Below are 113,687 nucleotides of genomic sequence, written 5' to 3' on the forward strand. Positions count from 1 at the left end.
ATTGGGGGTATCTGTTATCCAACTGCCGGTGATCATCGCGAATCCGTGGCGGTGCGGATTTAAAGCGAGTGATACGACGGCAGGGCAAAACGGTTCTGGCTTTGCAGCAGGGAAATCTGTGGCAATTCGCTGGCCTGTTCGGCCAGGTCGCGACGCAACGCGCTGATCACCCACGACAACTGATCGCCCGCATGCAACTGCGCATAGGAGATCGAGCGCTTGAGCTGTTTACCTTCGCTGTTACGCAGCGTCAGCAGGATGCCGCCATCGGGCCGTGGCTGAGTGGTCACTTCGTAGTTGGAGAACAGGGAAGCGAATTTTTCTTGGATCAGGCTCATGTCTATCAGCTCCATTGGTTCTTGAATGGCAAACCTGGAGTGATAGGTGCAGCGATTGTGCCAGCCTCAATTTTTATAAAAATCGTTATAAATCATATCGTTATAAAAAATCGCCGTTTGCGGGTTCGTGCAATTTGCATGAATGGCCATCGTGCATCCTGCATTTTGCGAGATCGCGGGCCTGGGCAAGGGCAGGGGAGTAACGCTGTGACTGCCGGTTCACGCAAAAGATTCAGCCGGCAAGCCCGGCCCTCAAGCGCGAGGCACCTGGCGGCGCGGAGGAGATACAAAACTTTGCAAAAACTCCATGTACAGGCCAGGAAGCGCTGACGTATTTTTTTGCCAGCGACAAGCTTGGCGCAGACTCTTTGCACAAGCCAAAACCCTGATGTTCCGGGCTGTACAGGTCAATCAGACGTTTCACCGACATGGACAGTCATGCGCCGTGATCCCTTGGATCATGGGCGCCTGATAATAAGAAAATAGGACGTCATCCATGAACGCCATGCTCTGCGTTACTGCCAATAGCACGCCCCCTGTTTCTCCTATTTGCCGTCGCGGCCCGCCCTCGGGCCCCAGCTGAATAGCCCCATCGACCCTTGTCCGCCTGCCCGGCCTGGCCCCGTGCAGGATCCTTTTGCGTCGAACAGGAGCCGTCATGAGCACTCATCAGCACGACATGATCACCTGGGGCATGATGCTACGGAAGTTGCCCTCCATCGCCCGGGCGTTGCCGCGGGTCATCAAGGGCATGCAGATAGCCAACGTCAAGCGCGCCGATCAGCCCTGCGGGCTGGGCTGGACCTTCGAGCAGGCCACCCAACGCAACCCCGACGGCCCGGCGCTGCTGTACGGCGACCGGGTGTTGAGTTATGCACAGGCCAATCAGTGGGCCAACCGGATCGCCCATTACCTGGCGAGCCAGGGCATCGGCAAGGGCGACGTGGTGGCGATCTTCGTCGAGAACCGTCCCGAGTTGCTGGTGAGCGTGCTGGCGGTGGCCAAGCTCGGCGGTATCTGCGCCATGCTCAATACCGCGCAGACCGGCAGTGTACTGGTGCACAGCGTGAACCTGGTGAAGCCGGTAGCGATGATCGTCGGCGGCGAACTGCTGGATGCCTATTCGGCGATTCGCGATCAGGTCGCCATCGACGAGGCGCGCACCTGGTTCGTCGCCGATCCGGAGGTGGCGTCCGGGCCAACGCCTGCCGGTTGCATCGACCTGATGACCGCCAGCGCCGCCAGTGAATCGTCCAACCCACCAAGTACCGCGCGGATCTACCTCGACGATCCGTGCTTCTATATCTACACCTCCGGCACCACCGGGCTGCCCAAGGCCGGTATTTTCAAGCACGGCCGCTGGATGCGCAGCTCGGCCAGCTTCGGCATGATCGCCCTCGACATGCAGCCGGCCGATATCCTGTACTGCACCTTGCCGCTGTATCACGCCACCGGGTTGTGCGTGTGCTGGGGCTCGGCCATCAGCGGCGCCTCGGGCTTCGCCATTCGCCGCAAGTTCAGCGCCAGCCGGTTCTGGGAAGACGCCCGCCGGTTCAAGGCCACCACCATTGGTTATGTGGGCGAGCTGTGCCGTTACCTGGTTGACCAGCCTGCCTGCGAGCACGACCGTGACAACAGCGTGGTGAAGATGGTCGGCAACGGCCTGCGCCCCGGCGTGTGGGGGCCGTTCAAGCAGCGTTTCGGCATCGAGCATATCTGTGAGCTGTATGCCGCCAGCGACGGCAATATCGGCTTTACCAACGTGCTCAACTTCGACAATACCGTGGGTTTTTCCCTGGCGCCCTGGGCGCTGGTGGAGTATGCCCACGACACCTGCGCGCCGATCCGCAACGGTTCCGGCTTCATGCAGAAGGTCGCCAAGGGTGGGCAAGGCCTGCTGCTGGCGAAGATCGACGACAAGGCACCGCTGGACGGCTATACCGAGCCGGAAAAGAACCTGAAGGTGATCCTCACCGACGTGTTCGAGAAGGGCGACCGTTACTTCAATACCGGCGACCTGCTGCGCGATATCGGTTTTGGCCATGCGCAGTTCATCGATCGCCTGGGCGATACCTATCGCTGGAAGGGCGAAAACGTCTCCACCACCGAGGTGGAGAACATCCTCCTGCAACATCCGCAGGTCGCCGAGGCGGTGGCCTATGGCGTGGAGGTGCACAACACCAACGGTCGTGCCGGGATGGCGGCGATCACCCCGGCCGAATCCCTGGCGACCCTGGATTTCACCGAGCTGTTGCAGTTCGTCCGCGAGCATCTGCCGGGCTACGCGGTGCCGCTGTTCCTGCGGGTCAAGGTGAAGATGGAGACCACCGGCACCTTCAAGTACCAGAAGACCCGGCTCAAGGAAGAAGCCTTCGACCCGTCGAAAACCGGCGGCGATCCGGTGTACGCCTGGTTGCCGGGGTCGGCGACCTATGTCCGGGTGACGGAGGCGGTCCTGGCGGATATTTGTGCCGGTCGGCACCGTTATTGATTCTGGCTATGGCCGCTCTTGAGAAAAAAGGGATGACAGGGCGGGAGCCGCTTGGGGACACTAGCGGCTTTCCGATTGGCCGAAAGTGGAGTTCCCGATGTCAGACAAAAGCCGCCAGATGACCGCAGAAGAAGCCGCCGAGTTTACCGAGCAGGTCTTCAACGTCGCACGTCAAGGCGACGCCCAGATGCTCGACAAGCTGGCGAGCAGCGGTCTGCCGGTCAACCTGCGCAATCACAAGGGCGACACCCTGCTGATGCTGGCCAGCTACTACGGGCATGTGGACGCGGTGCAGGTGCTGCTCAAGCACAAGGCCGACCCCGAGATCCGTAACGACAACGGCCAGAGCCCGATCGCCGGCGCGGCCTTCAAGGGCGACCTGGCGGTGGTCAAGGCGCTGGTGGAAGGCGGTGCCGAGGTGGAAGGCTCGTCCTTCGACGGGCGTACCGCGCTGATGATGGCGGCGATGTTCAACCGCACGGAAATCGTCGACTACCTCATCGGCAAGGGCGCCAACCCGCGGGCCACCGACGCCAATGGCGTGAGCGCACTGGACGCGGCGAAGACCATGGGCGCCGTCGACACCACCGCGCAATTGCAGAAGTTGCTGGGCTGAGCTGAACGGCGCATACCGTCGGGCCAGGGCCATGCCTGGGGCGCGGCGGTAGGTTCGCGGGCCGGGTTTAGGCTATCCTGCGCGCCCGCCATTGACCCGTAACAGGATTCGCCCATGAAAAACGTCCTCGCCGAACTCATCACTAAAATCAGCTCCGGCTGCATGGGCGAAGAAGAAATCCTGCGGATCGCCGACGAGGCCGCCCAGGCCTACGCCGATCCCCAGGCCTTCCTGGCCGCCAATCCGGACATCAACTACGACGACAGCTTCCCGATCCCGCTGGGCGAATGGGTGGTGGTCGGCAGCCTGCCGGACACCGTGCTGTTCCAGGCCGACACCTACATGGACCTGTTCGCGCAGATCGTCGCGTCTTTCGGCCCGGGCGTGGCGTTCAATATCAAGCCCAAGCAACTGGCCAAGACCGAGGCCCTGACCGCGCTCAACCGCATCCAGATCCAGATGGGCAGCATGAACCCGGAAAACGGCGGTTACGTGCTGATGAACTTCAGCCAGTTGCTGGACGACGAGCTGCAAGTGGTGCTGGTCTACGGCAACGACGTGCCGCGGGTGCTGGAGCTGTGCGCCGAAGCCGGCATTGCCGCCGCGCCGTCCCTGGAAGCGCTCAAGGTCGCGGTTCACGTCTGAGCCGCGGGCCACAGCCGACCGCGCAGGCAATAAAAAGGAACCCCGCTGCCGGCCGACTATCCTAAGTGGGCAAGCCCTCATTTAGGAGCGACACCATGGGTTCCACTTTCAATACGCTGGTTGGACTGATCATCCTCGCGCTGGACATCTGGGCGATCATCAATGTGCTTAAAAGCAGTGCCGAAACCGGGATGAAAATCCTCTGGGTGTTGCTGATCATCCTGTTGCCGGTGCTGGGCCTGATCATCTGGGCGATTGCCGGGCCGCGCGGCAACGTACGGCTCTGAAGGCTGGCGTGGGGTTCAAAAGGGGCCGCCAGGCCCTTTTTTATGTGACCAAATATGCGCTGCACGAAATTTTCACAAAGTCTCCATGACAATTCGCCAGCGCTGTTTTTCCGCTGCTCCCGTGCGATCTCCGATTGCGATCCCTGGCTCTGGGCCATTGCCGGCCAGGGGAGGGCGCCTGCCAGTAATCAATGGCAATGCCGCTGCTGATCGTGCAACATTTGCGCACCGCGCCATCCCCCCAGCCCTGAATGGCTACAAGAGGGCAAAGCGCAGCTGCATTCTTTTCGCAACTTCAACTTCCATTGGGTCCTAAAACGATATGGCAAACCCGGACGTCCTGAGTCAGCAGCGAGCCTCGAGTCGCCTGCTGCAACCGACCGTCAAATCGCATCTGGCTTATACGCTGCTCTGCGCGCTGGCCATGATGGTCATGCTGTCTTTGCTGCGCGTGGCGCTGCTGGTCTACAACCGCGAGATGATCCTCGACACACCGGCCTCGACCTTCCTTGAAGCCTTCGCCAACGGCCTGCGCTTCGATGTGCGCCTGGTGGTCTACCTCAGCATCCCGCTGCTGCTGGCGCTGTTCAGTGCCCGGGCCATGGCAGCTCGCGGTTTCTTCCGCTTCTGGCTGACCATCGTTTCGAGCATCGCGCTGTTCCTCGGCCTGATGGAGATGGACTTCTACCGCGAGTTCCACCAGCGCCTCAACGGCCTGGTCTTCCAGTATGTGAAGGAAGACCCGAAAACCGTGATGAGCATGCTCTGGTACGGCTTCCCGGTGGTGCGCTACCTGCTGGCCTGGGCGGTCGGCACCTGGCTGCTGAGCCTGGCGTTCAAGGGCGCCGACCGCGCGACCCGGCCGCGTGGCCCGTTCAGCGGCGGCAGCATCGGCACCCGGCAGGTCGCCCCGTGGTACGCCCGTATCGGCGTCTTCGTGGTCTGCCTGCTGGTCTGCGTGGTCGCCGCCCGCGGCACCCTGCGCCAGGGCCCGCCACTGCGCTGGGGTGACGTCTACACCACCGAATCGAACTTCGCCAACCAGCTGGGCCTCAACGGCACGCTGTCGCTGGTCGAGGCGGCCAAGAGCCGGATGGGCGAGGACCGCAGCAATATCTGGAAAGCCACCCTGCCGCAGCCCGAGGCGCAGCAAGTGGTGCGCGACCTGCTGGTGATGCCGGACGACAAGCTGGTGGACGCCGATATCGCCGCCGTGCGCCGCGACTACACGCCACCGGCCGACAAGACCCTGCCGATCAAGAACGTGGTCGTGATCCTGATGGAAAGCATGGCCGGTCACTCGGTGGGTGCCCTGGGCGCTCCAGGCAATATCACCCCGTACCTGGACCAACTGTCCAAGGAAGGCCTGCTGTTCGACCGCTTCTTCTCCAACGGCACCCATACCCACCAGGGCATGTTCGCCACCATGGCCTGCTTCCCCAACCTGCCGGGTTTCGAATACCTGATGCAGACCCCGGAAGGCAGCCACAAGCTGTCCGGCCTGCCGCAGGTGCTGAGCGCCCGCAAGTATGACGACGTGTATGTCTACAACGGCGATTTCGCCTGGGACAACCAGTCGGGCTTCTTCAGCAACCAGGGCATGACCAACTTCGTCGGTCGCAACGACTTCGTCGATCCGGTGTTCTCTGATCCGACCTGGGGCGTATCCGACCAGGACATGTTCAACCGTGGCCTGGAAGAGTTGAAGGCGCGGGAAAACGGCAAGCCGTTCTATGCCCTGCTGCAGACCCTGTCCAACCACACCCCGTACGCCTTGCCGACGCCATTGCCGGTGGAGAAGGTGACCGACCGTGGCAGCCTGAACGAACACCTGACCGCCATGCGTTATTCCGACTGGGCCCTTGGCCAGTTCTTCGAGAAGGCGCGCAAGGAGCCGTACTTCAAGGAGACGCTGTTCGTGATCGTGGGTGACCATGGTTTTGGCAACGAGCGCCAGATCACCGAAATGGACCTGGGCCGCTTCAACGTGCCGATGCTGATGATCGCTCCGGGCATCCAGGAAAAATTCGGCCAGCGCAACCACACCGTGGGCACCCAGGTCGATATCGTGCCGACCATCATGGGCCGCCTCGGTGGCGAAGTGCGTCACCAGTGCTGGGGCCGCGACCTGCTCAACCTGCCGGAAGGCGACACCGGCTTTGGCGTGATCAAGCCGTCGGGCAGCGAGCAGACCACGGCCATCGTCACCGCCGACCAGATCCTGGTTCTGCCGCGCGAGAAGGAAATGGCGCCGAAGATCTACCAGTACGAACTGGGCGCCAATCCGCATGCCGAAGTGGTGCCGGACGCACCGCGTACCGCCGAGTTGAAGCACAAGCTGGAAGCTTTCCTGCAAACCGCTACCAAGAGCCTGTTGGATAACACCGCGGGCGTGGTGCACGGCACGCCGGACTGATTCATTGCGCTAATGAAAAAGAGGCCCTCGGGCCTCTTTTTTTTGACGGTTATTAAAGTGCCGGACATGAACTGGCGAAATCTATATCCGGCCCAGTAACAGGAGAACCAGCAACACCACCAGCACCACACCGATGATGCCGGACGGGCCATAACCCCAGCTTCTGGAGTGCGGGAACACTGGAAGACCACCGATCAGCAGAAGAATCAGAATAATGATCAGGATTGTGCCCATGTCGTTTTCCTTATTGGAGGATCGAAGGCGCGGCTGGACTCGAAGGCAATTAATCCGTACCGCTTAATCATTCGGACTCTGTGCCTTGAAGGATGATTCCAAGTTTTTTTAATGCTTTTTTAACGCAGGCCTATTTCTTTTCGTACCTGCTGCCGGTGGCCATCGAGTTGAACGTGCAACACCGCGGGAAGTTGCACCGAGGCCCCGGTTTGCCTGGGGCATTCAGCAATCTGATGGTGCGTGGGCGGCACAAAATCCTTCGCTACACTCGCCTCATCTTCCCCGGAACAACAAGGCAACTCCTATGCAAAATCGCATGATGATCACTGGCGCCGGATCCGGCCTGGGTCGCGAAATCGCTCTGCGTTGGGCGCGCGAAGGCTGGCAGCTGGCGTTGTCGGATGTCAGCGAACCCGGCCTGCAGGAAACCCTCAGGCTGGTACGCGAAGCCGGCGGCGATGGCTTCGTGCAACGTTGCGACGTGCGTGACTACAGCCAGTTGACCGCCTTCGCCCAGGCCTGTGAAGTCAAGCTCGGCGGCATCGATGTGATCGTCAATAATGCCGGCGTGGCCTCCGGCGGCTTCTTCAGCGAATTGTCCCTGGAGGACTGGGACTGGCAGATCGCGATCAACCTGATGGGCGTGGTCAAGGGCTGCAAGGCGTTCCTGCCGCTGCTGGAAAAGAGCAAGGGCCGGATCATCAATATCGCCTCGATGGCGGCCTTGATGCAGGGCCCGGCGATGAGCAACTACAACGTGGCCAAGGCCGGCGTGGTGGCCCTGTCCGAAAGCCTGTTGATCGAACTGGCCCAGCAGGAGATCGGCGTGCACGTGGTATGCCCGTCGTTCTTCCAGACCAACCTGCTGGATTCGTTCCGTGGCCCGACCCCGGCGATGAAGGCCCAGGTCGGCAAGCTGCTGGAAAGCTCGCCGATCAGCGCGGCGGACATCGCCGACTACATCTACACCCGGGTCGCCGCCGGCGAATTCATGATCCTGCCCCACGAACAGGGGCGCATGGCCTGGGCCCTGAAGCAGAAGAACCCGCAGTTGCTGTACGACGAAATGACCCTCATGGCCGACAAGATGCGCGCCAAGGCCAAGCAAAACGCCAGCTGAGCTTGCTCCTGCCCCGGCGCGTCGTTAGGGTTGCCAGCATCTGGCATCCCTGACGAGACCTTGCATGCTCAATTACCTGTGGTTCTTCCTCGCCGCGCTGTTCGAGATCGCCGGCTGCTACGCCTTCTGGATGTGGCTGCGCCAGGGCAAAAGCGCCTGGTGGATGGTCCCGGCGCTGGCGAGCCTGATGCTCTTCGCCCTGTTGCTGACCAAGATCGAGGCGAGCTACGCTGGCCGCGCCTATGCGGCGTACGGCGGGATCTACATCATCGCCTCGATCGGCTGGCTGGGTATGGTGGAGCGGGTACGGCCGCTGAGTTCGGACTGGCTGGGGGTGGCGCTGTGCGTGATCGGCGCGAGCATCATTCTGTTCGGGCCGCGCTTTACCAACGGTTAGGAACTGGCGGGTTGCGGGCGCCGCGATGGCGCCCGGTCCCGGGCGGGAATCAGTCGAACAATTCCTTGGGCACATCGTGCTTGAGCATCAACTGGCACTGCTCGCTGTCCGGGTCGAAGACGATCACCGCCTGGCCCTTGGTCAGCGCCTGGCGCACGCGCAGGACGCGGGTTTCCAGCGGGGTGTCGTCGCCATTGTCGGTGCCGTCGCGGGTGACGAAGTCTTCGATCAGGCGGGTCAGGGTGTCGACTTCTAGTTGGTCATGGGGAATCAGCATACGGGCCTCCGGCAAACAATCCCGGATCCTACTGCGCCGGGCCCCGCGCGGCTAGGCAAACCTCGCACGGGGCCGTAATGCCGATCATCTGTAGGAGCGAGCTTGCTCGCGATGAGCGCGCAGCGCTCGCCTTGAGGGCCCTGCGTATTTACCTGTGAGTACGTGTGGGGCGAGAGTTCAGCGCTTTGCGCTCTATCGCGAGCAAGCTCGCTCCTACAGTGGAAGCGGGGGCTTTTCACCTCAGGGCTTTTGCCCCACCAGGCTGTCCACCGACGGCACCCGGGTGTCGCTTTCCATTTGTGTGTCGTGTTCCAGTTGATGGCTGAAACGGTCCAGGGAACCCTGGGCCGGCTGTGCGTCGCTGGCGAACACCGGCGGGCTGAGAATGTAGGCGCCCAGCAGGCGGCTGAGGGCCGCCAGGCTGTCGATATGGGTGCGCTCGTAGCCGTGGGTGGCGTCGCAACCGAAGGCCAGCAGGGCGGTACGGATATCGTGGCCGGCGGTGACCGCCGAATGGGCATCGCTGAAGTAGTAGCGGAACAGGTCGCGGCGTACCGGCAGTTCGTGTTCCGTGGCCAGGCGCAGCAGATGGCGCGACAGGTGATAGTCGTAAGGCCCGCCGGAGTCCTGCATGGCCACGCTCACCGAGTGCTCGCTGGAGTGCTGGCCGGGGGCGACCGGGGCGATGTCGATGCCGACGAATTCGCTGACGTCCCAGGGCAGGGCCGCCGCCGCGCCGCTGCCGGTCTCTTCGGTGATGGTGAACAGCGGATGGCAGTCGATCATCAGTGGCTCGCCGCTGTCGACGATGGCCTTGAGCGCGGCCAGCAGCGCCGCGACCCCTGCCTTGTCGTCGAGGTGGCGGGCGCTGATATGGCCGCTTTCGGTGAACTCCGGCAAGGGATCGAACGCGACGAAATCGCCGACGCCGATGCCCAGCGACTCGCAGTCGGCGCGGGTGGTGCAGTAGGCGTCCAGGCGCAATTCGATGTGGTCCCAACTGATGGGCATCTCGTCCACCGCGGTGTTGAAGGCGTGCCCGGAGGCCATCAGCGGCAACACGCTGCCACGCAATACGCCGTTGTCGGTGAACAGGCTGACCCGGCTGCCCTCGGCGAAACGGCTGGACCAGCAGCCGACCGGGGCCAGGGTCAGGCGGCCGTTGTCTTTCACTGCGCGCACGCTGGCGCCGATGGTGTCCAGGTGCGCCGAGACGGCGCGGTCCGGGCTGTTCTTCTGCCCCTTGAGGGTGGCGCGAATGGTGCCGCGGCGGGTCAACTCGAAGGGAATGCCCAGTTCTTCCAGGCGCTCGGCCACGTAACGCACGATGGTGTCGGTGAAGCCGGTGGGGCTGGGAATGGCGAGCATTTCCAGGAGGACTTTCTGCAGGTAGTTGAGGTCCGGTTCGGGAATCGATCGGGTCATGGAAACTCCTGATGATGAAAAGGCATCGCGAGCAAGGCGGCGATCCCTGTAGGAGCGAGGCTTGCCCGCGATGAGGCCGCGACGGTCAGCACAAGGCTTTCAGATCGCCGGCTGGCTGTGGGGAAACAACAGGTCGACAAAGCGCTCGGCCGTCGGCTGCGGTTCATGGTTGGCCAGGCCGGCGCGCTCGTTGGCCTCGATGAACACGTACTGCGGCTGGTCCGCCGCCGGCACCATCAGGTCGAGGCCGACCATCGGGATATCCAGCGCCCGCGCCGCGCGGATCGCGGCGTCCACCAATTCTGGATGCAGAATCGCGGTGACATCTTCCAGGGTGCCGCCGGTATGCAGGTTGGCGGTGCGCCGCACGAACAGCCGTTCGCCGGCCGCCAGGATGCTGTCGTAGCCGTGCCCGGCGGCCTGCAGGGTGCGCTGGGTTTCGTGGTCCAGGGGGATCTTGCTTTCGCCGCCGGTGGCGGCCTGGCGACGCCGGCTTTGCGCTTCGATCAGCTCGCCGATGGAGTGCTGGCCGTCGCCGATCACCTCGGCCGGCCGGCGAATGGCCGCGGCGACCACCTCGAAGCCGATCACCAGGACGCGCAGGTCCAGGCCCTCGTGGAAGCTCTCGAGCAACACCCGGCTGTCGAACCGCCGGGCGTTGTCGATCGCCTGTTGCACTTCTTCGATGGTGCGCAGATCCACGGCCACACCTTGGCCTTGTTCCCCGTCGAGCGGCTTGACCACCACCCGTTCATGCTCGTCGAGAAACGCCAGGTTGTCGTCGGCGTTGCCCGCGAGTTGTTGCGCCGGCAGGTTCAGCCCGGCCTGTTTCAGTACCTTGTGGGTCAGGCTCTTGTCCTGGCACAGGCTCATGCTGATGGCGCTGGTCAGGTCGCTGAGGGATTCACGGCAACGCACCCGGCGGCCGCCATGGCTGAGGGTGAACATCCCGGCTTCGGCGTCGTCGACCTGCACGTCGATGCCGCGGCGATGGGCTTCCTCGACGATGATCCGCGCGTAAGGGTTGAACTGCGCCTCGGGCCCGGGGCCGAGGAACAGCGGCTGGTTGATGCCGTTCTTGCGCTTGATGGCGAAGGTCGACAGCGTGCGGAAACCCAGCTTGGCGTACAGGCACTTGGCCTGGCGATTGTCGTGCAGCACCGACAGGTCGAGGTAGCTCAGGCCACGGCTCATGAAGTGTTCGATCAGGTGCCGGACCAGCACTTCGCCGACCCCCGGGCGGGTGCAATGCGGGTCCACCGCCAGGCACCACAGGCTGCTGCCGTGCTCCGGATCGTGGAAGGCCTTCTGGTGGTCCAGGCCCATGACGCTGCCGATCACCGCGCCGTTGTCTTCGTCTTCGGCCAGCCAGTACACCGGCCCGCCGGCATGGCGCGGGGTCAGCAGGCTCGGGTCGACCGGCAGCATGTTGCGGGCCAGGTACAGCTGGTTGATGGCCTGCCAGTCCGCCGCGTTCTGCGCCCGACGGATGCGGAAGCCGCGAAACACCCGGGTGGCCTGGCGGTAGTCGCTGAACCACAGGCGCAGGGTGTCCGAGGGGTCGAGGAACAACTGGGTCGGTTCCAGGCCGAGGATCTGCTGGGGGGCGGCGACATACAGGGCGATGTCGCGTTCGCCGGGGTGTTCGTTGAGCAGCTCCTCGGCCAGGCTCGTCGGGTCGGGAAAGGTATGGCCGATCAGCAGCCGGCCCCAGCCGCAATGCACGGCAATCGGGTCGGTGCCGAGGGCGCTGCGGTCTTCGGCGAAACGCGCCTGCAGACGCTCGTAGGAGGGCGCCTGACCGCGCAACAAGCGTTGGCTGTAAGCCGTGGCATGGGGTTTCATGGTCAGATTCCTTGTTCGCTGAGCCACAGGTTCAGCGCCGCCAGTTGCCACAGCTTGGAGCCGTGCAACGGCGTCAGCTGGCCTTGTGGATCGGTCAGCAGGCGGTCGAGCATCGCCGGGTTGAACAGGCCGCGGTCCTGGCTCGGGTCGAGCAGCAGTTCACGTACCCAGTCCAGGGTGGCGCCCTGCAGGTGCTTGAGGCCGGGCACCGGGAAGTAGCCTTTCTTGCGGTCGATCACCGTGCTGGGGATCACCAGCCGCGCGGCTTCCTTGAGCACCTGCTTGCCGCCATCGGGCAGCTTGAACCGGGCCGGCACCCGCGCCGACAGCTCCACCAGCCGGTAGTCGAGGAACGGCGTGCGTGCCTCCAGGCCCCAGGCCATGGTCATGTTATCCACACGCTTGACCGGGTCGTCGACCAGCATCACCGTGCTGTCCAGGCGCAGGGCTTTATCCACAGGCTCGGCGGCGCCGGGCTGGGCGAAATGCTCGCGCACGAAATCGCCGGCGGCGTCGTTGGCGGTCAGCCACTGCGGCTGCACGGTGGCCGCATAGTCGTCGTAGCTGCGGTCGAAGAACGCCTCGCGGTAGGCCGCGTAGGGATCGCTGGCTCCCTCCACCTGCGGGTACCAGTGGTAACCGGCGAACAGTTCGTCGGCGCCCTGGCCGCTCTGCACCACCTTGCAGTGCCTGGCGACTTCCCGGGATAGCAGGTAGAAGGCGATGCAATCGTGGCTGACCATGGGTTCGCTCATGGCGCGGAACGCCGCCGGCAGCTGTTCGATGATTTCGCGCTCGTCGATGCGCAACTGATGGTGATCGGTGCCGTAGTGTTGGGCGATCAGGTCCGAATACTGGAACTCGTCGCCGCGTTCGCCGCCGGCATCCTGGAAGCCGATGGAGAAGGTCGACAGGTTATCCACCCCGACTTCCCGCAGCAGGCCGACCAGCAGGCTCGAATCGACGCCGCCGGACAGCAGCACGCCGACATCCACTGCCGCCCGTTGGCGGATCGCCACGGCTTCGCGGGTGCCGTCGAGTACCTGGTCGCGCCAGTCTTCCAGGGTCAGCCCGGTTTCATCGGTGCGCGGGCCGTAGGGCAGGGTCCACCAGGTTCGCTGTTCGGTGCGGCCGTCGGCTTCGATGCGCATCCAGGTGGCCGGCGGCAGTTTCTCGATGCCCGCCAGCAGGGTGCGCGGCGCCGGCACCACGGCATGGAAGTTCAGGTAATGGTTGAGCGCCACCGGGTCGAGCAGCGGGTTGATGTCGCCGCCCTTGAGCAGCGCCGGCAAGGCCGAGGCGAAACGCAGGCGCTGGCCGGTGCGCGACAGGTACAGCGGCTTGACGCCCAGGCGGTCGCGGGCGATGAACAGGCGCTTGGCGTCCCGCTCCCAGATGGCGAAGGCGAACATGCCGTTGAGCCGCGGCAGCAGATCGGCGCCCCAGGCGTGATAGCCCTTGAGCAGCACCTCGGTGTCGCCATCGGAATAAAAGGCGTAGCCCAGGCTTTCCAGCTCGGCGCGCAGTTCGGGGAAGTTGTAGATCGCGCCGTTGAAGGCCAGGGACAGGCCCAGCTGGTTGTCGATCATCGGCTGGGCCGAGCCGTCCGACAGGTCCATGATTTTCAGGCGTCGATGGCCCAGGGCTATCGGGCCCTGGCTATGGAAACCCCAGGCGTCGGGGCCGCGAGGGGCTAGGTGGTGGGTAATTCGTTCAACCGCTGCCAGGTCGGCGGGTTGATGATCAAAACGTAGTTCTCCAGCTAATCCGCACATAAGTCCTTACCGGTTTTTCCGTTGGGGAGGGGTGAATCGTGACCTGCCAGAAACGGCAGGTACCCGGAAACTGACCCAGGTGATCCCCTGGAGTTTTAGACCGATGGGTTATAAGCGGCGGGGCGCAAGTGCGTTGCGGGCTGGGGCAAAGGCCTTGATCTGCCTGGAGTTTTGCCGTGCGGGCAGGGCCCGTGGGCGTTTGCGGGAGATGGCCAAGCGATGCCAGGGCGGTTGGCATCGCTGCTTTATTTCATGGCTTGCCGCGAATCAACCGACGCAAGGCAAAGCGATTGGGGTGACAGGCCTCGGCCACGCTGCGCGGCAGGGGCAGCGGTTCGTTGTCCAGCCAGGCGGCCAGCAACTCGCCCGACAGCGGCGCGGTGATCAAGCCGCGCGAGCCGTGGCCGCTGTTGATATACAGGCCGTCCAGCCAGGGGCAGGGCAGGTCCGGAACCTGGCGCGCGTCCTTGCCCAGCACCGCGTAGACCTCGGCGAATGCCGCCTGGTCCGCCAGGGGACCGACGATCGGCAGATAGTCCGGGCTGGTGCAACGGAAGGCGGCCCGTCCTTCGAGGGTTTGCGCTTGCAGCCGGTCGGCTTCCAGGCGTTCCACCAGGTCCTGGGAGATCTCTTCGAGCATCTGCAGGTTGCCCGCATGCTCGGCGGCGGTGGGTGTCAGGTCTTCGCTCTTGAAATCGAAACTGGCACCCAGGGTGTGTTCGCCCAGTCGCGCGGGGGCGACATAACCCTCGGCGCACACCACGGTGGCCAGGCTCTGGCTGCGCGCGGTCTGCGGCAGTCGGGTGATCTGCCCGCGGATGCGCTTGAGCGGCAGCTCGGCGCTGGCCGCAAAGCGCTTGATCTCGGCGGCGCCGGCGAGGATCACCACCTCGGCACTGGCCAGCAACCGCTCGCCGTCCCAGGCCTGCCACTGGCCATCGACCCGGCGCAATTCCACGACATCGTGGTGGGGCAGCAGGCGAATCCGCGGGTGCGCGGCTTGCCACTGGCACAGGGCCGGCGGATGCACCCAGCCACCTTCCGGGTAGAACAGCCCACCGTGGGCCAGGCCGACGCCGGCCAGGGCCTGGGCCTGGGATTGGTCCAGCTGATGCAACAGTTCCGCCGGAAAGGCCGCCGCCAACTGCGCCTGGCGCTCGGCTTCCTTGGCGTTGAAGGCCAGTTGCAGCACGCCGCAGCTGTCCCAGTCGATGCCCCGTTGCAGCTGTTCGAGCAGGCGCCGGGTGTAGCCGAAACCGCTGAGGATCATCTGCGACAGGGCGGTGCCGTGGGCCGAGAGTTTCAGGTACAGCACCCCCTGGGGATTGCCCGAGGCCTCCTGGGCCAGTTGCCCGTGGCGCTCCAGCAGGCTGACCCGCCAGCCCCGCGCGGCGAGGCTGGCGGCGCTGGCGCAACCGGCCAGGCCGGCGCCGATCACCAGGGCGTGTTGCTCCTGAACCTGTTGAGTCGGGCGGGCGAACCAGGGCTTGCTGGCGGCAGGCAGCGGCGTGTCTTCGGGCCAGCCGAGAAACTCGCCGCGCAGCACTTCCCACTTGTGGCCAATGCCCGGGGTGCGCTTCATCTTGAAGCCCGCGGCATTCAGCAGGCGACGCACCCAGCCGGTGCTGGTGAAGGTGCTGATGCTCGAACCCGGCGCGGCCAGGCGCGCCAGTTCGGCGAACAGCTCGGCGGTCCACATCTCGGGGTTTTTCGCCGGGGCGAAGCCGTCGAGGAACCAGGCGTCGATCTGCCCGTCGAGTTGCGGCAATTGCTCCAGGGCATCGCCGACCAGCAGGGTCAGGGTGACCCGGCCTTCGTCCAGCACCAGACGCTGAAAGCCCTGGTGCACCGCGACATAGGCGCGCAACAGGCGCTCGGCCAGCGGCCCCAGCTCCGGCCACAGGGCCAGGGCGCGCTGCAGGTCGGCTGGCGTCAGCGGGTATTTTTCCACGCTGACGAAATGCAGGCGTGCGCTGGGGTCGGCCTGTTGTTCGAACAACTGCCAGGCGCAGAGAAAGTTCAGGCCGGTGCCGAAGCCGGTTTCGCCGATGACGAAGCGGCCACTGGGCGGCAACGCGGCAAAACGCTCGCGCAGGCGGTTCTGTTCGAGAAACACATGGCGGGTTTCGTCCAGGCCCGACTCGGTGGAGAAATACACATCGTCGAAGACCCGCGAACGCGGGCGACCCTGGTCGTCCCAGTCGAGCTGGGCGTGGGGCTGGGGAGGGGGCAATTCGGCGCTCATGTTCGGCTCGATAACGGCAAGGCGGCCATTCTAGCCGATCGACACACCGGGTAATGATCCACGGCAATAAGCAGCATGTTCGGGGCCGACAAAGCCTAGGTCGATCCGCTAGTCTTGCTCCATCTTGCCAGGGAGTCGCTCATGTTCGAATCTGCCGAAATCGGTCACGCCATCGACAAAAAAACCTTTGATGCCGAAGTCCCGGCCCTGCGCGAAGCCCTGCTGGAGGCCCAGTTCGAGCTGAAGCAGAAAGCCCGTTTTCCGGTGATCGTATTGATCAACGGCATCGAAGGCGCCGGCAAGGGCGAGACGGTGAAACTGCTCAACGAGTGGATGGACCCACGCCTGATCGAGGTCCGCACCTTCGACCAGCAGACCGACGAAGAACTGGCGAGGCCACCGGCCTGGCGCTACTGGCGGATGCTCCCGGCCAAGGGCCGCATGGGGGTATTTTTCGGCAACTGGTACAGCCAGATGTTGCAGGGACGGGTGCACGAACTGTTCAAGGACGGCCGTTTCGACCAGGCCATCGCCGGCGCCGAGCGCCTGGAAAAGATGCTCTGCGACGAAGGCGCGCTGATCTTCAAGTTCTGGTTCCACCTGTCCAAGAAACAGATGAAGGCCCGCCTCAAGTCCTTGCAGGACGACCCGCTGCACAGCTGGCGCATCAGCCCGCTGGACTGGCAGCAGTCGGAGACCTACGACAAGTTCGTCAAATACGGCGAGCGGGTGTTACGCCGCACCAGCCGCGACTACGCGCCCTGGCATGTGATCGAAGGCGTGGACCCGCATTACCGCAGCCTGGCGGTGGGCAAGATTCTCCTCGAGGGCCTGCAGAGCGCGCTCAACCGGCCGACGCTCGAAGTCGAGTCCCATGTGGCGCCGCTGGGCGAGGCCGTCGACAAGTTGACCCTGCTCGACAGCCTGGACATGAGCCAGCAACTGGACAAGGACGACTACGAGGAGCAACTGATTACCGAGCAGGCGCGCCTGGCCGGCCTGCTGCGCGACAAGCGCATGCGCAAGCACGCGTTGGTGGCGGTTTTCGAGGGCAATGACGCGGCCGGCAAGGGCGGGGCGATTCGCCGGGTAGCGGCGGCGCTGGACCCGCGCCAGTACAGCATCGTGCCGATTGCCGCGCCGACCGAGGACGAGCGGGCCCAGCCGTATCTGTGGCGCTTCTGGCGGCATATTCCGGCACGGGGCAAGTTCACCGTGTTCGACCGTTCCTGGTACGGCCGGGTGCTGGTGGAGCGGGTCGAGGGCTTTTGCAGCCCGGCGGACTGGTTGCGCGCCTATGGCGAGATCAACGACTTCGAGGAGCAGCTCGAGGACGCCGGGGTGATCGTGGTCAAGTTCTGGCTGGCGATCGACAAGCAGACCCAGCTGGAGCGTTTCCAGGCCCGTGAAGATATTCCGTTCAAGCGTTTCAAGATCACCGAGGACGACTGGCGCAACCGCGACAAATGGGATGCCTACCGCGCCGCCGTCGGCGACATGGTCGACCGCACCAGCACCGAGGTCGCGGCCTGGACCCTGGTGGAGGCCAACGACAAGCGCTGGGCCCGGGTCAAGGTGCTGCGCACCCTCAACCGCGCACTGGAAGAGGCATTCGACAAGTCCGAGAAAAAGGACAGGAAAGGCAAGAAGGACAAGAAATAACCGCCGCGGGTTGTGAGCGGGTCACTGGATAAACCCAGCACCGCGATGGTTTTGCATACGCCGGATGAATGATCGTCGCGGCCGGGCAAGGGCTGGATCTATGCTCGAGCCACTCACAACCGACAACAACAATGAGGTATGCCATGCGTGAAGTGGTGATCGTCGATAGCGTGCGGACCGGCCTGGCCAAGTCCTTTCGCGGCAAGTTCAACCAGACCCGTCCGGATGACATGGCCGCCCATTGTGTCAATGCGCTGCTGAGCCGCAACGGTATCGACCCGGCCAGCGTCGAGGACTGCATCGTCGGCGCCGGTTCCAACGAAGGCGCCCAGGGCTACAACATCGGGCGCAACGTCGCGGTGCTGTCGCGCCTGGGCACCGGTACCGCGGGCATGACCCTCAACCGTTTCTGTTCGTCCGGCCTGCAGGCGATCGCCATCGCGGCCAACCAGATCGCGTCCGGTTGCAGTGACGTCATTGTCGCCGGCGGGGTCGAGTCCATCAGCCTGACGATGAAAAGCGTCAACACCGACAACCTGATCAACCCGCTGCTCAAGGAACAGGTGCCGGGCATCTATTTCCCCATGGGCCAGACTGCCGAGGTGGTCGCCCGGCGTTATAACGTGAGTCGCGAGGAGCAGGACCTGTATGCCCTGCAGAGCCAGCAGCGCACCGCGACGGCCCAGGCGGCCGGGCTGTTCGACGACGAGATCGTGGCGATGGCGGTGAAGTACCGGGTCGAGGACAAGAACAGCGGCCAGGTGCAGATCCTCGACGGCGTGGTCGATCGCGACGACTGCAACCGCCCGGACACTACCCTGGAAAGCCTGGCCGGTTTGAAGCCGGTGTTCGCCGAAGACGGCTCGGTGACCGCCGGCAACTCCTCGCAATTGTCCGATGGCGCCTCCATGACCCTGGTCATGAGCCTGGAGCGAGCCCTGGCGCTGGGGCTCAAGCCCAAGGCGTTCTTCCGCGGCTTCACCGTGGCCGGTTGCGAGCCGGACGAAATGGGCATCGGCCCGGTGTTCTCGGTGCCCAAGCTGCTCAAGGCCAAGGGCCTGCAAGTGGACGACATCGATCTCTGGGAGTTGAACGAGGCCTTCGCCTCGCAATGCCTGTACAGCCGCAACCGGCTGCAGATCGACAACGCCAGGTACAACGTCAACGGCGGCTCGATCTCCATCGGCCACCCGTTTGGCATGACCGGTTCGCGCCAGGTCGGCCACCTGGTGCGGGAACTGCAACGGCGCAACCTGCGCTACGGCATCGTCACCATGTGCGTCGGCGGTGGCATGGGTGCGACCGGGTTGTTCGAAGCGGTGCGCTAAGCCGTCAGACGGGGTGGAACCTATCGCGGGCAAGCCTCGCTCCTACAGAACGGTGGTGCTTCTGTAGGAGCGAGGCTTGCCCGCGATGCTTTTTGCGACCTGCACAATCCTGTTTACGTTCCCCCTCCAACTGTCTCTGTGTAAGTCACGGCCCCGGGCCTAGAATGCAGGCTCTCTCCATCAGGCTTTTGGGGGTCGCATGCATATCTCGTCCGGTCGCTGGGTCTACGGTTTGTTCCTCGCACTGCTGACGGCGCTGCTGTGGGGCATCCTGCCGATCAAGCTCAAGCAAGTGTTGCTGGTGATGGATCCGGTGACCGTGACCTGGTTTCGCCTGTTGGTGTCCGGTGGTTTCCTGCTGGTCTACCTGGCGGCGGTCAAGCGTTTGCCCAGTTGGCGGGTACTCGGGCCGCGTGGCGGCTGGCTGGTGCTGATGGCGGTCTGCGGGCTGGTGGGCAACTACGTGCTGTACCTGATGGGGCTGAACCTGCTGAGCCCCGGCACCGCGCAACTGGTGGTGCAGATGGGGCCGATCCTGTTGCTGATCGCCAGCCTGTTTGTGTTCAAGGAGCGTTTCAGCCTGGGGCAGGGGATTGGCCTGGCGGTGCTGCTGATCGGTTTCGGGTTGTTTTTCAATCAGCGCCTGACCGAGCTGCTGACGTCCTTGAGCAACTACACTGCCGGTGTGCTGACGGTGCTCGCCGCCTCGGCGGTCTGGACCTTCTACGCCCTGGGCCAGAAGCAGTTGTTGACGGTGTGGAATTCCTTGCAGGTGATGATGGTGATCTACCTGTTCTGCGCGCTGTTGCTCACCCCGTGGGCCCATCCCCTCGAAGCGCTTGAATTGAGCCCGCTGCAAGGCTGGCTGTTGCTGGCCTGCTGCCTGAATACCCTGATCGCCTACGGTGCCTTCGCCGAAGCACTGGCCCATTGGGAAGCGTCGCGGGTCAGCGCCACGCTGGCGATCACGCCCTTGGTGACCTTCGCCGCAGTGGCGGTGGCGGCCTGGTTGTGGCCCGAATATGTGCATGCCGAACAGATCAACGGCCTGGGGTATGGCGGGGCGGTGCTGGTGGTGCTGGGGTCGGCCTTGACGGCCCTGGGGCCGTCGCTGATGGCCGGGCTCAAGGCGCGGCGGGTGCGTATGGACGTGCCGCAGAGCTAGGGCGCGTTATCGTCGATCGCGGGCAAGCCCCTATCCTGTAGGAGCGAGGCTTGCCCGCGATAGCATCTGTTCAATCACCGCCTTCCATCAGCCCTGCTTGCCAGCCTCCAGCATGTTTTCCGGACGCACCCAGGCATCGAACTCTTCGTCCGTCAGGTAACCCAGCTCCAGGGCCGCTTCACGCAAGGTGCGGTTCTCGGCATAGGCTTTCTTGGCGATCTCGGCGGACTTGTCGTAGCCGATATGGGTGTTGAGCGCGGTGACCAGCATCAGCCCGCGTTCCAGGTGGTCGGCCATCTGCACCGGGTCGGGCTCCAGGCCGGCGATGCAGTGCTGCTGGAAGTTGCTGCAGCCGTCGGCGAGCAGGCGCACCGATTGCAGCAGGTTGTGGATGATCACCGGCTTGAACACGTTCAGTTGCAGGTGGCCCTGGCTGGCGGCGAAGCCGATGGCCACGTCGTTGCCCATCACCTGGCACGCCAGCATCGACAGGGCTTCGCACTGGGTCGGGTTGACCTTGCCCGGCATGATCGAGCTGCCCGGTTCGTTGGCCGGCAGCCTGACCTCGGCCAGCCCGGCCCGTGGTCCGGAGCCCAGCAGGCGCAGGTCGTTGGCGATTTTCATCAGGCACACCGCCAGGGTCTTCAGGGCGCCGGAGAGGGTGGTCAGGGGTTCGTGGCCGGCGAGGGCGGCGAACTTGTTCGGCGCGGTGACAAACGGCAGGCCGGACAAGGCCGCCAGCTCGGCGGCAATGGCCTCGCCGAATCCATGGGGCGAGTTCAGCCCGGTGCCGACGGCAGTACCGCCCTGGGCCAGCTCACAGACCGCCGGCAGGGCCGCGCGAATGGCGCGCTCGGCGTAGTCCAGTTGGGCGATGAAGGCTGACAGCTCCTGGCCGAAGGTGATGGGCGTGGCATCCATCATGTGGGTGCGCCCGGTCTTCACCAGCTTCATGTGCCGTGCCGCGAGTTCGGCCAGGCCGCCGGACAGTTCGGCGATCGAGGGCAACAGATGCTGCTGCACCGCCTGGGCCGCGGCGATGTGCATCGCCGTGGGGAAGCAGTCGTTGGAGCTTTGCGAGCGATTCACATGGTCGTTGGGGTGCACCGGAGTCTTGCCGCCGCGCGGGTTGCCGGCCAGTTCGTTGGCGCGACCGGCGATCACCTCGTTGACGTTCATGTTGCTCTGGGTGCCGCTGCCGGTCTGCCAGACCACCAGCGGGAACTGGTTGTCATGCTGGCCGTTCAGCACCTCGTCGGCGGCCTGTTCGATCAGGCGGGCGATGTCGGCCGGCAGATCGCCGTTGCGGTCGTTGACCCGGGCCGCGGCCTTCTTGATCAACGCCAGGGCATGCAGGACCGACAGCGGCATGCGCTCGTTGCCGATGGCGAAGTTGATCAGCGAACGCTGGGTCTGGGCGCCCCAATAGGCGTCGTCCGGGACTTCAACCTGGCCAAGGCTGTCGGTTTCGATTCGACTCATCGTGCTCACTCCTGTAGGTCTGATTGCGCAGTTTAGGCCGTGATCCACAGCCTGGGTTCCATAAAGCGCCTTTTGTGTCATTTGGTCGAGCAAATGCAGGCACCACAAGGCTTGGGGTTGAGCGACAGAGTTTTTTAGGCGCAGAATGGTCGCCCTTGGGGTTATACCTCGCCTGCTAGAAAAGGAAACTCGATGACTCGTCTTCGTGCCATCTGTACCGCGGTTGCTCTGGTTTGCGCCAGCGGCCAGGTGCTTGCCGATACCGCCAGCCACAACGCCAGTGCCGAAGCTTTCCTGACCCTGGCGCACGCTGACAAGCTGGGCACTCCGGTGTACATGCAAGTGCAGCAAATGTTCGCTCAGCGTTTTGAACAGACCAAAGCCCCAGAGTCGAAAAAAGCCGTGCTGGAAACCTACCAGGCCAAGGCCAACGCCGCCCTGGACCAGGCCATCGGCTGGAACAAGCTGAAGCCGGACATGGTCAAGCTCTACACCAGCAACTTCAGCGAATCCGAGCTCAAGGACCTGGTGGCGTTCTACCAGTCGCCGCTGGGCAAGAAAGTCCTGGAAAAAATGCCGCAGCTGACCCAGCAATCGGCCCAGATGACCCAGGCCAAGCTGGAAAGCGCGGTACCGGTAGTCAACAAGCTGCTGGCCGACATGACCGCCGAACTCGAGCCTAAGGCCGCACCGGCGAAGAAGAAGTAAGCGGAGCCAGGAATGACCATGCAACAACGTATCGAATCGGCACTAGGCGCATTGCAGCCAGAGCATTTGCAGGTGCTGGATGAAAGCCACATGCACAGCCGCGGCCTGGAAACCCATTTCAAGGCCGTGCTGGTCAGCGAGCAGTTTGCCGGGCTCAACAGCGTCAAGCGTCACCAGAAGGTCTACGCGACCCTGGGCGAGCTGATGGGCCAGTTTCATGCGTTGGCGCTGCATACCTACACGCCAGAGGAATGGGCGAAGATCGGCGTGGCCCCGGCCTCGCCGACCTGCGCTGGCGGCAGCAAGCATTAACCACAGGTTTTTTGCTAGAATCCGCAACGCGCCGCTCAGTCGGCGCGTTTTTTTTGCATCCGGTTCACCCTTTGCGAGGGTAGCCACCTGGAGAATTACCCATGACACAACAGATTGTCGTGGCGGCACTGTATAAGTTCGTCACCCTCGAAGATTACGTTGCCCTGCGCGAACCGCTGCTCGAGGCGATGCTCGACAACGGCATCAAGGGCACCCTGCTGATCGCCGAAGAAGGCATCAACGGCACCGTTTCCGGCAGCCGCGAAGGCATCGACGGGCTGCTGGCCTGGCTCAAGAACGACCCGCGTATGGTCGACATCGATCACAAGGAATCGTACTGCGACGAGCAGCCGTTCTACCGCACCAAGGTCAAGCTCAAGAAAGAGATCGTGACCCTGGGCGTGCCCGGCGTCGATCCGAACAAGAAGGTCGGCACCTATGTCGAGCCGCAGGACTGGAACGCGCTGATCAGCGACCCGGAAGTGCTGCTGATCGACACCCGTAACGACTACGAGGTTTCGATCGGCACCTTCGAAGGCGCCATCGACCCGAAGACCACCAGTTTTCGCGAATTCCCCGACTACATCAAAGCCAACTTCGACCCGAGCAAGCACAAGAAAGTCGCGATGTTCTGCACCGGCGGCATTCGTTGCGAGAAAGCTTCGAGCTACATGCTCAGCGAAGGCTTCGGCGAGGTCTTCCACCTCAAGGGCGGTATCCTCAAGTACCTCGAAGAGGTGCCGCAGCAAGAGAGTAAATGGCAGGGCGACTGCTTCGTCTTCGATAATCGGGTGACCGTGCGTCACGACCTCAGCGAAGGCGACTACGATCAATGTCATGCCTGCCGCACGCCGATAAGCGTCGAGGATCGCGCCAGCGAGCACTATGTGCCGGGTATCAGTTGCCCGCACTGCTGGGACACGCTGAGCGAGAAAACCCGCCGCAGCGCCATCGATCGGCAGAAGCAGATTGAACTGGCCAAGGCTCGCAACATGCCGCACCCGATCGGTTACAACTACAAGCAATCTTCTTCCGAGGCCTGAGCCATGTCTGCCCGCCTGCTCTATGTGATGGACCCGATGTGTTCGTGGTGCTGGGGCTTCGCTCCAGTGGCCGAGGCCCTGGTCGAGCAGGCGCGGGCCGCGGGCGTCGAGTTGCATCTGGTGGTGGGCGGCCTGCGGACCGGCAGTGGCTCGGCACTGGAGCCGACCACCCGCCGCTATATCATCGAACACTGGCAGGCGGTCACCGAGGCCACCGGCCAGCCGTTCAAGTTCGAGGGCGCCTTGCCCGACGGTTTTGTCTATGACACCGAGCCTGCGTGCCGCGCCATCGTCACGGCGCGCAGCCTGGCGCCGGATTGCGCCTGGAAACTCTTGCGCCTGATCCAGCGGGCTTTTTACGTCGAAGGCCGGGATGTCACTCGCGCCAGCGTTCTGGTGGAACTGGCCGAAGCAGCAGGCGTGCCGCGCATCGAGTTCGCCGAGGCGTTCGATCGCGCCGAGCAGCATGCCGCGACCGCCGCCGATTTCACCTGGGTCCAGGACCTGGGGATCGCCGGCTTCCCGACGATGCTGGCCGAGCGCAATGGCCAGCTGGCCTTGTTGACCAATGGCTACCAGCCCCTGAGTGAGCTGTCTCCACTGCTCGGCCGCTGGCTGGAGCGTGCCGCCTGTGCGTGATCCACAAGCGCCGGAACCCGTCGATCGCCTGAGCTGGGCGCAAGTCCGCCGGCTGGCACTGCAGCATAAAAAAGCCCTGTGGATCGCCAATGGCGTGGCCGTCCTGGCGACGCTATGTAGCGTGCCTATCCCGTTGCTGCTGCCGCTGTTGGTGGACGAAGTGCTGCTGGGGCATGGCGATGCCGCGCTGAAGGTGATGAACCACGCCTTGCCCGCGGACTGGCAGAGCGCCGCCGGCTACATCGGCCTGATGTTGTTGATCACCCTGATGCTGCGTTGCTCGGCGCTACTGTTCAACGTGCTGCAGGCGCGGTTGTTTGCCGGGTTGGCCAAGGACATTGTCTATCGCATCCGTCTGCGGCTGATCGAGCGCCTCAAGCGCATTTCCCTGGGCGAGTACGAAAGCCTGGGCAGCGGTACGGTGACGACTCACTTGGTCACCGACCTTGACACCCTCGACAAGTTTGTCGGCGAAACCCTCAGCCGTTTTCTGGTGGCCATGCTCACGCTGGTGGGCACCGCGGGCATCCTGATGTGGATGCATTGGCAGCTGGCGCTGCTGATCCTGTTGTTCAATCCCCTGGTGATCTACGCCACGGTGCAGTTGGGCAAGCGGGTCAAACACCTGAAAAAGCTCGAGAACGACAGCACCTCGCGGTTCACCCAGGCCCTGACCGAAACCCTGGATGCGATCCAGGAAGTCCGCGCGGGCAACCGCCAGGGCTTTTTCCTCGGCCGTCTCGGCCGGCGTGCCCAGGATGTGCGGGACTACGCGGTGGCCTCGCAATGGAAGAGCGACGCCTCCAATCGTGCCAGTGGGCTGCTGTTCCAGTTCGGTATCGATATCTTCCGCGCGGCGGCCATGCTCACCGTGCTGTTTTCCGACCTGTCCATCGGCCAGATGCTGGCCGTGTTCAGCTACCTGTGGTTCATGATCGGCCCGGTGGAGCAACTGCTGAACCTGCAGTACGCCTACTATGCCGCCGGTGGCGCGTTGTCGCGGATCAACGAGCTGCTGTCGCGGGCCGACGAGCCGCAGTATGCCGGCGGTGTCGACCCGTTCCAGGGGCGCGAGACCGTGGGTATCGAGGTCAGCGGCCTGAGTTTCGGCTACGGCGACGAGCTGGTGCTGGACCAAATGAACCTGTCGATCGAGCCGGGGGAGAAGGTGGCGATCGTCGGCGCCAGCGGTGGCGGCAAAAGTACCCTGGTGCAGCTGTTGCTGGGGCTCTACACACCGCAGGCGGGCGTGATTCGTTTTGGCGGCAAGACCCAGCAGGAAATCGGCCTGGAAACCCTGCGGGAAAACGTGGCGGTGGTGTTGCAGCATCCGGCGCTGTTCAACGACAGCATCCGCGCCAACCTGACCATGGGCCGCGAGCGCAGCGACGAGGCCTGTTGGCGGGCGTTGGAAATTGCCCAGTTGGACTCGACGGTCCGCGCCCTGGCCAACGGCCTGGACAGTGTGGTCGGCCGTTCCGGCGTGCGTCTGTCTGGCGGCCAGCGCCAGCGCCTGGCCATCGCGCGGATGGTCCTGGCCGAACCCAAGGTGGTGATCCTCGACGAAGCCACCTCCGCGCTGGACGCCGCCACCGAGTACAACCTGCACCAGGCGCTGACGCGTTTCCTCCACGGCCGGACCACGCTGATCATTGCCCACCGCCTGTCCGCGGTAAAACAGGCGGATCGGGTTCTGGTGTTCGATGGCGGGCAGATTGCCGAAGATGGCGACCATCAGCAGCTAATTGCCGACGGCGGCCTTTACGCCAAGCTTTACGGGCATTTGCAGCAAGTCCAGCGACCTTGAGTTTTATCCGGTTTTCTGTGCTTAGTGCTTGAATTCTCTGGTGGAAATGACCCTCCTGGGGCGCGGCCCTGTCGTGTCTCGACTGGCAGCGTGCTCGAACGTCACGGCCTGTGTGCTCGAAGCGGCGGAAATTAGCCTAGTCTGTGCTGTCAGGAGCGGTATTTCCTCGGGTGTTCATCTGGCAGTGCTTATGCAAGGGACCTCATGAAGCAAAAGCGGACTCTCGGAACGCCACGGTTATTGGGCATCGTCTGGCCATTTATTGCGGTGGTGTTGTTTCAAGCGCTGTTGGGTGGCCTCAGCTTATATGTCCTTTCGGCGGTACGTGGTTACGTTGCCGGGGAGAGCCTTTGGTCCAAGGGCCAGAAGGACGCCATCTACTACCTCAATCTCTACGCCGACAGCCGCGACGAATCGATCTTTCTGAAGTACCAGAATGCTATTGCCGTGCCTCAGGGCGGGCATGAGCTGCGGGTCGCGCTGGATCAGCAACCGCCCGACCTGAATGCCGCGCGGGCGGGGATTCTCAAGGGTGGCAACCACCCTGACGACAGCGACAGCGTGATCTGGCTGTACCTGAACTTCCGCCATTTCAGCTACCTGGAAAAAGCCATCGACCTGTGGACCGTGGGCGACAGTTATCTGGTGCAGCTCGACAGCGTGGCCCATGAAATGCACCGCAGCATTACCAGCAACCAGGCCTCCGAAGCCGATATCCAGCGCTGGAAGAACCAGATTTTCGCCATCAACGATGGCGTGACGCCCGCTGCCAAGGCCTTTAGCGATGCTTTGGGCGAGGGCTCGCGGGTCATCCTGCGGCTGTTGCTGATCACCAACCTGGCCACCGCGCTGGGGCTGATTGTCCTGGCCTTGCTGCGCACCCATAAGCTGCTGGCCCAGCGTCATGAATTTGCCAGCGCCCTGCAGTTGGAAAAGGAACGGGCGCAGATCACCCTGCAATCCATTGGCGACGGTGTCATCACCACCGACGTGGACGGCGCCATCGCCTACATGAACCCGGCCGCCGAGGAAATGACCCACTGGAAGGCCGAGCAGGCCATGGGGCTGCCGCTGGCGGCCTTGTTCAATCTGCTGGATGAAAATGCCCAGACCGACGGCTTTACCCTGATCGAGCACATTCTCAGTGGCCAGCTCAGTGGTGGCAGCGAGCACTCGAAGCTGATCCAGCGCCTGGATGGCAGCACAGTGTCGGTGACCCTGGTCGGCGCGCCGATCCAGAATGCCGGCAAGGTCAGCGGTACGGTGCTGGTGCTGCACGACATGACCCAGGAGCGCCAGTACATCGCCAATCTGTCCTGGCAGGCGACCCACGATGCCTTGACCGGCCTGGCGAACCGTCGCGAGTTCGAATACCGCCTGGAGCAGGCATTGCACAGCTTGAGCCGGCAACCGGGGCGGCACGCCCTGATGTTCCTCGACCTGGACCAGTTCAAGCTGGTCAACGACACCTGCGGCCATGCGGCAGGGGACGAGTTGCTCCGGCATATCTGCGCCTTGCTCCAGTCGGGCCTGCGCGAGGGCGATACCCTGGCGCGCCTGGGGGGCGATGAGTTCGGCATCCTGCTGGAGAACTGCTCGCCGGAAGCGGCGGAAAAGATCGCCGAAGGCCTGCGCCAGACGGTGCAGAACCTGCATTTTGTCTGGAAGGGCCGGCCCTTCGTCACCACGGTCAGCATTGGCCTGGTGCACGTGGCGCAAACCCCGACCACCCTCGAAGCGTCACTGCGGGCAGCGGACATGGCGTGCTACATGGCCAAGGAGAAAGGGCGCAACCGGGTCCAGGTCTATCACGCGGATGACTCGGAGCTGTCCCTGCGGTTCGGTGAAATGGCCTGGGTACAGCGTCTGCATATGGCCCTGGAGGAAAACCGCTTCTGTCTTTATGCCCAGGAAATAGCCGCCCTGGGGCATGTGGACCGGCTCGGCGGGCATATCGAGATTCTGCTGCGCCTGCACGACGAGGCCGGGCGGATGATCCTGCCCGACAGCTTCATTCCGGCCGCCGAGCGTTACGGCCTGATGACCTCCCTTGACCGTTGGGTGGTGGAGAATGTGTTCAAGATCATCGCCGAATGCATCCGCGAGGAGCGCGAAGGGCCCCTGGCGATGTGTGCGATCAATCTGTCGGGCGCGACCATCGGTGACGAGGCTTTCCTGGACTTCCTGCGCGAGCAGTTTATCGTCCACGGTGTGCCACCGGACCTGATTTGTTTTGAAATCACCGAGACCAGCGCTATCTCCAATCTCGGCAGTGCGATTCGATTTATCAACGAGCTCAAGGGCTTGGGCTGTCACTTTTCGTTGGATGACTTTTGTGCGGGAATGTCGTCATTCGCTTATCTCAAACATTTGCCTGTAGACTTCCTCAAGATCGATGGAAGTTTCGTAAAAGATATGCTGGACGACCCGATCAATCGCGCGATGGTCGAGGTGATCAACCATATCGGTCATGTGATGGGCAAACGCACGATTGCCGAGTTTGTCGAAACACCGCAGATTGAGCAGGCATTGTTGGAGATTGGCGTGGATTACGCTCAGGGCTACCTGATCGAGCGCCCGCAACTCTTCACCTGCGACAGTCTGCAGTGCCGGCCTTCGCGACCACAGCCTCTGTTGTTCAAGGCTCCTGGCACGTTCCGTTGAATCTCTCGCTGATCCGTACCATCACCATCAAAAGGAGCCCCGACAGTGATCGACGCATTCAACAGAACCGGTCCGCTCATGGACGCTGCAAGCTATCCGGCCTGGGCCCAGCAGCTGATCCAGGATTGCAGCGAGAGCAAGCGCCGCGTGGTCGACCACGAACTGTACCAGCGCATGCGCGACAACAAACTCAGCAACAAAACCATGCGCCAGTACCTGATCGGCGGCTGGCCGGTTGTCGAGCAGTTCGCCCTGTACATGGCGCAGAACCTGACCAAGACCCGCTTCGCTCGTCACCCCGGTGAGGACATGGCGCGGCGCTGGCTGATGCGCAATATCCGGGTCGAGCTCAATCATGCCGATTACTGGGTGAACTGGAGCCGCGCCCATGGCGTGAGCCTGGAAGATCTGCAGGCGCAACAGGTCCCACCGGAGCTGCACGCTTTGAGTCATTGGTGCTGGCACACCAGCTCCGCCGATTCGCTGATCGTGGCGATCGCTGCGACCAACTACGCAATCGAGGGTGCCACGGGTGAGTGGTCGGCGCTGGTCTGCTCCTCCGGCCTGTATGCGGCGGCCTTTCCTGAAGAAGAGCGCAAGCGGGCGATGAAGTGGCTGAAAATGCATGCCCAGTATGATGATGCGCATCCTTGGGAGGCGCTGGAAATCATCTGTACCCTGGCCGGCATGAAGCCGAGCAAAGCCTTGCAGGGCGAGCTGCGCCAGGCGATCTGCAAGAGCTATGACTACATGTACTTGTTCCTGGAGCGTTGCATGCAACAGGAAAAGACCCCAGCGGCCCGTGAGCGGATGGCGCTGGTCGAAGGTTGAATGGCGGCCTCCGATGGAGGCGGCCCCAGCTATTTCTCAGCCAGCCATTGCCAGGCGATTGCGGCCTTCGCGCTTGGCCACATACAACGCGCTGTCCGCACGGCGCAGCAGGCTCTCGGCTGATTCCCCCGGCAGCAGGGTCGAGCAACCCAGGCTGACCGTCAGCTCGATCAACTTGCCATCCGCCCAGTAATCCTTGGCCTGGGCCGCCTGGCGCAGCCGTTCTCCCACCATGGCGGCGGCATCGCGGCCGGTATTGGACAGCAGGATCAGGAACTCCTCGCCACCAAAACGAAACACCATGTCGACGTTGCGCAACTGCGCTTTGATGGCCGCGGCAACAGCCTTGAGCACTTCATCGCCGGCGCTGTGGCCGTGGCTGTCGTTGATTCTCTTGAAGTGATCGATATCCAGCATCAGCAGCGACAGTGGGTGCAGGTGGCGGCGGGCCATTTCGATTTCCCGTTGCAGCGTCTGGTCCATGGCGATCCGGTTGCCGGTATCGGTCAAAGGGTCGCGCAGGGCGCTACGGGTCGCGGCCCGATAGAGCAGGGCGTTGCGCATCGGATAAAGCAGGGTAGATAGCAGGGATTCCAGATGGCCCTGTTCCTGGTCGCTGAAACGCTGATTGCGCCGAAATACCAGCTCGCCCATGGTCTCGCCTTCATGGCTCAGGCTGTAGCTGATGGAGTGGTGGCCGCGCTGGCCGAACTCCAGGCGCAGGTCGCTGGGCTTGTGCTGGTAAACCAGGGCATCGAGGGGCACAAGGCGTTGGGTTTCGCGGAAGAACAGGCCGAGAATGCGTTGCGGCTCCAGGCTGGTCTGTAATTGCAGGCTCAGTTGCTGGCGCAACTGGGCAAGGCTGACCGGGCGTTGCAGGAGTGGTGACTGCTGGCCAAAGCCCAGGCGTTGCAATTTGGCGCTATCGAAGTCAATTGCGTTGGTCTGGGTCGGTATTTTCATATGGCGTGAGCCCCTGGGCACGTAATGCAGTCTTGCTGGCTGGGTGAGAGCGGCTCATGGCTGCACGTCATACTGTTCCATCAGTCCCGTAGGACAAGCGATCACAGTCTAATCCGCTTTACGGGCCGTTATAAGCCCCGACTCGATCGTCGCTGAGTTTCGCCAATACACTGCCTATTTGAGGGAGATGAGAGCGAAAGTCATGCCATTCGCTTCATCCGATTAAAATGCTTTTGAATTCAGCGGGTTGGCTGACAGTGCCAAGGCTTGGGGTGACCCAGGGTGGCATTTGTCTGGCGATGGCAGGGTAGAAGACTGCCAGGAAAGGAGTGCCGCGACGATATTCCGCCGCGGCCAAAGAACGGATTACTGGGCGTCGAATGCCTGGCCGTTGATCCCGGTACTGTCCGGACCCATGAGGTACAGGTAGACCGGCATGATCTCCTCGGGGGCCGGGTTGTTGCTCGGATTTTCCCCTGGATAGGCCTGGGCGCGCATGCTGGTGCGAGTAGCGCCCGGATTGACACTGTTGGCGCGCACCGGTGCGACACCGTCGACTTCGTCGGCCAGGGTTTGCATCAGGCCTTCGGTGGCGAACTTCGAAACGCCATAGGCGCCCCAGTAGGCACGGCCCTTGCGGCCAACGCTGCTGGAGGTGAACACCACCGAGGCGTCCTGGGACAGCTTGAGCAGCGGCAGCAGGGTGCTGGTCAGCATGAACATGGCATTGACGTTGACTTGCATCACCCGCATGAAGTTCTCGCCCGACAGCTGTTCCAACGGCGTGCGCGGACCAATGATCGAGGCATTGTGCAGCAGGCCATCGAGGTGACCGAACTCGGCTTCGACCATGGCGGCCAGTTCGTCGTACTGGTGCGGCAGGGCGGTTTCCAGGTTGAACGGAATCACCACCGGCTGAGGATGGCCGGCGGCTTCGATCTCGTCATAAACCTGGGTCAGGTTGGCTTCGGTCTTGCCCAGCAGCAGTACGGTGGCGCCGTGGGCGGCGAAGGTCTTGGCGGCAGCGGCGCCGATGCCGCGGCCGGCACCGGTGACCAGGATGACCCGATCCTTGAGCAGTTCGGGGCGGGCGGAATAATCAAACATAAAAACCTCGGGAAATCAGAAGCGAAAGCCTGGGCAGATCAGCAGCTGCACAGCGCCTGGTCCAGGACCTGGCGCAGTTCCAGCGGATGGTCGACCACCACATCGGCGCCCCAGTGCTTGGGATTGTCGTCCGGATGGATGTAACCGTAGGTCACGGCGGCGGTCCTGGTGCCTGCGTCGCGGCCCGACTCGATGTCGCGCAGGTCGTCACCGACGAACAGTACGCTGGCCGGGTCGAGGTCGAGCATCTTGCACGCCAGGATCAATGGTTCCGGATCGGGTTTGCTGTTCTTCACGTGATCCGGGCAGATCAGCAGGGCGGAACGTTCCGCCAGGCCCAACTGCTGCATGATTGGCTCGGCAAATCGCACCGGCTTGTTGGTGACCACGCCCCAGAGCAGATTGGCCTTCTCGATATCGGCCAGCAGCTCGGCCATGCCGTCGAACAGTTTGCTGTGCACCGCGCAATGCTTGAGGTAACGCTCCAGAAACTCCAGGCGCAGCTCCTCGAAACCCGGGGATTCCGGGTCCATCGAGAAGGTCACGGCGACCATCGCCCGGGCGCCACCGGAGATTTCGTCACGGATATGTTTGTCCGCGATCGGCGCCAGGCCGCGGTCGGCGCGCATGGCCTGGCAGATGGCGATGAAGTCCGGCGCGGTGTCGAGCAGGGTGCCGTCCATGTCGAAAAGAACTGCTCTGATACGCATGGGCTTATTCCTCCCGCAGGGTCTGGATCATGTAGTTGACGTCGACGTCGGCGGCCAGCTTGTAGTGCTTGGTCAGCGGGTTGTAGGTCAGGCCGATGATGTCCTTGACGGTCAGGCCGGCGTCACGGCTCCAGGCGCCCAGCTCGGAAGGCCGGATGAATTTCTTGAAGTCATGGGTGCCGCGCGGCAGCAGCTTCATGATGTATTCGGCGCCGATGATGGCGAACAGGTAGGCCTTTGGATTGCGGTTGATGGTGGAGAAGAACACCTGGCCGCCGGGCTTGACCATGCGAAAGCACGCGCGGATCACCGAGGAGGGGTCCGGTACGTGCTCGAGCATCTCCAGGCAGGTGACGACGTCGAACTGTTCGGGCATTTCCTCGGCCAGGGCTTCGGCGGTGATCTGCCGATACTCGACGTTTACCCCAGACTCCAGTTGATGCAGTTGTGCAACCGCCAGCGGGGCCTCGCCCATGTCGATACCCGTTACCGTGGCGCCGCGCTGGGCCATGGCTTCGCTGAGGATGCCGCCGCCGCAACCGACGTCGAGGACTTTCTTGCCCGCCAGGTTGACGCGTTCGTCAATCCAGTTGACCCGCAGCGGGTTGATATCGTGCAGCGGTTTGAATTCGCTCTCGCGGTCCCACCAGCGATGGGCGAGGGCTTCGAATTTGGCGATTTCGGCGTGGTCGACGTTACTCATGGGTAATCCTCTGAATCTGGAAAATTCTGGCTGTCGGTCTCGAGCCGGGGCTCGAGGGTTCCTGCTATTCGGTATGGCCGCTGATGCGCCGGCCCCAGGCTGTCGCCGTGGCGTGCAGCTGTTGTTCGTCCAGGCGCGTCAGGCGCCGGTCGTCGAGCAATTGCTTGCCGGCGACCCAAAGGTGTTTCACGCAATCGCGGCCGGTGGCATATATAAGCTGCGAAACCGGGTCATAGATCGGTTGCTGCGCCAGGCCGGACAGGTCAAAGGCCACCAGGTCCGCGGCCTTGCCGAGTTCCAGCGAGCCGATCTCGCTCTCCAGGCCCAGGGCCCGCGCGCCGTTGAGGGTGGCCATGCGCAGCGCCTGGTGGGCATTCAGGGCGGTGGCCGAGCCTGCCACGGCCTTGGCCAGCAGTGCGGCGGTGCGGATTTCACCGAGCAGGTCCAGGTCGTTGTTGCTGGCGGCCCCGTCGGTGCCTACTGCAACATTGACGCCAGCCTGCCACAGCCGTTCCACCGGGCAGAAGCCGCTGGCCAGTTTCAGGTTCGACTCCGGGCAATGAATGACATTGCTATTGGTTTCTACCAGCAAAGCCAGGTCGTCATCGCTGATTTGGGTCATGTGTACGGCCTGGAAGCGCGGTCCGAGCAGTCCCAGTCGCGCCAGGCGGGCCAGGGGCCGCTCGCCGTGCCGGGCGACGGCCTGTTCCACCTCGAAGGCGGTTTCATGGACATGCATATGAATGGAGGCATCGAGTTCTTCGGCAATGATCCGGATCTTCTCCAGGTTTTCGTCGCCGACCGTGTAGGGCGCGTGGGGACCGAAGGTGATCTTGATGCGCGGATGATGCTTGAGGTCGCTGAACAGCTCGACGCCCTGGCGAATGGCCTCGTCGGCGCTATGGGCGCCCGGAATCGGAAAGTCGAGGACTGGAATGGCGATCTGCGCCCGAATGCCGCTGTTGTGCACGCGCTCGCTGGCAACCTTCGGAAAGAAGTACATGTCGGAAAAGCAGCTGATACCGCCTTTGAGCTGTTCGGCGATGGCCAGGTCGGTACCGTCGCGGACGAAGGCTTCATCGACCCATTTGGCTTCGGCGGGCCAGATGTGGTTCTCCAGCCAGGTCATCAGCGGCAGATCGTCGGCCAGGCCGCGGAACAGGGTCATCGCCGCGTGGCCGTGGGCGTTGATCAGGCCAGGGCTGAGCAGCATGCCCGGCAACTCGCGGACCTCAGCAGCCTGCAGCTTCAAGGCCGCGGCGCGCGGGCCGATGAACACGATGCGGCCGTCGCGGATACCCAGGCCGTGCTCCTTGAGCACCACGCCGGCCGGTTCAACAGGCACCAGCCAGGTCGGCAACAGGAGTAGGTCGAGCGCAACGACAGGGTTCGGCATCGAAGATCGGTTCCAGGGCGTTTGTGGAGGATGGCGAAGTATACCCGAGCGTCTTCGCCGGGGGATCGCTATAATCGGCGGCTTTTGTTCATGAGTGCGGGGTGAGGGATGCGCGATCGACTGTTGGCAGCGGAGAAGGTGAAGGCCATCGATTGGCGGGATGACGCCCTGTATCTGCTCGATCAGCGTATTTTGCCCTTCGAGGAAAGCTGGATTGCCTACACCAGCGCGGCTGGCGTCGCGCAGGCCATTCGCGAAATGGTGGTGCGTGGCGCGCCGGCAATCGGCATTAGCGCCGCATATGGCGTGGTCCTGGCGGCGCGCGCGCGTTTTGCCGCCGGCGGTGACTGGCAGGCAGCGATGGAGCAGGACTTCGCGCTGCTCGCCGACTCGCGTCCGACCGCGGTCAACCTGTTCTGGGCGCTGAACCGCATGCGTGAACGCCTGGAGCGCCTCAAGGGCCATGCCGACCCGCTGGCGGTGCTGGAGGCGGAAGCCCTGGCCATTCATGAAAGCGACCGCGAAGCCAACCTGACCATGGCCCAGCTGGGTGTCGACCTGATTCGCCGGCATCAGGGCAATGCCCAGGCTATCCTGACCCACTGCAATACCGGCGCCCTGGCGACCGGCGGCTTCGGAACGGCCCTGGGGGTGATTCGCGGGGCCTTTATCGAAGGTATGGTCGAGCGGGTGTATGCCAATGAAACCCGTCCCTGGCTGCAAGGCTCGCGGCTGACCGCCTGGGAGCTGGCCAACGAAGGCATCCCGGTGACCTTGAATGCCGACTCCGCTGCCGCACACATCATGAAAACCAAGGGCGTGACCTGGGTGATCGTCGGCGCCGACCGCATTACCGCCAATGGCGACGTGGCGAACAAGATCGGCACCTATCAGCTGGCGGTCAATGCAATGCACCACGGCGTGCGTTTCATGGTGGTCGCGCCGAGTTCGACCATCGACATGGCCCTGGCCAGTGGCGAAGACATTCCGATCGAGGAGCGTGATGGCAAGGAGTTGCTCGAAGTCGGCGGCAAGCGGGTAGGGGCGGATGTGGAGGCCTACAACCCGGTATTCGACGTCACCCCGGCGGACCTGATCGACGCCATCGTCACCGAGAAAGGCATAGTCGAGCGTCCCGACACCGCGAAACTGGCCCAGTTGATGTGCCGCAAGCGCTTGCACTGAGATCATTTTGCAAAAGGTTTCGCTGACGGCTGCCGTGGGGTGGTCGTCAGTCCGGGAAAAAATCCGCATTTACGCGCGAAATCAGCCTCTGAGCTTCTCTCGTCTCTTATCAGCCTGTCACCGGTCAACTAACTATGCTCCATGCGCATCAGGGGGATAGGTGCGTGGCGGCGATTGTGATAACATCCGGCGGTTTCCAAGGTGGTCCGAAGTGACCGCCTTCACTGCGCAAATCCATGGCATAACTTGTTGATTTGTCGTAAGTCGGTGCATGGCACTAGGCCTGCAGCGGCGAGCTTCGTTCGTCCCATATGGATGTGACGAAGTTTCACCAGAAAAAGGAATCAGGCTTCTCATGGGCGAACTGGCCAAAGAAATCCTCCCGGTCAATATCGAAGACGAGCTGAAACAGTCCTATCTCGACTACGCGATGAGCGTAATCGTCGGGCGGGCACTGCCTGATGCGCGCGATGGCTTGAAGCCCGTGCACCGGCGTGTGCTGTACGCGATGAGCGAGCTCGGTAACGACTGGAACAAGCCGTACAAGAAATCTGCCCGTGTTGTCGGTGACGTGATCGGTAAGTATCACCCGCACGGTGATACCGCGGTGTACGACACCATCGTTCGTATGGCCCAGCCATTCTCCCTGCGCTACCTGCTGGTAGACGGCCAGGGTAACTTCGGTTCGGTCGACGGCGACAACGCGGCGGCCATGCGATACACCGAAGTGCGCATGACCAAGCTGGCGCACGAGCTGCTGGCCGACCTGCACAAGGAAACCGTGGACTGGGTGCCGAACTACGACGGCACCGAGCTGATCCCCGCGGTCATGCCGACCAAGATCCCCAACCTGCTGGTCAACGGTTCCAGCGGTATTGCCGTGGGCATGGCGACCAACATTCCGCCGCATAACCTCGGCGAAGTCATCGACGGTTGCCTGGCCCTGATTGACAACCCGGAGTTGACCGTCGATGAGCTGATGCAGCACATCCCGGGCCCGGACTTCCCGACGGCGGCGATCATCAATGGTCGTGAAGGCATCATCGAAGCCTACCGTACCGGTCGCGGGCGCATTTACATGCGTGCCCGCTCGATCATCGAGGACATCGACAAGGTCGGTGGCCGCCAGCAGATCGTCATCACCGAGCTGCCTTACCAACTGAACAAGGCGCGTCTGATCGAGAAGATCGCCGAACTGGTCAAGGAGAAGAAGCTCGAAGGCATCACCGAGCTGCGCGACGAGTCCGACAAGGACGGTATGCGCGTAGTGATCGAGCTGCGTCGTGGCGAAGTGCCGGAGGTGATCCTCAACAATCTCTACGCCCAGACCCAGCTGCAGAGCGTGTTCGGTATCAACATCGTTGCGCTGATCGACGGTCGTCCGCGGATCCTCAACCTGAAGGACCTGCTGGAAGCCTTCGTGCGTCACCGCCGTGAAGTGGTGACCCGTCGTACCGTGTTCGAACTGCGCAAGGCTCGTGAGCGTGGTCACATTCTCGAAGGCCAGGCTGTTGCCCTGTCGAACATCGACCCGGTCATTGCCCTGATCAAGGCCTCGCCGACCCCGTCGGAAGCCAAGGAAGCGCTGATCAGCACGCCTTGGGAATCCAGCGCGGTGATGACCATGGTCGAGCGTGCCGGCGCGGATTCCTGCCGTCCGGAGAACCTCGATCCGCAATACGGTCTGCGCGACGGCAAGTACTTCCTGTCGCCAGAGCAGGCGCAAGCCATTCTGGAATTGCGTCTGCACCGCCTGACCGGCCTCGAGCATGAAAAACTGCTGGCCGAGTACCAGGAGATCCTCAACCAGATCGGCGAGCTGATCCGCATCCTCAACAGCGCCACGCGCCTGATGGAAGTGATCCGCGAAGAGCTGGAAGTGATTCGCGCCGAATACGGCGATGTGCGTCGCACCGAGATCCTCGATGCCCGTCTCGACCTGACCCTGGGCGACATGATTCCGGAAGAAGAGCGCGTCGTGACCATTTCCCACGGCGGCTATGCCAAGACCCAGCCTCTGGCCGCGTACCAGGCCCAGCGTCGTGGCGGCAAAGGCAAGTCGGCAACCGGCGTCAAGGATGAGGACTACATCGCTCACCTGCTGGTGGCCAACAGTCACACCACGCTGTTGCTGTTCTCCAGCAAGGGCAAGGTCTACTGGCTGAAAACCTATGAAATCCCCGAGGCGTCCCGTGCCGCCCGCGGTCGTCCGCTGGTCAACCTGCTGCCGCTGGATGACGGTGAATACATCACCACCATGCTGCCGGTCGAGGAATACACCGAGGGTCACTACATCTTCATGGCGACCGCCAACGGCACCGTGAAGAAGACCCCGCTGGAATCCTTCAGCCGTCAGCGCAGCGTCGGTCTGATCGCGCTGGAGCTGGACGAGGGCGACGTGCTGATTTCCGCCGCGATCACCGATGGCGAGCGCGAAGTCATGCTGTTCTCCGATGGTGGCAAGGTGACTCGCTTCAAGGAGTCCGACGTTCGTGCCATGGGCCGTACCGCCCGTGGTGTGCGTGGCATGCGTCTGCCGGAAGGGCAGAAGCTGATCTCCATGCTGATTCCGGAAGAAGGCAGCCAGATCCTCACCGCTTCGGCGCGTGGTTATGGCAAGCGCACGGCGATCACCGAGTTCCCTGAGTACAAGCGTGGCGGTCAAGGCGTTATCGCCATGGTCAGCAACGAACGTAACGGCCGCCTGGTCGGAGCGGTCCAGGTGCTCGACGGCGAGGAAATCATGCTGATTTCCGACCAGGGCACCCTGGTGCGCACCCGGGTCGATGAAGTGTCCAGCCTGGGCCGTAACACCCAGGGCGTGACCTTGATCAAGCTGGCCAGCGACGAAACGCTGGTAGGCCTGGAGCGGGTTCAGGAGCCGTCGGAAGTCGAAGGCGACGAATTGGAAGACGAGGATGGCGAGGTGCTTGAGGGCGCTGTGCTGGATGCGGCGACCGACGCGGATGATGCCGTCGAAGGCCAGCAGGCTGACGCCGCGGGCGAAGAAGAGTCGCAAGACTAAATAAATCGTAGCAGGGCAGAGTGTTTGCTCTGTCCGCTACCGTGAATGCATAGCGAGAGTGGATGTGAGCAAACGAGCCTATAACTTCTGCGCAGGTCCCGCTGCGCTACCTGAAGCTGTCCTGTTGCGTGCCCAGGCCGAATTGCTGGATTGGCATGGCAAGGGCCTGTCGGTCATGGAGATGAGCCATCGCAGCGATGAGTTCGTCTCCATCGCCACCAAGGCCGAGCAGGATCTGCGTGATCTGCTGAATATCCCCTCGAACTATAAAGTGCTGTTTCTGCAAGGCGGCGCCAGCCAGCAATTTGCTCAGATCCCTCTGAACCTGTTGCCGGAAAATGGCACGGCCGACTATATCGACACCGGTATCTGGTCGCAGAAAGCCATTGAAGAAGCCTCGCGCTACGGCCATGTCAATGTGGCTGCCACCGCCAAGCCTTACGATTACTTCGCCATCCCTGGCCAGAACGAATGGCAGCTGTCGAAAGACGCGGCCTACGTGCACTACGCGCCGAACGAAACCATCGGCGGCCTGGAATTCCAGTGGATCCCGGAAACCGGCGACGTTCCGCTGGTGGCCGACATGTCTTCCGACATCCTCTCGCGCCCTGTGGATATCTCCCGTTTCGGCATGATCTATGCCGGCGCGCAGAAAAACATCGGCCCGAGCGGCATCCTGGTCAATATCGTTCGCGAGGACCTGCTGGGTCGCGCGCGCGCGCTGTGCCCGACCATGCTCGACTACAAGGTCGCGGCGGACAACGGCTCGATGTACAACACTCCGCCGACCCTGGCCTGGTACCTGTCCGGCCTGGTGTTCGAGTGGCTCAAGGAGCAGGGTGGGGTGGAAGCCATCGCCAAGCTCAATGACGTCAAACAACGCACCCTGTACGACTTCATCGACGCCAGCGGCCTGTACAGCAACCCGATCAACAAGTCGGACCGCTCGTGGATGAACGTGCCGTTCCGCCTGGCCGATGACCGTCTGGACAAGCCGTTCCTGGCCGGCGCCGATGCGCGTGGCCTGCTGAACCTCAAGGGGCACCGTTCGGTAGGCGGCATGCGCGCCTCCATTTACAACGCTGTCGACATCAATGCGGTCAACGCGCTGGTGGCCTACATGGCAGAGTTCGAGAAGGAACACGGCTAATGTCTGAGCAAGAACTCAAGGCACTTCGCCTGCGCATCGACGCTCTGGACGAGAAAGTCCTGGAGCTGATCAGTGAGCGCGCGCGCTGCGCCCAGGAAGTCGCGCGAGTAAAGATGGCCTCGCTGGCCGAAGGCGAAGTGCCGGTGTTCTATCGTCCTGAGCGTGAAGCTCAGGTGCTCAAGCGGGTGATGGAGCGCAACCAGGGGCCGTTGGGCAACGAAGAGATGGCACGGCTGTTCCGTGAAATCATGTCGTCCTGCCTGGCGCTCGAGCAGCCGCTGAAAGTGGCCTACCTCGGTCCGGAAGGTACCTTCACCCAGGCCGCGGCCATGAAGCACTTCGGTCACGCGGTGATCAGCAAGCCAATGGCGGCGATCGACGAAGTGTTCCGTGAGGTGGCGGCGGGAGCGGTAAACTTTGGCGTGGTGCCTGTGGAAAACTCCACCGAGGGTGCGGTCAACCACACCCTCGACAGTTTCCTGGAGCACGACATGGTGATCTGCGGCGAGGTCGAGCTGCGTATCCACCATCATCTGCTGGTCGGTGAAAACACCAAGACCGACAGCATCAGCCGCATCTACTCCCATGCCCAGTCCCTGGCGCAGTGCCGCAAGTGGCTGGATGCCCATTATCCGAATGTCGAGCGGGTGGCGGTTTCCAGCAACGCCGAGGCGGCCAAGCGGGTCAAGGGCGAGTGGAACTCGGCGGCCATCGCCGGTGATATGGCGGCGAGCCTGTATGGCTTGACCCGCCTGGCCGAGAAAATCGAGGATCGCCCGGACAACTCCACGCGCTTCCTGATGATCGGCAACCAGGAAGTGCCGCCGACTGGCGACGACAAGACCTCGATCATCGTTTCCATGAGCAACAAGCCCGGCGCTTTGCATGAGCTGCTGGTGCCTTTCCATGACAACGGTATAGATCTGACGCGTATCGAAACCCGGCCTTCGCGCAGCGGCAAGTGGACCTATGTGTTCTTCATCGACTTCGTCGGCCACCACCGCGATCCATTGATCAAGGGTGTGCTGGAAAAGATCAGTCAGGAAGCAGTGGCACTCAAGGTGCTGGGTTCCTACCCGAAAGCGGTTCTCTGAGGCTTTAACAATGAGTGGCGACTTCCTCGCTCTGGCACAGCCGGGCGTGCAACAACTTTCGCCTTACGTTCCGGGCAAGCCCGTGGACGAACTGGCACGCGAGCTGGATATCGATCCGGCGAAAATCGTCAAGCTGGCGAGTAACGAAAACCCGCTGGGCGCCAGCCCCAAGGCGCTGGCGGCGATACGCGAAGAGCTGGCCGAGTTGACCCGTTACCCGGATGGCAATGGCTTTGCGCTCAAGACCCTGCTGGCCGAGCGCTGTGGCGTCGAGCTGGCGCAGGTCACCCTGGGCAATGGTTCCAACGACATCCTGGAGCTGGTCGCCCGCGCCTATCTGGCGCCTGGCCTGAATGCGGTGTTCAGCGAACACGCCTTTGCGGTCTATCCAATCGTTACCCAGGCCGTGGGGGCCGAAGCCCGTGTGGTTCCGGCTAAAGACTGGGGACATGACCTGCCGGCCATGCTGCAGGCCGTCGATGCTGATACCCGGGTGGTCTTTATCGCCAACCCGAACAATCCGACCGGCACCTGGTTCAGCGCCGAGGCGCTGGACGATTTCCTCCAGGACGTACCGGCTCATGTACTGGTGGTGCTGGACGAGGCTTACATCGAATACGCCGAAGGCAGCGACCTGCCGGATGGCCTGGATTTTCTGGCGGCCTATCCGAACCTGCTGGTTTCGCGAACCTTCTCCAAGGCCTACGGCCTGGCTGCGTTGCGCGTGGGTTATGGCTTGTCGGCTCCGACCGTTGCCGATGTGCTCAATCGCGTCCGCCAGCCCTTCAACGTCAACAGCCTGGCCCTGGCGGCGGCGTGTGCGGCGCTGGAGGATACCGATTACCTGGCCGAGAGCCGTCGCTTGAACGAGGCGGGCATGCAGCAGCTGGAATCCGGCTTCCGGGAACTGGGCCTGAGCTGGATCGCTTCCAGGGGCAACTTCATTGCGGTGGATGTCGGGCGGATTGCCGCACCGGTGTTCCAGGGCTTGTTGCGTGAAGGGGTGATCGTGCGTCCGGTGGCCAACTACGGCATGCCGAATCACCTGCGCGTGACCATTGGCCTGCCGGCTGAAAACACCCGTTTCCTCGAGGCTTTGGCCAAGGTTCTGGCTCGTGGTTGATGTCATTCCAGTGCAACCTGCGGTGCCTATGATCGGTCGCCTGGTGGTGGTCGGTCTGGGACTGATCGGCGGTTCCTTTGCCAAGGGCCTGCGTGAAAGTGGCGTATGTCGTGAAGTGGTCGGTGTCGATCTCGATCCGCAATCGCGCAAGCTGGCCGTTGAGTTGGGTGTGGTGGATCGCTGTGAAGAAGACCTGGCGCTGGCGTGCCGGGGCGCTGATGTGATCCAGCTGGCGGTGCCGATTCTGGCCATGGAAAAGTTGCTGGCGATTCTGGCAGGCATGGATCTGGGGCAGGCGATCCTGACCGATGTCGGCAGCGCCAAGGGCAATGTGGTGCGAGCAGCGACCGAGGCTTTTGGCGGCATGCCGCCGCGCTTCGTCCCGGGGCATCCGATCGCCGGTTCCGAACAGAGCGGGGTGGAAGCCGCCAATGGCCAGTTGTTCCGTCGCCACAAAGTGATCCTGACGCCGCTGGAGCAGACCGATCCGGCAGCGCTGGCGGTGGTCGACAAACTCTGGCGGGAGCTGGGGGCGGATGTCGAGCATATGCAGGTCGAGCGCCACGATGAAGTGCTGGCGGCGACCAGTCATCTGCCGCACTTGCTGGCGTTCGGTCTGGTCGATTCGTTGGCCAAGCGCAGTGAAAATCTGGACATCTTCCGCTACGCTGCGGGCGGTTTCCGTGATTTCACGAGAATCGCCGGTAGTGACCCGGTCATGTGGCACGACATCTTCCTCGCCAATCGCGAAGCTGTCCTGCGCACACTCGATACATTTCGCAACGACCTCGACGCCTTGCGCGACGCGGTCGATGCAGGGGATGGGCACCAGTTGTTGGGCGTATTCACTCGCGCCCGGGTTGCTCGCGAGCATTTCAGTAAAATCCTGGCCCGTCGGGCCTATGTGGACGCTATGAACTCCAATAACCTGATTTTCCTGGCAAATCCTGGTGGCCGCCTGACTGGGCGGATTCGTGTACCAGGCGACAAGTCGATTTCTCACCGTTCGATCATGCTCGGCTCCCTGGCTGAAGGTACTACCGAAGTCGAAGGCTTCCTCGAGGGCGAAGACGCCCTGGCGACGCTGCAGGCTTTCCGTGACATGGGCGTGGTGATCGAAGGTCCGCACCATGGTCGCGTGACCATTCATGGCGTCGGCCTGCATGGCTTGAAGCCGGCTCCGGGGCCGATCTACCTGGGCAACTCCGGCACCTCGATGCGCCTGCTGTCCGGCCTGCTGGCTGCGCAGGGTTTCGATAGCGTGCTGACGGGCGATGCATCGCTGTCCAAGCGTCCGATGAATCGCGTAGCCAATCCGCTGCGCGAGATGGGGGCAGTCATTGAAACCGCAGCGGAAGGGCGTCCGCCGATGACCATCCGTGGTGGCCATAAGCTCAAAGGCCTGACTTACACCATGCCAATGGCCAGTGCCCAGGTTAAGTCCTGCCTGCTGTTGGCTGGCCTGTACGCCGAAGGCAAGACCACTGTGACCGAGCCTGCGCCAACCCGCGATCACACCGAGCGCATGCTGCGCGGCTTCGGTTACCCGGTAGCGGTCGACGGCGCCACGGCCTCGGTCGAGTCCGGCGGCAAGCTGCAGGCGACCCATATCGAAGTGCCTGCGGATATCTCCTCGGCGGCCTTCTTCCTGGTGGCTGCGTCCATCGCCGAAGGTTCCGAGCTGGTGCTCGAGCATGTTGGCATCAACCCTACTCGTACTGGGGTAATCGATATCCTGCGTCTGATGGGGGCTGATATCAGCCTGGAAAACCAGCGTGAGGTCGGCGGCGAGCCTGTGGCGGACCTGCGGGTTCGTGCGGCGAAGCTCAAGGGGATCGAGATTCCGGAAGAGCTGGTCCCGCTGGCGATCGACGAATTCCCGGTGCTGTTCGTTGCCGCAGCCTGCGCCGAAGGGCGTACCGTACTGCGTGGCGCCGAAGAGTTGCGGGTCAAGGAGTCCGACCGCATCCAGGTAATGGCCGATGGTTTGCTGGCCCTGGGCGTCAAGTGCGAGCCGACGCCGGACGGTATCATCATTGATGGCAGCCAGATTGGTGGTGGCGAAGTGCACGGGCATGGCGATCACCGTATTGCCATGGCTTTCAGCGTGGCTTCATTGCGTGCCAATGCGCCAATCCGCATCCATGACTGCGCCAACGTTGCCACGTCCTTCCCGAACTTCCTTACGCTATGCGCACAAGTCGGCATTCGTGTTGCGCAAGAGGCCCAGTCGTGAACATCAAGGCGCCAGTCATCACCATCGATGGGCCAAGCGGCTCGGGCAAGGGCACCATTGCCGGGATTCTGGCCAAACGCTTGGGCTGGTGCCTGCTGGATTCCGGTGCCTTGTACCGCTTGCTGGCTTTTGCCGCGCGCAATCATGGTGTCGACCTGACCAATGAGGAGTCGCTGAAACTGCTGGCGGCTCATCTGGATGTGCAATTCGTCGGAGCGACCGAAGGTCATCCGCAACGCATCATTCTGGAGGGTGATGACGTCACCGACGACTTGCGCAACGAGCAGGTCGGCGCCTGGGCCTCCCAGGTTGCGGCGCTGCCGGCCGTGCGCGATGCGCTGTTGCAGCGTCAGCGAGCTTTTCAGGAGCCGCCGGGGCTAGTGGCCGATGGGCGTGACATGGGGACAGTGGTATTTCCCGATGCGCCCCTGAAGATATTCCTCACCGCAAGTGCCGAGGAGCGCGCGCGCCGTCGCTACTTGCAGTTGAAGGGAAAAGTCGATGGTGTTAGTCTGTCGAGTCTGCTAGATGAGATTCGTGCGCGCGATGAGCGTGACACCCAGCGAGCAGTCGCCCCGCTCAAACCGGCGGTTGACGCTATACAGCTGGATTCCACGGAGTTGTCCATCGAGCAGGTGCTGGAGCGCATTCTGAGCGAAATCGCCATTCGCGATATCGCCGGGTGACCAAGGAGGAGCGCAGGGGACCAGTCATAGTCCTGCGGTCCTTCTTTTATATGAACGTAACCCACATTGTCTGGGATGTGGCAGATGGGCGTATTCTTCGCCCTTATCAACAGGAATTAAAATGAGCGAAAGCTTTGCGGAACTCTTTGAAGAAAGCCTAAAAACCCTGAACCTTCAGGCAGGCTCCATCATCACCGGTGTTATCGTCGACATCGACTACCAAGCGCGTTGGGTAACCGTTCACGCTGGTCTGAAGTCTGAAGCGCTGATCCCGCTTGAGCAGTTCTACAACGATGCTGGCGAACTGTCCATCAATGTTGGTGATGAAGTTCACGTTGCTCTGGATTCGGTTGAAGACGGCTTTGGTGAAACCAAGCTGTCCCGTGAAAAAGCCAAGCGCGCTGAATGCTGGATCGTTCTGGAAGCAGCCTTCGCAGCCGAAGAAGTGGTCAAGGGCGTTATCAACGGTAAGGTTAAAGGCGGCTTCACTGTCGACGTTAACGGCATCCGTGCGTTCCTGCCAGGTTCTCTGGTTGACGTCCGTCCAGTGCGCGACACTACGCACCTGGAAGGCAAAGAGCTCGAGTTTAAAGTCATCAAACTCGACCAGAAGCGCAACAACGTTGTCGTTTCCCGCCGTAGCGTCCTCGAAGCCGAGAACTCCGCTGAGCGTGAAGCTCTGCTGGAATCCCTGCAGGAAGGTCAGCAAGTCAAAGGTATCGTCAAAAACCTCACCGATTACGGCGCATTCGTCGATCTGGGTGGTGTCGATGGCCTGCTGCACATTACCGACATGGCTTGGAAGCGCATCAAGCATCCTTCCGAAATCGTCAACGTTGGCGACGAGATCGATGTCAAGGTTCTGAAGTACGATCGCGAGCGCAATCGTGTTTCCCTGGGCCTGAAGCAGCTGGGCGAAGATCCATGGGTTGCTATCAAAGCCCGTTACCCAGAAAGCACTCGCGTTACCGCTCGTGTAACCAACCTGACCGACTACGGCTGCTTCGCTGAGCTGGAAGAAGGTGTTGAAGGTCTGGTGCACGTTTCGGAAATGGACTGGACCAACAAGAACATCCATCCTTCGAAAGTCGTACAAGTCGGCGACGAAGTGGAAGTTATGGTTCTGGATATCGACGAAGAGCGTCGTCGTATCTCCCTGGGTATCAAACAGTGCAAATCTAACCCATGGGAAGATTTCTCTGGCCAGTTCAACAAGGGCGATAAAATCTCCGGCACCATCAAGTCGATCACCGATTTCGGTATCTTCATTGGTCTGGACGGTGGCATCGACGGTCTGGTTCACCTGTCCGACATCTCCTGGAACGAAGTGGGCGAAGAAGCCGTACGCCGCTTCAAGAAGGGCGACGAGCTGGACACCGTTATCCTGTCGGTTGACCCAGAGCGTGAGCGCATCTCCCTGGGTATCAAGCAACTGGAAAGCGATCCGTTCTCCGAGTACGTTCAAGAGAACGACAAGGGTGCAATCGTTAAGGGTGTTGTGAAAGAAGTTGACGCCAAAGGCGCCATCATCACCCTGGCCAACGATATCGAAGCTACTCTGAAAGCCTCCGAAATCAGCCGTGATCGCATCGAAGATGCTCGTAACGTCCTGAAAGAAGGCGAAGAAGTTGAAGCCAAGATCATCAGCGTTGACCGTAAGAGCCGTGTAATCCAGCTCTCGATCAAGTCGAAAGACGTTGAAGACGAGAAAGAAGCTATCCAGAGCCTGCGCGACAAGCCAGCTGCTTCGGATATCGCTGCTGGTCCTACCACTCTGGGCGACCTGCTGCGTGCACAAATGGAAAAGCAGAACTAAGTTCTGTCAGGCCATAGAAAAAGGGCGACTTCGGTCGCCCTTTTTTGTGTCTGAGATTTGGGTTCTGGCTTCTGGCTTCTGGCTTGAATCTGTCGAGGGGGAAACCAATAGAGTCATTCGGGTGTCTATTTTCTTAAGCGGATCAATAACCTATTCAGGGCTATGCGTGTTTGAGCTGAATGATGGTGGGGCGATTGCCCGGTATAAGGAAGTAGATGAAGAGTCTCATTGTGGTTTTCGCAGTTCTTCTAGTCTTGGTGGGCTGTACGACCAATACCAAGGTCCATGCAGTCCGTGGTGTCAGCGGTATCGAGATCGATTGCTCCGGTCTTGGGGCTGGATGGGACAAGTGCTACAAGCGCGCTGAGCGTGAATGCAAAGGGGATGGCTACAAGGTCATCGCTAGGTCCAGTGATGCCAAGGACGAGGAGGGTGACTATCCCTTTGGCTGGAATCCTGCGGGTTACCTCACGCGGACCATGCTTGTCATGTGCCGCTAGTAGGATGGCGTGGTGGGAGGTCAAATTGCTGCAAGGTTTTTCGTTTTGGGTGTTGTTGAATACCTTCGTTTATAGCGTTTTCGCAAGGTGGGAGATAAGTCAATGCTTGGGCTGTTCAAAATCTCCCGGTCGTGCTAAAACCTTTGAAGCGCTTATCTAGCTGCTTGAAAAAGAAGGGAAAAATATGACGAAGTCGGAGTTGATCGAACGAATTGTCACCCATCAAGGGCTGCTCTCATCCAAGGATGTGGAGCTGGCCATCAAGACCATGCTTGAGCAAATGTCCCAATGCCTAGCAACCGGAGATCGTATTGAGATTCGGGGCTTTGGTAGCTTCTCCTTGCACTATCGTGCACCTCGTGTAGGTCGCAATCCGAAGACAGGCCAGTCTGTCAGTTTGGATGGAAAATTCGTTCCGCATTTCAAGCCGGGCAAAGAGCTTCGGGATCGTGTGAATGAGGATGAAGAAGGGATTTGATCGTTGTAATCTTAGGAGCATTTGATGCGTAACCTAAAACGCATATTTGTTGTAGTGGTTTGCCTATTGTCAGTTTTGGCGATTCTTGCATTCATCTTGGAGAATCAGGAGCCCGTCTCGCTCCTGTTCCTTGGGTGGGCAGGTCCTCAGTTACCAGTTTCGGTTGTTGCAGTCCTGGCGCTGATGATCGGGTTGGTCATCGGTCCTGTCCTTGGCTGGCTTCTGGGGCTGAGAGGTAGGGTGTCACGTAAGAGTCTTGGCTGAAAAGTCTTGCTCTAAAGGGCTGAGGGTGTTGGTCGTGAGGCTACTTGCTTGATGCTGCAAGGCTCTGTTGGTTGGCGACATTGAGGAGAGAAGTGGAGCTGCCTCCTGACGGGTCTATGGCTCTGGCTGCGAGAAGTTGTACTTGAAAGGATCTTGGAGCGTTAATTCGCTATTCTGAGGCCTAATCATTTTCATAGGCTTTTTTGTTGCCTTTGGCTCAATGGTCGACTTGAGTGAAAATTGATCAAAATTATGGCTGATATTATTTTGATGTCAATTACCTGGAAGGCCCGTTTGTTTTTAGATGATTTTTTGTCTCCTGCCTCTGCATGAGTTATTAATTCGTGGCTCTAGCTGTAGAATAGCCACAAGAATAATCTGACCCCGTTCAGTAATGCATACCTCACTCGCGCGGTCTTTCTTTCCTCCTCAAAGAGGGTTTCAGCTTGTCGCAATGTGCCCCCAGAGCAGTCGCTAGACAGTAATATCCGACTGCGGCTGTGCGCGAGCCAATCGGGTTGACGCGCTTGGCTGGGGTCGGATCGAAGCCGAGCTGTTATCTGCAGCCGCTTCGAGTAAGGATTTTGCATCGATGACGGTGCAGGAATGATCGGAAACATAACTGAGCCCCGTTTCTGGATGTATCTGCCAGAGGGGGATTAAGGATTTAGAGCATGGAACTGATTCCCGTAATTTTGTCTGGTGGAGTGGGTAGCCGTTTGTGGCCCGTTTCTCGAGAGGCCCACCCTAAGCCGTTCATGGATCTACCAGATGGCCAGAATCTAATCCAAAAAACTTTCCTTCGTGCCTCTCGCTTGGATGGTGTTGTGGAGGTTCTTACGGTGACCAATCGTGAGCTCCTGTTCAAGACCGAAGACGAATACGGTGTAGTTAATACGGCTAAGCATGCTCAAGGCTTTATTCTAGAGCCTTTTGGTCGCAATACAGCTGCAGCTGTTGCTGCGGCTGCGCTCCAATTGGAAAGTATGCATGGTCCTGATGTTCATATGCTGGTGCTGGCTGCGGATCATCTAATAAAAGACGAAAAGGCCTTTGCAGCGGCTGTAGCCAATGCTACGGCGCTAGCTTCTGAAGGTTGGTTGGTAACCTTTGGTATTCAGCCAACCTATCCTGAAACAGGTTTTGGATACATTGAGGCTCAAAAAGAGGCTCCGTTGGAGAAAGGCCTGAAGGTTGCCCGTTTTGTCGAAAAGCCTGATCTTGAAACGGCTCAAGGTTATGTGAGTGCCGGCAATTACTACTGGAACTCGGGGATGTTCTGTTTCCGGGTTGGTACGGTGCTTGAGGAGCTTCGGCGGCATGCTCCGGACATAGTGGCTGCCGTTTGCAAGACCATCGAAAGTTCGCGCCTCACCTCCTCAGAGAAATATCGTTGCCTTGCACTAGACGCTGATGCATTCGCAGAGGTTCCGGACATCTCCATCGATTATGCATTGATGGAGCGTTCCTCCAAAGTTGCAACCATCCCATGTGATATCGGTTGGAGCGATATCGGTTCTTGGAATGCTGTCAGCGAGTTGACTGCGCCTGATGAGAACGGAAATCGTTTTGAGGGGGAAGTTCTCTCCCATGGTTCTCGGAACAACTATGTTAGTAGCGAGGGTCGACTTACCGCGTTGGTTGGTGTCGAGGACTTGCTGGTAATCGACACTCCTGATGCGGTGATGATTGCCCATAAAGATCACGCTCAAGATGTAAAACATATAGTCAATCAGCTTAAGGCCTGTAGCCATACCGTTCACTTGCTTCATCGTACAGTGCATCGCCCTTGGGGGACTTACACAACGTTAGAGAATGGCGAGCGCTTCAAGATCAAGCGTATTGTAGTAAAGCCCAAGGCGTCCCTATCTCTGCAAATGCATCACCATAGAAGCGAACATTGGATCGTTGTCAGTGGGATGGCAATCGTAGTTAACGATCAGCAAGAGCTGATGTTGAACACCAATGAGTCCACCTTTATTCGTGCCGGCCACCAGCATCGCCTGATGAACCCAGGGGTTATCGATCTGGTACTGATCGAAGTGCAGAGTGGTGACTATTTGGGCGAAGACGACATTGTACGCTTCGAAGACAACTACGGTCGTGTCAATAAGTAACAACACTGAACCCGAACGAGCCCGTACCTTGCGGGGCCCGTGCGCCAGCGACATCAAGCCTGGCGGTCCATTCTTGCCGTTGCCGCCTCCTGGCGGCATCGGACATTTCAGTTATGTGAGTAGAATGTATCCTCCTATCGTGACGCAATGCTTCAAAGCCTATGACATTCGTGGTCAGGTTCCCGCTCAACTCAACGAAGACATCTCCTACCGTATAGGTCGCGCACTCGTGGCCGAGTTGCAGGGGAAAACCTTCGTGGTCGGCCAGGACATGAGGCTCGAAAGCCCGTCTCTGGCTGCAGCGCTGATGCGGGGGATTACCGAAGCTGGGGGCGATGTGATCGACATTGGGTTGTGTGGCACGGAGGAAGTTTACTTTGCCACCAGTCACTACAATGTTGACGGCGGCGTAATGATCACCGCCAGTCATAACCCTAAGGGCTACAACGGGATGAAACTCGTCAAGTTTGAGTCTCGTCCTATCAGCGGCGACACTGGCCTCGATGCTATTCGCCAGCGCGTTGAACAGGGTGACCTGGGCAGTGCTCCGGTAGAAAAGGGCGTGGTTCGTCAGGCGTTTGACAAGAGTAGCTATATCGACCATTTGCTGACTTACGTCGACATCAGTGCCCTGAAGCCCTTGAAGATCCTCGCCGATCCGGGCAATGGAGCAGCCGGTCCTGTGTTGCAGGCGCTGGCGGCACGACTGCCACTGCAGTGGGTATTCATCAATGAAGAACCTGATGGCAACTTTCCAAACGGTGTCCCCAATCCACTGTTGCCAGAGAACCGTGAACTGACACGCGAGGCGCTGCTGGCGAATCACTGCGATATCGGGCTGGCTTGGGATGGCGACTTCGATCGTTGTTTCTTCTTTGATGCCGGTGGTCGGTTCATTGAAGGTTATTATCTAGTTGGCCTTCTGGCTGAGATGCTGCTTATAAAACACCCTGGCAGCAAGATCATCCACGATCCACGGTTGACTTGGAGTACCATCGAGCAGGTTGAACAGGCGGGTGGTATTGCTGTGCAGAGCAAGACCGGTCATGCCTTTATCAAGGAGCGTATGCGCGAGGAAGACGCAGTGTATGGCGGGGAAATGAGCGCTCACCACTACTTCCGGGATTTTGCGTATTGCGATAGCGGGATGATTCCTTGGTTGTTGGTGGCTGAGTTGATGTCGGCCAACGGGAAGAGTCTGGCGCAATTGGTTGATGAGCGTATCTTTGCTTTTCCGTGCAGCGGTGAAATAAATTATCGCGTTGAAAATGTTCAGGCGACGATTGACACAATAAGCAAGGGTTATAGTCATCTGAATCCTGCGATTGATACGACTGACGGGCTGAGCATGGACTTTGGTAATTGGCGCTTCAATTTAAGGGGTTCAAACACTGAGCCCCTGCTGCGACTGAATGTTGAATCGCGTGCCGATAAGGCGACGCTCTCATTGCAGTTGTCACTTCTTGAAGGGTTGATCCTGGGGAAAAATCAATGAGTTCTATGTTTAAAGCGCTTTGGAGCTACCGCGGGTTTATCTCTGGTAGTGTCAAGCGAGAGTTTCAGTCCAAATACAGGAACTCCTTACTTGGTGCGCTCTGGACGGTACTTAACCCCTTAGCCATGATTATCGTATATACGGTGATTTTTTCTGAGGTGATGAGAGCGAAATTGCCAGGTGTCGATAGCACCTTTGGTTACAGTATCTACCTTTGTGCAGGAATACTTACCTGGGGGTTGTTCGCTGAACTTGTTGGGAGAAGCCAAACGGTTTTTATCGAGAATGCCAATTTATTGAAGAAAATCAGCTTTCCTCGTTTGTGTCTGCCAGTGGTGGTTGTCGCGAATGCCGGTATAAACTTCATTATTACATTTAGTATTTTTACTGCCTTTTTAGTCGTTAGTGGGAACTTTCCAGGCTGGGCTTTTGTTGCCATGATACCGTTGTTAGTGATTCTGGTTTTTTTCTCTATAGGGCTTGGCATTACGCTGGGTGTTCTCAATGTGTTTTTTCGAGATGTGGGACAGTTTTTCGGGATTTTTATCACATTTTGGTTTTGGCTAACCCCAATTATTTATCCGGTAAGCGCTCTCTCTGAGAAGCTTCGTGTATTTATCGACCTTAACCCCATGACAAGCCTCATGGCTGCTTTTCAAGGTGTTCTAGTTTCCGGTCAATGGCCACACTGGGAGACTTTGTGGCCGATTATTTCCTTGGCGGCATTCTTGTGCTTTGTGGGGATGCGTTTTTTCCGCAAGCATGCGGGCGAAATAGTGGACGAACTTTGATGGGAAGTATTACGGTTGTTGGATTGGGCAAGGCCTACAAGCAATATCGCACGCGTTGGGGGCGTTTAGGTGAGTGGCTTATTCCGAGACTCAAGCCTCGGCATATCCTCAAGTGGGTCTTGCAAGACATAAGTTTTTCTGTGAATGCGGGTGAGGCTGTAGGGATTATCGGCGTTAACGGTGCAGGAAAAAGCACACTTCTGAAGATGATTACGGGTACAACGCAACCCACGACGGGTAGCGTGAGTATCAACGGGCGAGTTGCTGCGCTGCTAGAGTTGGGTATGGGATTTCACCCAGACTTTACGGGCAGGCAAAACGCCTATATGGCCGGTCAACTGCTTGGGCTTTCCCTAGAGGAAGTGGCTCGTCATATGGTGGAAATTGAAGCATTCGCAGATATAGGTGATTATATAGATCAGCCGGTGCGAGTGTACTCGAGCGGTATGCAAGTAAGGCTGGCTTTTGCGGTGGCAACGGCAGTACGTCCAGAAATTCTTATTGTTGACGAAGCCTTATCGGTAGGGGATGTTGCTTTTCAACGAAAGTGTTATCGGCGTATTGAGCAGTTTCGTGAAAAAGGTACAACTCTACTTTTTGTTACTCATGATACTGAAACAGTTAAAAAGATTTGCGATAAAGCACTTTTTCTACAGCATGGAAGCGTGGCTGCCTTTGGTCCCGCGAAGAGCGTCTGTGACACTTACGAACAAGTTTTGTTTGGTGGTGGGAAAACAGTTTTACCAGTGGTTAAAAGTACCGAGGCTGTTGTCGATCCTAGCTTGCTGAGTGGTTGCGAGCTTTCTTATGGGGATGGGCGAGCCGTCGTCGAATCGATATGGCTGGAAAGTGCAGAGGGGCATCCGGCCAACGTGTTCGGTAGCAACGATAATCTGATACTGAAGTATCGTGTTTGCTTCACTGAGGACGTGACACAAATCGCGTTTGCTTTCATGGTTAAAACCCGGGATGGAGTGGCGCTTTTTGGTATGGATACTGCGGATATGCCAGAGGTTAAAGGTAGAACTTTCTGCGCTGGTGAAAAGCTTTTGTTGAAGTTTGAGTTTGGCAATTCATTTGCGCCCGGAACCTATTATGTGAATTGTGGAGTTCGGGACGATACGGGCGATGTTGCTAAATTTTTGCATCGTCGCATCGATGTGCTCCTGTTTCGTGTGCGGGCGGATGAGGGGACGTTCGCAAAAGCTGGTGTTATAAACGTCCCGGCGAAATTTGAACTTGCTATGGAGTAAAGAGTGAGCAGTTTAAATGAGTTGAAAGGCTGTCCTGTATTTGTTCACTCGTTATTTCGTGCGGGAAGTACATATATTTTTAGCGTTTTTAGACGCTCGACTTCTGGGTATTGGTGTTTTCAAGAACCTATGAGTGAGTTTGTGTTGTCTGTGCGAAATAATCGTGAAAGTATGCTCGCGGCGGATAATGATTTAGCTAAGGTGCTACGCCATCCGGATGTGAGAGGGTCTTATTATTCTGAGCTGTATAGTGTTTCTGATGAGTGTATAAATAAGTTAGAAGAGTCTTGTATCTACGATGGTTACTTTGCCACGACCCCAGAGCATGCGGGAGTACCGTATCTTTCAAGTCTGATATCTTCAGCTCAGGGAAGACCATTCATACAGGAGTGTCGGACAAGTTCCCGCATCGGTGTGATCAAGAAAGCTTTAGGAGGATGTCATATCTACCTTTGGCGCAACCCTTGGGATCAGTGGTGGTCATATAAGGTGGATCACTATTTTGATGATGCAAGCCAGATGTGTATCAATGGTTCCAATCATCCCGAAGTCATTACCCGCTTGATTGATGAGATTGGGTTCAATGGTCTGGTGGAGGGAAGTGTTTTTCAGAAGTTTTCTTGGTTCTTTCGAAGGCGCTTATCCCCAGATAGTAGTTATCTTGTTTTTTATGTACTTTGGTTTCTAGGTTTGAAGGAAGGGGTGGCACAATCAGAGTTGCAGATCAATATCGATCGACTAAGTGATAGTTTAGAGTATCGAAATCAAATTATGGCCGCTCTTGAGGAGCATGGTGTCGATGGTCTGGATTTTTCTGATTGCTTAGCCCCTCAAGCAGTTTATGGAGCTAAAGATAGAGAGTTTTTTCAGAGGGTTGAGGAGAGAGCTCACGCTCTGTTGCTCCTATCGGGAGTGTCACAGCACTTGATTGATGAAGTTATTGCACTTCGTAAAATTAGTGAGCCGTTGATTTGGCATAGCGATGTTAAGCTGGAAAACTGCTCGAGTCTGATTCGAGATGCAGAAAGAGCTCGCGAGTTGGTTCTTCTTTACGAGCAAAGAGGGGTAGACGCTCGTATTAGTTATGACCAGCAGTTGCTTGTTGAGAACGAGAGATACACCACAGCAGAGGCAAAGCTGATAGCGTTAGATGCTCAGGTAAAAGCGTCAGAAGCAAAAAATGTAGAACTTGAAGCCGGGCGAGTGGAACTTGAGGCCATGCTTGCAGCAACAGGTGCCCAAGTAGCGACGTCAGAAGCTAGGTGCGTAGAGCTTGAAGGCAAACGAGTGGAGCTTGAGGCTATACTTGTAGCATCAGATGTTGAAGTGGCGATGTCAGAGGCCAAGCGCGCAGAGCTTGAAGGTAAGCTTGCTTCGAAAGAGGTTGAGGTCGAGCATGCCATGTTGGAATCCAAGATGTTGGCAGCTGAGATTGAAAGGCAAACTCAGGAACTGTTGGCAAGTACCTCGTGGCGATTGACTAGTCCTCTTCGGTTTTTTAGCAGGTTGATAAAAAAGCAAGGAACAAACTTGAGTGCTTCCCCACTTTTGAAAACTAAGCATAGGTTAAAGTGTTTTATTTCTCATTTGATTCGAGCTGCAATAGCAAACTCCATAATTAAGGGGTGGGCTGTTAGTTTTCTTTCGCGTCGTCCAGTCTTAAAAGCCCGACTTAAACGACTCGCCTGGGGGATACAGCAGAGTAAATCTAGCGCCAGCAGTCCTTCAATAGCTACTGTTGAGCTACCATCCTCGTCCAAACAGAGTTTAAGTCTGAAGAGAAAAGGGAACGGCGATGAACTGAAGTCACCGCTCGAGTCTTTTTTCTACTGAGTATTTATTTTGAAAAGAATATTGGCGTTTAGCTTTTTTCCAGCATTTACCCCTGTATCTAACGGTGGTGAATCAAGGGTTTTTAATTTCTATAGATCCTTGAGTCGTACGCATAAGGTTACTCTGTTGACTTCAACTCATCCAGGGGGGGAGGAGGAGCGTGTTTTTCACGGAGTAAATTTCATTGAGCGCAGAATCCCCAAGGATGAGGCATTCAACGAAGCATGGAGCGTCTTATCTAAGGTTTCCGGGAAAGGTGATTTGTCTGGTCCTGCTCTTGCGGAATCTGCTAAGTTTCCAGGTTTTTTTCATACCGCTTATCTTGAAGAGTATGAGTCCGCGGATATTATTATCCATGACTTTCCATTTACTATCGACTACGATTTGTTTGCCGGATTTGATAGCAAGCTTCGAGTCTACAACTCTCAGAATTGCGAAAGTATTCTCTATAGTGCATTGCATAGTGATTCCGAGTCGACGGATATTCCGAAGCTGGTTTTAGATCTGGAAAAAAAGACTCTTGAAGTTTCAGATCTCGTCTTTTATTGCGGTGAAGATGACTTGACGGCGTTTCGTGAAATCGCCCCCGCCGCAAAGTTTGAAGCAGTTTTTGTCCCAAACGGTATGACACCTGTAAGAGCGCTTTATCCGAAAGATAATTCGAATACGGTTTTCTCTACAGTTTTTATGGGAAGTGGTCATCTACCTAATCAGGAAGCTGCACTTACACTGGCCAACAAGATCGCCCCGCTAGTTCCCGAGGTGCAATTTAATATTATTGGTACCTGTCTCCCGGAAGGAAAGTATTCTAGCAACGTTATCCGTCATGGTCGGGTGAGTGATGCCGTGAAGGAGGAGCTGCTGAGCAATAGCAATTTGGCGCTGAACCCTATGTCTACTGGCAGTGGGTCCAATATTAAGGTATTGGAGTATTTGGCCAGGGGATTGCCGGTTCTATCGACGGAGTTTGGTATTCGAGGTGTTTCAGGGCAGGAGGGCGAGCACTACCTTATTTCCTCACTAGAGTCATTTGATCAGGCTATTCGTGATGCCGCAACGGTGCCAGAGCGTTTATCCTCTTTAGGCGAGGCAGGGTTGCTATTTGTTAATGCCAACTATACTTGGGATTCAATTGCTGATAAGGCAAGCAAGAAGTTGGTCGAGGCTTTCAATCGGAACAAGGCAAAGCTCGCCAAAAAAGTTGTAATGGTTCTAAATGATTACAACTCTTTTGTGGGTGTTGGTGGTGGTGCGACTCGGACACGAGGGTTGTATGCAGCAGTTTCGGAGTCAAGTCCGGTTGTGTTTTTATGCTTTTCAGTTGACCGGTTTTTACGCGTTGATTGTTTTAATAAAAATACGTTGGTCATTGCTGTTCCGAAAACAGCTGAACATATCGATGAGCTTCAGTATGTTAATGCTCAGTCACATATATCTTGCGATGATATTGTCGCGGGACGGCATTGCGTGCTCAATCCTGTCTTGATCAAAATTTACCAAGTATTAAGGAGCTTTTCTAAGAGTATAGTGATTGAGCATCCATTCATGGTCGACTTGCCAGTTGCGCATGCTGATAGGTTTGTTTACTCATCTCAGAATAATGAGTTAATGCTGAAGACCCGCCTTTTGGAATACCATCCACTCAGGGATTCTCTTGTTGATGATGTTGCTGAATTCGAACGGAAGGCTGTTGAACTTTCCGCAAAAACGATAGCTGTTTCTGACGAAGATGCTGATACTCTTCTAAGGAACCGGCGCACAGCGGGGCCTGCGATGGTGATACGCAATGGGTCGGCTCCTGCGGCGCCAATGGATACTAGGAGTGCGGGCCAAATACAGAAAAGTATTTCTACCCGGTCCGTTGTTTTTCTTGGTTCTGCGCATATGCCTAATGTTGACTCGGCTAACTATCTGGTTGAGCACATTGCGCCAAGTTGTCCTGATGTTGAGTTCCATTTGATAGGATCGGTTTGTAGCTCGATAAGTATCAAGCTCGCTCGAAATATTCGTTTGTGGGGTGTTTTGGATGACTCGGATAAGTCGGCAGTTATGCAGGCGTGTTCAATAGCAATTAACCCAATGATGTCCGGCAGCGGTTCGAATGTGAAATTGGCTGACTATCTCGCCAACGGGTTATTTGTTGTGACGACGGTGTTTGGGCAGAGAGGATATCCCGATGTAATTCAAGACCATATCAATGTAGTGGCGCTGGAGAGGTTTCCTGAGGCGATACTGGTAGCACTTTCTGATATGGAATTACGTTCACCCGAAGCAAAAGATCTGCGCCGGTCCATATTTGATAGTTACCTATCGATGCAGGCGTTGGCGGCGGATTTTGTACACGTTTTACATGAACTTTCAGTTCCTAAGAAACGAGTGCTTTTTGTGACTTATCGTTATACCTCTCCTGCTATGGGTGGGGCAGAACTGATGGTTGAGCAGCTTTTACGTGCTCTTGGTAGAAGTGATAGTTTTCAAATTGACGTAGCTTCTCCGGAAGTGAGCTCTATGCATAGTCGTTATCGATTTGCAGAAGACTACCATTTTGATTCAAGTGACAGTGCTTTCATAAATATGCGTAACGTCAGATTTGCTCGCTTCCCTCTTGAGAAAACAGAGAGTCAGCACGCGCGTCTGGAGTTGGAGCGTGCGTGGCAATTACAACCGGAATTCGAGCGCGTCGTTTCGAACGGTGTAAAGGATGGTTTTGATCGTAACGGGCTGACCTGGGGATGGGCATTACCGGAAGGTACGGGGCTGAAAGCATCCCGTTGGGCATATGCTACATGTGGTATGTATGTCGTCGAGAGCACAGACGTTCGTATTAAAGGCTTTGTACACCAAAAAGCCTATATCACAATACTTGACACCAACGGGATAGCAATCCTAACTTCGGAGGTTCAAGGACAGTTTGTGCTGTCGTTTTCCGCTCCAGCGGGTGAGTTAGAAATCACAACGTCGATTCGATCGTCTCAACAAGAAGATCCCAGACCATTGGCTTTTTTCATGACAAAGTTGCATTTTGATGGTGTGCAACAGGATATCTCCACGCTATCTCTCATTAGTTTGGCGACTGTCGATGCTGAGGCAGCCTTTGAGATGTTGGCTGTTGCGGCTGAGAGAACTCGAGTTTCTTTGGATGTCAAATTAAGCGATATGCGTGGACCGTTTTCCGAGGCCCTTGAAAATTATATTGAATCTCAGATAGATAACTATGACTTGGTGATTACGCATAATCATGTATTTCGCCCTGCTATTGTTGCTGTAGAAACTGCTAAGCGCCATAACGTACCAGTGATTCTCATTCCTCACGCTCATCTGGATGATGATTTCTATCATTTTCCAGATGTTAACGCTGCTGCACGTAATGCTGATCTGGTGTTGGCTTCGCCTCTTGCCGCTTGCGAATTTTATCGTCGTCGAGGTGCCGAAGTCAGCTACTTACCTGCTGGAATTGACGCAAATGAGACTTTCCATCAAGACGATGTAGATGCGTTTCGGAGTGTTTTTCCTAGCGAGCGCCCTTTTGTATTGGTACTTGGCAGGAAGTCAGGTGCGAAGGGGTATAAAGATACTATTGCATCTGTTGAGAGGCTTAATGCCAGTGGGGAAAACCTGCATGTTGTACTGATAGGTCCTGATGATGACGGTGTTCCTGTTCAATCGCATCATGCGACGTACTTGGGTAAACAACCGAGGAACGTTGTTCGCGGAGCACTGATGTCGTGTCTCTCGTTGATTAATATGAGTAGTAGTGAGAGCTTCGGGATCGTTTTGTTGGAGGCATGGCTGGCTGGTAAACCGGTTATTGCCAATAAAGCGTGCGCTGCTTTCCATGACATGGCAACTGACGGTATTAATGCCATATTGACAGACCCTGAGTTTTTGGATGTGGCCATCAAGCGTTTGATTTGCGATCCAGTACTGTGCGCTACATTAGCCGAGAGTGGTCGGAACATTACTCGTCAGTATGACTGGGCAGTTATTGGCGATAGCTTCATTGAGACCTGTAAAGGACTTGCCAGGTAGAAGCGTTCGTTTTCTAATTTTTTTTGGGGGGGCTTCCCCCTCCCCCAATTTTAACTTGAAGGCGTTGTATTAGATATGAAGCGGAGTTCTTTCTCTTTTTATGTCTGTCTTCATGATTTAAAGCGTCTGGGTCTTCGGGGCGGGAGAGGGTTTTGAATAAAAATATTTTTAGTGTGTTTTCATTGAGGTGGCTCGTTTGGACGGTTACTGTCCTTGCGTGCTTTTTTTATGCAGCTTACCTTTTCCAAGCGATTCACTTGGAAAGGGGGCTTTACGCAGACGGCTCGAATTTTTTTGTTGAACTATTAAGCCAAAATAAGCCTTGGCCAATCGCGGATGATCCAAAGCATATACGCTTGTTTGCAAATATGATTAATCAATTTCCGATTGCAGTCGCCCTTCAGTTCGGAGTAGAAAATCTACGTGTACTCAAATTGTTGTTTGGCGCAGGGCTTTTTCTTGGTCCGATTTTGGTGTATTTCTTCTGTTTTTGGTTGAGTTGGCGCGCGAAAGATTATCGCGTGTTTATTTTTTCTGTCGCGAGTTTGGTGACCTGCGCAATTCCATCAGATATTTTTATTCTTAATCAATCTTTTATTTCTCTGGCACTTGCTTGGGTCTTGATTCACTACCTGCTGCTTAGAATGGATTTTCGATGGTTTGATTGGCTGGTCATTACGTTTATTTCTTTAATGCTTTTCAGAGCTCATGAGAATTTGGTGCTTTGGGGCGGCAGTGCTTTTATCGGTGCGGCAGCGATTATCCGATTCGGCGTCGGGACTGGTGGTTTTGGTAAAAATCGACACATCTACCTACTGGGGCTTGTCGGGTTGGCGCAGGCATTGTTCGTTATTTATTGGCAACTATCTCATTCAGTTGGTCAAGAAACCAATGCTTTTCTGGCGCTTATCGATTTTGCGATGCCGCAGGAAATGTGGATCGGTAACACAAGAATAAGTCTGTTAACTGCTGCTCTTCTTGTTGTTGCCGTGTTCTATGGAATAGGCTACCGCAGCGCCAGTAAATGGAACGGGGTACTTTCACTTTTTGTCTTTTTGATGTTTTTATCATTGTCTGGTCTTGCCTTGTATTCAGGCTTTGCGGCAATCCAGGACTTTACTTTGACGGACCCTCGTAGAGAGTTTAATTATCGGTTCCTGATGACATTCGGTTCGGCTGGATGGATGTTGGTGGCTATTGTTTTTGTTCTTGTAAAAGTCAAAGTGGATGTGCGTGGTGGTTACTTGACGGTTGCGGCATTGTCAGTCGGTTTATTGTCCGCCTCAATGTGGCAGGTTTCCAATAATCTTCAATGGTTGGAGTTCAAGGATGCCGTTCTGTACGAACTACGAACATCTTCGGATGCGATTTTGCAGCCTGAATCGGTTAGGCAGAGATTGGCGCTGGATGATCGAGAGTATGCTTATAAGTATCGATGGGCTTGGACGTGGCCTGTTTTTGGAATGAGCTTACAGAAAGATGGTCAGGTCGTTAAAATCTTCAAACCCGAAGGCTTTGATCAGTACTTCAAACCTCCCAAAACCATCCCGTTTGTTCCTTTAACGGGGGGGGATTATGGTAGTGAAGGAAAGGGGCTGTATTCGTTTGATGGATTTAAGCAAGCCGGAAAAACTGACCAATGAAGCTGTTCATGGGTTTTTTACTGGTTTCTGGGATCGGATGGATTCTTGATCTGGTTTCCTATATAACCTTGACCCAGGTTTTTGGCTTGCCGGCGGCGTATGGGAACTTTATATCGTCGATGATTGGCGTAACCTATGTATGGGCAGTTGCACTTAAGCGGGTTTTTAATAGAGGTGGGGCTAATGGATTTAAATTTTTGCCAATTTACTGGGGGTACCAGACTCTTTCTGGTCTGGCCTATTCAATGCTGATTTCCTTTGTGATTGTCGAGTTGATAAGCTTCAAAGTTGATCAAGTAGTTACGCTACCAGCAGCTGTACTCGCTAAGCTATTGGTTACACCTGCTAATTTACTGACAAATTTTATGTTTATGGCCATTCTCACAAAATTCATGAGTGCTAATGCCGATGGAAAAGTCTGAAACCAATCCAAAAATTCTAGTGTTTATTCCAGCCTACCGCTGTGAAGCGCAGATCACTCGTGTTATCGATCAGTTTGACGCGCGCGTACAGGCCAAGGTCGATACAGTCATGGTTGTCGATAATCGCTCACCTGACGGTACCTTGAACGCAGCTATCGAGCGTAGCAAATCGGTACTGAAGCATTGCAACTTTATTGCATGGTGTAATAACGACAATTATGGATTGGGTGGATCGCACAAGGCAGCCTTTCGCTATGCGGTAGAGCAAGGTTTTGATTACATCGTGGTGCTGCATGGCGATGATCAAGCCGACATTCGTGACTTGATGCCGCAGTTGGAGGCGGGGGTGGATCAGGGCATCGATTGTCTGCTCGGCGCCCGTTTTATGAGGGGGAGTCAGTTGAAAGGGTATTCATGGTTCCGTACTTTCGGTAACCGTGTATATAACACGTTGTTTTCAATGGTCACGATGCGTGCGATCTACGATTTGGGTTCGGGGCTGAATCTTTATCGTGTGGCCACCTATCGCAACTTTTACTACAAAACTTTTCCAGATGATCTGACTTTTAACTATGTGATGTTGTTGGCGAGTTACCACCGCAAGCAAACTGTGCGATTCTTTCCGATTAGCTGGCGAGAAGATGATCAGATTTCGAATGTCAGATTATTTCGTCAAGCATTCAAGGTGCTTGGATTGCTTGGGGGATATGGCCTGCAACGTGGTAACTTCATCGCCAAAGAACTCCGCGCCCGTACCTTTGACTCTTATATGGGGAAAATTCGGTATAGCCAGGACCCAACTGCCAATGAGTAAAAGCTTGAGGCTTTATTATGGACTGCTTCTGGTCGTCGTCATCGGCTGGCTGTGGTTGCGCGCGCCGGATATAGCGAGTTTTGGTCGGGAGACTCAGTGGGCCGGTTTGGTAGGCATCACGGTTTTATACCTTGGTTCGCATGTATTGCGTATGCTGCGTTTGGTTCTCTTGACGCTGGATGATCGTAACAAAGCATTTCCATTGGTCGCAGCGCATACACTCACAGCCTTTCCCAGTAGTTTTCTACCCTTTAAGCTTGGTGAAGTCTTGCGTCTTGGAGCGTTCTTTCAGGTGTTTGAGCATCGACAGAAAGCTTTGGCCGTGTGGTTGTCGGAGCGCTTTGGAGATGTAGTGGTCATTTCTATGTTTATCATGGGGCTGTACCTCTTTGATGTTCAAGTGGTTCCTGCGATGCGCACGATCTTTGTACTGTTTGTATTGGCCAGTGGGTTAAGTCTACTGGGTTTTTTTGCGGTGGCTAAAATCTTCGTGTATTTGAATCGCCACCTTGTGTTGACCAGTCACACGTCCCGAGGGCTTGTCATACTACGCGCGAGCCAGATTCTCCGTCGACTTGAGATCGCGATCTACAAGTCCATTGAGGGGCGTATAGCGGGTTTTTTACTGCTCTCGGTACTCATCTGGTCTATCGAAATCCTAGCGTTGTCGTTATTTATTAATCAACTTGAGATCGGTGATCCAGATCTCGCTGCATTGTTCACTTCCGGGCTTCTGGCGAGCTTACCAGGGGCCGGGGGGGAGGCGAACGCCTTTGGGCTCTACCAGTCACTCGGGCTGGTGGTGTTAACACTGGTATTTCTGCTCGTCGTTTCGCTGTCGGCGCGCTCCAAACTTCTGAGGACCCGAGATGTCTGAACCCTATGCCAAACCTCTGCTCGTCCTCGATGATCGCGAATTCGCCTTTGGTGAGGTGCGAAGCTTGGTTGGTTTGCGTCGATTTGGTGAAATCGTCTTCAAACGCCGACCTTTGATTGAGCATTTCCAGGCTGCGCTGCCAGCTTGGAGTCGTTCGCAATTGATACGCCTGCAAAGTGACGATGATCTGCTTGCTCTGCGCTCGAAGCTGGAAACTTGCTGCGAAGATACTTCAGTTTGTGTAATTGCTGGTCGTGCCGGGTTTGCACGACCCGAGCGCCTCACTCAGCTGATAGAGCGCTTACCATATGCAGAAGAGGATTTTACCGATACGCTGTACAAACCAATGCTGGTGTTTCTTCGTAATGCCCATAAGCTGGTTGATCAATGGTCAGCTTTCATGGCAGCGCCTCTTCATACTTGGGAGAAAGCGTGGCAGGGCAGTCAGCGCATACAATCCGTGGAACCTCTGGATTTAGGAAAGATTCGTGATTTTCTTTCTTATACGAGCGGCTCAACAGCAACGCGTCACTTCAACGAAATGCAGATAGATGCATATTATTATACAAAACAATCCAGTGATAAAACCAAGATGCTTGCGGAGTACTCTTTCTATGGCTTGGTCCCGGAAAGTATGCGGCCTTGGCTGATACAACCTTTCGACTTTAGTGATAACGGCGATCGTGCATCTTACAAAATGTTGCGTTATTACCTGGCCGATACTGCGCTGCAATGGGTGCACGGGGCTTTTGAAGCTGGCACGTTTACCTCCTTTGTCGACCGGTTGCTGTTCTTCCTGGCTGAGCGTTCACGGCAGGCATGTACTAAAGAGCAGTCGGCCGCCATGGCGCGGGACTTATTTGTCAATAAACTGGAAAAGCGCGTCGAGCAGTTTCTGGCAATGGAAGAGGGGCAGCACATCAATCGATTGGCTGCCAGTGCGACCCCAGAACTTGATATCTCGTACCTGTTAGAGCGCTTCCTGAAACTCTACAAGCGTTTCGAAAAGGGATTCATTTTTGATCACCGCGTAGTCGGGCATGGCGACCCTTGCTTCTCGAATGTACTTTATGATCAACAGCGATACCTGCTGAAGTTAATAGATCCAAAAGGTGCGCTGACCGAAGACGGTTTGTGGACACACCCACTTTATGATCTGTGCAAGGTCTCGCACAGCGCGCTGGGCGATTATGATTTTATTAATAACGGCCTTTATAATATAGGCTTTACCGACAGCAATGAGCTGTTTTTACACTTCAAGCACTCAAATCATTCAGTGTTGAAGCCGATCTTTATTCAGCGGGTCAAGGCTGCAGGTCACGATGTTCGTATCATGCGTCTGGGCGAAGCTTCTTTGTTTTTGTCAATGCTGCCGCTGCACATAGATTATCCAAATAAGGTGATTGCTTTCTTGCTGAATGCTCGCCAAATACTCGATGAGGTTGAAAGTGAATCAAGAGTTTGAGGGCGTCGACGGTGTGCTGGTCGTCGATATCGACGGTACGCTTTGTGGTATTAAAACGGCGGATCAATCCTACGCTGACTTAATTCCGGATCAGGCGATGCTGGCAAAATTACGCGAATACCAGGCTAAAGGTTATCGTGTCTTGCTGTTTACTGCGCGAAATATGAATACGTATAAAGGTAATCTTGCGCTTATTAACAAGCATACGGCTCCAGTTCTTCTTGAGTGGCTCGCGAAGTGGGAAGTGCCTTATGACGAAGTTTTGTTTGGCAAACCCTGGCCGCGAAAAAAAGGTTTCTATATTGATGATCGATCTGTGCGCCCAGACGAATTTCTCAACATGACCGAAGAAGAAATCCAGAAACTACTTGGACAAGAATAGGACGCTGATATGTCGGTAAATATTGTTATCACTATGGCGGGTCGCGGATCGCGCTTCTATGAGGCCGGTTACACGGTGCCCAAGTATGAAATCATGGCGCACGGTAAAAGTCTGTTCGACTGGTCAATGCTTTCATTGCGGAATTTTCTTACACTTGATAGTCGTGTGATTTTTGTATGCCTGGCAGAGAACAACTCTGCCGAGTACGTTCGTGCGCAAAGCCAGGCCATGGGGCTTCGTGATGTGCATGTTCTGGAAATAAGTGAGGTTACTGATGGGCAAGCCACGAGCGCCTATCTGGCGCGTGAACTTTGGCGGCCGGAAGATCCGTTGCTCGTCTATAATATTGATACCTATGTCAATCCGCAGGCGTTATCGCCTGAGTCTATTCGTGATGGGGCTGACGGGTGGGTCCCTTGCTTCCAGGTTCCGGGTGATCATTGGAGTTTCGTTAAATTAGGTGGTGACGATTGGGCTGTAGATTTGGCTGAGAAGCAGCGAATCTCGGACTTTGCATCCATCGGTTTGTATTGGTTTTCACGTGCCGAGGATTATGAAAAAGCGTATGACAACTTTTTCGTAAACTCGCAAAATCTTGTTCGTGGAGAACGCTACATTGCACCACTTTATCGGCAGTTGATTGCTGAAGGGCGAAAAGTTTCAATTACCGATCTTGCAGTCGATGATGTTCATGTATTAGGCACTCCAACTGAGTTAAATGCATTTCTTGAGCTGGACCCAAAAGATCTGGTGGTCGACTGATTGGTGGCGTTTTGAGTTTGGATCGCTCGTGGAAATTGTTGTTTTCAGTGGGTATATTGAAAGGTGTTGCCCGCCAATTTGTGCCGGAGACGCTCGCCACCCCCGGTTCGATCAGTTCAGTCGCAGGATTGGGGGGATTACCACCATGCCATGTGAGCTTCATGATAACGAGCCGAAAATGGGGTGGAGGGGCGCCCCGAACGTTGTTATCGTGAGTAAATGACATCGATGGCAATCTGAGTGGCAGTGATACGAGGTGTCAGCGTGACCAATAAAAATTTAGTTTTCCAAGAGTCTGTTGTGGACGCCTCAACGAGAGCGCTTGTAAAGTCGCAAAAACCAATCACTTTATGGTTGACTGGATTGAGTGGTGCTGGTAAGTCGACCATTGCAAATGCGCTTGAGCTGGCCTTGGTGCAGCGTGGTCGACACACTTATTTATTGGACGGTGACAATGTGCGTCTGGGGCTGTGTAAAGACCTAGGGTTCAGTGACGCAGATCGGGAAGAAAACATACGCCGAATTGCTGAGCTGGCCAAATTGTTCATGGATGCTGGCCTTATTGTGATCACCGCATTCATATCCCCGTTTCAACGCGATCGTACCCTGGCCCGCGATGTGATTGGCGAAGGGAAATTTGTTGAGATTTTCATTGATACTCCCTTGGCAGAGTGCGAGCGGCGAGACCCTAAGGGGCTTTATAGTAAAGCTCGCTCGGGAGTGATCAAAAATTTCACTGGCATCGATTCGGCTTATGAAAGTCCGTTGAATCCTGATCTTCGAATCAATACCCTGGAAGAAGACTTGGCAACTGCTGTAGGGAAAATTCTAGACTACCTGGACCAGTGGGGTTTGGCATGAAAACCCTCGTCATCATCGGTGCGGGCTTTAGTGGGACAGTGACGGCCATCCAGTTTTTGAAACACTGCCCGCCTGGAGGGCGCGTAATACTGATCAACCGTTCAGGGGGTATGGCTCGTGGGTTGGCCTATGGAACTAATAGCGCTCAGCATTTGTTGAATGTTCCGGTTGGCAACATGACAGCCTTGGTAGATGAGCCTGAGTCGTTTTTAAAGTTTTGTCAGAGAAAAGACCCCAGCGTACTTAGCTCATCATTTGTACCGCGCAAGCTTTACGGTGATTATCTATCCTCAATGCTGGATTCAGTTGTGGAGAGCGCAGAAGACGTTTCGCTTCAACGATTGGCAACGGAAGTGTGCAGTCTCAGACCCGATCAACAGGGGGCGGTTGTCGAGTTGGCGAATGGTGAGCTGTTGCGCGCTGATCAAGTAGTGCTCGCATTTGGACACTTCGCGCCTCTCAATCCTCAATGTGTTGCTCCAGCAATTGCCGCTGGCTGCTATCAGCAGGATCCTTGGGGTCGAGATCGCGTGTTGCCCGATGCAAACAAGCCTGTGCTCTTGATAGGCGCTGGGCTTACGGCTCTGGATGTTGCTCTGAGCATTGATCAGTGTAATTCAACTCCGATCTATATGTTGTCGCGCCGTGGATTGCAGCCTTTGGCTCATCGTCCTCATGGTAGTGATCTAACGCCGATTATTGGAGCCAGCGAGCGATTGCTTGAAGTCGAACCCACGGCCGGCAATTATCTCCGAGAAATTCGAAGTCTTGTTAAAGCGGGCGCCGCTATAGGGCGAGATTGGCGGGATTTCATTGCAGCCTTACGTCCTGCGACGGCAGCGCTTTGGACTCGATTACCAGAAGTGGAGCGACGCCGTTTTCTACGCCACCTGCAACCTTATTGGGATGTACATCGACATCGTGTTGCCCCTGAGACTTATAATCGCTTTCAAGAGGCGTTAACTAGTGGGCGCATCATTTCAATAGCGGGGCGTATTAAGGTAATAAGTCCTGAAGGCGAGGGGGTACGAGTAAGCATTCAGAGGCGTGGTAGCGATCAGATCGAGCATGTCGATGTTTCGCAGGTTATCAATTGTACTGGTCCTAATTCGAATTTACGGTATGTCAATGATCGCTTGATTACCCAGTTGCGTGGTGAGGGACTTATACAGCCCGACACGCTTGGTTTGGGGTTGCATGTTGATGAACGACTGGCAGTAAAAAACGCCGCGGGCGATGCTTCGTCATGGCTGTTCTACATAGGTCCAATGCTCAAGGCTGATTTTTGGGAGGCGACGGCAGTACCTGAGTTGCGGGAGCTTGCCAAGACTTTGGCTTGCAGGCTTGTTGAGGGTTTTTGCCTGAAGTCATCTGCAGATTAGGCCCAAGCGTCTAAAAAGCTGCCCAGGGGGCGGTAAAGGACGACTCATGGGGTGGTACTATTCTTCTGCTCGGAAGTAAATTGCACAGTCTCGGCTTCATCCAGATCGCCAGGCTAGATTTCTTCTTGTTATCAACAACGTTCAAATGGAGTTTAAAGGATTCGCATGAAAGCAATCGTTACTGGCATCACTGGTCAAGACGGCGCCTACCTGGCGGAACTGCTGCTGGAGAAGGGGTACACCGTTTACGGTACCTACCGTCGTACCAGTTCTGTCAATTTCTGGCGTATCGAAGAGCTGGGTATCCAGTCCAACCCTAATCTACATTTGGTTGAGTACGATCTGACAGATCTGTCGGCGAGCATCCGCTTGCTGCAAACTACCGGAGCGACCGAAGTCTACAACCTCGCGGCACAGAGCTTCGTAGGTGTTTCTTTCGAGCAGCCGTTGACCACCGCTGAAATTACCGGTCTGGGCGCGGTCAACCTGCTGGAAGCCATCCGTATCGTTAACCCGAAGGTTCGCTTCTATCAGGCGTCGACTTCTGAGATGTTCGGTAAAGTACAGGCGATCCCTCAGGTCGAAAGCACGCCGTTCTACCCACGCAGCCCTTATGGTGTCGCCAAGCTTTACGCTCACTGGATGACCATCAACTATCGTGAGTCATACGGGATTTTTGCCACCAGCGGTATTCTCTTCAACCACGAGTCTCCATTGCGCGGCCGTGAGTTCGTAACTCGCAAGATCACCGACTCCGTGGCCAAGATCAAACTGGGCCTGATGGAAAGCATGGAACTGGGTAACCTGGACGCCAAGCGTGACTGGGGTTTCGCCAAAGAGTACGTGGAAGGTATGTGGCGTATGCTGCAGGCTGATGAACCGGACACTTTCGTGTTGGCTACTAATCGTACCGAAACCGTTCGTGACTTCGTATCGATGGCATTTAAAGCTGCAGGCATACAGATTGTTTGGTCTGGCGAAGCTGAGGCGGAGAAGGGTACCGATATTGCAACCGGCAAAGTGCTGGTTACTATCAACCCTAAGTTCTATCGTCCGACCGAAGTCGAGCTGTTGATCGGCGACCCAGCCAAAGCGCGTAAAGTCCTGGGTTGGGAGCCAAAAACTAATCTCGAAGAGTTGTGCCGCATGATGGTCGAAGCTGACCTTCGTCGTAATGAGAAAGGATTTTCATTCTGATGACTATTGCTGGTAAGCGTGCGCTGATTACGGGTATTCATGGCTTTACCGGTCGCTACATGGCTGCCGAGTTGAGGGCCAGCGGCTACAACGTCATCGGTTTGGGTAGTCAGCCTTCTGATGATACCGATTATCACCAGGTCGATTTGGCTGATGGTCCCGGGCTTTGCACGTTACTGGCAACAGTTCAACCTGATGTGGTGGTGCACCTCGCGGCGCTGGCTTTTGTCGGGCATGGTTCTGCAGACTCATTCTATCGGGTCAACTTGATCGGCACGCGTAACTTGCTGGAAGCCATCGCGGCCAGTGGTAAGCAACTCGACTGTGTGCTGCTGGCCAGCAGTGCCAACGTATATGGCAACGTCTCCGAGGGACTGTTGAGTGAGTCCACTCCGCCAGCCCCGGCCAATGATTATGCTGTTAGCAAGTTGGCCATGGAGTACATGGCCAACCTGTGGCGTGACAAGTTACCTATCGTCATCGCTCGCCCATTCAACTATACCGGTGTGGGGCAGGCGGATAATTTCCTGTTACCTAAAATCGTTTCTCATTTCCACCGCAAGGCGGAAATGATCGAGTTGGGCAATCTGGATGTTTGGCGTGATTTCAGCGATGTTCGTGCTCTAGTGCAAGCTTATCGTGGTCTGATAGAGGCAAAGCCAGTGGGCGAAATCGTAAACGTCAGTTCGGGAAGAGCCTACTCGTTGCGTGAAGTGATCGCCATGTGCACCTCAATTACGGGCCATCAAATTCAGGTTGAAGTGAATCCAGCTTTCGTACGCTCCAACGAGGTGAAGACCTTGTGTGGCGATAACTCGAAGCTGCGTTCACTGATTGGCGATTGGCATACCCCTTCATTGGATGAAACCTTGAGCTGGATGCTGGCTGAATAGATGAAGCTAGTTCTCTCTGTCGAGCCGGTCCGCTTTCCGCTGACCGGCATCGGCCGCTACGCTTACGAGTTGGCACTACGCCTTCAACAGAATCCCGAAATCACCGACCTCAAGTTTTTTGCGGGCAGGCAGTTTCTGCCTGCTTTGCCCACTGCCTCCGAGGAGTCCGGAAATGGCTACGGGTTGAAGCGGGCTGTTCAAAAGAGCTTTCTGGCGGTTGAGGCCTATCGGCTCTTGATGCCGCTGCTGAGAAAGCGCGCATTAAAAGGGTATGGGGATTTTCTCTATCACAGTCCTAATTATTACCTTCCGCCGTTTACTGGCCGCAGCGTTGCGACCTTTCATGATCTATCCCCCTTCACCTGGGCTCATTGTCATACACCACAGCTTGCGCGCTATCTGCAGAAAGAGCTGAAAACCACTCTGCTCCGGGCTGATGCTCTGATCACGGATTCGGAGTACACGCGTCGAGAGCTGGCTGAATACTTTTCTTGGCCTATCGAACGTATTTATACGGTGCCGCTGGCCAGCTCCGCGGATTTCCATCCTCGCAGCTCTGCGTCCTTGCGCGATATGCTTAGCCGTCATGGCCTGGAGCCAGGAGGCTATAGCCTGTTCGTCGGTACGATCGAGCCGCGCAAGAATATTGATACCTTGCTCGATGCCTATAGCCGGTTGCCCATGGCTGTACGCACCCGTTGGCCGCTGATCTTGACGGGGTACTATGGCTGGCGCAATGACGCCATTCATGCTCGTCTCGAGACCGCGCGTCGTGAAGGTTGGGCGCGCTACTTGGGATTTGTGCCGAGTGAAGATCTGCCATTGCTGTTTGCCGGTGCGCACTTGTTTGCCTTTCCTTCACTCTACGAAGGGTTTGGTTTGCCGGTGCTTGAGGCAATGAGTTCGGGGGTTCCCGTGGTCTGCTCCAACAGCTCCTCGCTGCCGGAAGTCGCCGGTAATGCAGCACTGATGTGCGAGCCTATGGATGTCAATATGCTGACCGCCCATTTGCAGAAGGGGCTTGAGGACGAAGCATGGCGTCGTTTCGCGGTAGAGCGGGGTTTGCAGCATGCGGCCCGGTTCTCCTGGAAGCGTTGTGCCCAGGAAACGATGCAGGTTTATAGAAAGGTGCTTTAAGGCTGATGAGTAAGGTCCTTCACTTTTTCAAGACCTACTACCCGGAAACAATGGGAGGGATCGAGCAGGTTATCTTTCAGATTGCCGAAGGCTGCGCCTGTCATGGTTTTGAGTCCGAGGTGCTTTACCTCAGTGATCGTGGGGCTGCACGTAACGAAGTCGTAGGCCATCATTTGACCCATCGTTCCAAGCTCGATCTACATGTCGCTTCGACAGGCTTTTCGCTTTCGGCATTCAAGGATTTTGCCGAATTAGCCAGGCAGGCCGATATTGTTCACTACCATTTCCCTTGGCCTTACATGGACCTGGTGCATTTCGCCAACCGTTTGCGTAAGCCCACGGTTGTGAGCTATCACTCCGATATCGTCAAGCAGAAGTTTTTGCTCAAGCTGTATCAACCATTGATGAATCGCTTTCTTTCCAGTGTCGATTCTATTGTGGCTTCCTCTCCCAATTACGCCCAAAGCAGCCCGGTGCTGATGCGTTTTGAGGACAAGCTACGGATCATTCCCTATGGTTTGGATCGGGAGACCTACCCGACGCCATCGCCCGCAAAGCTTGAGTATTGGCGTGGCTTGCTGGGCTCCCGATTTTTTCTATTCGTTGGCGCCTTGCGCTATTACAAAGGGTTGGATTATTTGCTGGAGGCGGCCAAACGTACTCAACTACCGGTGGTCATCCTTGGTGGAGGCCACCTTGAAGTTGAGTTAAAGGCTCAAGCGGCTCAGCTCGGACTGAGCAATGTGCATTTCCTTGGTGGATTGCCAGACGAGGATAAGGCCGCTTTGCTGCAGTTATGTTATGCCTTTGTATTTCCCTCGCATCTGCGTTCGGAATCATTTGGTATTTCGCTGCTGGAAGGCGCTATGTATGGCAAGCCAATGATTTCCTGCGAAATAGGGTCCGGAACGACTTTCATCAATATTGCCGATGAGACTGGCCTGGTAGTGCCGCCTCGTGACGCGGTGGCGCTTGCGCAGGCGATGATGGCCTTGTGGCAGAGTCCTGAGCAAGCCAATCATATGGGGCAACGTGCGATGCAACGTTACGAGCAGATATTCTCCTCTGACACTATGGCTAGTGCATACGCCGATTTATATGGGGAGTTGCTCAAGCGTCCGGAAGGCTGATCAAGCACGGGCTAACGCTATCATCGGATCTTTCCTCTAATACTTATATCCGGACTAATGCAATGCACTCCCGATCAATCCTCCTGACTGGAGGTTCCGGTTTTTTGGGTTCAGCGCTGTTAGAACATTTTGCTCGCAACGAAATGTTTATGATTGTTGCAGCATTGCGGTCCACCAATCGGGTGTTTGCTTCGAATATACGTACTTTTCCAATCGATAACTTGAATGCGACGACTCAGTGGGCTTCTGCATTTGAGCTGCCCATTGATCTGGTTATACACGCAGCTGCACGTGTGCACGTGATGTCGGAAGTCGCTGCTGACCCGTTAGCTGAGTTTCGCAAGGTCAATGTTGAGGGGACGCTCAGCTTGGCTCGACAAGCAGCAGCATCAGGGGTGAGTCGTTTCATTTTCATCAGTTCGATTAAGGTGAATGGAGAAAATACTGATTCGGGTTTGGCATTCAAAGCGGATGATATTGCTGAGCCATCGGATCCTTACGGTGTTTCGAAGTGGGAAGCTGAAATGGGGTTGCGTGCTTTGGCCGCTGAAACGGGAATGGAAGTCGTGATCATTCGCCCTGTGCTGGTTTATGGTCCGGGCGTCAAGGCAAATTTTCTGTCGATGATGTGTTGGCTCGATAGAGGTTTCCCGCTGCCTTTAGGTTCGATTAACAATAAGCGGAGTTTGGTATCGCTTGATAACCTAGTCGACCTGATCGCTACCTGTATGGATCATCCGAACGCTGCTAATCAAACATTTTTGGTCAGTGATGGTGATGATGTCTCGACTCCGGATCTTTTACGTCGTCTTGGTAGGGCTATGGGCAAGCCTGCCCGGCTGCTATCGGTACCGCGTTGGATGATGGAAGCAGGTGCCGCGGTATTGGGCAAGTCGGCCATGGTGCCGCGCCTGTTTGGCTCCTTGCAGGTCGACATTAGTAAAAATTACGAGCTACTTGGCTGGCGCCCGGTAGTTACCATGGATGATGCGCTTCGCGCCACAGCCAAAAATTTTCTGGAGTCTCAGAAACGATGAGTGTCTGGTGGTTGTTGCCGCTGGTAGTCGGCTTTTCGTTCTTTCTCACTGCCGCTTTACGTCGTTATGCATTGGCACGCAGCATGATGGATGTACCCAATGAGCGTAGTTCCCATTCGGTACCGACACCGCGAGGTGGTGGTGTTGCCATAGTCATTACGTTTCTGTTTTCCCTGGTTTTCTTGTGCTGGACCGGTTGGATTGATATGGCGTTCTTTATCGGAGCTTTTGGTACGGGAGCCATAGTGGCCGTCATAGGTTTTATGGATGATCATGGTCATATCGCTGCACGTTGGCGTCTACTCGGACATTTTGTTGCGGGAGGATGGGCGTTGTTTTGGCTTGGCGGGCTGTCAGAGCTTGAAGCGGCAGGTGTTGCTTTGCATTTGGGCTGGATTGGTGGAGCTTTTGCACTTTTCTATCTGGTCTGGATGCTCAATCTCTATAACTTCATGGATGGGATCGATGGCATTGCCAGCGTCGAGGCCGTTTGTGCTTGCCTTGGGGTCTGCATACTCTATGGCGTCAGTGGGCACCAGGCTTTGATCTGGGCCCCATTGTTTATGGCTGCTGCCGTGGCAGGTTTCCTCATTTGGAATTTTCCGCCGGCAAAAATCTTTATGGGCGATGCTGGCAGCGGTTTCCTCGGGATCATGTTAGGTGTGTTTTCGCTGCAGGCTGCTAATGTTGATTCACGTCTATTCTGGGTATGGATCATTCTTTTGGGTGTATTCATTGTTGATGCAACCTTTACTCTACTGCGTCGTCTGGCCCGCGGAGACAAGGTCTATGAAGCCCACCGCAGCCATGCCTATCAGTATGCCTCCCGTCAGTATGGTCGGCACTTACCGGTCACTATGACGGTCCTATTGATCAATATGCTGTGGTTGTTGCCCATTGCCTTTTCAGTTATCCGTTTTAATGTGGATGGGGTATTGGCCACTATCGTTGCCTATGTGCCTTTATTAGTGATGGCGTTGAAATATCATGCAGGCGAGCTTGAACCTAAGGTTATTAGCGCCAAGCATTAGTTGGATTTAAGTCGACCATGTGCAATGCCAGTAGCTTTTGAAAGGGACAGGACCAACCGGTTGAGGTATATGGATAAGATTCGTACCTATTTGCTAGGTTTGCCAAGAGGCAAAAAACGACTGATTCAAGTCACCACGGACATTTTTTTGGTTTGGGGGGCATTGTGGTTGGCGTTCATTGTTCGCCTGGGCATCGAAGACATGTATAACCCCTTCAGGGTTCACGTCTGGCTCTTTGTTTGTGCCCCAATCGTTGCCATCCCGCTATTTATCCGTTTCGGTATGTATCGTGCCGTGATGCGCTATTTTGGCAATGATGCGCTCCTTGCCATCGTGAAAGCAGTCAGTCTTTCTTCCTTGATTTTGGCAGTGTTGGTCTATTGGTACAGTAACCATGAGGCGGTGGTCCCTCGATCCATCGTTTTCAACTATTGGTGGCTGAGCCTGGTCATCATTGGGGGCCTGCGTTTGGCTATGCGCCAATATTTCATGGGAGACTGGTTCACCGCAGCCCAGCACGTGCCGTTTACCAATCGCGACGACGGTCTGACCAAGGTCGCCATTTATGGTGCTGGCGTTGCAGGTAACCAGTTGGTGGCGGCGCTGCGTATGGGGCGGGTAATGCGTCCCGTGGCTTTTGTCGATGATGATCCGAGCATTGCGGACCGCTCCATTTCCGGTCTGCAGGTTTACAAGCCCAAACACATCCAGCAGATGATCGATGTAACCGGCGCCCAGGAGATCCTCCTGGCACTCCCATCATCGACTCGTGCACGTCGTCGGGAGATTCTCAATCTGCTCGAGGGCTTTCCGCTCCATGTGCGCAGTGTTCCGAACTTCACCGACCTGGCCAGCGGACGTGTGAAGGTCGACGATATTCAGGAAGTCGATATCGCCGACTTGCTGGGGCGCGACGCTGTCCCTGCTCAGCCGGACCTGCTGGCCCGTTGTATCAAGGGCAAGACGGTGCTGGTGACTGGCGCCGGCGGTTCGATTGGCGCCGAACTCTGCCGGCAGATTTTTTCGTTGGGGCCGACCACGCTCCTGTTGTTCGATCACAGTGAGTTCAATCTCTACAACATCCTGTCGGAACTCGAGCAGCGTCTTGCTCGCGAGTCGTCGCCTGTTCGGTTGCTGCCCATTCTTGGCTCGATCCGCAATCCGCATAAACTGCTGGATGTGATGAAGACCTGGAATGTCGATACGGTCTATCACGCGGCGGCTTACAAGCATGTGCCGATGGTCGAGCACAATATTTCCGAAGGTGTCCTGAATAATGTGATGGGTACGCTCAACACTGCTCAGGCTGCATTGCAGGCGGGTGTCGCCAACTTCGTGCTGATCTCGACCGATAAAGCGGTGCGTCCAACCAACGTGATGGGCAGTACCAAACGTCTCGCTGAATTGACCCTGCAGGCTCTGAGTCGTGAAATCGCACCGGTTCTGTTCGGCGACAAGGCCAACGTATCTCGCGTCAACAAAACCCGTTTCACCATGGTGCGTTTTGGCAATGTGCTGGGGTCCTCTGGCTCGGTGATTCCGTTGTTCCACAGCCAGATCAAGTCGGGTGGTCCTCTGACCGTTACCCATCCAAAGATCACTCGTTACTTCATGACCATCCCCGAGGCGGCGCAACTGGTGATTCAGGCTGGTTCCATGGGACTGGGCGGCGATGTGTTCGTGTTGGACATGGGAGAGCCGGTAAGGATCGTCGAGCTGGCCGAGAAGATGATTCATCTGTCTGGGTTGAGTATTCGTTCGGAGAGGAACCCCCAAGGCGACATCGCCATCGAGTTCACTGGCTTGCGCCCGGGTGAAAAGCTTTACGAAGAGTTGCTGATTGGCGACAACGTTTCTGCCACTCAGCACCCGATGATCATGAGTGCCAATGAGGATCATCTGTCTTGGGACTTGCTGAAAGCCAAGCTGGCGGAATTGCTGGCGGCCGTTGAGCAGGATGACTATTCCAGGGTTCGGCAACTGCTGCGTGAGACTGTCAGCGGTTACACCCCGGACGGTGATATTGTCGACTGGATTTACCAGCAGCGTCGCCTCGAACCCTGAGCTTACACACGTTGTAACCCAGTCACTTTTGACTTGCCCGTGGCACCGCCTAGGTTTGGAGAGCAGCTTTGGAAAAGTTGCTCTCCCTAATCGATGTCATGGAGTGTCACTTATGCGTATCGCTTATTTCCCCTCTCTGGTCTTCGCTCTGATGGCCAGCCTTTCCTCCATTACCTACGCAGCACCTGCGGTCAATGCCGAGACCAAGACTTCGGCAGTGGCGCAGGTGGTCTCTTCGGAGCAGGCAGGTAAGATCGATCTGAACACTGCCGATGCGGCGGCCTTGCAGCGCGAGCTGTCCGGCATTGGTGCGGTCAAGGCGCAGGCGATCGTTAAGTATCGTGAAAGCAATGGACCTTTTGCCTCGGTGGACGAACTGCTCGAGGTCAAGGGAATCGGTAAGGCGATTCTGGAAAGCAACCGGGAAAAATTGAAGGTCAACTGACGCTTCAATCCATGCGCAAGGCCGATCACTGATCGGCCTTGCGTTTTTCGGGCCCACCATAAGCAAGGTTGTGCCATTCAATGTTATCTATCGTATCGATAGAATTATGATCGTAATATTTTATTAAATTATGACTATAATCAAACCGCTTCCCAAGCAGCGTATCAATTCCTTGTCTTTCCCTTCTCAAGCACTTTTCTGGAGAGCCGTCATGAATTCGATTTCCCCCAAGGGGCTGGCACTTGTCACCGGTGCTTCATCTGGCATCGGTGCGGTTTATGCCGAGCGGCTGGCCGCTCGTGGTTACGATCTGTTGCTGGTTGCACGCGATGAGCAGCGCCTGCAAACCGCCGCGACCCGGTTACGGGCCGAGCACAAGGTGCAGGTTGAAGTGTTGAAGGCCGATCTGACGCTCCAGGTCGATGTGCTGAAGGTCGAGCAGCGCTTGCGCTCCGACTCGAGCATCAGTCTGTTGCTGAACAATGCCGGTATCGCTGCTGACGGGAGCTTGGCCGTTGCCGACACGGATCAGTTGGAGGCAATGATCCAGTTGAATGTGGTAGCGGTCACTCGTCTGGCTGCTGCGGCCGCCGCCAGCTTTTCGGCAGCAGGAAGAGGAGCGATCATCAATATCGCTTCGGTGGTGGCGCTGATTCCCGAGCGTTTTAATGCGACCTACAGCGCGACCAAGGCCTATGTCCTGAGCCTGACTCAGTCGCTTGCTGCGGAATTGGACGGTAAGGGTGTGCAGGTCCAGGCGGTATTGCCTGGGGTGACCCGCACTGAGATCTGGGAGCGCTCGGGCATCGACGCCCAAGGGATTCCAGCCGAGATGATCATGGAAGCCACCGAGATGGTGGATGCGGCTCTGGCCGGTTTTGATCAGGGTGAGTTGATCACCATCCCCTCGCTACCTGACTCGGCAGATTGGGACTCCTTTGTAGCTGCGCGTTTTGCCCTAGGGCCAAACCTGTCGAAAAGCAGTGCGGCTGCTCGCTACAAATAACGGTGTCGAGGCTGGAGGTTGATGGGGATCACTCCGCCTGACCATCCTGTTTTTTCAGATACTCGCGTGTTACCTCCAGTATCCGTTTGGCCAGGTCGGGGTTCTCGACACTGCGCGACAGCACCAGGGCCCCGACCAGGGTCGACATGATCACCAGGCTCTGGTCGGCGGCATTTTCTCCTTCGAGATTGGCCTCTACCTGCGCGAGTCGGGTATTGAGCACCGCATCAGTGGTGGGACTGGCTTGCCCGCGCAGGCCCAGTTCCGATGACATGGTGGGCAACGGGCAGCCTTGACCGGGGGAGGTCTGGTGCCACTCGGACAGGTAGCTGTCGATAAAGGCCGGCAGGGGTTGTTCCTGGGCAAATAGCGTGGCGCAGTGCGCATCGAGTTCTTCCGCCGCGGCCTGCAGGGCTTTTTCGACCAGTTCGTCCTTGGATTTGAAATGCGAGTAAAAACCGCCATGGGTCAGGCCCAGGGCTTTCATCAGTGGTTGCAGGCCTGTCGCCCCGATACCGTCGCGCCGAAAGCGCTCGGCGGCCTCCTTGATGATGCGTTGATGAGTTTGGGCTTTATGGTCGTGCGAGTAACGCATCGAGGAAGTCTCCACAGCTAGGGAGCCATCTTACCCAAGGTTGACGGAAGGGGGATTGCACTATTAACCCCGGAAACCTCATTTTTCTCACTGAATAGCTAGAAAAGCATGATTCGTCAGTGAGCCAAGTATCGGTTGGCATGAATAGTGATTATTGGATATCCATAGATTGTTCAACAATCGCAAGGCGATATTCATGAGCAACGTACTCTCCCTGGCCGATCAGATAACCCTCGAATTACGTGCCGATATCATCGGTGGTCGCTTGCTGCCGGGCATGGCCCTGGTGGAAAGCGATCTGGTGTCCGCCTACAACGCCTCGCGCAACACCATTCGCGAGGCCTTGCATCGCCTGGGACAGGAAGGCCTGACCCGCTACGTACGCAATAAAGGTGTCACGGTGCGCAGGCTGGGCATCGATGAAGTGCGTGATCTGTTCCAGGTGCGCCGTACCCTGGAGTTGCAGGCCATTGCCTCCAGCAAACCGCTGCGCGACTACCAGTCCGACCGGATGCTCGAGGCTATCGAGGCCAGCGAACTCGCCCGCGAGCGCGAGGACTGGCGCTCGGTGGGCACCCACAGCCTGGCCTTTCATCAACATATCGTCGGACTGATGCGCAGCCCCTTGTTCGATGAGTTCTTCACCAACGTCGTGGCGCAGATGCGCCTGGTGTTTTGTGCCGCCCCTGACGAGCAGCATTTTCAATCGCCCTGGCTGGCCCGAGACCGGCAGATCCATGACTTGCTCGCCGCTGGCGACAAGCAGGCCGCCAGCGAAACCCTGGCGGTTTACCTGGATGATTCCGAACGGCTGCTGCTCGACATCCTCAGCCACTCTTCCCGCCACTGATCGAGGATTTCAACCATGTACAAAGACTATCCCGCGGCTTATCAGGTCAGCAAAGGTTCGGCACTGCAGGTGGACACGGTCTTTTATGAGCGGGTCCGTGACAGCAAGGACCAGCGCACCTTGATCGAACAATTCGAAGTGCCGATCCGTACCGGGCGCGCCTGGCATGTGCCGGCTGGGCACGTGTTCCGGGTGACCACGCCGGCCGGCCCGCAGGTCGGAGACTTCAACGTCTGGAATGCCAGCGATCCGCGGGAGCGTCTGTGGGCGGCACGTACCCGGCAGTTGCAGGGCGCGCATGTCAGTACCCATGACCGGTTGTGGTCGAACCTGCCGTTTTTGCGGCCACTGGTGACCATCACCGATGACAGCCTGGCCGGTTACGGGATCGACGAGCATGGCGGGCGCTTGCACGACCTGCTCGGCACGCGCTGCGATCCTTACGTGAACCGCATGCTCACCGGGGAGGACTTCCATCACCATTGCCATTCCAACCTGACGCGTGCGGTCCTGCCTCACGGCCTGACCGAGTTCGATGTGCATGACGTGCTGAACATCTTCCAGTGCACCGGGCTCAATCATGACGACATGTATTTCATGAAGGCCTGCCCCGCGCAGAAGGGCGATTACCTGGAGTTCTTTGCCGAAATCGATCTGTTGTGCGCGCTGTCGACCTGCCCGGGCGGCGATCTGTCGCTGCCCATGTGGGGGCCGGAGGCTCAGGATCCGCTCAGTGTCTGCCGGCCGTTGGGCGTGGAGATCTATCGGCTCGACGAGGCATTGCTCGAAGGCTGGAGCCAGCCTGAGCGGGCGGCCTACAAAGGTTTGCATGGCCTGCACATCGCCAAGGCTGCCTGGGAGAAATAGCGCTGCCGGCCGCAAGGGCGGATAAAAAAGCCCCGCCATTTCGAGAAGGGCGGGGCTGTTCGATCGGGTTATCCAGTCAGCGGTCCTGCGCGTCCTTGGCGTCCGCTTCCGCGTTGCGCTCAGCAACGCGCTTGCGTTGCTCTTCGGTCAGTTCCACCTTGTTGGCGGTGTCGCGCAACATCATCAGACCACCAACGATCGAGCCGATTGCAACGATCAGAATCAACCAGGCATACCAGGGCATAGGGCTCTCCTTGAGGGCATACCGGCGGGCGAGGAGTTTCGCCCGTCAAGTTGCCATACCACTTCGAGTTACAGCGTTTCGCAGTGGTTCCATTGTAGGCCTGATCTGCCCCGGCAACCTCTCTTGCATCAATCTTCTCGAAGGTTGCATTCGGCCTTGCAAGCCAACTACAGAGAGATGCCATCCCCTCGGAGCCCGGTCAGCATTGCATCCGCCGGCGCATCGGCGCGCAGTTGCGCGGTCAGTTGGAAGTAGATGAAACCGGCCACCATGAAACCGAGGAAGATCAGGCCGATCAGGCTGTTGAACCAGGCCATCGCTACCAGGCAGACCACGGCCAGTGCCAGGGCTATGGCCGGGACCAGCGGGTAGCCCGGTGCGCGGAAGGTGCGTTCCAGGTGCGGCTCGGCCTTACGCAACTTGAATAGGCTGAGCATGCTCATGATGTACATCACGATGGCGCCGAATACGGCCATGGTGATCATCGCCGCGGTCAGGGTCATGCCTCCCAGGTTGATCAGGCCATCGCTGTAGATGGCGGCGATGCCGATCAGGCCGCCGGCGATGATGGCGCGGTGCGGCGTCTGGAAGCGTGACAGCTTGGCCAGCGACGCCGGCAGATAGCCGGCGCGGGCGAGGGCGAAGAACTGCCGCGAGTAGCCGAGAATGATGCCGTGGAAGCTCGCCACCAGGCCGAACAGGCCGATCCACACCAGCATGTGCAGCCAGCCGGAGTTGTCCCCGACCACGGCTTTCATCGCCTGGGGCAGCGGGTCGTTGATGTTCGACAGGGTGCGCCAGTCGCCCACGCCGCCGGCGAAGAACATCACGCCCATGGCCAGCAGCACCAGGGTCAGAATGCCGCTGATGTAGGCCTTGGGGATGGTGCGTTTCGGGTCCTTGGCTTCTTCGGCGGCCATGGCCGCGCCTTCGATGGCGAGGAAGAACCAGATGGCGAACGGAATCGCCGCGAACATCCCGGCAATCGCCGGCGCGCCGAAGGTGTCCGAGCCCGCCCAGCCGTTGAGGGCGAAGTTGCTGAAACTGAAGGCCGGCGCGACCACGCCCATGAACACCAGCAGTTCCGCCACCGCCAGTACGCAGACCACCAGCTCGAAGGTGGCGGCGAGTTTGACCCCGAGGATGTTCAGCCCCATGAACACAATGTAGGCGCCGACCGCCGCATGCTTCGGGTCCAGGGCCGGGAACTGCACATTCAGGTAGGCACCGATCGCCAGAGCGATGGCCGGTGGTGCGAAGACGAATTCGATCAGGGTCGCCAGCCCGGCGATCAGCCCGCCTTTTTCACCGAAGGCCCGGCGGCTGTAGGCAAAAGGGCCACCTGCATGGGGAATGGCGGTGGTCAGTTCGGTGAAGCTGAAGATGAAACAGGTGTACATGGCCGCGACCATCAGCGAGGTCAGTAGAAAGCCCAGGGTGCCGGCGACGCCCCAGCCATAACTCCAGCCGAAGTATTCCCCGGAGATCACCAGCCCGACCGCGATCCCCCATAAATGCAGCGTGCCCAGCGTTGGTTTGAGTTGTGTGTTCATGCGTGGCTCCCGGAACGGAATGAAATGCTCGGGACTGCTCACTGCACCGCTCATGCCAGAGCGAAAACGGTCGTCGTAAAGCGTAAAAAGCTGTCGTATCGAGGATGTTTCCAGTTGTTTCGGGGGCGAAGGCGCCTGGGTTGGTGCACAGCCGTGCAACAGAGGAGGGCGGCGGAGCCTGGAGGCGCGCGATCGCGAGCAGGCTCGTTTCTACGTGCATCGTGCTTTTCCGGTGCAGCAGCAAACCGGCTGGCGATCCCTCCCCCTGGCCACGCCGATGGCTGGTGTAAATCCCGCGTAAAGCCTTTCTTTACGCTTTCTTTATGCGTCGCCCACGCCCTCGATCTCGTTCCTTTACAGCCTCCCTGCGGACAATGCCCCACACGCGGCGATTGCCGTACGACGGAGAGATTCCATGAGCGTTCTGGACGGGGTGTCCCTGCTGCTGGCAGTGGGGCTGTTCATCTATCTACTGGTTGCGCTGTTGCGCGCGGATCGGAACTAGGAGCGGCTATGCACAGTTATGACTATTGGCTGATCCTCGGCTTCTTTGCCTTGGTGCTGCTGCCCGCGCCTTTCCTGGGGCGGTTCTACTACAAGGTAATGGAGGGCCAGCGGACCTGGCTGACGCCGCTGTTGGGGCCGGTCGAACGCGCTTGTTACCGGCTTTCGGGCGTCGATGCGCAAAGCGAACAGAGCTGGCAGAAATACACCCTGGCCCTGCTTGCGTTCAACCTGGCCGGCTTCCTGTTGCTGTTCACGATTCTGTTGTTCCAGGACCATCTGCCGCTCAACCCGCAGAACCTGCCGGGGCAGGAGTGGACGCTGGCGTTCAACACCGCGGTCAGCTTCATGACCAACACCAACTGGCAGTCCTACAGCGGTGAAGCCTCCCTGAGCTACCTGAGCCAGATGATCGGCCTGACCGTGCAGAACTTCGTCAGCGCCGCCACCGGTTTGGCGGTGCTGGTTGCACTGTGTCGTGGCATCGGCCGCAAGTCGACCAAGACCCTGGGCAACTTCTGGGTCGACATGACCCGTGCCACCCTCTACGGCCTGCTGCCACTGTGCCTGCTGCTGGCACTGTTCCTGGTGTGGCAGGGCGTCCCGCAAACCTTCGCCCAGTATGTCCACGCCGTGACCCTGCAAGGCGTCGATCAGGTGATTCCACTGGGCCCGGCCGCCAGCCAGATCGCCATCAAGCAACTGGGCACCAACGGCGGGGGCTTCTTTGGCGTCAACTCGGCGCATCCGTTCGAGAACCCGACGGCCTGGAGCAACCTGTTCGAGGTGGCCTCGATCATCCTGATCCCGGTGGCCCTGGTGTTCACTTTCGGCCACTACGTCAAGGACCTGCGCCAGAGCCGGGCGATCATCGCCTGCATGCTGGCGCTGTTCCTGATCGGTGGCGCGACCTCGCTGTGGGCCGAGTACCAGCCCAACCCGACCCTGAACAACGTCGCGGTCGAGCAGACCGCACCGCTCGAGGGCAAGGAAGTGCGTTTCGGGACCACCGCCACCGTGCTCTGGTCGGTGACCACCACCGCGGCCTCCAACGGTTCGGTCAACGGCATGCATGACAGCCTCAGTCCGCTGAGCGGCATGGTCGCGCTGATCAACATGATGGTCGGCGAGGTGATCTTCGGCGGCGTCGGCGCGGGCCTCTACGGCATGCTGCTGAACGTGCTGATCGCGGTCTTCCTCGCCGGCCTGATGATCGGGCGCACCCCGGAATACCTGGGCAAGAAGCTGCAGGCCAAGGAAGTGCAGTTGCTGGTGGTGACGCTGATGGTGATGCCGGTCGGCGTGCTGGTACTAAGCGCCATCGCCGCGAGCCTGCCGGGGCCGGTGGCGGCGGTGAGCAACCCTGGCGCCCACGGTTTCAGCCAGTTGCTGTACGCCTACACCTCGGCCAGCGCCAACAACGGTTCGGCCTTCGCCGGCCTGGGCGCCAACACCCCGTTCCACAACCTGATGCTGGGCCTGGGCATGTTGATCGGCCGCTTCGGCTACATCCTGCCGGTGCTGGCCCTGGCTGGCAGCCTGGCGCTGAAAAAGACCGCGCCGGTCGGCCAGAACAGCTTCCCGACCCATGGTCCGCTGTTCGTCACGCTGCTGACCATGACCATTTTGCTGGTGGGCGGGCTGACCTTTTTGCCGACCCTGGCGCTGGGCCCGATTGCCGACCACTTGAGCTTGGCTGCCTTTGGAATGAAGGGCTGAGGACTTAATGATGAATATGCATGTTCCTGCCTCCAAGAAGGCTGTAACCGAAATGCCCGGCGCTAAAACCGCGGCCTCGAAACACACTGCTGCCGAACAACAGAAAACCTCGATCGCAGCCCTGTGGCGTCCGGCGCTGGTACAGGCCTTCGTCAAGCTCGACCCACGCCAGTTGCAACGTTCGCCGGTGATGCTGGTGGTCGAGCTGACTGCGATCCTGACCACGGTACTGTGCCTTGTGCCGGATACCGCGGTGCCGACCTTCGTCGCCGCGCAGATCGCCCTCTGGCTGTGGTTCACCGTGCTGTTCGCCAACTTCGCCGAGGCCCTGGCCGAAGGCCGTGGCAAGGCCCGCGCCGACAGTCTCAAGGCTGGCAGCGAAGGCCTGAGTGCACGCCTGAAAAAGGCCAATGGCAGCTTCCAGGTGATCCCTGCCGCCAATCTGCGCAAAGGCGATGTGGTGCGGGTCGAGGCAGGGGAAATGATCCCCGGTGACGGTGAAGTCATCGAAGGTATTGCCGCGGTCAACGAAGCGGCGATCACTGGCGAGTCGGCACCGGTCATCCGCGAGTCTGGCGGCGATCGCTCGGCGGTGACCGGCAATACCCGGCTGGTGTCCGACTGGTTGCTGGTGCGTATTACCAGCAATCCGGGCGAATCGACCCTCGATCGCATGATCGCCCTGGTGGAAGGCGCCAAGCGCCAGAAGACCCCGAACGAAGTGGCCCTGGATATCCTGCTGATCGGCCTGACCCTGATCTTCCTGATCGTGGTCGTTACCCTGCAGCCGTTCGCCCACTTTGCCAATGGCAGCCTGCCGCTGGTGTTCCTGGTGGCGTTGCTGGTGACCCTGATTCCGACCACCATCGGTGGCCTGCTGTCGGCCATCGGGATCGCCGGGATGGACCGCCTGGTGCGGCTGAACGTGATCGCCAAATCCGGTCGTGCCGTGGAAGCGGCGGGTGACGTGCATGTCCTGCTGCTGGACAAGACCGGCACCATCACCTTTGGTAACCGTCGTTGCGCGGCCATCCACGCAGCGCCCGGGGTCAACCACCAGGAAATGGCCGAGGCGACCTTGCTGGCCTCGCTGGCGGACGACACGGCGGAAGGCAAATCCATCGTCGAATACCTGCGCGGGCTTTATCCACAGCCCGAGCCGGGCGCCGAAATGCTGACCGCGGTGCCGTTCAGTGCCGAGACCCGGCTGTCCGGTGTCGACTATCAGGGGCGGGTCTATCGCAAGGGCGCGGTGGATTCGGTGCTGGCCTTCGTCGGTCTGCAACGGGGCGACCTGGCCCCGGCGCTGTCCCGGGAGATCGACAAGATTGCCCAGAGCGGCGGCACGCCGCTGCTGGTGTGCGCCGAGGGCAAGCTGCTCGGCGCCATTCACCTCAAGGACGTGGTCAAGCCCGGTATCCGTGAGCGTTTCGCCGAGTTGCGCAAGCTGGGGATCCGTACCGTGATGGTGACCGGCGACAACCCGCTGACCGCCGCCGCCATTGCCGCGGAGGCCGGGGTGGATGACGTGCTGGCCGAAGCCACGCCGGAGAAAAAGCTGGCGCGCATTCGCCACGAGCAGAATGACGGTCGCCTGGTGGCCATGTGCGGCGACGGCGCCAACGACGCCCCGGCACTGGCCCAGGCCGACGTCGGCATGGCAATGAACGATGGCACCCAGGCGGCGCGCGAAGCGGCGAACATGGTCGACCTCGACAGCGATCCGACCAAGCTGCTGGACGTGGTGCAGATCGGCAAGGAGCTGCTGGTGACCCGCGGTGCCCTGACCACCTTTTCCATTGCCAACGACATCGCCAAGTACTTCGCGATCCTGCCGGCGCTGTTCGCGGCGATTTATCCACAGCTCGGCGTGCTCAATGTCATGCAACTGAGCAGCCCGCAGAGCGCGATCCTTTCGGCGATCGTGTTCAACGCCCTGATCATCGTCGTGCTGATTCCACTGGCCCTGCGCGGGGTACGGGTGCAGGCGGCCAGCGCGGCCAATCTGCTGCGCCGCAACCTGCTGATCTATGGCCTGGGCGGGATCCTGGTGCCGTTCCTGGGCATCAAGCTGATCGACATGCTGCTGACGGCTTTGCATCTGGTGTAACCCCGCGACCCTGTAGGAGCCAGCTTGCTGGCGATGGTGTCAACCCAGTGCGCCAGACGCACCGCATCGCTAGCAAGCGGGTTCCTACGGAGTCCGGGTAAACCCGTTAACCGAATCGAGGATTTGATGATGTCCACAGTATTGCGTCCGGCCTTGAGCCTGATTGTGTTGATGACCCTGATCACTGGCGTGGCCTATCCGTTGGTGGTCACCGGTGTGGCCCAGGTGGCATTTCCGAAGCAGGCCAATGGCAGCCTGGTGCTCGATGGCGTGGGCCAGGTCCGTGGTTCAGCCCTGATCGCCCAGGATTTCAGCGGCGACAGCTGGTTCCACCCGCGTCCATCGGCCGGGGCTTTTGCCACGGTGTCCAGCAGCGCGAGCAACCTGGCGCCGAGCAACCCGGCCCTGGCCAGCCGTGTGATCGACGACGCCAACAAGCTGGCGGTGCCAGGGCAGGGGCCGGTACCGCTGGCGCTGCTGACGACTTCGGGCAGCGGCCTGGATCCGCACTTGCCACCGGCAGCGATTAACTATCAACTGGCGCGGGTCGCGGCGGCGCGCAACCTGCCGGTCGCCACATTGCAGCAACTGGTGGATGCCCATGTCGAGCAGCCTCTGATCGGCCCGCCGGTGGTGAATGTGCTGGCCTTGAACAGGGCGTTGGAAAAGCTCGCCCTGTAGCCAACTGCTACAAGTTTGTATGTCGATGATTTGAGTCCAGAGAGAACAATGCATGAGTGATTCCGGCCGCGCCGACGCCCTGTTAGCCGATCTGTCCCATGACGGCCGCGGCCGCCTCAAGGTCTTCCTTGGCGCCGCCCCGGGCGTCGGCAAGACCTACGCCATGTTGCAGGCGGCGCACACGCAATTGCGCCAGGGGGTGACGGTCCTGGCCGGGGTGGTGGAAACTCATGGCCGGGCGGAAACCGAAGCCTTGCTCGGCGGTTTGCCGCAACAGCCGCTGGTGCGTTCCGAATACCGCGGGGTCATGCTCGAAGAGATGGACCTCGACGGCCTGCTCAAGGCCAAGCCCAAGCTGGTATTGGTGGATGAACTGGCCCATACCAACGCCCCCGGCAGCCGGCACGCCAAGCGCTGGCAAGATGTTCAGGAACTGCTGGCGGCCGGTATCGACGTCTTCACTACGGTCAACGTGCAGCATCTGGAAAGCCTCAACGATCAGGTCCGCGGCATTACCGGGGTGCAGGTCCGCGAGACCCTGCCCGACTGGGTGCTGCAGGAAGCCTACGAGTTGCTGCTGGTGGACCTGCCGCCGCGAGAACTGCTGGAGCGCCTGCGCGAAGGCAAGGTGTATGTGCCGGAGCAGGCCAGGGCGGCAATCGATGCGTTCTTCACCCAGACCAACCTCACCGCGCTGCGCGAGCTGGCGATGCAGGCTGCGGCGGCACAGGTCGACGACGATCTGGCCCAGGGGTATCGCAAGCTCGGGCAGGCCGCGCCGGCGGTGCGCGGACGCTTGCTGGTAGGGGTCGATGGCGACGCCCAGGCCGAGCGCCTGGTGCGTCATGCCAGCCATGTCGCCCGGCGGCGGCATCTGCCTTGGAGCCTGGTGCATGTGGATGACGGCCGGGTGCCTGACGAGCAAGCTCGCCAGCGCCTGCAAAGTGCCCAGCAACTGGCCGAGCGCCTGGGCGGCGAGGTGGTCCTGCTGCGGGCCGGCGAGGTGGCCAAGACCCTGATCCAGCATGCCGCGGAGCGGCGCGCCAGCCTGGTGCTGGTGGGGCAGTCACGCAAACGCCTGCGCCGCCGTTTGTTCGGCGGCGGTCTGGCGGCGCGCCTGCTGCGCAACGCCCAGGGCCTGGAAATCAACGTGCTCGACAGCGAGGACGAACCCGGCCAGCCGCGCCTGCGGGTGGAACGTTCGCTGGTCTGGTTCGACTACGCCCTGGCGGTCCTGGCGACGGTCCTGGCTTCGGGGCTGTCGTGGGCGGTGGCGAGCGTGCTGGCGTTGCCGAACATCTCCCTGGTGTTCCTCGCCGCGGTGCTGCTGGTGGCGGTGCGCAGCAGTCTCGGGCCGGCGCTGGTGTGCGCGGCGTTGTCGTTCCTGACCTACGATTTCCTGTTCATTCCGCCGACGTTCTCCTTCGCCATCCAGCGCGAGGAAGACGTGCTGACGCTGCTGTTCTTCCTGTTGATGGCGGCCCTGACCGGCAACCTGGCGGCGCGCCAGCGTCGGCAGTTGCAGGCATTGCGCGACACCCAGGAAGAAACCAGCGAACTGCTGGACCTGTCGCGCAAACTCACCGCCGCCACCGACCGGCAGGCGGTGATCAGTGCCGCGGCGCAGCATCTCAATGGCTGGAAGGAATTGCAGCTGTGCCTGCTCAATCGCGACGGGCAGGGTGGCTGGAAGGTCGAGACGGGTGGGCCCTTGCAGTTTTCCGAGTCCGAGCGGGCCGCCGCCGATTGGGCCTGGCAACACGATCAACCGGCCGGGATGGGCACCGGAACCCTGCCTTTCGGGCGCTGGTGGTGGTGGCCGTTATCCGTCGACGAAGGCCCGCTGGGCTTGCTTGGAGTCTGTCCGAAAGAAGGCGAGGAGCTCAACGCTCAGCGTCGTCGCCTGTTGAGTGCCTTGAGCCAGCCCCTGGCCCAGGCCTTGGCCCGGGCACAGTTGGCCGAGGATCTGGAAGCGGCGCGCCTGCACGGCGAAACCGAGCAATTGCGCAGTGCGCTGCTGGCCTCGGTGTCCCATGACCTGCGTACCCCCTTGACCTCGATGCGCGGCAGCATCGACAGCCTGCTGGCGCTGGGGGAGGCAATCCCCCTGGAAGACCGTCGTGAACTGCTCGAAGGCACGCGGGATGAGGCCGAGCGCCTGGATCGCTACATTCAGAATCTGCTGGACATGACTCGTCTCGGCCATGGCTCATTGAAGCTGGCGCGAGACTGGGTGGCGCCGGCCGATATCGTTGGCAGCGCGCTGAATCGCCTGCGAGTGGTGCTGGCGCCGCTGCGGGTCAGCACCGAATTGCCGGCCGAACTGCCGTTGCTGTTCGTGCATGCGGCGCTGATCGAACAGGCGCTGATCAATGTCCTGGAAAACGCCGCGCGCTTTTCACCGGCCAACGGCCGTTTGCAACTGAGTGTCGGGACCCGCGATACCGAGCTGCTGTTTGCCGTGAGCGACGAGGGGCCGGGAATTCCAGTGGAAGATCGGCCGCGGATTTTCGACATGTTCTACACCGCGGCACGGGGCGATCGAGGCGGGCAGGGCACCGGCCTGGGGCTGGCGATCTGTCAGGGCATGGTCGGTGCCCATGGCGGGCGCATTACGGTGGGCGAAGGGATCGACGGGCGTGGTACCTGCATCACCTTGTGTCTGCCGCTGCAGGCGCAACCCGAGCTTGAAGGAGAGGCCTGAGTGCCGGTAAAAAGCGTCAATCCAACGAGGCCAGGAGGGCCGCATATGTTCTTTACGATCCAGAGCCACGCCTGCGCTACTCTTGCGCCACTTATTTGTCTTGAAGCGAAACCATGAGCCAGACCGCGACCATCCTGGTCATCGATGACGAGCCGCAGATCCGTAAATTCCTGCGCATCAGCCTGGTGTCCCAGGGCTACAAAGTGCTTGAAGCCGGCACCGGAAACGAAGGTCTGGCCCAGGCGGCGCTGAACAAGCCGGACTTGCTGGTGCTCGACCTCGGCCTGCCGGATATGGACGGCCAGCAGGTGTTGCGCGAGTTTCGCGAGTGGTCGGGCGTACCGGTGCTGGTGTTGTCGGTGCGGGCCAGCGAAGGGCAGAAGGTCGAAGCGCTGGACGGTGGCGCCAACGACTACGTGACCAAGCCCTTTGGCATCCAGGAGTTCCTGGCGCGTATTCGTGCGCTGTTGCGCCAGGCCCCCGTCGGCGAAGCGCAGGAAGCAGCCCTGGATTTCGGCCCGCTGACCGTGGACCTGGCGTATCGCCGGGTACTGCTCGACGGTGCCGAAGTGGCGTTGACGCGCAAGGAATACGCCGTGCTGGCGCAACTGGCACGGCACCCGGGGCGGGTGATCACCCAGCAGCAACTGCTCAAGGATATCTGGGGGCCGACGCACACCGAGGACAGTCACTACCTGCGTATCGTGGTCGGGCATCTGCGGCAGAAGCTGGCGGACGATCCGACCCGGCCACGCTTTATCGTGACCGAGGCCGGGGTGGGGTACCGGTTGCTGGGGGCGGAGGAGTGAGCGGGCTGCTGATAGAGGGATCGTGACGCTCTTTCAATTCAGTTCGTTCTCGTAGCGGTCCAGGGTGTCGCTGGCAATTTCCCGTCCCAGTGCGATCAGCTCCGGAGCCTTGTAGAACTCGAAGAAACGGCACACCCGCTTGGGCACGTTGATCAGGATGTCCGGCGGGTAGCCGGCGATCTTGTACTGGGCCAGCGAGGTCTGCATGACCTCGAAGCTCTGGTTGATCAGGTCCAGCAGGGAAGCGGGGCCGACGTTATCGATAATGAACGAGCCTGTGGCCGATTTCGGGGCACCATCGGTTTCCGGAGCCGCGGCCGGTTGCTGCGCCTCGGGCTCGGCGGATTCGATCCAGGGGTTGCCGATGTCGGCGGCCTCGCTGCGCAGCGCTTCCTGTTCGAGCAGCAGCAGTTGTTCGGCTTGCTTGCGGCGAAAGGGCAGGTGCGAGCCCAGGGAGTTGATCAGGCTGTCGAAGCGGCTCTTGAAGGCGGCGGGGCGCTGGATCACCGGCAACTGGTAACGACGCTGGTTGGTCGAGTTGAGGTTGACGGCGATGATCAGGTCGCAGTGGCTGGAGACCACCGGCACGATGGGCAGCGGGTTGAGCAAGCCGCCGTCCACCAGCATGCGATTGCCTTGCATGACCGGGGTGAACAGGCTGGGGATCGCCGCCGAAGCCCGCATGGCCTGGTGCAGACAGCCTTCCTGGAACCAGATTTCCTGCTGGTTGGTCAGGTCGGTGGCCACGGCGGTGTAAGGGATGCGCAGGTCTTCGATGTTGATTTCGCCGACGATCTTGCGGATCTGGCCGAATACTTTCTCCCCGCGTATCGCCCCCAGGCGAAAGCTGACATCCACCAGCCGCAGCACATCCAGATAGTCCAGGCTTTCGATCCAGCTGCGGTAGTCGTCCAGTTTGCCGGCGGCGTAGATACCACCGACCACCGCTCCCATGGAACAGCCCGCGACACAGGCAATGTCGTAACCACGTCTTTCGATTTCCTCAATCACCCCGATGTGGGCGTAACCCCGGGCACCACCAGAGCCCAGGACCAGTGCGACACGCTTCTTCATGACTCGATCCTTCGCCAGACAGGTTTCCACAATGCACCCATCGAGGGTCTCGGTTCAATCACTGACGGCCTCTGCGGGCCTTGGACAGAGGGATTTTTTCCAGTGTTTTGCCGCATGGGGTTATGCTCGCGCGGCTATATTTTCCCTGACGAGCCAAGGCACTTTTAGTGGCGGCGATCGTCTTACGTTCACGATTGTTTTTATTGTTCGCAATTGCTTCTTATCGTTCACGACTGTTTCCCCCCTACCTTGAGGTGTCATTGATGAAAGCCTGGATCTGTCTACCGTTGATTGCATTGGTACTCGGTGGTTGTGCTGGCAAGACCGCCTATCGCGACAGCTGCGGTACGCAACTGGATGCGGCCTGGCATGAACTGGACCTGGCCAAGGCCGAAGGTTTCGCTGGCACAGTCAGCTATTCCAAGGCCCTGTCGCTGCTGACCGGGGCCAAGACCCAGCAGCAATTCGAAGCCTTCGAGGGCTGCACCAAAAAAGCCGAGAAAGCCCGTTTCTATATTCGTGAGTCGCGCGCCGGCCGCTGATCGCAAGGCTGCCGTTTGCCGCTAGACTGAAGAGCGCTCTTCAGTTTCCGTCTCGCAGGCGTCGTGAGCGCGCCTGCCAGTCATGCCAGGGCCCGGCCGCAGTCTTTGTGCTGCGAGCCGGGTCATTCGTTTCGGGAGTCAATGATGTCTGCCTTGGTTGATCGGTTGGTGGCACAGGTGTTGGGGCTGGAGGTGCGCTTGCTGGCGTGCCAGGCGCGTTTGCAGGCGGTGACCGACCCCGAGGCGCTGCACGATCTGCGTACCACGGTGCGCCGCTTGCGCAGCCTGTTGCGAGCGTTGCGTGGCTTGCCTGGTGTCGAGCAACTGGAAGCGGCGGCTTCGGCGGTCGGGCAACTGACGACGCCGTTACGCGACCGTGAGGTCCTGGCTGCGTACCTGCATCAGCATGACTACCATCAGGCCGCGGAACGCCGTACCGCGGGGCTGGCGGATGAATACCGGACAGTGGCGACGGGCTCCGAACTCCAGCAGCTGCTGCTGGTGCTGGATGCCTTCCCGCGTTTCCTGCGGGCGGCGCAACGTCAGGAGCTGTTGCGCGGTTTGCGCAAGCGCATCGAAAAGCGCCTGTCCAAGCAATGGAAGGCACTGGACGAGGCCCTGCACGATCCGGCTCATGATCGGCATCGTTTGCGCCTGCTGATCAAGCGTGTGCGCTACGCCGCCGAGGCTTATCCCGAACTTGCCGAACTGTCGCCCAAGGCGGTCTCTCGCTTGAAGGCCGCTCAGGGCGCACTGGGCGACTGGCATGATTGCTGGCAATGGCTGGCCCAGGCCGAACGGCAGGCGGACCTGTTGCCTTGTGTTCCGGTCTGGCACGCCACCATGCACAAGGCCGAGGGTCGTGCCGATCGGGTGCTCGACAAGCTGAGCGCGGCCTGTTTCCGTAGCTGACTCCCGGCTGGCGGCTTATCTGTCAGTCTTTTTGGCGGGAACAAGTGCTTTACGCGTGTGCGCTGCTGGTTAAGATCCTCGAACTCTTTTCTTGATCAGAGGTGCTCATGCGCTTTTGCGATTTGCTCGATGCCGTCCGCCACCAACCGTTGGAACTGTCGATTCCAACCGATTGGGCGCAGGGGCGGGCCAGTTTCGGCGGATTGGTGGCGGCTTTGCAGTATGAAGCCATGCGCGCAAAAGTCCCCGCCGAACGTCCGGTGCGTTCACTGGCGATCACCTTTGTCGGTCCGGTCACCCCCGATGTGCCGGTCAGCTTTGAAGTCGAGGTGCTGCGCGAGGGCAAGGCCGTCAGCCAGGTGCTGGGGCGTGCGGTGCAGAACGGTCAGGTAGTGACCCTGGTACAGGGCAGTTTTGGTGCCTCTCGGCCGTCCGAGGTGACGGTTGTCGCCGAGGAAGCGCCCAGCATGAAACATTGGGACGAGTGCCCGGAACTGCCTTACGTCAAGGGCATGACGCCGGAGTTCATGCGCCATCTGGCAATGCGCTGGAGCATCGGTGGCATGCCGTTCACCGGCAACAAGTCGCGGGACATGGGCGGTTGGGTGCGCCTGCGGGGCGACGTCAAGGAAGAACCCCTGACCGAAGCGCATATCCTTGCATTGGTGGACGCCTGGCCGCCGGCCTTGTTGCCGCATCTGACCAGTGTCGTTCCCGGCAGCACCCTGACCTGGACCATTGAGTTCGTGCAGCCGCTGCTGGCGCTGAGCACCCTGGACTGGTGCAAGTACCGGGTGAATATCGAACATGCCCGTGACGGTTACGGGCATGCGGCCGCGGCACTCTGGAGTGCCGAAGGCCGGTTGATTGCGCTCAGCCGGCAGACGGTCACCATCTTCGGTTGAACCCCTCTCAATGCCGGTGGCGCTTGCGCCATGCACGCCACCAGGCGTCGCTGAGGACGAAGCGTGGAAAGGTCACGAATTGTTCTACCAGCAGGCGCTGGACTGCATCTTTACGGTCACTGAACGGCTCGGCGGCTTGGGCCTCCAGGCTATGGCCGTGACGCTGCAGGCCCAAAGCGGCGAGCAGGCCGACCACGCCGATGGCGACGTTGGTGAAGCTCAAGCCGAATACTCCTGAAACCAGCAACAGAAAGCCGACGATGAACAGCGGCACTGCAATCAGGTGCAACACCAGGTTGGTCGGGTTGCGGTGGTTATGCGGGTAGGAGCGCCATTGCCAGGCGGGGAGGTTGGGGTGACGTTTACCCATGACAGTGATCCTTGATTCGTAGAAGCCTATGTATCAAAGGATAGGCCCCACGCGAGGGGGCGGCGAATCAAGGCTGACTATGAGGGCGATAGGTTGGCAGGTTTCGCTCCGGCAGGCAGGCCGACTCCTGCAGGAGCGAAAAGTCGCGGTTTACAGCTTCAATTGACCGATGGCCTTGCTCAGTTCCCCAGCCAGGGTCGCCAGTTCGTTGCTGGTGGTCGCCGAGTCGACGGTCTGTTGCACCGTGTTTTCGGTGACGTCGCGAATACTCACCACGGCGCGATTCATTTCTTCCGCCACCTGGCTTTGCTGCTCGGCGGCCACTGCAATCTGGGTATTGCTTTCACGCATCTGCGCCACGGCCGTGGTGATTTCCGCCAGCGCTGCGCCGGCTTCCTGTGCCTGCTGCACGCAATCGTCTGCTTTGAACGAGCTTTCCTGCATGAAGTCCACCGCGTCGCGGGTACCTGCCTGCAGGGCGGAGACCATCCGGGTGATTTCGTCGGTGGAGGTCTGCACCCGTTTGGCGAGGTTGCGTACTTCATCGGCGACCACCGCGAACCCGCGGCCCATTTCACCGGCGCGCGCCGCTTCGATCGCGGCATTGAGCGCCAGCAGGTTGGTTTGCTCGGCAATGCTGTGGATCACGTTGACCACGCCATTGATCTTCTGACTGTCCTCGGCCAGGCGCTGGATCATCTCGGCGGTCTGTTGCACGCCGCTGGAGAGCCCGGAAATGGACTTCTGCACGCGGCTGACCACTTCCTGGCCGCTGCCGGCGAGGACATCGGCGGCCTGGGAGCGATCCCGGGTGGCGCCGGCGTGCTGGGCGATGTGATAGACGGTGGCGGACATTTCGTTGATCGCTGTCGCGGCCTGATCGGTTTCGCTTTGCTGGCCCAGCATGCCGTGACGCACGTCGTTCATGCTCGATGCCAGGCGTGCGGCGCCGATATCCAGTTGCCGGGCGGTATTGGCGACGGTGTTGACCACCCGCTGGTAACCCGCCTGCATCGCATTGAAGGCGCTGGCCATCTGGCCGACCTCGTCCGTGCACGACAGGGGCACGCGGGCTGACAGGTCGCCGGTCTTCTCCACATGCAGCATCACATCCTTGAGGGTGTTCAGTTGGCTGAGCAGGAAACGGATCAACAGTTGCGAAGCACCGAGCATCGCCAGCATCAGAATGAACACGGCCACCGCGTACTGGCTGAAGCGTTCGCTGAACACCTGATGCAGGCTTGGCCCATGGGCAAGCACCGCAATCCGTTGGCCATCGGCCCGGGGCAGCACCTGCGCGCCGATCAGAGGGTTTTCGCCGAACAGCGGCATTTCATCGAAGGCCACCCATCCATTGGCATTGCTCAACTGCGGCAGGGAGCGCTGGTCGAGGCTGGGGATCTGGCCGGCCGCGAAGCTCAGCAGATTCTCGGCATGGGGCAGCGCTTGCCCGGAGGGCCATGCGCCGAGCAGGCTCGCCTGGGCCCTGGCGTTGTTTTGTGAGGCCTGGCTACGCGCTTGCTGCTCCAGCTGGACGGCGTACAGGACCAGTAGCAGGGTGGTCACGAAGGCGACCGCATTGACCGCCCAGAACTTGTATTTCAATGAGATATTGCTGAGCCAGGCACCCATGGAAGGTCTTCTCTGATTAAGCGGAACAGTATTGGCAAGGTGCCATTATTGTGCCGCTATGCAGAGAGTCAAATCTTGATATGCGTCAAGCAATCTCGGGCAAGGCGAAGAAGGCTCGGGCGCTGGCGGTACTGTGGGCCGCCAGCTCTTCCTGGCTCTCGCCGCGATGCAGGGCCACCACGCGCAACACTTCGGTCAGGTAGGCTGGTTCGTTGCGACCGTTCTTCGGCTTGGGGCGCAGGCTGCGGGGTAACAGATAGGGGGCGTCGCTTTCGAGCATCAGGCGACCGCGGGGAATCTCTCGTGCCAGCGGGTGCAAGTGAGTGCCACGGCGCTCGTCGCAGATCCACCCGGTGATGCCAATGTGCAGGTCAAGGTCCAGATAGTTGAACAGCGCGCGCTGTTCGCCAGTGAAGCAATGCACCACCGCGGCCGGCAAGCGGTCACGAAAGTCGCGGACTATTTCCAGCAGGCGCTGGCTGGCGTCGCGTTCGTGGAGGAAGACCGGCAGTTGCAGTTCAACGGCCAGGGCCAGGTGTTCCTCCAGCACTTTTTCCTGTTGCCCTCGGGGGGAGAAGTCCCGATTGAAGTCCAGGCCGCATTCGCCCACGGCCTTGACGCTGCTTTCCTTGAGCAGGCTGCGCAAGCGCTGTGCGCTGTCGGCATTCCAGTCGCTGGCGCAATGCGGATGAATCCCGGCGGTAGAGAACAGTTGGTGGCCACTTTCATCCAGTTGCCGCGACAGCTCGAGTGCCTGTTCGCTGCCCTCGACACTGGTGCCAGTGAGCACCAGTTGGCAGACGCCGGCGGCATAGGCACGGTCCAGTATTGCGCGATGTTTTTCGGCGAAACTTGGATTGGTCAGGTTGACGCCGATATCGATGAGTTGCATGGTGCTATCTCCGCCTGCGGCCGGAAAGCATATCAGAGCTGTAGATTTATAAGAAAAGCCAAGAACTACAACGAGTTGAAGCTGTCTCTTGATGCCGGAAGAAAGGCTGCGGTTGGTTTGCCAGCCGTGGTTGTGCCAGTCTTTCGCATCTTGTCAGCGCTCTAGGCGCTCTGTTTCTGTCGCCCGCGTTTTCGCCATTGCCCGAAAACCCGGACAGTATTCTTCCCGGAGAGCGGATGACGCGACCCTCGGTTTTGCTAGCGTTGTGCTTGTCGTTGCTGCTGCCCCTGCCGGCGGTAGCACGCTTGGCTGGCCCTCCGGAAGCGGCCGTAGCGGGCAAGGTCCGCGACCTGGCGGACATTCGCAGCAGCCGGGTCTTGCGCGTGCTGGTCAACCAGAGTCGCAATAGCTCCGGTGAAGTCCAGGGCCAGGCCATCGGTGTCGAATATCACCGTCTGCGTGCCTTTGAGCAGTACCTCAATGGTCACGCTCGCGACGGTCAGGAAATCAGTCTCAAGATCATTCCCAAAGCCAAGGATCAATTGCTCGGTGCGTTGCAGCGTGGCGAGGGGGATCTGGTCGCTCCGGGAGAGTTGTTGGAGGCGCTACCGGGGCAAGCGGTAAGCCCCAGTGAACCGGTCGCCAGCAACGTGCCGTTGCTGCTGGTGGGAATCAAGGGCGAGCGGCGCTACACCCGGCCTGAACAGCTCTCCGGCAAGACCCTGGCGCTGACCACAGGCAGCGCTGCCGGGGATGCGGTGAGCCAGATCAATCAGAAGCTGGCGCTGCATAAGCTGGCGCCGGTCAAGGTCGAGTGGGTCGATCCGAGCCTGGCAGTCGAAGATGTCCTGGAAATGGTCCAGGGCGGGATCTTTCACCTGACCATCGTCGAGAAGCCCATTGCCGAGCGCTGGGGCAAAGTTCTGCCGAAGCTGCGTTTTGATCGGCAACTGGTCATCAGCGAGCCTGGCGAGGAGCACTGGTTCGTGCGGCGGGATGCCTCGATGCTGCGGGCGAGCATCGATCGTTTCCTGAAGGTCTACAAGGCTCCGGCGGATCAGGATGTTGCGTTCTTGCGCATCTATCGACGCCTGTATCAGGTGCATAACCCTTTGACCCGAGCCGATCGCCAGCGCCTGGAAAAATTGCGCCCGGTATTACAGAAGCATGCCGATGCACAGAACATGGACTGGTTGAACCTGGCGGCGCTGGCCTTCAAGGAGTCGTCGTTGCAGCCCTCTGCCAGAAGCGGCAGCGGCCCGACCGGCCTGATGCAGATCACCCCGTCAGCCGCCCAGCGGGTAGGGGTCAATAACATCCAGACCCTCGATAGCAATGTGCTGGCCGGAGCCAAGTACCTTGCATTGATCCGGCGCAAGTTCTTTTCCAGTCCCAAGCTCAACGAGCGCGAGCGTATGGCATTTGTCCTGGCGGCCTACAACATGGGGCCGGAGCGAGTGCAGGGTATGCGGACCGAAGCCCGGCGACGTGGGTTGAACCCCAATCAGTGGTTTTTCCAGGTCGAGCGCATTGCCATGGAACAGGTCGGAATGGGCGCCGTCAGCTATGTTAATAGCGTCAACAAATACTATTTGGCCTTTGACCGGGAACGCGAATCGTTGGAGCCGCAAGCGCGTAAGGTCGTCTCAAGGAAGTAATCGATAAAGTTGATTGTTATCTTGCTATTTTTGCACTTTTAACATGAGATTTTGTGATTAATATAGCGACCCATTACCCAACACTACAAAGGACTACACAGCATGAGCACACTGATCAAAACCGTACTGAACACTCGTGCAGGCTACGGCCTGACCGTCCTGCGAGTTTTTGTCGGCATCATTTTCGCCGCTCACGGCGCGCAAAAGCTTTTCGGCTTGTTTGGTGGTTACGGATTGGCAGGTACGGCACAGTGGATGGAGAGCATCGGCTTGGCACCAGGACATTTGATGGCGCTGTTGGCGGGCGGTACCGAGTTCTTCGGCGGTCTGGCGCTGATTATCGGTCTGTTGGCACGTCCTGCCGCGTTGGGGTTGAGCTTCACCTTGCTGGTGGCGATTTTCTCCGTGCACATCAGCAATGGCCTGTTCATGGCGAACAATGGTTATGAGTTCGCCCTGGCTCTGCTCGGCGGCACCATTGCGGTTCTGATCGAAGGCGCGGGCAAATTGTCACTCGATGCGGCGATTGCCAAGTAACTTCCAGAAAACACCCAAGGCCCGCTTATAGCGGGCCTTTTTCGTTGCTGATTTCGTTATTGGGGATTCTTGACACTACCCCGTCGGCTTCTCTAGGATTGTTACCCATGCGCCGATTTAAACAGCTACTTGCGGGGCGCCAGGTGATTCGGAATATCACCGACAGAAGCTCTACCGGCTTCGAAATACCGCTAAAGCGCTGGTTCGGTGTTGCCTCTCACCTGCCCGGCAGAAAATTGAGGCAGAGACACGACACGATGAATGCACTTCACCCTCCTGTACGTCTTGCGCCAATCACGGCGAATCTTGTTCAGCGCAATCCAAAAATTCTTCTTGGCGGCACACACCAGCCGACATTGCTGCGTTATCTCGATGGCTGGCCACGTCGCAGCACAGGCCCTTCGGCCTTTCTGATCCAGTTCATTGAAGACGGCGAGTCCTTGGCACGTTTTGCCAACGACAGTTTTGACCTTGCGGTGATACAGGCGCCCAGCTCGGAAAATGCTGCGGAAGTCATCCGGCATCTGACCCGTGTGGCTCGACAGGGGTTGATCACCCGTAGGTAAGTACCGTAGGTGATCAACCTGGCTGTCGAGGTGGGGCGATGTTTCTGAATCCCAGCTAAAGGCTGCATCGATATCAGGGGTTCAAACTACGGAGTTGCGTTTGGCCAGCTCCGCCAGCGCTACCAGATTGGAAACATTGAACCGTTTTAGCAGTCTGACCTTATAGGTGCTCACCGTCTTGTGACTGATCAGCAACGCATCCGCGATTTTCTGATTATTCAGACCGCTTGCCAGCAGTTTCAGGACGGTGATTTCCCGGTCGGTCAGTTGGGCAATCAAGACACTCTCTTGGCAGGCGGCGTTTGTATTCTGTTGCAAGGTGCTGATTGTATCCTCGGGGAAATAGCTATACCCCGACAATATGGCTTTTACCGCATTAGCCAGTTCGTTCAGATTATCGTTCTTGCACAGAAACCCGGCCGCACCGGCCTGCAAACAGCGCAAGGCGAAGTTCTTGGAGTTGCTGGAAGTCAGCACCAGTGTCTTTATTGGCAGTCCAGCGGACTTTATATGGGAGATAACGGAAAAACCGTCGAGGTTGGGTATGTTCAAGTCCAGGATGAGCAGGTCTGGAAGATGCTTGCGTACCAGCTGGACGGCGTCGGCCCCGTTGTCCGCCTCCGCGACGATGTTGTGTTCGTGAGGTTCCAGAACGGTTCTTATGGCGAGTCGAATCAACGGATGGTCGTCGACGATGATGATACTTCCCATGCAAGGCATCTCGATATTTAGGGGGAGGGTGCCCTGCGTATGTTATCCGAGCACTCTGAAAACTAAATCAGACGAATCTGATAGTTGTCATTGTGTGGCTAAGTTATGGTTTAGCCCCGTTTTGATCTGGCCAAGCCCCCCGCTCTCTATGCGTATTATTATCTTTAGACCGACCTCTCACCTGAAAGGCTCTTGGTTATTCAACATGCTTTTACGTCTTGATCGTGTTATCTACTGGTTCGCTCCTTCTCTGTCTATGTTAATGGGGGTGGCTGGTATCGCGCTGTGTTTTTTTGGCTGGCAGCAACGACTAATATTGACAGGAGGGGCTGGAGTAGTATTGCTACTGCTGGCGGGAGGATTAATCATGCTATGGTCGAATTATAATTGGTGGTTGTTCAAGCTCAGCCCGCAGAGGGGCTTGAATATTCCTCTTAAGTGAGGTCGCAGTTGTCAATGCTATCGGTGATAGTAGGATAAATCGAAAGAATTGAGTTTTCTGGTAGTGAGTTGTCGGATAATTCTACCTGGAAAATAGGAGTTATCCAGTTGCTGGCATGTGTTGTTAGGAGGTACTTTTTACTCCGTGCTACATATTTTTAGATGTATAATGGAGTCTAAACCGGCGATGCTGCTACGAACTATTTCCATCAAAAACGCAGAGCAGGAAGTTCTGAACGGTGCGGTGCTCTGCAGTTTTGCAATTCCTATGCTGAGCCGCAATTTTCTTGCCTATAGCTTAAATGAGGGTGCTGAGGTCGGAGAGTCGCGAGTTTATTTGGCGATGCTAAATAAGGCAGGGCAGAGTTATTCGCTGAGCTCGATCGAGGCCGAAGAAGATTGGCGTCAGGTTATTCAAGTCTTCAAGGAAATAGTCACCCATGCGAGCCTGCCTGAGGGGCGACAGCAAGGTGCTGGTGGTAGTACTGATATTCCTTACCATCTGATTGACCTTAAGAATTGTGTGATACCGACAGGGAATCTATCGGATCATCGTTCACTCACCATCAAGAAAAATCTGGTGATGAAGCTCATCTCGTCAGAGGCCTCGGTTGTCTGCCTGCCTGCAATTGACAGCGTTGAACTCGGAGTTCCTGCGCTCGATGTCTCTATTTCCATGGCTTCTCAAGATACTCCTGCGGCACAGGTTGTCGCGGAGCACATGGATGAGGTTTCTGATTCGAATGAGCATCGCTCGCCGGGAGCCGTTGAGGATCTTGAAGGCGATGTATTCGATGGTGCTCCATCCGGATTTGCTCCGATTGGAGATCCAGAGGAGCTCTCTCAAAAGCCAGGAAAAGTTGAGACGGATATAGAGAAGGTTCTTACTGATGCTTCATTATTTACCGAGAGTTTTCAATACGATATGACTGAAGTGCCGACTACGAATGCCGAAAAACATGTCGACTCATCTGAAATTGATGCTCCCTTGTCTGACCATTTGACACCTGAGGTTATCGCTGACCCGTCTGCCAACTCGGAGACCGACATTGGGCGCCTGTCCCAAGGTATACAGAACACATTGGCTGGCTTGGCGGAAGTGGTTCGCGATTTGGCTTCGGAGGAAACGGTGAAATTGATCCAGAGTGATGAGTACGACCTGTCGATATTTGACAGTGTTCCAACTTTGATGGATAGGCAGGTTCAGGCTGCCGCAGATATCGATCAATCCGCTCAAGTTGCTGGGGATGTAACACCGGATGAGGTGGCTGATTGCCCAATCCCCTTAGAGAGTTCACTGGATGAAACGCAGTTTCTGGTGGCGACGCTTCCTGAGGCTGAAGCTGCACTTCAAGGGGCGGATACCGACCACCTACTTCTTGATGTGGAAAGCACTTTGTCTAATCTTGCACTTATGGCGCAGGAGTTGACACAGCAAAAGTTGGTTGCGGTGAAACAACAGGAAGCTTTGGAGCTTTTGAAGGAGCAGTTGCAAGAGCGAGAGCGTAAACTTCATGAAAAAGAAGAGCACCTGCGCCAGGTACAAAGTCAGCTTCAGCAAGAGAAAATCACGATCGATAAATCCGCTGAGCATAATTCCCGAGTGATTGCGGAACGCAGTGCTGCGCTTCAACAGCTGGCTGAAAGTGTAGAGTCCAGAGAGCGAAGTGTTGCCCGGCGCTCTGAACTAATGCAGCTTGAGCAGCAACGCCTTGATGAAATTTCCGCTAAGCAAAGTATTCGCGCAGCCGAACTGGAAAAGAGAGACGCCGGAATCCAGCAAAAAAATACAGAGCTAGTGGAAAGGTTAGCGCAGTTGTCCAGCACCCGTAAGAAGCTCAGCAATATTGTAAAAGGCTTCAATGAGACGGTGACCTTCAATAACAGCCTGCATAGCATATCCAGTACATTGCTCAGCGATGATGAGTAAAGCGCTTCTGCTAGAATTACAGTTCTCTTTTTTAGTGTATTGGGTATTTCAATAAAGCCGCATTTGGCCTGTGTGAAAAGGCGGAGAATGCAGTCAGACGGCGCAAGCTGGAGAGAACTGATGGGGTGTATCCGGTTTTAGATATGTGCATTCTAATGTGGATTCGCACGTGGGTTTGATGCCCCATTGACCTAGCACGACCGCTTTTTCGTACAAAACCCAAGTGGTAGTGTTATCGGCCTGTTCACTCTGGATAGGGCATCCCCGTGAGGAGGTGTGCTGCAGGTGGGTCTATCTCGCTTAGCATTGGTTCTCAAGGTCTCGATTCAACCATAATGCTGAACTGGCTCATAAGGCTCTGCATGGGGAATTTAACCAATTGAGTACCAAGCTCATTACGCAGGAAGGTTTCGAGGCTCTGAAAAACGAGCTGGATTACCTGTGGCGGGAGAAGCGTCCGGATGTGACGCAGAAAGTCACTTGGGCGGCCTCCCTGGGGGACAGAAGTGAAAACGCCGATTATCAATACAACAAGAAACTCCTGAGGGAAATTGATCGCCGGGTTCGCTACTTGCGCAAGCGACTCGAAGACATGAAGGTCGTGTCTTATTCGCCGGAACAGGAGGGTCGGGTTTTCTTCGGCGCCTGGGTCGATATCGAGAATGAAGAGGGTGAAACCAAGCGTTTCCGTATCGTCGGTTATGACGAGATATACGGGCAGAAGGATTACATCTCTATCGATTCGCCCATGGCCCGGGCGCTCTTGAAGAAAGAAGTCGGCGACGAGGCGATAGTGCAGACGCCCGGTGGAGAAATGTGCTGGTGGATCAATCAGATCGAATACGTGAAATGAACTGCCTGCGAGGGGCTTACCCCTCGCGCAGTACTGTCAGTGGGCTGGCATTCAAGGCCCGGCGTGTCCCGTAGACACCGGCACCGCCGATCAGCAGGGCACCGATAACAGGCAGGAGCAACAGCCAAGGATGTGGATGCCAGGGCAGGTCGAAGGCAAACCGATACAGCACCAGGCTCACCAGTTCCGATCCCAATGCCGCCAGTAGCCCGCTGACGACTCCCAGCAGCCCGAACTCGATACGCCGGGCCTTGACCAGTAATTGTCGTTCCGCACCCAGCGCCCGTAGCAGGGCGCCCTGACGAATACGCTCGTCCAGGGTGGCCTGCAGTCCGGAAAACAGCACGGCCATGCCGGCGGCGAGCACAAACAGCAGCACGTATTCCACGGCCAGGGTGACCTGGGCCAGGATGCTGCGCAGTTGTTCGAGCAGAGCCTCCACTTGCAGGATGGTCACTGCCGGAAACGCCCTGGACAACTCGACCACCTGCTGGTCATGACCCGCAGCCAGATAGAAGCTGGTCAGGTAAGTGGCGGGCAGATCCTGCAGCGTGCCCGGCTGAAAGATCATGAAGAAGTTGGGCTGGAAGTTGTCCCAGTTGATTTCTCGCAGGCTGGTCACCCTGGCCTCGCGGTTGACTCCGCCGACGCTGAATGTCATCTGGTCGCCGAGTTTGAGTTTCAGGCTTTCGGCCACCTGGGCCTCGACCGAGACGCCAGGCAAATCCCCTTCGGGCTGTTGTGCCCACCACAAGCCGCTGATGATCTTGTTGCCCGCTGGCAGATCCGCGGCCCAGGTCAGGCTCAAATCGCGCTGCACGGCGCGATCGCCACTGGAGTCCTTGCTGACGATTTCCCGGACCGGTTCGCCGTTGATGCTGATCAGCCGCCCTGGCACTACCGGATACAGCGGCGCGGAAGGGGCGGAAAGCGCCACCAGCTTGTCGGTGAAAGCTTGTTTGTCCGCGGGCAGGATATTCAGCGCGAAATAGTTTGGTGCGTTCTTGGGCAACTGGTTTTGCCAGGTGTCGAGCAATTCTCCACGTAACAGCGCAATCAAGGCCATCGACAGCAGAATCAAGCCGAAGGCCAGGGATTGCCCGGCAGCGGCCAAAGGATGCCGCAGCAGTTGGCCCAGCCCCAGGCGCCATGGCAGCGATGCCTTGGCCAGCAAGCGACGCAGACTCTGCAGGGCCAGCAGCAGTAATCCGCCCAGAACCAGGGCAGCAATGACGCCGCCGCCGAGCAAGGCAAAGGTCAACAGCAGATCCAGGCTCAGGCGCCACATGATCAAGCCCAGGGCCAGCAAGGCGGCGCCATACACCATCCAGGTGCTTGGGGGGATCGGCAGCAGGTCACGGCGCAACACCCGCAAGGGTGGGACACGCCCCAGCGCCGCCAGTGGCGGCAAGGCGAAACCGCCAAGTGCCACCAGGCCGGTGCCGATACCGGCGACAGCGGGAAGCAGCCCGCCAGGAGGCACATCGGTGGGTAGCAGGTCATGCAGCAGGTAAAACAGCCCAAGCTGGGCGAGCCAGCCGAGCAGCGCGCCGACGATGCTGGCCAGGATGCCGAGCAGGGCCAGTTGCAGGGTGAACAGCAGCATGGTTTCCCGGCGGGACAGGCCCAGGCAGCGCAGCAGCGCGCTGGCGTCGAAACGGCGGGAAGCGAAGCGCGCAGCGGACAGGGCAACCGCCACGCCTGCCAGCAGCACCGCCACCAGGCTGGCCATGTTCAAGTAGCGTTCGGCCTTGCCCAGGGCTCCGCCGATCTGGCGGTTGCCATCTCGGGCATCCTGCAGGCGCTGATTGGCCGCCAGGCCTGGCTTGATCAATTGGCGATAGGTTTCCAGGGCGCTTCCCGGCCCGCGCCAGAGCTCCTTGTAACTGACCCGGCTACCCGGTTGCACCACGCCGGTGGCGTTCAGGTCGCTCAGGTTGATCAGGACCCTGGGGGTCAGGCTATAGAAGTTGCCGGCGCGATCCGGTTCGTAAGTCAGTACCCGGCTCAGGCGCAGGGTTTTCATCCCGACGTCGATGCTGTCGCCGATTTTCAGGTCCAGCGCGGTCAATAGTCGGGCTTCGACCCAGGCTTCACCCGGTTGCGGACCACCGCCGGTTTCTTCCGTCGCGTAAGGGGCCGGGGCGCTTTTCAGTTCGCCGCGCAGCGGGTAGGCGTTGTCCGCGGCCTTGATACTGGAAAGCTGGATGCCATTGTCGGTGGCGATCACACTGGAGAACTCCACCACCTGTGCATGTTGCAGGCCCAGTTCCCGACCGCTCTGTATCTGTTCGGGCCGTGCTGGAGAGCTGCTTTCAAGCAGTAGGTCCGCGCCGAGAAACTCCGTGGCGCGCAACAGCATCGCGCTGTTGAGGCGCGCACCGAAATAGCCGATGGCGGTGCTGGCGGCTACGGCCACCACCAGGGCGAAGAACAATACCCGCAGTTCTCCGGCGCGGGCGTCGCGCAGAAGTTGGCGAACGGCAAGGCTGAACAGGCGCAACAGCGGCAGGCGTGCCATCAAGGCTCCAGGGGGGCGACCAGCAGGCCGGCTTCAAGGCGGATCAGGCGCCGGCAACGATGGGCCAGGCGTTCATCGTGAGTGACCAGGACCAGCGTCGTACCGCTTTCCTTGTTCAGATCGAACAGCAGGTCGCTGATGCGCTCGCCGGTGTGGCTGTCGAGGTTGCCGGTTGGCTCATCGGCGAACAGCACGTCAGGTTCGGCGGCGAAGGCGCGGGCGATGGCCACCCGCTGTTGTTCGCCGCCGGAGAGCTGGCGAGGCGAGTGACTCAGGCGCTGCCCGAGCCCGACGCGCTGGAGCAGTTCGGTCGCACGCTCGCGGGCATCCCGACGGCCGTCCAGCTCCATGGGCAACATGACGTTCTCCAGGGCATTGAGGCTGTCGAGCAGTTGGAACGACTGGAAGACGAAGCCCACATGCTCGGCCCTGATTCGGGCGCGCTGGTCTTCGTCCAATGTGCCGAGACTGCGACCGGCCAAGGTGACCTCGCCGCTGCTGGGCAGGTCGAGCCCGGCCAGCAGGCCGAGCAGGGTGGATTTTCCGGAGCCGGAACTGCCGACGATGGCCAGGCTGTCGCCTTTGTTCAGTTCCAGGCTGAGTTCGTGCAGGATGGTCAGTTCACCTTCCGCGCTGGGAACCACTTTGCTAAGGTTCCGCGCAGTGAGAATGCTTGCGCCCATGGAGAATCCGATGCGTGTGTGGTTTTTGAGTGCTGGCCTGGCCTTGATGTGCATGGCCCAGAACGCAGCGGCGGGTACAGTCCTGATCGTTGGCGATAGTATCAGCGCGGCTTTCGGCCTGGATACCCGGCAGGGGTGGGTGGCACTGCTCGAGCAACGGCTCAAGAGCGAAGGTTTCAACGATAAGGTGGTCAATGCTTCCATCAGTGGTGACACCAGCGCAGGTGGCCAGGCGCGGCTGCCGGCGCTGCTTGCAGAGCACAAGCCGGAGCTGGTGATTCTCGAGTTGGGCGGCAACGATGGCCTGCGTGGGCAACAGCCCACGCAATTGCAACAAAATCTTGCTTCGATGATCGACAGCTCCCAGGCCAGTGGTGCCAAGGTGCTGTTGCTTGGCATGCAGCTGCCACCCAATTACGGCGTGCGTTATACCCAGGCGTTTGCCGAGGTGTACAGCAAGCTCGCGAATGAAAAAAACGTAGCGCTGGTGCCATTTTTTCTGGAAGGGGTCGGCGGCAATCCCGAGCTGATGCAGGCCGATGGCATCCACCCTGCGGTCACCGCTCAGGGCAAGTTGCTGGAAAATGTCTGGCCGACGCTAAAACCGCTGCTTTGACGCTTTTCTACCGGCAGTGTTTCGGCTAATGTGGCGCCCCCGATTTGGAGCCCCCGATGCCGCGTCCCGCCTGGTCCCTGTTTGCCTACCAACTGATCGAGCCTGACGAACAGCTCGACCTGTTCGCCTGCCAGGAAGTCCGGGTGCACCTGGTGACGCGTCAGCTGGAGCTGGGCGGCTCTGCCGATCGCACGTTGTGCGGCACCTTGCTGCCCGCGCAACCGCGCTGGTCGAGTGTCGACCGGACCATTTTCCAGGACCAGCGCCTGTGTCCGTTGTGCCGAGCGATCCTCGAATCGCAAAAGCGCGGCACGCCACCTATCTGGCCAGAGTTGCGTTTCGAACTGTAAGGCAGCAAGTTCTCGCCCGGCTCCCTCTTTGCTGATGCAGCTGTTGCTCCCGCAGCCACGGGGGCGGGTGTACAATCACTTTTTTTACTCGTTGATCATGCGAAGGATTTTCCGGATGTTGCCGCGCTTTCCTGTCGTCACCCGTTGCCTGACGCTTGCCGCCTTCTGTGTGGCCGGCCCCGTTGCCGCATTGGAACTGCCTCTACCTCCACCGGGCGAAGATATCGTCGGTCAGGTACAGGTGATCAAGGCCAAGTACGAAGACACCTTTGCCGACCTGGGCACGACCTACGACCTGGGCTATTACGAGATGGTCGCGGCCAACCCGGGAGTGGATCCTTGGTTGCCGGGCGCGGGCACCGAAGTGGTGTTGCCGACGCGTTTCATCCTGCCGCCGGGACCTCGTGAAGGCATCGTGATCAACCTGGCTGAATATCGCCTGTACTACTACCCGAAAGGGCGGAACGTGGTGTACACCTTCCCCCTGGGTATCGGCCGGGAAGGTTGGGGGTCGCCGATCGCCCATACCAGCATTGTCGCGAAGACGCCGAATCCGACCTGGACTCCGCCAGCCTCGATCAAGGCCGAGCACGCCGCTGACGGTGACCCGCTGCCAAACGTGGTGCCGGCGGGTCCGGACAATCCGTTGGGGCCATTCAAGTTCACCCTGGGCACACCGGGCTACCTGATCCACGGTTCGAACAAGAAGTTCGGGATCGGCATGCGCACCAGCCACGGCTGCTTCCGGATGTTCAACAACAACGTCCTGGAAATGGCGAGCATGGTGCCGGTGGGGACATCGGTGCGCATCCTCAACGATCCGTACAAGTTCGGTATCAGCGCTGGCAAAGTTTATCTGGAGGCTCATACGCCGCTGGATGACAAGGGCAATCCGTCGGTCGTGGACAAGCACACCGCGGTGATCAACGCCTTGCTCAAGCGTGAAGACCTGGCCAATAACCTGCGGATGAATTGGGATGTAGTGCGCGACGTGGTGGCGGCCGAAGATGGTTTGCCAGTAGAGATCGCCGTACCGACCACTGCACCCGTAGTATCGGCGCTGCCTATCGATATGCAGCAGTAACGGCTGGAACAGCAACCCGTCGATGCTTTCGGGCGTCGACGGGTTTTTTATTGCCGCAAGAAAATCCGGGCAATAAAAAAGCCGACCCAATAAATGGATCGGCTCGATAACAATCCCGAGGGATTATTACTTGCGGCTAGCTTTTTCCAGCATACGCAGAGCGCGCTCGTTAGCTTCGTCAGCAGTCTGTTGTGCTTTTTGAGCAGCAGCCAGAGCTTCATCAGCTTTACGGTAGGCTTCGTCTGCACGAGCCTGGGCACGAGCTGCTGCGTCTTCAGTTGCAGTCAGACGAGCTTCGGTTTCTTTGGATACGCTGCTGCAACCGGTAGCCAGAACTGCGGCCAGAGCCAGAGCAGAGAATTTCAGAACGTTGTTCATCGTGTTCCCCTTCAAGGACTTTCTATTAAGTAGCTATCTCATCCGAGTGATGAAATGGCCGGCGTACATACTACCCATTACTTGTAGTAAGTAAACTGACGTAGCGCAAGAAGCAAAAAAAATTCTAGGCGTTGAATCTTTTTCGAGCAACTTTTTATCGATCTGTATAAAAAATACGCAACCTTGTCACCCTGTTGGGAGGTTGCGCTTGTTAACCGTATCTGCCGTAGAGCCCCTTTGCACGGCGCTTGCGGAGTGTAGGCTAAAGTCTATCTATATCGACTCGTCTACACTTTTGTTCAGAATCTGTGGGGCGCCTCACGCATCTTTGTCCATGTTGAGGTGACTTTAAATGGGTGGGCTCGTCTTAAATCTCAACATCCGGCGATGTTCAGGTTGTTGATCCTCAGGCGGTTTGATCGAGCGTTTTGCATGTGGCTGGGAACAGGTCCGGGGAAGTATCGACAGCAAACTGGCCTGATGCCAGTATCTTGAACGCAAGCGTCCCTTGAGCATTGGTGCCAATGGTGCCTACTATTTGAAACGTGCTCGGTCATGCGAGAGCGGCAAGCTCTCCTCGGTGTCCAGGCAGGCACGGGGTGGCGTAGTTGTTCCTTCGCCGGAAAAACATCGGTAAGGTAGGGGTCAGAATCCAAGACCCGCGAGGAGTAGTGATGAGCGAGGCGTTGTCCATCCACCATGACCAGGCTGGTCATCAATTCGAGACCAATGTGGACGGTCATCGTGCCTACCTGACCTATATGGACCTGGGTAAGCAGACCCTGGATATTTATCGGACGTTCGTGCCTAACGCGCTGCGTGGTCGTGGTATTGCCGCGGCACTGACCGAGCAGGCGTTGGAATATGCTGACCGCATGGGTTACACGGTAATTCCGTCGTGCTCATATGTGGAGCGCTATATGGAGCGCCATCAGCGCCACGCCGCGAAACTCTGAGCGGGGACGCCAAAAAAACGCCGGGCTTGGCCCGGCGTTTTTGTGTCTGCGATACGGGGTCAGGTACGAGCCCGTTTTGGCAGGACGTCCTTGAGCTTGGCGTGCATGCTGCGCAAGGTTTTCTCGGTGCTTTCCCAATCGATGCAAGCATCGGTGATCGACACGCCGTATTGCAGTTCGGCCAGGTCCTTGGGAATTGCCTGGCAGCCCCAGTTCAGGTGGCTTTCGACCATCAGGCCGATGATTGACTGGTTGCCTTCGAGAATCTGGTTGGCCACGTTCTCCATCACCAGCGGCTGCAAGGCCGGGTCCTTGTTGGAGTTGGCGTGACTGCAGTCGACCATGATGTTCGGCTTGATCTTCGCCTTGTTCAGCGCCTGCTCGCAGAGGGCCACGCTGACCGAATCATAGTTCGGCTTGCCATTACCGCCGCGCAGAACCACATGACCGTAGGCATTGCCCTTGGTGGTGACGATGGATACGCCGCCTTCCTGGTTGATGCCGAGGAAGCGGTGAGGGCTGGAAACCGATTGCAGGGCGTTGATGGCAACGGTCAGGCCGCCGTCGGTGCCGTTCTTGAAACCTACCGCCGAAGACAGGCCGGAAGCCATCTCGCGGTGGGTCTGGGATTCGGTGGTACGTGCACCGATCGCCGACCAGCTGATCAGGTCCTGCAGGTATTGCGGGGAGATCGGGTCCAGCGCTTCGGTGGCGGTCGGCAGGCCCATCTCGGCCAGGTCCAGCAGCAGCTGGCGACCGATGTGCAGGCCGTCCTGGATCTTGAACGAGTCGTCCAGGTACGGGTCGTTGATCAAGCCTTTCCAGCCAACGGTGGTCCGTGGTTTCTCGAAGTACACGCGCATCACCAGATAAAGGGTGTCGGAGACTTCGGCGGCCAGAACTTTCAGGCGCTCGGCATATTCGTGAGCCGCCTTGATGTCGTGGATCGAGCACGGGCCGATGACGACGAACAGGCGGTGGTCGGTGCCGTCGAGAATATTGCGGATCACTTCGCGACCCTTGGTCACGGTGCGTAGGGCGGCGTCGCTCAGCGGGATGTCACGCTTGAGCTGGTCGGGAGTGATCAGGGTTTCGTTGGAGGCGACGTTAAGGTCGTTGATCGGTAAATCAGCCATCGTGTTACTCGTCAGGTCACGGGTGCCGGCCGCCAGCGATCCCCGCGCGGCGGTGCACAGCGGATTTAAGCGCGTCGGGGAGCCGAACCTTAGCGCGTTACACCGGGGCTCGACAATGGGCAGAGGCGGGTTTAATCCAGCGCTGGCTGCATAAAAGCCTGGTGAACCCGGTCATGGGAGAACTCGGCGGCATGCTGTTCGACCCATTGCTGGGCCAGGGCTTCGATCTGTCGCTGCTCAGCCTGGGGCTCATGCAGGTGGCAGTAGTGGGTGATCTGGCACACCTGCTCACTCATCCGGGCATGGAACAGGGTCTGCTCGTCGATGAAGGCGATCCCCACCAGATAGCCATGCTTGCGTCGCAGGCACCAGGCCACATAGCCGTTGTAGCGGGCGTTTTCACCCAGTGTGGGGATGCAGATTTCCAGTGCGGTGCCGCGGCGCCAGGCGCGGTGATAATTGCAAGCCATGCCGCCGAGGCTGATAGTGTGCAACCGTTGACGCGAAATGCATGCGTGCTCGCGTAAGGTCATCTCAACCGGAACATCGTCAGGATGAGGAATGAAACGTCCCATGAACGCAGACTCCGAGTGTCGGCTATGTGACATTGTTTCCCCCAGTATAGTGGTCGAATTGGAGCTCACTGATTTCGATATCGATCAGCGGTTGTTGGCGATGAGCGGTGTTTCGCTGGTGATATTCACCAGCGTCGGCTGCGCCAGTTGTCGTTGGGCCCGGCAGCAGTTGCCCGGCTTCGATCTGCCGATCGAGCGGTTGTGCTGGATCGACGCGGGGAACAATGGCGGCGCGGTCGAGCGTTATCAGGTGTTTCACTTGCCGGCACTGTTCGTGGTGCGCGACGGTGAGTTTTATGGGGCCTTGCAGTCGCGCCTGACACCTGGCTCGCTCCGCGAGCGACTGGCACAGGCGCTGAACCGAATTCCAGAGGAGTTGCCTTGATGGAAGCAGTCCACACGCCGCGAATCGGCATTATCGGTACCGGAGCGATCGGTGGTTTCTACGGGATGCTGCTGGCGCGGGCCGGCCTGGATGTGCATTTCCTGCTGCGCAGTGAATTCGCCGCGGTCACCGAGCGGGGTTTGCAACTGCATAGCGCGGTGCATGGTGAGCTGACCCTGAATCCGGTCCAGGCCTATGCCAGTGCCGAAGACATGCCGCCCTGCGATTGGCTGCTGGTGGGGGCCAAGACCACCAGCAACGCCGAGCTGGCTCCGGCGATTCTTCGCGCGGCGGCTCCCGGCGCCAAGGTGCTGTTACTGCAGAATGGCCTGGATGTGGAGGACGGCCTGCGCGACCTGCTTCCCGACTCGTTGCATCTGTTGGGCGGTCTGTGTTTTATCTGCGTGCACCGTGCCGGCCCCGGGGTGATCGAGCATCAGGCGCTGGGCGCGGTGAACCTGGGTTATCACAGTGGCCCGGCAGCGCAGGACGACTCCCAGCGCCAGGCGATAGTGGAAGAGGGGGCTGCGCTGTTCCGCAAGGCCGGTATCGGCTCCCAGGCCATGGCCAACCTGCAGCAGGCGCGCTGGCAGAAACTGGTGTGGAACGTGCCCTATAACGGTTTGTCGGTATTGCTCAACGCTAGCACCACGCCACTGATGGCCGATGCCGACAGCCGCGAGCTGATTCAGGCCTTGATGCGTGAAGTGGTGCAAGGCGCCCTGGCCTGTGGTCACAGCATGCCGGACGGCTATGCTGAGCATTTGTTCAAGGTGACCGAAGGCATGCCGGACTATTGGCCGAGCATGTACCACGACTACCAGCACAAGCGAGCGCTGGAGCTGTCGGCTATCTATGTCGCGCCATTGGCCGCGGCCAAGGCGGCGGGATGCGAGCTGCCGAAAATGGAAGCCTTGTATCAGGCGTTGAGTTTTATCGACCGGCATAACGGTTGATCGCAGCATCGGGGGGAAGGGATATGGCAAAGGGCTTGGGCGGTAAACTGGTGGTGGCGATTTCATCGCGGGCCCTGTTCGATCTCAGCGAGAGCCATAAGGTCTATCTGGCCGAGGGGGTCGAAGCTTACCGC

At 58.3% G+C, this 113,687-nt stretch carries 101 protein-coding genes (1 of these 101 running past the window's edge); 75 read left to right on the forward strand and 26 right to left on the reverse strand.

Annotated features, from left to right (window positions below; translation table 11 throughout):
* Nucleotides 1-59 precede the first annotated feature (59 nt).
* Nucleotides 60-338, reverse strand: coding sequence for a DUF3509 domain-containing protein (locus AC07VU_RS18130; RefSeq protein ID WP_009045039.1), 279 nt, complete (start codon nt 336-338; stop codon nt 60-62).
* 658 nt (nt 339-996) lie between these two features.
* Between AC07VU_RS18130 and AC07VU_RS18135 the strand changes: the two genes are divergently transcribed.
* The 5 genes from AC07VU_RS18135 to AC07VU_RS18155 all read left to right on the forward strand — a co-directional run bounded on the left by AC07VU_RS18135 (nt 997) and on the right by AC07VU_RS18155 (nt 6,793).
* Nucleotides 997-2,829 (forward strand): long-chain-acyl-CoA synthetase, encoded by a 1,833-nt coding sequence (locus tag AC07VU_RS18135; RefSeq protein WP_277589390.1) that lies wholly within the window; start codon nt 997-999, stop codon nt 2,827-2,829.
* 97 nt (nt 2,830-2,926) lie between these two features.
* Nucleotides 2,927-3,445, forward strand: coding sequence for an ankyrin repeat domain-containing protein (locus AC07VU_RS18140; protein ID WP_009045037.1), 519 nt, complete (start codon nt 2,927-2,929; stop codon nt 3,443-3,445).
* Nucleotides 3,446-3,559: 114 nt separating this feature from the next.
* On the forward strand, nt 3,560-4,090 hold the full coding sequence (locus tag AC07VU_RS18145) for a hypothetical protein (protein WP_062825031.1): 531 nt from the start codon (nt 3,560-3,562) through the stop codon (nt 4,088-4,090).
* A 95-nt stretch (nt 4,091-4,185) separates the two neighbouring features.
* Complete coding sequence (locus tag AC07VU_RS18150; protein WP_007932252.1) at nt 4,186-4,377, forward strand: PLDc N-terminal domain-containing protein; 192 nt, start codon at nt 4,186-4,188, stop codon at nt 4,375-4,377.
* 322 nt (nt 4,378-4,699) lie between these two features.
* Nucleotides 4,700-6,793 (forward strand): LTA synthase family protein, encoded by a 2,094-nt coding sequence (locus tag AC07VU_RS18155; protein ID WP_053262207.1) that lies wholly within the window; start codon nt 4,700-4,702, stop codon nt 6,791-6,793.
* Between the two features lie 81 nt (nt 6,794-6,874).
* Here the strand turns inward: AC07VU_RS18155 and AC07VU_RS18160 are convergent, their stop codons facing one another.
* The gene (locus AC07VU_RS18160) at nt 6,875-7,027 is read right to left on the reverse strand and encodes a DUF3309 family protein (RefSeq protein ID WP_003226960.1); all 153 of its coding nucleotides are present in this window, start codon (nt 7,025-7,027) and stop codon (nt 6,875-6,877) included.
* A gap of 304 nt (nt 7,028-7,331) precedes the next feature.
* On the opposite strand from AC07VU_RS18160, the gene AC07VU_RS18165 reads away from it, so the two are divergent.
* Entirely contained in the window at nt 7,332-8,147 is an 816-nt protein-coding gene (locus AC07VU_RS18165) for an SDR family oxidoreductase (protein ID WP_007932248.1), read from the forward strand.
* Nucleotides 8,148-8,211: 64 nt separating this feature from the next.
* Nucleotides 8,212-8,544: a YnfA family protein gene (locus tag AC07VU_RS18170; protein ID WP_007932246.1), complete on the forward strand. Its 333-nt coding sequence runs from the start codon at nt 8,212-8,214 to the stop codon at nt 8,542-8,544.
* 49 nt (nt 8,545-8,593) lie between these two features.
* On the opposite strand, the gene AC07VU_RS18175 is transcribed toward AC07VU_RS18170, so the two are convergent.
* From AC07VU_RS18175 to mnmC, 5 genes are all read right to left on the reverse strand, one after another.
* Nucleotides 8,594-8,821 carry a YheU family protein gene (locus AC07VU_RS18175; RefSeq protein WP_007932245.1) on the reverse strand — a complete coding sequence of 76 codons (228 nt, stop codon included), beginning with the start codon at nt 8,819-8,821 and terminating at the stop codon, nt 8,594-8,596.
* Between the two features lie 240 nt (nt 8,822-9,061).
* The gene (locus AC07VU_RS18180; protein ID WP_495030213.1) at nt 9,062-10,246 is read right to left on the reverse strand and encodes an osmoprotectant NAGGN system M42 family peptidase; all 1,185 of its coding nucleotides are present in this window, start codon (nt 10,244-10,246) and stop codon (nt 9,062-9,064) included.
* A 99-nt stretch (nt 10,247-10,345) separates the two neighbouring features.
* Complete coding sequence (gene ngg / locus AC07VU_RS18185; RefSeq protein ID WP_495030214.1) at nt 10,346-12,091, reverse strand: N-acetylglutaminylglutamine synthetase; 1,746 nt, start codon at nt 12,089-12,091, stop codon at nt 10,346-10,348.
* A 2-nt stretch (nt 12,092-12,093) separates the two neighbouring features.
* The gene (locus AC07VU_RS18190; RefSeq protein ID WP_495030215.1) at nt 12,094-13,866 is read right to left on the reverse strand and encodes an N-acetylglutaminylglutamine amidotransferase; all 1,773 of its coding nucleotides are present in this window, start codon (nt 13,864-13,866) and stop codon (nt 12,094-12,096) included.
* Between the two features lie 250 nt (nt 13,867-14,116).
* Entirely contained in the window at nt 14,117-16,099 is a 1,983-nt protein-coding gene (gene mnmC, locus AC07VU_RS18195; RefSeq protein WP_274306834.1) for a bifunctional tRNA (5-methylaminomethyl-2-thiouridine)(34)-methyltransferase MnmC2/FAD-dependent 5-carboxymethylaminomethyl-2-thiouridine(34) oxidoreductase MnmC1, read from the reverse strand.
* A 153-nt stretch (nt 16,100-16,252) separates the two neighbouring features.
* Between mnmC and pap the strand changes: the two genes are divergently transcribed.
* From pap to AC07VU_RS18210, 3 genes are all read left to right on the forward strand, one after another.
* Complete coding sequence (gene pap, locus AC07VU_RS18200; protein ID WP_053262201.1) at nt 16,253-17,773, forward strand: polyphosphate:AMP phosphotransferase; 1,521 nt, start codon at nt 16,253-16,255, stop codon at nt 17,771-17,773.
* Nucleotides 17,774-17,916: 143 nt separating this feature from the next.
* On the forward strand, nt 17,917-19,101 hold the full coding sequence (locus tag AC07VU_RS18205) for a thiolase family protein (protein ID WP_495030216.1): 1,185 nt from the start codon (nt 17,917-17,919) through the stop codon (nt 19,099-19,101).
* Between the two features lie 199 nt (nt 19,102-19,300).
* The gene (locus AC07VU_RS18210; protein WP_087092380.1) at nt 19,301-20,266 is read left to right on the forward strand and encodes a DMT family transporter; all 966 of its coding nucleotides are present in this window, start codon (nt 19,301-19,303) and stop codon (nt 20,264-20,266) included.
* A gap of 87 nt (nt 20,267-20,353) precedes the next feature.
* On the opposite strand, the gene AC07VU_RS18215 is transcribed toward AC07VU_RS18210, so the two are convergent.
* A complete protein-coding gene (locus AC07VU_RS18215) occupies nt 20,354-21,748 on the reverse strand; it encodes a class II fumarate hydratase (protein WP_495030217.1) in 1,395 nt (464 codons plus the stop codon).
* 192 nt (nt 21,749-21,940) lie between these two features.
* Here AC07VU_RS18215 and AC07VU_RS18220 point away from each other — a divergent pair, with 192 nt between their 5' ends.
* The 7 genes from AC07VU_RS18220 (at nt 21,941) to AC07VU_RS18250 (ending at nt 29,752) form a co-directional block, all read left to right on the forward strand.
* On the forward strand, nt 21,941-22,456 hold the full coding sequence (locus AC07VU_RS18220) for a DUF2059 domain-containing protein (protein ID WP_009045024.1): 516 nt from the start codon (nt 21,941-21,943) through the stop codon (nt 22,454-22,456).
* Between the two features lie 12 nt (nt 22,457-22,468).
* Nucleotides 22,469-22,768 (forward strand): BolA family protein, encoded by a 300-nt coding sequence (locus AC07VU_RS18225; protein WP_007932228.1) that lies wholly within the window; start codon nt 22,469-22,471, stop codon nt 22,766-22,768.
* Between the two features lie 101 nt (nt 22,769-22,869).
* Nucleotides 22,870-23,811 carry an oxygen-dependent tRNA uridine(34) hydroxylase TrhO gene (gene trhO / locus AC07VU_RS18230; RefSeq protein WP_277589383.1) on the forward strand — a complete coding sequence of 314 codons (942 nt, stop codon included), beginning with the start codon at nt 22,870-22,872 and terminating at the stop codon, nt 23,809-23,811.
* Nucleotides 23,812-23,847: 36 nt separating this feature from the next.
* The gene (locus AC07VU_RS18235) at nt 23,848-24,450 is read left to right on the forward strand and encodes a DsbA family protein (protein WP_277590035.1); all 603 of its coding nucleotides are present in this window, start codon (nt 23,848-23,850) and stop codon (nt 24,448-24,450) included.
* On the forward strand, nt 24,443-26,257 hold the full coding sequence (locus AC07VU_RS18240) for an ABC transporter ATP-binding protein (protein ID WP_274304306.1): 1,815 nt from the start codon (nt 24,443-24,445) through the stop codon (nt 26,255-26,257). Before AC07VU_RS18235 ends, AC07VU_RS18240 begins: the two co-directional genes overlap by 8 nt.
* A 204-nt stretch (nt 26,258-26,461) precedes the next feature.
* The gene (locus AC07VU_RS18245; RefSeq protein ID WP_007932218.1) at nt 26,462-28,921 is read left to right on the forward strand and encodes an EAL domain-containing protein; all 2,460 of its coding nucleotides are present in this window, start codon (nt 26,462-26,464) and stop codon (nt 28,919-28,921) included.
* A gap of 78 nt (nt 28,922-28,999) precedes the next feature.
* Nucleotides 29,000-29,752 carry an iron-containing redox enzyme family protein gene (locus tag AC07VU_RS18250; protein WP_420801035.1) on the forward strand — a complete coding sequence of 251 codons (753 nt, stop codon included), beginning with the start codon at nt 29,000-29,002 and terminating at the stop codon, nt 29,750-29,752.
* 36 nt (nt 29,753-29,788) lie between these two features.
* Here AC07VU_RS18250 and AC07VU_RS18255 read toward each other — a convergent pair whose 3' ends face one another.
* From AC07VU_RS18255 to AC07VU_RS18275, 5 genes are all read right to left on the reverse strand, one after another.
* Nucleotides 29,789-30,715: a GGDEF domain-containing protein gene (locus AC07VU_RS18255; protein WP_053262197.1), complete on the reverse strand. Its 927-nt coding sequence runs from the start codon at nt 30,713-30,715 to the stop codon at nt 29,789-29,791.
* Nucleotides 30,716-31,081: 366 nt separating this feature from the next.
* Nucleotides 31,082-31,822, reverse strand: a complete 741-nt coding sequence (locus AC07VU_RS18260) for a YciK family oxidoreductase (RefSeq protein WP_007932214.1) — start codon at nt 31,820-31,822, stop codon at nt 31,082-31,084.
* A 38-nt stretch (nt 31,823-31,860) separates the two neighbouring features.
* A complete protein-coding gene (gene mupP, locus AC07VU_RS18265; RefSeq protein WP_007932213.1) occupies nt 31,861-32,532 on the reverse strand; it encodes an N-acetylmuramic acid 6-phosphate phosphatase MupP in 672 nt (223 codons plus the stop codon).
* 4 nt (nt 32,533-32,536) lie between these two features.
* The gene (gene ubiG / locus AC07VU_RS18270) at nt 32,537-33,235 is read right to left on the reverse strand and encodes a bifunctional 2-polyprenyl-6-hydroxyphenol methylase/3-demethylubiquinol 3-O-methyltransferase UbiG (RefSeq protein ID WP_007932212.1); all 699 of its coding nucleotides are present in this window, start codon (nt 33,233-33,235) and stop codon (nt 32,537-32,539) included.
* A gap of 64 nt (nt 33,236-33,299) precedes the next feature.
* Nucleotides 33,300-34,631, reverse strand: coding sequence for a TRZ/ATZ family hydrolase (locus AC07VU_RS18275; protein WP_087092376.1), 1,332 nt, complete (start codon nt 34,629-34,631; stop codon nt 33,300-33,302).
* 108 nt (nt 34,632-34,739) lie between these two features.
* On the opposite strand from AC07VU_RS18275, the gene mtnA reads away from it, so the two are divergent.
* The 35 genes from mtnA (at nt 34,740) to AC07VU_RS18450 (ending at nt 78,254) form a co-directional block, all read left to right on the forward strand.
* Nucleotides 34,740-35,816, forward strand: coding sequence for an S-methyl-5-thioribose-1-phosphate isomerase (gene mtnA, locus AC07VU_RS18280; protein ID WP_085531771.1), 1,077 nt, complete (start codon nt 34,740-34,742; stop codon nt 35,814-35,816).
* Between the two features lie 355 nt (nt 35,817-36,171).
* Nucleotides 36,172-38,841: a DNA gyrase subunit A gene (gene gyrA, locus AC07VU_RS18285; RefSeq protein ID WP_007932208.1), complete on the forward strand. Its 2,670-nt coding sequence runs from the start codon at nt 36,172-36,174 to the stop codon at nt 38,839-38,841.
* 64 nt (nt 38,842-38,905) lie between these two features.
* Nucleotides 38,906-39,991 (forward strand): 3-phosphoserine/phosphohydroxythreonine transaminase, encoded by a 1,086-nt coding sequence (gene serC, locus AC07VU_RS18290; protein WP_025805551.1) that lies wholly within the window; start codon nt 38,906-38,908, stop codon nt 39,989-39,991.
* Entirely contained in the window at nt 39,991-41,085 is a 1,095-nt protein-coding gene (pheA, locus tag AC07VU_RS18295; protein WP_009045010.1) for a prephenate dehydratase, read from the forward strand. The genes serC and pheA overlap by 1 nt, the downstream gene beginning before the upstream one ends.
* 10 nt (nt 41,086-41,095) lie before the next feature.
* Nucleotides 41,096-42,208, forward strand: coding sequence for a histidinol-phosphate transaminase (gene hisC / locus AC07VU_RS18300; RefSeq protein WP_492571820.1), 1,113 nt, complete (start codon nt 41,096-41,098; stop codon nt 42,206-42,208).
* A gap of 28 nt (nt 42,209-42,236) precedes the next feature.
* Entirely contained in the window at nt 42,237-44,444 is a 2,208-nt protein-coding gene (locus AC07VU_RS18305; RefSeq protein WP_495030257.1) for a bifunctional prephenate dehydrogenase/3-phosphoshikimate 1-carboxyvinyltransferase, read from the forward strand.
* Nucleotides 44,441-45,130 carry a (d)CMP kinase gene (gene cmk, locus AC07VU_RS18310; protein WP_007931317.1) on the forward strand — a complete coding sequence of 230 codons (690 nt, stop codon included), beginning with the start codon at nt 44,441-44,443 and terminating at the stop codon, nt 45,128-45,130. The genes AC07VU_RS18305 and cmk overlap by 4 nt, the downstream gene beginning before the upstream one ends.
* 121 nt (nt 45,131-45,251) lie before the next feature.
* On the forward strand, nt 45,252-46,946 hold the full coding sequence (gene rpsA, locus AC07VU_RS18315; protein ID WP_007931318.1) for a 30S ribosomal protein S1: 1,695 nt from the start codon (nt 45,252-45,254) through the stop codon (nt 46,944-46,946).
* Between the two features lie 215 nt (nt 46,947-47,161).
* Nucleotides 47,162-47,446, forward strand: coding sequence for a hypothetical protein (locus tag AC07VU_RS18320; RefSeq protein WP_274304301.1), 285 nt, complete (start codon nt 47,162-47,164; stop codon nt 47,444-47,446).
* A 184-nt stretch (nt 47,447-47,630) separates the two neighbouring features.
* Nucleotides 47,631-47,924 (forward strand): integration host factor subunit beta, encoded by a 294-nt coding sequence (gene ihfB, locus AC07VU_RS18325; protein WP_038577089.1) that lies wholly within the window; start codon nt 47,631-47,633, stop codon nt 47,922-47,924.
* Between the two features lie 24 nt (nt 47,925-47,948).
* A complete protein-coding gene (locus AC07VU_RS18330) occupies nt 47,949-48,188 on the forward strand; it encodes a LapA family protein (RefSeq protein ID WP_274304300.1) in 240 nt (79 codons plus the stop codon).
* A gap of 674 nt (nt 48,189-48,862) precedes the next feature.
* Entirely contained in the window at nt 48,863-50,305 is a 1,443-nt protein-coding gene (locus tag AC07VU_RS18335; protein ID WP_274304299.1) for a mannose-1-phosphate guanylyltransferase/mannose-6-phosphate isomerase, read from the forward strand.
* Between the two features lie 124 nt (nt 50,306-50,429).
* On the forward strand, nt 50,430-51,800 hold the full coding sequence (locus AC07VU_RS18340) for a phosphohexomutase domain-containing protein (RefSeq protein WP_274304298.1): 1,371 nt from the start codon (nt 50,430-50,432) through the stop codon (nt 51,798-51,800).
* Nucleotides 51,797-52,591: an ABC transporter permease gene (locus AC07VU_RS18345; protein ID WP_274304297.1), complete on the forward strand. Its 795-nt coding sequence runs from the start codon at nt 51,797-51,799 to the stop codon at nt 52,589-52,591. The genes AC07VU_RS18340 and AC07VU_RS18345 overlap by 4 nt, the downstream gene beginning before the upstream one ends.
* Entirely contained in the window at nt 52,591-53,844 is a 1,254-nt protein-coding gene (locus tag AC07VU_RS18350) for an ABC transporter ATP-binding protein (protein ID WP_274304296.1), read from the forward strand. Before AC07VU_RS18345 ends, AC07VU_RS18350 begins: the two co-directional genes overlap by 1 nt.
* 3 nt (nt 53,845-53,847) lie before the next feature.
* On the forward strand, nt 53,848-55,677 hold the full coding sequence (locus tag AC07VU_RS18355; protein WP_495030218.1) for a hypothetical protein: 1,830 nt from the start codon (nt 53,848-53,850) through the stop codon (nt 55,675-55,677).
* Between the two features lie 126 nt (nt 55,678-55,803).
* A complete protein-coding gene (locus AC07VU_RS18360; RefSeq protein ID WP_495030219.1) occupies nt 55,804-59,706 on the forward strand; it encodes a glycosyltransferase in 3,903 nt (1,300 codons plus the stop codon).
* A gap of 152 nt (nt 59,707-59,858) precedes the next feature.
* On the forward strand, nt 59,859-61,349 hold the full coding sequence (locus tag AC07VU_RS18365; protein WP_495030220.1) for a hypothetical protein: 1,491 nt from the start codon (nt 59,859-59,861) through the stop codon (nt 61,347-61,349).
* A gap of 8 nt (nt 61,350-61,357) precedes the next feature.
* Nucleotides 61,358-61,771, forward strand: a complete 414-nt coding sequence (locus AC07VU_RS18370) for a hypothetical protein (protein ID WP_495030221.1) — start codon at nt 61,358-61,360, stop codon at nt 61,769-61,771.
* A complete protein-coding gene (locus AC07VU_RS18375) occupies nt 61,758-62,585 on the forward strand; it encodes a glycosyltransferase family 2 protein (RefSeq protein WP_495030222.1) in 828 nt (275 codons plus the stop codon). Before AC07VU_RS18370 ends, AC07VU_RS18375 begins: the two co-directional genes overlap by 14 nt.
* Entirely contained in the window at nt 62,578-63,462 is an 885-nt protein-coding gene (locus AC07VU_RS18380) for a lysylphosphatidylglycerol synthase domain-containing protein (protein WP_274304290.1), read from the forward strand. The genes AC07VU_RS18375 and AC07VU_RS18380 overlap by 8 nt, the downstream gene beginning before the upstream one ends.
* Complete coding sequence (locus AC07VU_RS18385) at nt 63,455-64,927, forward strand: hypothetical protein (RefSeq protein ID WP_274304289.1); 1,473 nt, start codon at nt 63,455-63,457, stop codon at nt 64,925-64,927. Before AC07VU_RS18380 ends, AC07VU_RS18385 begins: the two co-directional genes overlap by 8 nt.
* Nucleotides 64,911-65,309: an HAD family hydrolase gene (locus tag AC07VU_RS18390; protein ID WP_274304288.1), complete on the forward strand. Its 399-nt coding sequence runs from the start codon at nt 64,911-64,913 to the stop codon at nt 65,307-65,309. Before AC07VU_RS18385 ends, AC07VU_RS18390 begins: the two co-directional genes overlap by 17 nt.
* A 9-nt stretch (nt 65,310-65,318) precedes the next feature.
* A complete protein-coding gene (locus AC07VU_RS18395; protein ID WP_495030223.1) occupies nt 65,319-66,071 on the forward strand; it encodes a glycosyltransferase family 2 protein in 753 nt (250 codons plus the stop codon).
* A 264-nt stretch (nt 66,072-66,335) separates the two neighbouring features.
* Nucleotides 66,336-66,932, forward strand: coding sequence for an adenylyl-sulfate kinase (gene cysC / locus AC07VU_RS18400; protein WP_274304286.1), 597 nt, complete (start codon nt 66,336-66,338; stop codon nt 66,930-66,932).
* Nucleotides 66,929-68,314, forward strand: coding sequence for an FAD/NAD(P)-binding protein (locus AC07VU_RS18405; RefSeq protein WP_495030224.1), 1,386 nt, complete (start codon nt 66,929-66,931; stop codon nt 68,312-68,314). The genes cysC and AC07VU_RS18405 overlap by 4 nt, the downstream gene beginning before the upstream one ends.
* Before the next feature lie 165 nt (nt 68,315-68,479).
* On the forward strand, nt 68,480-69,511 hold the full coding sequence (gene gmd, locus AC07VU_RS18410) for a GDP-mannose 4,6-dehydratase (RefSeq protein WP_274304284.1): 1,032 nt from the start codon (nt 68,480-68,482) through the stop codon (nt 69,509-69,511).
* The gene (locus AC07VU_RS18415) at nt 69,511-70,404 is read left to right on the forward strand and encodes a GDP-mannose 4,6-dehydratase (protein WP_274304283.1); all 894 of its coding nucleotides are present in this window, start codon (nt 69,511-69,513) and stop codon (nt 70,402-70,404) included. The genes gmd and AC07VU_RS18415 overlap by 1 nt, the downstream gene beginning before the upstream one ends.
* Complete coding sequence (locus tag AC07VU_RS18420; protein WP_274304282.1) at nt 70,405-71,541, forward strand: glycosyltransferase family 4 protein; 1,137 nt, start codon at nt 70,405-70,407, stop codon at nt 71,539-71,541.
* A gap of 5 nt (nt 71,542-71,546) precedes the next feature.
* A complete protein-coding gene (locus tag AC07VU_RS18425; RefSeq protein WP_495030225.1) occupies nt 71,547-72,671 on the forward strand; it encodes a glycosyltransferase family 4 protein in 1,125 nt (374 codons plus the stop codon).
* A gap of 62 nt (nt 72,672-72,733) precedes the next feature.
* Nucleotides 72,734-73,708 (forward strand): UDP-glucose 4-epimerase family protein, encoded by a 975-nt coding sequence (locus AC07VU_RS18430; RefSeq protein ID WP_274304280.1) that lies wholly within the window; start codon nt 72,734-72,736, stop codon nt 73,706-73,708.
* Complete coding sequence (locus AC07VU_RS18435; protein WP_274304279.1) at nt 73,705-74,739, forward strand: MraY family glycosyltransferase; 1,035 nt, start codon at nt 73,705-73,707, stop codon at nt 74,737-74,739. Before AC07VU_RS18430 ends, AC07VU_RS18435 begins: the two co-directional genes overlap by 4 nt.
* Before the next feature lie 69 nt (nt 74,740-74,808).
* On the forward strand, nt 74,809-76,803 hold the full coding sequence (locus AC07VU_RS18440; protein WP_274304278.1) for a polysaccharide biosynthesis protein: 1,995 nt from the start codon (nt 74,809-74,811) through the stop codon (nt 76,801-76,803).
* Between the two features lie 112 nt (nt 76,804-76,915).
* Nucleotides 76,916-77,248: a ComEA family DNA-binding protein gene (locus AC07VU_RS18445; protein WP_087092937.1), complete on the forward strand. Its 333-nt coding sequence runs from the start codon at nt 76,916-76,918 to the stop codon at nt 77,246-77,248.
* A gap of 211 nt (nt 77,249-77,459) precedes the next feature.
* Nucleotides 77,460-78,254 (forward strand): SDR family NAD(P)-dependent oxidoreductase, encoded by a 795-nt coding sequence (locus AC07VU_RS18450; protein WP_274304277.1) that lies wholly within the window; start codon nt 77,460-77,462, stop codon nt 78,252-78,254.
* Nucleotides 78,255-78,282: 28 nt separating this feature from the next.
* On the opposite strand, the gene AC07VU_RS18455 is transcribed toward AC07VU_RS18450, so the two are convergent.
* The gene (locus AC07VU_RS18455; protein WP_274304276.1) at nt 78,283-78,849 is read right to left on the reverse strand and encodes a TetR/AcrR family transcriptional regulator; all 567 of its coding nucleotides are present in this window, start codon (nt 78,847-78,849) and stop codon (nt 78,283-78,285) included.
* 196 nt (nt 78,850-79,045) lie between these two features.
* Here AC07VU_RS18455 and AC07VU_RS18460 point away from each other — a divergent pair, with 196 nt between their 5' ends.
* Nucleotides 79,046-79,699 (forward strand): GntR family transcriptional regulator, encoded by a 654-nt coding sequence (locus tag AC07VU_RS18460; RefSeq protein ID WP_009044983.1) that lies wholly within the window; start codon nt 79,046-79,048, stop codon nt 79,697-79,699.
* A gap of 15 nt (nt 79,700-79,714) precedes the next feature.
* Complete coding sequence (locus AC07VU_RS18465; RefSeq protein ID WP_123411348.1) at nt 79,715-80,566, forward strand: urea carboxylase-associated family protein; 852 nt, start codon at nt 79,715-79,717, stop codon at nt 80,564-80,566.
* A 76-nt stretch (nt 80,567-80,642) separates the two neighbouring features.
* On the opposite strand, the gene AC07VU_RS18470 is transcribed toward AC07VU_RS18465, so the two are convergent.
* On the reverse strand, nt 80,643-80,810 hold the full coding sequence (locus tag AC07VU_RS18470; protein ID WP_008006000.1) for a DUF2897 family protein: 168 nt from the start codon (nt 80,808-80,810) through the stop codon (nt 80,643-80,645).
* A gap of 167 nt (nt 80,811-80,977) precedes the next feature.
* Nucleotides 80,978-82,363, reverse strand: coding sequence for an ethanolamine permease (eat, locus tag AC07VU_RS18475; RefSeq protein ID WP_092417743.1), 1,386 nt, complete (start codon nt 82,361-82,363; stop codon nt 80,978-80,980).
* Between the two features lie 415 nt (nt 82,364-82,778).
* On the opposite strand from eat, the gene kdpF reads away from it, so the two are divergent.
* The 6 genes from kdpF (at nt 82,779) to AC07VU_RS18505 (ending at nt 90,890) form a co-directional block, all read left to right on the forward strand.
* The gene (gene kdpF, locus AC07VU_RS18480) at nt 82,779-82,868 is read left to right on the forward strand and encodes a K(+)-transporting ATPase subunit F (protein WP_007899818.1); all 90 of its coding nucleotides are present in this window, start codon (nt 82,779-82,781) and stop codon (nt 82,866-82,868) included.
* Between the two features lie 8 nt (nt 82,869-82,876).
* Complete coding sequence (kdpA, locus tag AC07VU_RS18485) at nt 82,877-84,586, forward strand: potassium-transporting ATPase subunit KdpA (protein WP_007931354.1); 1,710 nt, start codon at nt 82,877-82,879, stop codon at nt 84,584-84,586.
* Nucleotides 84,587-84,596: 10 nt separating this feature from the next.
* Nucleotides 84,597-86,696 carry a potassium-transporting ATPase subunit KdpB gene (gene kdpB / locus AC07VU_RS18490; RefSeq protein ID WP_274304273.1) on the forward strand — a complete coding sequence of 700 codons (2,100 nt, stop codon included), beginning with the start codon at nt 84,597-84,599 and terminating at the stop codon, nt 86,694-86,696.
* Nucleotides 86,697-86,825: 129 nt separating this feature from the next.
* Complete coding sequence (gene kdpC / locus AC07VU_RS18495) at nt 86,826-87,377, forward strand: potassium-transporting ATPase subunit KdpC (RefSeq protein WP_037005296.1); 552 nt, start codon at nt 86,826-86,828, stop codon at nt 87,375-87,377.
* 52 nt (nt 87,378-87,429) lie between these two features.
* Nucleotides 87,430-90,081: a DUF4118 domain-containing protein gene (locus AC07VU_RS18500; protein ID WP_101338720.1), complete on the forward strand. Its 2,652-nt coding sequence runs from the start codon at nt 87,430-87,432 to the stop codon at nt 90,079-90,081.
* 113 nt (nt 90,082-90,194) lie between these two features.
* The gene (locus AC07VU_RS18505) at nt 90,195-90,890 is read left to right on the forward strand and encodes a response regulator (protein ID WP_007931358.1); all 696 of its coding nucleotides are present in this window, start codon (nt 90,195-90,197) and stop codon (nt 90,888-90,890) included.
* Between the two features lie 33 nt (nt 90,891-90,923).
* Here the strand turns inward: AC07VU_RS18505 and AC07VU_RS18510 are convergent, their stop codons facing one another.
* Nucleotides 90,924-91,964 (reverse strand): patatin-like phospholipase family protein, encoded by a 1,041-nt coding sequence (locus tag AC07VU_RS18510; RefSeq protein WP_007931359.1) that lies wholly within the window; start codon nt 91,962-91,964, stop codon nt 90,924-90,926.
* A gap of 263 nt (nt 91,965-92,227) precedes the next feature.
* Here AC07VU_RS18510 and AC07VU_RS18515 point away from each other — a divergent pair, with 263 nt between their 5' ends.
* From AC07VU_RS18515 to AC07VU_RS18525, 3 genes are all read left to right on the forward strand, one after another.
* Nucleotides 92,228-92,506 (forward strand): hypothetical protein, encoded by a 279-nt coding sequence (locus AC07VU_RS18515; protein ID WP_007931360.1) that lies wholly within the window; start codon nt 92,228-92,230, stop codon nt 92,504-92,506.
* 144 nt (nt 92,507-92,650) lie between these two features.
* The gene (locus AC07VU_RS18520; RefSeq protein ID WP_009044975.1) at nt 92,651-93,418 is read left to right on the forward strand and encodes a CHAD domain-containing protein; all 768 of its coding nucleotides are present in this window, start codon (nt 92,651-92,653) and stop codon (nt 93,416-93,418) included.
* Nucleotides 93,419-93,525: 107 nt separating this feature from the next.
* Nucleotides 93,526-94,323 carry an acyl-CoA thioesterase gene (locus tag AC07VU_RS18525; protein WP_277589372.1) on the forward strand — a complete coding sequence of 266 codons (798 nt, stop codon included), beginning with the start codon at nt 93,526-93,528 and terminating at the stop codon, nt 94,321-94,323.
* Between the two features lie 7 nt (nt 94,324-94,330).
* On the opposite strand, the gene AC07VU_RS18530 is transcribed toward AC07VU_RS18525, so the two are convergent.
* From AC07VU_RS18530 to AC07VU_RS18540, 3 genes are all read right to left on the reverse strand, one after another.
* Complete coding sequence (locus AC07VU_RS18530) at nt 94,331-94,693, reverse strand: terminase (RefSeq protein ID WP_495030226.1); 363 nt, start codon at nt 94,691-94,693, stop codon at nt 94,331-94,333.
* Between the two features lie 150 nt (nt 94,694-94,843).
* The gene (locus tag AC07VU_RS18535; RefSeq protein ID WP_053262175.1) at nt 94,844-96,325 is read right to left on the reverse strand and encodes a methyl-accepting chemotaxis protein; all 1,482 of its coding nucleotides are present in this window, start codon (nt 96,323-96,325) and stop codon (nt 94,844-94,846) included.
* Nucleotides 96,326-96,410: 85 nt separating this feature from the next.
* The gene (locus AC07VU_RS18540) at nt 96,411-97,217 is read right to left on the reverse strand and encodes a TatD family hydrolase (RefSeq protein WP_274304269.1); all 807 of its coding nucleotides are present in this window, start codon (nt 97,215-97,217) and stop codon (nt 96,411-96,413) included.
* 236 nt (nt 97,218-97,453) lie between these two features.
* On the opposite strand from AC07VU_RS18540, the gene AC07VU_RS18545 reads away from it, so the two are divergent.
* The 3 genes from AC07VU_RS18545 to AC07VU_RS18555 all read left to right on the forward strand — a co-directional run bounded on the left by AC07VU_RS18545 (nt 97,454) and on the right by AC07VU_RS18555 (nt 99,978).
* Nucleotides 97,454-98,875: an MltF family protein gene (locus AC07VU_RS18545; protein WP_053262173.1), complete on the forward strand. Its 1,422-nt coding sequence runs from the start codon at nt 97,454-97,456 to the stop codon at nt 98,873-98,875.
* Nucleotides 98,876-98,977: 102 nt separating this feature from the next.
* A complete protein-coding gene (locus tag AC07VU_RS18550) occupies nt 98,978-99,412 on the forward strand; it encodes a DoxX family protein (RefSeq protein ID WP_007931371.1) in 435 nt (144 codons plus the stop codon).
* Between the two features lie 257 nt (nt 99,413-99,669).
* On the forward strand, nt 99,670-99,978 hold the full coding sequence (locus tag AC07VU_RS18555) for a hypothetical protein (protein ID WP_037035956.1): 309 nt from the start codon (nt 99,670-99,672) through the stop codon (nt 99,976-99,978).
* 81 nt (nt 99,979-100,059) lie between these two features.
* Here the strand turns inward: AC07VU_RS18555 and AC07VU_RS18560 are convergent, their stop codons facing one another.
* Entirely contained in the window at nt 100,060-100,689 is a 630-nt protein-coding gene (locus AC07VU_RS18560; RefSeq protein WP_007931372.1) for a response regulator transcription factor, read from the reverse strand.
* Between the two features lie 610 nt (nt 100,690-101,299).
* On the opposite strand from AC07VU_RS18560, the gene AC07VU_RS18565 reads away from it, so the two are divergent.
* On the forward strand, nt 101,300-103,060 hold the full coding sequence (locus tag AC07VU_RS18565; RefSeq protein WP_495030227.1) for a hypothetical protein: 1,761 nt from the start codon (nt 101,300-101,302) through the stop codon (nt 103,058-103,060).
* A 379-nt stretch (nt 103,061-103,439) separates the two neighbouring features.
* Entirely contained in the window at nt 103,440-103,913 is a 474-nt protein-coding gene (gene greB / locus AC07VU_RS18570; RefSeq protein WP_009044968.1) for a transcription elongation factor GreB, read from the forward strand.
* Nucleotides 103,914-103,929: 16 nt separating this feature from the next.
* On the opposite strand, the gene AC07VU_RS18575 is transcribed toward greB, so the two are convergent.
* Both AC07VU_RS18575 and AC07VU_RS18580 read right to left on the reverse strand, forming a co-directional pair.
* Nucleotides 103,930-106,434, reverse strand: a complete 2,505-nt coding sequence (locus tag AC07VU_RS18575; protein ID WP_495030228.1) for an ABC transporter permease — start codon at nt 106,432-106,434, stop codon at nt 103,930-103,932.
* Nucleotides 106,434-107,117 (reverse strand): ABC transporter ATP-binding protein, encoded by a 684-nt coding sequence (locus AC07VU_RS18580; RefSeq protein WP_007931376.1) that lies wholly within the window; start codon nt 107,115-107,117, stop codon nt 106,434-106,436. Before AC07VU_RS18580 ends, AC07VU_RS18575 begins: the two co-directional genes overlap by 1 nt.
* Before the next feature lie 10 nt (nt 107,118-107,127).
* On the opposite strand from AC07VU_RS18580, the gene AC07VU_RS18585 reads away from it, so the two are divergent.
* The 3 genes from AC07VU_RS18585 (at nt 107,128) to AC07VU_RS18595 (ending at nt 109,167) form a co-directional block, all read left to right on the forward strand.
* Complete coding sequence (locus tag AC07VU_RS18585; protein WP_274304265.1) at nt 107,128-107,733, forward strand: arylesterase; 606 nt, start codon at nt 107,128-107,130, stop codon at nt 107,731-107,733.
* A 56-nt stretch (nt 107,734-107,789) separates the two neighbouring features.
* Entirely contained in the window at nt 107,790-108,083 is a 294-nt protein-coding gene (locus AC07VU_RS18590) for a hypothetical protein (protein ID WP_007931378.1), read from the forward strand.
* Between the two features lie 115 nt (nt 108,084-108,198).
* Entirely contained in the window at nt 108,199-109,167 is a 969-nt protein-coding gene (locus AC07VU_RS18595; RefSeq protein WP_007931379.1) for a L,D-transpeptidase family protein, read from the forward strand.
* Between the two features lie 126 nt (nt 109,168-109,293).
* Here the strand turns inward: AC07VU_RS18595 and oprI are convergent, their stop codons facing one another.
* The gene (gene oprI, locus AC07VU_RS18600) at nt 109,294-109,545 is read right to left on the reverse strand and encodes an outer membrane lipoprotei OprI (RefSeq protein WP_003448337.1); all 252 of its coding nucleotides are present in this window, start codon (nt 109,543-109,545) and stop codon (nt 109,294-109,296) included.
* 674 nt (nt 109,546-110,219) lie between these two features.
* Here oprI and AC07VU_RS18605 point away from each other — a divergent pair.
* Nucleotides 110,220-110,501, forward strand: coding sequence for a GNAT family N-acetyltransferase (locus AC07VU_RS18605; protein WP_007931380.1), 282 nt, complete (start codon nt 110,220-110,222; stop codon nt 110,499-110,501).
* Between the two features lie 59 nt (nt 110,502-110,560).
* On the opposite strand, the gene AC07VU_RS18610 is transcribed toward AC07VU_RS18605, so the two are convergent.
* Both AC07VU_RS18610 and AC07VU_RS18615 read right to left on the reverse strand, forming a co-directional pair.
* Nucleotides 110,561-111,637 carry a 3-deoxy-7-phosphoheptulonate synthase gene (locus AC07VU_RS18610; protein ID WP_495030229.1) on the reverse strand — a complete coding sequence of 359 codons (1,077 nt, stop codon included), beginning with the start codon at nt 111,635-111,637 and terminating at the stop codon, nt 110,561-110,563.
* Between the two features lie 131 nt (nt 111,638-111,768).
* The gene (locus AC07VU_RS18615; RefSeq protein ID WP_007931382.1) at nt 111,769-112,212 is read right to left on the reverse strand and encodes a PilZ domain-containing protein; all 444 of its coding nucleotides are present in this window, start codon (nt 112,210-112,212) and stop codon (nt 111,769-111,771) included.
* Here AC07VU_RS18615 and AC07VU_RS18620 point away from each other — a divergent pair.
* The 3 genes in view from AC07VU_RS18620 to AC07VU_RS18630 are tightly spaced (at most 23 nt apart) and all read left to right on the forward strand, a layout consistent with a single transcriptional unit that may run on beyond the window.
* Complete coding sequence (locus tag AC07VU_RS18620) at nt 112,211-112,597, forward strand: thioredoxin family protein (RefSeq protein WP_274304264.1); 387 nt, start codon at nt 112,211-112,213, stop codon at nt 112,595-112,597. The genes AC07VU_RS18615 and AC07VU_RS18620 overlap by 2 nt on opposite strands.
* The gene (locus AC07VU_RS18625; RefSeq protein ID WP_277589369.1) at nt 112,597-113,553 is read left to right on the forward strand and encodes a putative 2-dehydropantoate 2-reductase; all 957 of its coding nucleotides are present in this window, start codon (nt 112,597-112,599) and stop codon (nt 113,551-113,553) included. The genes AC07VU_RS18620 and AC07VU_RS18625 overlap by 1 nt, the downstream gene beginning before the upstream one ends.
* A gap of 23 nt (nt 113,554-113,576) precedes the next feature.
* On the forward strand, nt 113,577-113,687 hold the start of the coding sequence (locus AC07VU_RS18630) for a 5'-nucleotidase (RefSeq protein ID WP_274304262.1). 795 nt of this gene lie beyond the right edge of the window; the window shows 111 of its 906 coding nt (coding positions 1-111); its start codon is at nt 113,577-113,579; its stop codon lies off the right edge, out of view.

This window comes from Pseudomonas sp. GW821-FHT02B10 (assembly GCF_059421865.1).

What these genes read in the sequence shown, in the direction of transcription:
- AC07VU_RS18130 (WP_009045039.1), bottom strand. Translation starts at nt 338, where the DNA reads ATGAGCCTGATCCAAGAAAAATTCGCTTCCCTGTTCTCCAACTACGAA.
- AC07VU_RS18135 (WP_277589390.1), top strand. Translation starts at nt 997, where the DNA reads ATGAGCACTCATCAGCACGACATGATCACCTGGGGCATGATGCTACGG.
- AC07VU_RS18140 (WP_009045037.1), top strand. Translation starts at nt 2,927, where the DNA reads ATGTCAGACAAAAGCCGCCAGATGACCGCAGAAGAAGCCGCCGAGTTT.
- AC07VU_RS18145 (WP_062825031.1), top strand. Translation starts at nt 3,560, where the DNA reads ATGAAAAACGTCCTCGCCGAACTCATCACTAAAATCAGCTCCGGCTGC.
- AC07VU_RS18150 (WP_007932252.1), top strand. Translation starts at nt 4,186, where the DNA reads ATGGGTTCCACTTTCAATACGCTGGTTGGACTGATCATCCTCGCGCTG.
- AC07VU_RS18155 (WP_053262207.1), top strand. Translation starts at nt 4,700, where the DNA reads ATGGCAAACCCGGACGTCCTGAGTCAGCAGCGAGCCTCGAGTCGCCTG.
- AC07VU_RS18160 (WP_003226960.1), bottom strand. Translation starts at nt 7,027, where the DNA reads ATGGGCACAATCCTGATCATTATTCTGATTCTTCTGCTGATCGGTGGT.
- AC07VU_RS18165 (WP_007932248.1), top strand. Translation starts at nt 7,332, where the DNA reads ATGCAAAATCGCATGATGATCACTGGCGCCGGATCCGGCCTGGGTCGC.
- AC07VU_RS18170 (WP_007932246.1), top strand. Translation starts at nt 8,212, where the DNA reads ATGCTCAATTACCTGTGGTTCTTCCTCGCCGCGCTGTTCGAGATCGCC.
- AC07VU_RS18175 (WP_007932245.1), bottom strand. Translation starts at nt 8,821, where the DNA reads ATGCTGATTCCCCATGACCAACTAGAAGTCGACACCCTGACCCGCCTG.
- AC07VU_RS18180 (WP_495030213.1), bottom strand. Translation starts at nt 10,246, where the DNA reads ATGACCCGATCGATTCCCGAACCGGACCTCAACTACCTGCAGAAAGTC.
- ngg (WP_495030214.1), bottom strand. Translation starts at nt 12,091, where the DNA reads ATGAAACCCCATGCCACGGCTTACAGCCAACGCTTGTTGCGCGGTCAG.
- AC07VU_RS18190 (WP_495030215.1), bottom strand. Translation starts at nt 13,866, where the DNA reads ATGTGCGGATTAGCTGGAGAACTACGTTTTGATCATCAACCCGCCGAC.
- pap (WP_053262201.1), top strand. Translation starts at nt 16,253, where the DNA reads ATGTTCGAATCTGCCGAAATCGGTCACGCCATCGACAAAAAAACCTTT.
- AC07VU_RS18205 (WP_495030216.1), top strand. Translation starts at nt 17,917, where the DNA reads ATGCGTGAAGTGGTGATCGTCGATAGCGTGCGGACCGGCCTGGCCAAG.
- AC07VU_RS18210 (WP_087092380.1), top strand. Translation starts at nt 19,301, where the DNA reads ATGCATATCTCGTCCGGTCGCTGGGTCTACGGTTTGTTCCTCGCACTG.
- AC07VU_RS18215 (WP_495030217.1), bottom strand. Translation starts at nt 21,748, where the DNA reads ATGAGTCGAATCGAAACCGACAGCCTTGGCCAGGTTGAAGTCCCGGAC.
- AC07VU_RS18220 (WP_009045024.1), top strand. Translation starts at nt 21,941, where the DNA reads ATGACTCGTCTTCGTGCCATCTGTACCGCGGTTGCTCTGGTTTGCGCC.
- AC07VU_RS18225 (WP_007932228.1), top strand. Translation starts at nt 22,469, where the DNA reads ATGACCATGCAACAACGTATCGAATCGGCACTAGGCGCATTGCAGCCA.
- trhO (WP_277589383.1), top strand. Translation starts at nt 22,870, where the DNA reads ATGACACAACAGATTGTCGTGGCGGCACTGTATAAGTTCGTCACCCTC.
- AC07VU_RS18235 (WP_277590035.1), top strand. Translation starts at nt 23,848, where the DNA reads ATGTGTTCGTGGTGCTGGGGCTTCGCTCCAGTGGCCGAGGCCCTGGTC.
- AC07VU_RS18245 (WP_007932218.1), top strand. Translation starts at nt 26,462, where the DNA reads ATGAAGCAAAAGCGGACTCTCGGAACGCCACGGTTATTGGGCATCGTC.
- AC07VU_RS18250 (WP_420801035.1), top strand. Translation starts at nt 29,000, where the DNA reads ATGGACGCTGCAAGCTATCCGGCCTGGGCCCAGCAGCTGATCCAGGAT.
- AC07VU_RS18255 (WP_053262197.1), bottom strand. Translation starts at nt 30,715, where the DNA reads ATGAAAATACCGACCCAGACCAACGCAATTGACTTCGATAGCGCCAAA.
- AC07VU_RS18260 (WP_007932214.1), bottom strand. Translation starts at nt 31,822, where the DNA reads ATGTTTGATTATTCCGCCCGCCCCGAACTGCTCAAGGATCGGGTCATC.
- mupP (WP_007932213.1), bottom strand. Translation starts at nt 32,532, where the DNA reads ATGCGTATCAGAGCAGTTCTTTTCGACATGGACGGCACCCTGCTCGAC.
- ubiG (WP_007932212.1), bottom strand. Translation starts at nt 33,235, where the DNA reads ATGAGTAACGTCGACCACGCCGAAATCGCCAAATTCGAAGCCCTCGCC.
- AC07VU_RS18275 (WP_087092376.1), bottom strand. Translation starts at nt 34,631, where the DNA reads ATGCCGAACCCTGTCGTTGCGCTCGACCTACTCCTGTTGCCGACCTGG.
- mtnA (WP_085531771.1), top strand. Translation starts at nt 34,740, where the DNA reads ATGCGCGATCGACTGTTGGCAGCGGAGAAGGTGAAGGCCATCGATTGG.
- gyrA (WP_007932208.1), top strand. Translation starts at nt 36,172, where the DNA reads ATGGGCGAACTGGCCAAAGAAATCCTCCCGGTCAATATCGAAGACGAG.
- pheA (WP_009045010.1), top strand. Translation starts at nt 39,991, where the DNA reads ATGTCTGAGCAAGAACTCAAGGCACTTCGCCTGCGCATCGACGCTCTG.
- hisC (WP_492571820.1), top strand. Translation starts at nt 41,096, where the DNA reads ATGAGTGGCGACTTCCTCGCTCTGGCACAGCCGGGCGTGCAACAACTT.
- AC07VU_RS18305 (WP_495030257.1), top strand. Translation starts at nt 42,237, where the DNA reads ATGATCGGTCGCCTGGTGGTGGTCGGTCTGGGACTGATCGGCGGTTCC.
- rpsA (WP_007931318.1), top strand. Translation starts at nt 45,252, where the DNA reads ATGAGCGAAAGCTTTGCGGAACTCTTTGAAGAAAGCCTAAAAACCCTG.
- AC07VU_RS18320 (WP_274304301.1), top strand. Translation starts at nt 47,162, where the DNA reads ATGAAGAGTCTCATTGTGGTTTTCGCAGTTCTTCTAGTCTTGGTGGGC.
- ihfB (WP_038577089.1), top strand. Translation starts at nt 47,631, where the DNA reads ATGACGAAGTCGGAGTTGATCGAACGAATTGTCACCCATCAAGGGCTG.
- AC07VU_RS18330 (WP_274304300.1), top strand. Translation starts at nt 47,949, where the DNA reads ATGCGTAACCTAAAACGCATATTTGTTGTAGTGGTTTGCCTATTGTCA.
- AC07VU_RS18335 (WP_274304299.1), top strand. Translation starts at nt 48,863, where the DNA reads ATGGAACTGATTCCCGTAATTTTGTCTGGTGGAGTGGGTAGCCGTTTG.
- AC07VU_RS18340 (WP_274304298.1), top strand. Translation starts at nt 50,430, where the DNA reads ATGTATCCTCCTATCGTGACGCAATGCTTCAAAGCCTATGACATTCGT.
- AC07VU_RS18345 (WP_274304297.1), top strand. Translation starts at nt 51,797, where the DNA reads ATGAGTTCTATGTTTAAAGCGCTTTGGAGCTACCGCGGGTTTATCTCT.
- AC07VU_RS18350 (WP_274304296.1), top strand. Translation starts at nt 52,591, where the DNA reads ATGGGAAGTATTACGGTTGTTGGATTGGGCAAGGCCTACAAGCAATAT.
- AC07VU_RS18370 (WP_495030221.1), top strand. Translation starts at nt 61,358, where the DNA reads ATGGGTTTTTTACTGGTTTCTGGGATCGGATGGATTCTTGATCTGGTT.
- AC07VU_RS18375 (WP_495030222.1), top strand. Translation starts at nt 61,758, where the DNA reads ATGGAAAAGTCTGAAACCAATCCAAAAATTCTAGTGTTTATTCCAGCC.
- AC07VU_RS18380 (WP_274304290.1), top strand. Translation starts at nt 62,578, where the DNA reads ATGAGTAAAAGCTTGAGGCTTTATTATGGACTGCTTCTGGTCGTCGTC.
- AC07VU_RS18385 (WP_274304289.1), top strand. Translation starts at nt 63,455, where the DNA reads ATGTCTGAACCCTATGCCAAACCTCTGCTCGTCCTCGATGATCGCGAA.
- AC07VU_RS18395 (WP_495030223.1), top strand. Translation starts at nt 65,319, where the DNA reads ATGTCGGTAAATATTGTTATCACTATGGCGGGTCGCGGATCGCGCTTC.
- AC07VU_RS18405 (WP_495030224.1), top strand. Translation starts at nt 66,929, where the DNA reads ATGAAAACCCTCGTCATCATCGGTGCGGGCTTTAGTGGGACAGTGACG.
- gmd (WP_274304284.1), top strand. Translation starts at nt 68,480, where the DNA reads ATGAAAGCAATCGTTACTGGCATCACTGGTCAAGACGGCGCCTACCTG.
- AC07VU_RS18415 (WP_274304283.1), top strand. Translation starts at nt 69,511, where the DNA reads ATGACTATTGCTGGTAAGCGTGCGCTGATTACGGGTATTCATGGCTTT.
- AC07VU_RS18420 (WP_274304282.1), top strand. Translation starts at nt 70,405, where the DNA reads ATGAAGCTAGTTCTCTCTGTCGAGCCGGTCCGCTTTCCGCTGACCGGC.
- AC07VU_RS18425 (WP_495030225.1), top strand. Translation starts at nt 71,547, where the DNA reads ATGAGTAAGGTCCTTCACTTTTTCAAGACCTACTACCCGGAAACAATG.
- AC07VU_RS18430 (WP_274304280.1), top strand. Translation starts at nt 72,734, where the DNA reads ATGCACTCCCGATCAATCCTCCTGACTGGAGGTTCCGGTTTTTTGGGT.
- AC07VU_RS18435 (WP_274304279.1), top strand. Translation starts at nt 73,705, where the DNA reads ATGAGTGTCTGGTGGTTGTTGCCGCTGGTAGTCGGCTTTTCGTTCTTT.
- AC07VU_RS18440 (WP_274304278.1), top strand. Translation starts at nt 74,809, where the DNA reads ATGGATAAGATTCGTACCTATTTGCTAGGTTTGCCAAGAGGCAAAAAA.
- AC07VU_RS18445 (WP_087092937.1), top strand. Translation starts at nt 76,916, where the DNA reads ATGCGTATCGCTTATTTCCCCTCTCTGGTCTTCGCTCTGATGGCCAGC.
- AC07VU_RS18450 (WP_274304277.1), top strand. Translation starts at nt 77,460, where the DNA reads ATGAATTCGATTTCCCCCAAGGGGCTGGCACTTGTCACCGGTGCTTCA.
- AC07VU_RS18455 (WP_274304276.1), bottom strand. Translation starts at nt 78,849, where the DNA reads ATGCGTTACTCGCACGACCATAAAGCCCAAACTCATCAACGCATCATC.
- AC07VU_RS18460 (WP_009044983.1), top strand. Translation starts at nt 79,046, where the DNA reads ATGAGCAACGTACTCTCCCTGGCCGATCAGATAACCCTCGAATTACGT.
- AC07VU_RS18465 (WP_123411348.1), top strand. Translation starts at nt 79,715, where the DNA reads ATGTACAAAGACTATCCCGCGGCTTATCAGGTCAGCAAAGGTTCGGCA.
- AC07VU_RS18470 (WP_008006000.1), bottom strand. Translation starts at nt 80,810, where the DNA reads ATGCCCTGGTATGCCTGGTTGATTCTGATCGTTGCAATCGGCTCGATC.
- eat (WP_092417743.1), bottom strand. Translation starts at nt 82,363, where the DNA reads ATGAACACACAACTCAAACCAACGCTGGGCACGCTGCATTTATGGGGG.
- kdpF (WP_007899818.1), top strand. Translation starts at nt 82,779, where the DNA reads ATGAGCGTTCTGGACGGGGTGTCCCTGCTGCTGGCAGTGGGGCTGTTC.
- kdpA (WP_007931354.1), top strand. Translation starts at nt 82,877, where the DNA reads ATGCACAGTTATGACTATTGGCTGATCCTCGGCTTCTTTGCCTTGGTG.
- kdpB (WP_274304273.1), top strand. Translation starts at nt 84,597, where the DNA reads ATGAATATGCATGTTCCTGCCTCCAAGAAGGCTGTAACCGAAATGCCC.
- kdpC (WP_037005296.1), top strand. Translation starts at nt 86,826, where the DNA reads ATGTCCACAGTATTGCGTCCGGCCTTGAGCCTGATTGTGTTGATGACC.
- AC07VU_RS18500 (WP_101338720.1), top strand. Translation starts at nt 87,430, where the DNA reads ATGAGTGATTCCGGCCGCGCCGACGCCCTGTTAGCCGATCTGTCCCAT.
- AC07VU_RS18505 (WP_007931358.1), top strand. Translation starts at nt 90,195, where the DNA reads ATGAGCCAGACCGCGACCATCCTGGTCATCGATGACGAGCCGCAGATC.
- AC07VU_RS18510 (WP_007931359.1), bottom strand. Translation starts at nt 91,964, where the DNA reads ATGAAGAAGCGTGTCGCACTGGTCCTGGGCTCTGGTGGTGCCCGGGGT.
- AC07VU_RS18515 (WP_007931360.1), top strand. Translation starts at nt 92,228, where the DNA reads ATGAAAGCCTGGATCTGTCTACCGTTGATTGCATTGGTACTCGGTGGT.
- AC07VU_RS18520 (WP_009044975.1), top strand. Translation starts at nt 92,651, where the DNA reads ATGTCTGCCTTGGTTGATCGGTTGGTGGCACAGGTGTTGGGGCTGGAG.
- AC07VU_RS18525 (WP_277589372.1), top strand. Translation starts at nt 93,526, where the DNA reads ATGCGCTTTTGCGATTTGCTCGATGCCGTCCGCCACCAACCGTTGGAA.
- AC07VU_RS18530 (WP_495030226.1), bottom strand. Translation starts at nt 94,693, where the DNA reads ATGGGTAAACGTCACCCCAACCTCCCCGCCTGGCAATGGCGCTCCTAC.
- AC07VU_RS18535 (WP_053262175.1), bottom strand. Translation starts at nt 96,325, where the DNA reads ATGGGTGCCTGGCTCAGCAATATCTCATTGAAATACAAGTTCTGGGCG.
- AC07VU_RS18540 (WP_274304269.1), bottom strand. Translation starts at nt 97,217, where the DNA reads ATGCAACTCATCGATATCGGCGTCAACCTGACCAATCCAAGTTTCGCC.
- AC07VU_RS18545 (WP_053262173.1), top strand. Translation starts at nt 97,454, where the DNA reads ATGACGCGACCCTCGGTTTTGCTAGCGTTGTGCTTGTCGTTGCTGCTG.
- AC07VU_RS18550 (WP_007931371.1), top strand. Translation starts at nt 98,978, where the DNA reads ATGAGCACACTGATCAAAACCGTACTGAACACTCGTGCAGGCTACGGC.
- AC07VU_RS18555 (WP_037035956.1), top strand. Translation starts at nt 99,670, where the DNA reads ATGAATGCACTTCACCCTCCTGTACGTCTTGCGCCAATCACGGCGAAT.
- AC07VU_RS18560 (WP_007931372.1), bottom strand. Translation starts at nt 100,689, where the DNA reads ATGGGAAGTATCATCATCGTCGACGACCATCCGTTGATTCGACTCGCC.
- AC07VU_RS18565 (WP_495030227.1), top strand. Translation starts at nt 101,300, where the DNA reads ATGGAGTCTAAACCGGCGATGCTGCTACGAACTATTTCCATCAAAAAC.
- AC07VU_RS18575 (WP_495030228.1), bottom strand. Translation starts at nt 106,434, where the DNA reads ATGGCACGCCTGCCGCTGTTGCGCCTGTTCAGCCTTGCCGTTCGCCAA.
- AC07VU_RS18580 (WP_007931376.1), bottom strand. Translation starts at nt 107,117, where the DNA reads ATGGGCGCAAGCATTCTCACTGCGCGGAACCTTAGCAAAGTGGTTCCC.
- AC07VU_RS18585 (WP_274304265.1), top strand. Translation starts at nt 107,128, where the DNA reads ATGCGTGTGTGGTTTTTGAGTGCTGGCCTGGCCTTGATGTGCATGGCC.
- AC07VU_RS18590 (WP_007931378.1), top strand. Translation starts at nt 107,790, where the DNA reads ATGCCGCGTCCCGCCTGGTCCCTGTTTGCCTACCAACTGATCGAGCCT.
- AC07VU_RS18595 (WP_007931379.1), top strand. Translation starts at nt 108,199, where the DNA reads ATGTTGCCGCGCTTTCCTGTCGTCACCCGTTGCCTGACGCTTGCCGCC.
- oprI (WP_003448337.1), bottom strand. Translation starts at nt 109,545, where the DNA reads ATGAACAACGTTCTGAAATTCTCTGCTCTGGCTCTGGCCGCAGTTCTG.
- AC07VU_RS18605 (WP_007931380.1), top strand. Translation starts at nt 110,220, where the DNA reads ATGAGCGAGGCGTTGTCCATCCACCATGACCAGGCTGGTCATCAATTC.
- AC07VU_RS18610 (WP_495030229.1), bottom strand. Translation starts at nt 111,637, where the DNA reads ATGGCTGATTTACCGATCAACGACCTTAACGTCGCCTCCAACGAAACC.
- AC07VU_RS18620 (WP_274304264.1), top strand. Translation starts at nt 112,211, where the DNA reads ATGAACGCAGACTCCGAGTGTCGGCTATGTGACATTGTTTCCCCCAGT.
- AC07VU_RS18615 (WP_007931382.1), bottom strand. Translation starts at nt 112,212, where the DNA reads ATGGGACGTTTCATTCCTCATCCTGACGATGTTCCGGTTGAGATGACC.
- AC07VU_RS18625 (WP_277589369.1), top strand. Translation starts at nt 112,597, where the DNA reads ATGGAAGCAGTCCACACGCCGCGAATCGGCATTATCGGTACCGGAGCG.